Source organism: Dactylosporangium sp. NPDC006015 (assembly GCF_040614215.1).
GTDB lineage: Bacteria > Actinomycetota > Actinomycetes > Mycobacteriales > Micromonosporaceae > Dactylosporangium > Dactylosporangium maewongense.
Genome location: NZ_JBEXUD010000052.1, coordinates 1 through 86,474, shown reverse-complemented (window position 1 = coordinate 86,474; position 86,474 = coordinate 1). Strand labels below are relative to the sequence as shown.

Sequence of the window (86,474 nt, the reverse complement as noted above, 5' to 3'; positions counted from 1 at the left end):
CGGCGGGGGCGGCGGCGCGGGCACGGCCAGGGGCAGCGGGATGCGGCGGCTGCCGCCGGGCGCCACCCGTACCCGGACCGCCGGGACGGCCAGGACAGCCGGTGGCCGCGGGTCGACGACGGACGGCCCGGCGCCGGCGAGCGCCCTCGGGTCCCGGTGCGTGGCGGGGCCGGTCACCGCGCGCCGCCCGCACTCAGCCGGGTGTTGATCCGCGCGATCTCGGTCGCGTAGCGGCGCCGGTCTGCGTGCTCCAGGTCCAGGATCGCGTCCAGGGACCAGTGGAAGTGGTAGGCGAGGTACGCGGTCTCCTCGTGGAGCCGGTCGGCCGCGTACGTCACGATTCCCCCAGGCGGCTGCCGGACAGGTCGACGGCGATCCCGGTGCCGCAGCCGGGGCAGGTCACCGAGGCGGTCGGCGGGCCGTCGGTGTTGAGCCGCCGGTACAGGTCCTGCAGGTGGGCGACGTCGACGGCGAACAGGTCCTCGACCAGCCCCGCGTGGATGTCGGTCACCGTGCCGATCCGCACGACGACCCGGGCCAGCAGCACCACCGTCAGGTACGCCGGGTTCTCCCGCACCCGGTCGTCGCGCAGCGGCACCAGTTCGTCCCGCGCGGTGGCGAGGCGCATCACGCCGTCGCGGTGCACCACGCCGGCCGGGTCCACGTAGCCGCGCGGCAGCTCGAAGGGGAACTCGGTCCGCAGGCCGGCGGGCGCGCTCACTCGACCTCCATCTGCTCGTAGGTGACGATGAGGGTCTCGGTGAGCACGCCGGGGTCCCCCGCCCGCAGCGCGCCGATCTCGAGGCTGCGCGGCCAGGCGCCGCTGATCCGGTACCGCTTCAGGGGGCTGCCCTCCTGGTCGTACACGATGACCGCGCCGCCGCGCCGGGCCTCGCCGATCCGGCCGAACCGGGCCGCCTGCAGCCACTTCTCGAAGCCGTTGTCGGCCGTGAGCGGGCGCACCAGCGTGAGCTCGCCGCCGTGGCTGCGGCCGGGCAGCTTGCGCACCACGTAACGCCCGTCGGCGGTGTGCTGCCTGACCTCGATGACGTCGTGCTCCATCTTCAGCCCGCGCACCTCGGAGATCTGCTTGATGACGATCCCGTCGATCTCCAGGCCGAACGAGTGCCCGAGCGCCGCGTCGTAGTCCGCCAGTGCCATGACCGCGCCTACCCCTCGAGGAACGCCGCGCCGGACGCGGACTGGGCCAGCCGGAACACGATGAACTCCGCCGGCCGTACCGGCGCGACACCGACCTCGCAGATCACGGCGCCGCTGTCGACGGACTCGGCCGGGTTGTTGCTCGCGTCGCAGACGACGAAGAACGCCTCGTCGGGGGTGCGGCCGAAGAGCGCGCCCCGGCGCCACTGCTCCGTGAGGAACGCCGCGACGGTGCGCCGCACCTTAGCCCACAGCTCCGCGTCGTTCGGCTCGAACACCGCCCACTGGGTGCCGTACAGGATGGAGCGTTCGAGGTGGTTGAACAGCCGCCGGACGTTCAGGTGCCGCCAGGCCGGGTCCGACGACATCGTGCGGGCGCCCCACACCCGGATGCCCCGGCCCGGCTGCGCCATGAGCGCGTTGACCCCGACCGGGTTGAGCAGGCTCACCTCGCTCGCCGACAGCCGCACGTCGAGGTCGACGGCGCCGCGGATCGCCTCGTTGGCGGGCGCCTTGTGCACGCCCCGGGTCGCGTCGGTGCGCGCCCAGACCCCGGCGATGTGCCCGCTCGGCGGCACCGACCGCGTGCGCCCCTCGACCGGGTCGAACACCCGGATCCACGGGTAGTAGAGGGCGGCGTACTTCGAGTCGAACCCGGCGACGTCCCGGCGCCACTCCAGCGCCTGCATCGGCGACAGCCCCGGCGGCGGGTCCAGCACCGCCATCCGGTCGCCCATCATCTCGCAGTGCGCGATCATCCCCAGCTGAACGGCCTTCACCGCGTCAAGGTCGAGGTCGCCGCGCTGGTACAGCGCCATCAGGTCGGGCACGACGACCGTCGACACGTCCTGCACGGACTCCAGGCCGCCGAGCCCGGTCCGGTCGGCCGCGTCGCCGACGAAGTCGTCGGCGTGCAGGTCGGGCGCGTCCGCGTGCAGCAGGAAGCGGCCGGGGCGCGCCTTCTCCCGCCAGTTGCCGGACTCGACGTGGATGAGGCGCGATGTCTCGTTGACGCTCTGAACGCTGCCGATCGTCTCCGTGAGCCGGTCGTCCAGGTAGACGCGCACATCGTCGTGGGTCACCTCGACGCTGATCCGGTCGGCCGTCTGCCCGTCGTTGGCGATGAACCGGTAGGCGCCGGCGGTGGCGGACGGCAGCTCCATCCGGCCGGCGCCGACGCGCACGATGTAGCAGTCGCCGCCGCCGTTGAGGAACCAGCCGTAGACCGCGTGGCCCAGGTAGGTGCCGGCCACGAAGTCGCCGAAGGTCCGCCGGAACGAGGCCCAGTCGGCGACCATCGTCGGCGTGTTGAACGGCCCCTGTTCGGCGAGGCCCACGAACGCGGGGACCGAGGTGCCGATCGCCGCCACCGGGCGGCTCCCGCCCTCGATCTCCTCGACGTACACGCCGGGCGCGAGATAGCTGGGTGCCACGTCATGCCTCCGTCAGAGCCGGTCGGTGCTGTGGGTCGGCGATGCTCAGCCGCAGCCCGGTCCCGACCGGCGGGCCCACGGGCCGCGCCATGTCGGGGGTGACCGGGACGGTGACGGCGAGGCACACGGCCGCTTTCAGCGGGATGCCCAGCCCGGCGCACAGCCCGGGCGGCGCGTCCCGCAGCGCCATGGTCACGGGCTCCGCGATGGACGCGAGGTGCTCCGGGGGCAGCACCGGATGGCGCAGGGCCATCTGGAGGACCGCGCCGAGCAGCCCGTGCGCGGCGAGCGGGTCGACCGCCCAGGCCGTCACGGCGTAGGACAGCACGATGTACCGCGGCGGCGGCCGCACCCCGACGACCCGCCCGTCCTCGTCGTGCAGGCGGACCGCGCCGTGCTGCCGCCGCGTCACGTCCTCGGCGAGGTCGAACAGGGACACGTCGACCCGCACCGACATGTCCCCCACGGGCGCGTCGAACGACAGCCGGACCTCGCGGCCCAGCTCCTCGTACAGCAACGCGCTCAGCGCCCGCCCCACCTCGGCGATCACCGGCGCCACCGACCGGACCTCGTCACGGGGTGAGCATGCACCCCACCCCTCATCGACGAGTCATCGCCGGCTTAACGCCGCTACGGTTTCACCCCCGTGCCGAGCACCTTGTCGCCGGTGTGCGTCGCCGGCGGGAACGTGGCGACAGGGACGTTCAGCGCGGTCAGCGCGGCGTCGAGGAAGTCGCGCCAGATCGCGCCGGGCAGCGTGCCGCCGATGATCGCCCTGCCGTCCCGGTCGACGATCTTCTGCTCCTCGCTCTTGTTGCCGACCCACACGGCGACGGCGAGACCGCTGGACTTCCTGGCGGGGTCGGAGGCCGCGTAGCCGGCCATCCACGCGTGCGCGTTGTCGGTGGTCTGGGCCAGCTGCCACGCCCCGGCGGTGCCGGCGAGCTGGCGGTCGTCGTGGGTGCGCAGGCCGTACCGCTTCGGCACGCCCTGCAGGACGGCGTTCAGGTCGTCGGCCATGGCCTCGGTGAAGCCCGGGATCCGCTTCGGGTTGACGACCTCGCCGTAGGTCTTCTTGCCGTCGGTCCACACCTCCTTGAGGAAGTGCGCCTTCGTGGCGACCCCGCGGTTGGCGAACGTGGCCATGCCGGCGGCGTGGTCGAGCACGGTCACCGGGTACTGGCCGAGGCCCACCTCCGTGTTGAAGTACTTCGGGAAGACGTCCTTGCCCGGCGCCTTCGCCAGGTCGACCTTCACGAACCTGCCGTCGATGGAGGCCCACATGCTCCCGATCCCCGCGGCGTGGGCCGTGTCGATCACCTTCGCGGGGCCGGCCGCCGCGGCGAGCGCGAAGTACGGCGTGTTGAGCGCCATGACGGTGGCCTCGCTGAGCGTGCACCACTTCGGCGAGCCCGAGCTGCACGCCGGCGCCGCCGTGGGGTTCTCACCGGCGTTCCTGATCGGGTTGCGGCTCGTCCGGCCGCTGCCCGGGAACTCCTGCGGCGACTCGCCGTTCCAGTACGAGTCGATGGAGTATCCGGCGCTCAGGCCGGCCGCGAGGGTGTACACGTCGAACGACGCGCCGGCGGGGTGCCCGCCGCAGCAGCTGTCGGTGCCGTCGCCGAGCACCGGGTCGGCATAGGAGCCGGCGTAGTCGCCGCCGTTGCCGGTGTCGCCGCCGTAGTAGGCCTTGACCGCGCCGGTGCCGGGCTCGATCGCGACGAGCGCGGCCTGCAGGTTTGCCGGCTGCTTGTCCATGTTGGACTCGGCGTTGCGGCCGGCCTCGCGCACCGCGATCTGCTGTGCGGTCCTGTCGATCGTGGTGACGATCTTCAGGCCGCCGTTGCGGAGCCGGTCGAAGTGCTTCCTGCCGTCGGGCGCGGCGTCCTCGTACAGCGGCTGCCCGGTCTTCGGGTCGGTCAGCGCCGCCACCTCGCCGAGCACGTGGTGGACGATCAGGCCCTCGGGCTTGTCCATGCCGCCGGCCACCTTGGTCGCGTCCGCGCGGGCCTGCGCCGCGGTCAGCACCTTCGCCGGGTAGGCCAGCTTCTGGTCCGCGTCGGCCGGCGTCACGAAGCCGAGCTCGACCATCTGCCGTTTGATCTCGTCGAACCGCTCGTGGGCCCGCTCGGCGTCGACCGTCGGGTCGAACGGGCTGCCCTTGCCGTCGCCCTCGGGGTTGTCGACGAGCCCGGCGAGCACCGCGCCCTCGGCGGCCGTCAGGTCCTTCACCGACTTGCCGAAGTACGCCTGCGCCGCCGCCTGCACCCCGTACGCGCCGCGGCCGAAGTACATGATGTTCAGGTACTGCTCGAGGATCTGGTCCTTGCTGTACTGCCGGTTGAGCTTGGTCGCGATGACCGCCTCGCGCGCCTTCCGCGCGAACGACGTGCCTTCGAGCTCGGCCCAGCGCCGCGCGTACTGCTGGCTGATCGTCGACCCGCCGTGCCGGCCGTCGCCGGCGACATGGTTCCACACCGCGCCGGCCGCCTCCCAGTAGTCGACGCCGCTGTTGGTGTAGAACGTCGGGTCCTGCGCCGCGACGAACGCGTGCTGCACGTCGACGGGGATGTCCCCGAACGTGACCAGCGTCCGGTTGACCGAACCGATCCGCGCCATCGGCGTCGTGCCGTCGGCGTAGTAGATCGTCGTCACCCGATCCATGGTGATGTCGCTGGGCATGGCGACGCTGTCGTAGTAGTACGTGCCCCCAACCAGCCCGAGCCCGGCGATGACGGCGAGCACGAGCGCCGACCTGAGCAGGACCTTCCGCCACCGCCTCCGCCGGCCCTTACCCGCTGGTGTCCCGGCGGCTTCCGGTGTACCGGCAGCGCCCGGCGCACGGTCCACCGCCTCCGGCGCGCCTGCGGCCTCATCCGTGCCGGCCGCGTCAGGCGCTTTCGGCGCCGGCCGCTCGCTGCTCTGGTCGTCGTCCATGTCGTCTGCCCCGTCGTCGAATGGCCATCGATCGCCACAGATCGTACAGACAGTGAACGGATCCGGGGGATCCTGCGTGTTTGGGTACATGACCGTGACACACAGCAACGACGAGAAGCGCTACTTGATGCCTTCCTCGGCGCGGGCCTCCGTGGCGGCCAGGGCGGTCGACAGTTGCGCACGCCGCCCAGCTTCTCCGGCAGCGAGGTGGTCGCCGCGGCCACGATCCCCCCGGTCGGCGCGTAGGTGAGCGCCTTGAGCGTGAGCAGCGACCGCACCACGGCGTCGCGCCACTCGCCCTCATACGTGCAGGCCGACACCCATCCCTGCCAGTATCCGTCCCCCGGCACACAGGCATGATGGGTGGATGGCACTGCGGCGTGAGGTCGGCGTCGAGGGTCCGCGTGATGCCGGCGATGTCTGGTGCGGTGACCGCCCGCTGTCGGCGGCCCGTGTTGCGCCGACGCACCAGGCCCGTGGGGATTGCGGGCCTGGCGCGTCGGGCCGGACTCCTACGAGACCGTGCGGTACTGACCCCCGGCGGCGCCGTCCTGCTCGATGCTCAGTTCAGCGTGCAGACCGCGACGCAGACCGTCACCGTGTCGGCCTCGGCGGCAAGTCGACGGACCTGACCGTCGCTGGCACCGTAGACCCCAGCGGCTGGACCCAGGTCCGTCTGTCAGCCCAGCCCCGCACGGTCTCGTAGGACCTTCGGCAAGGTGCGCCAGGCCGGGCCGTCCCGCCGCCGCTGCGTCGCTATGGGCTGCTGTCGCGAAACCGAAATATCCGCCCATCCGCGGAAGTCTCAATAGGCGCCGACGCGAATCGTGCCGTCTGGGTCAGGAAGGTAGCCCTGCAGGTTCACCGCAGGATCATCGCTCCAGAACGGCGGATACGGACCGAACGCGATCGTGGCCCCGTCGTGCTCGGCGAACCAGTCGACCAGATCGGCCACGGCGTCCGGGGCCGGCGCCCAGGCGACCATGTCGTCGCGGAGCTCGGGGCCGTCCGCGGCGAGGACCCCGAACACGAGCTCGGCATCCCCGACAAGTTGAGCGAGAGCGAGTTCCAACAGGGCGGACGACGCCTGTCCACGGTAGGACAATTCAGGCCGGACGAAGACCGTGCAGGAGTCCGACGGCTTCCCCGCCCGAAGCGCGTGATCCAAGTCGGCGAGGGAGCGAAGCAGATACCACGCACGACTCCCCGCTCCGCCGGCCACCCGGTGCAACAGTACCGATTCGCCCAGATCTGCCAGTACCTGCGCGATCTCAGTGCGCATCTGCGCATCGACGATCGATCTGTGAGTTGGCATGCGGCTCAGGCTACGCGCCAGCGGTCGTAGGCGACCGCCGACGCAACCGGCGTCCGCCTACCGGCGGGTGCAGGGGCAGCAGATGCCGGTCCGGGAGCCCGGGCCGGGTCCGTCCCGCGAGGCGTATTCTCGGCGGGATGATCAGTGTCAACCCGCGCCTCGTCCGGGACGACAAGCCGGTCGAGCGGGCGACGTCCCTCGCTCTTCCCGGCGAGTTGACCGCGCTCATCGTCGCGATCCATGGTGCCGAGACGGTCGAGATCCCCGCCGACTACGCCGAATTCGTCCGTACCGATGGTGGCGGCCTGTGGACCCTGGACCAGAACGGTGCTCCGGACCCGTACGGCTGGGAGGTCCACCGGTTCTCCACGGCGCTCGCGGCCACCGCGGGGCTGTACGAGCGGGCCGCCACGGAGCAGGAGGACGCTCCGGACTGGGAGCACAAGGCGTCGATCGCGTCGATGCGCAAGGCCGGCTTCTGGCTCGAGATCGGTGGGTACGGCTGGCGGCACCTGCACTACCTGTGCTGCGATCGGTCCCGGGACCAGTACGGCAAGGTCTACGACCTCAACGACGGCGACCTCACCACCGGCATGGTCCCCGATGTGGTCTGGGACAGCTTCAGCGAGTACATCGGTTGACACCGAGCGCGCATCGCCAGGTCGTGTCTCCGCTCTGTGACATACAGTCGTCCGATCAAAGGACTCGGTCACCGGCACCGCACCGCCGGCGGCGTCCCCGAACGCCACGCAACGCGCGTCGGACACCACGACCACGGTCACCGCGTCCGCAACCACGCCCCAGACCAGCAGCCGATCCCCGCCGTCGCCGCCGCGCCGAGCCCCGCGACGCCGAGCAGGAGCACCCGGCGGGTGGCCGTCACACCGCCCCTCGCCGGCGGGAGAGGCGCGGTCGACGGGGAACATTGCGTGCGCGACACCCGCCGCGAGCGCCGGAGCGGGCAGCTTCACCGGGTCGGGCGGGAACGGCTGGCCCGCGGTCAGCAGCGCCTGGACGACCAGCAGGGCCGCCTCGTTGAACGCCCGGGCATGCTCGGTGTGGATGGCTGCGGCCCTGGTACAGAGGTCGAGCACGCCGGACTCCACGGACAACTTCCGGGCGGCGTCGTACACCGTCGTCGCGAGGTTCTCCAGCGAGGCCGCCGTCTGCAGCAGCGACCATCACCCCCCGGGCATATCATCTGAAACCGTGACGGTTGCCGTGATCCTCGCCGACCTCGACCAGTGGCTCGCCGCGAACGCACCCCGGACACTGTCCCTGCTGCACCCCCCGGCGAGCCAGGAGCAGCTGCAGGAGCTGGAGTCGCGGCTCGGGTTCGCGCTTCTGCCCGAGGTCGCGAGCACCCTGCTCTGGCACAACGGGGCAACGGAGGAGATGGGCGGCTTCCAGCTGGCGCCGACCTACTGGCTCACCGACGCGGCCCGTGTCGCGGGTGACGCCAGTCGCCTGAGGGCAACCGCTCGCGCATCCAACCCGGAGGCATGGGACGTGCAGTGGGTGCCGCTCGCTGCCGACCGGTGCGGCGGCTACCTGGTCGTCGACCACACCCCAGACGTGGACACCGGTCGAACCTTTCTCTGGGAGCCCGAGAACGGCGAGGACGCGATGGGGTCATGGACGGGTCTTGCGGAGCTCTGCAGCGAGCTCCGGTTCGCGCTGCTGCGTGGAGCACCGTGGCTGGACAACAGCTACCAGATCGTCGACGGCGGAGTGGAGTGGGAGTAGGACTCGCGTCATCCGACCCGGCTGCGAAACAGGACGGCACGGCGGACGGACGGGTTGCCAGCTGTTCGGCCGATTCGGGTGCCGACCGATCCGTAATAGCGGACATACCTGCTGGACCCTCAACGGCCACGCCGAGCACGACGCACGCGGCGCGACCGGGGGCACCACCTGGCCCCCTCTCCGGTGGTGACTCCGGTCGCGCGCGCGTGCCCCCGTCGTGGGTCAGGTCTGGCGGAGTGGGGGCAAGGGGATGGGGATCTGGTAGGCGGTGGCGCCGGCGCCGATGCCGCCTTCGCAGGTGTTCGGGGGGACGGTGCCGATGCCGCGGGTGGCTGGGCGTTCGGCGGCCCAGAACATGTAGCCGAGCAGGCCGGCGGTGGTGCCGGCGCCGTTCGGGGCGGCTGACTGGACGAAGGTGCCGGTGGAGCGTTGCAGCGACGTGGCGTAGCTGGTGCACTCGGGCAGTGGGCGGCTGCCCTGGGCGACGTACAGGCCGCCGGTGAACTTGGCGGGAGCGAGCGGCGGGACCACCGGGTTGTAGGTGGGTTTGCCGTCGATGTGTTCCTGCCAGTTGGCGATCGCCGCGCTCGCTGACGGTTGCTTCGAGGGGACCATGGCGTTGGCGTAGTCGAGGACCGGGCGGTCGGTGCGCAGCCAGTCGGCGGTGGCCTTGCGGTTGAGGGCGATGAGCCACCGGTCGCCGGCCGCGACGTCGATGGTCAGGCGGGCCGCCGGGTCGGCGCCGGACGCGTCGTAGGGCAGGGCCGCGCGGTACGCGTCGATGAAGGCCTGCAGTCCGGTCAGGTTGGGGGCGGTGTTCTCCTCGTAGTCGATCTCGATGCCGACGCCGAGCCGGCGGGCGACGGCGGCGGCGTTGCGGCCGAGCTGGGCGGCGTTCGAGGTGAGGGCCGCGTTCCACGCGTCGGTGTAGGTGATGCCGCCGATCGACAGCATGACGCGGATCCCGCGGCCGGTGAAGTAGCCGACGATCTCCGGGGTCATGCCGCGTGGGACGCCGGCCACCGTCGTGGCGTCGTCGGTGAGGTTCAGCAGCTTCCCCGGGTCGACGAAGCTCAGCACCACGACGTTGACCGACGGCCGGCCGTCGCCGCGGTCGACCAGCCAGTGGTTCTGGGCGTCGAACGCCGCCACGGTCCGGGCGGTGCCCCAGGTGCAGAAGTCGTTGCCGCAGTGCCACGCGCCGTAGATCTGCGGTGGCGTCACCGCCGCGGCCGCCGGCCGGGCGAGCGCGACAAGCACGGCGGTGACCAGGATGGGTAGCGCGGCGAGCACAGCGAGTATTCGGCGCATGCAAAGAAGGTAAACACTGGATCGACGGCTGTACACGGCCGCGGCCCGCAGCGATATACGGAGCGAAAGCGTTACACCGCGGGGAGTCGCGCGGCGCGGACGAGGACCTGGAGCCGGCCCACCTCGGTGCCGTCGCGGCGCAGACGGACGCCGCGGACCTGGAGCCATGGCTCGCCGTCGAACTCGATGGGGCCGGCGCGGTCGACGGACTCGACCCGGAGGCGCAGCTCACCGGTGCCGTACCGGTAGTCCTGCTCGCCCAACACGACGACGAAGACGCGTGCCGTCATGGCACCGGTCGGCAGCGTTCGGGTGCTGTCATGTGCATGGCGCCGAGCCTATGTCGGCGTCGTGCCCGGCGACCTCAGCTAAATCGATGCAACACTCGGCTTCTCGACAGGGCCGTGGTCGCCCGCGGGCCGTGGGCGGCTGCCTGATCGGACACATCCGCGCGACGATCGTGGCCGCCGGTGCTGCTCAGCGGGGGTGCGGGCAGGTCCGGCCGGGCCGTTTGCAAAGATCGGATCATGCCGTCGTCACCGCCCGAGGAAGCAACACCGCCCGAGGACCTGGCAGTACCCGACGAGGAGACGGCCCCGACACCCGGCCAGAGGACGGCACGCAGCGCCGTGGCGGCGCCCGAGCAGAAGAACGACGTGGCGGCGCCCGAGGAGGTGGCGACCGGGACCTGGCGGAGCCGGTGGCTGCGGCTGCTGCTCGTCGTCGTCTCCGTGGTGGTGCTGGCGGCGATCGGCCTGCGCGGGCGGCTCCCCGACCCGCAGGACCTGCTCAACTCGCTGACCAATGCCTCGTGGGGCTGGGTCGCCCTGGCCGGGCTGCTGCAGGCCGGGTCGGTCGCCGCGTTCGCGGGGCAGCAGCAGTACCTGTTCTCGGCGCTCGGCGTCCGGATCCGCCGCCGCCGCGTGCTGGCGATCACCCTGGCCCGCACCGCGATCTCGATCTCGGTCCCGGCCGGCGCCGCGGTCTCCACCGGCTACGCGATCCGCGAGTACGAGCGCGCCGGCGCCCCCAAGGAGCTCGGCGCGGTCACCGCGATCGTGTCCGGGCTCGCCTCGATCGGCGGGCTCGCGCTCATGTACGTGGCGGGCGGCGCCGCCCTGGCCGCGTACGGCACCACGACCTCCCTGACCTGGCGTCCTCTGGCCATCGTGGCCGGGATCGTCGCCCTGACGGCCGCCGTCATCGTCCTCGGCCGGCGCCTCATCGACGCCAAGCCCGCCGACCCGCGGAGGCCCCCGCCGCAGGGCCGGATCCGCCGGTACGTGCAGCGCCTCCTCGCCTCGGCCCGGGAGGCGTGGCGGGCGGGTGCCGGCCTGCGCGCCCGCGACTGGTGGGCCGTCATCGCCTACGCCGCCGCGAACTGGGTGACCGACCTGTGCTGCCTGGCCGCCTGCACGTATGCGCTGGGCCTGCCGGTGGCGCTGCCCGCGCTGGCCGGCATCTACCTCGGCGTCCAGATCGTCCGGCAGGTGCCGCTGTCCCCGGGCGGCATCGGCGTGATCGAGACCGCTCTGGTCGCGGGCCTGACCGCGTCGGGCGCGACCGCCATCGCCGCGACCGCCGCCGTCCTGCTCTACCGCCTGCTCTCGTGCTGGCTGCTCATCCCGCTCGGCGGGGCCGCCGCGGTCGTCCTGCGCCGCCCCAGGTAGCACCTCACCGGCAGGTGACCCACCCCAGTGGGAGTGCAGGGAGCCTCGCGCGCCACCAGTAGGCACACCAACCCGGCGAGGATCGGTGCTGAGCCGCCGAGATCCTGCGCTACCTCGACGTCATCGTCCTCCGCGACGATGGTCGATGGGAGCCGGAAGCGGTCACCGCTGCCGCATGGACGGCTTGCCGCACCTGATCACATAGTTAGAACAAAGTTCCGACAAGGTCAGAACAGGTCACCAGCCCGTGGCGAAGGTCGCGGGTTGGTGATCGTGACGAATTGATGGAGTGGTTGTGGACTCGAAGCGTGACGAGCTGGACCAGGCGATTCGCACCTTTGACCGTGACGCACTGGCGGCGCGCGTTGAGGACGCCGCCAGGCAGGCCGAGCAGATTAACGCCGAGTTTCCGCTCGATGAGTGGCCGAATCTGACACTGGATCGGTACGCACTGGGCCACGCCGGATACAAGTCGTCGTTCTGTTACCGGTTGGAGTTCAAGTCGCCCGAGCTCGGCAGCATCAGCGGCGGCAGCTCAAGGAAGCTGCTCATCTACGCGAAGTCCGATGGCTCGGGGTGGTACTTCGACCAGGCATACCTCGATCGGGAACGCGCCTGGGACGACGTGCGCACGGGCTTCGTCCGGGCTTTCGAGCTGGCCGGGCAGGGGAACATCGCGGAGGTCGACGACATCACTGCGCTCCGCACCGGTCCTGCGCTGACCGCCAAGACGTTGTACGTCTACTTCCCAGACGAGCTGTTGCCGATCTACTCGCAGGCTCATGTCCAGCACTTCACGGAGCTGCTGAGCCCCACCAAGGCGCCGGCCCTGACACCCCTCACGGCTAATCGGCGGCTGCTGACGCTGGTGCGGGAGGATGAGCGGTTCGCGGGGTGGAGCCCGATGGAGGTGATGCTGTTCCTCTACGGTTGGGCGGATCCGCGTGCCGGCCGTGCGGTCATGAAGATCGCGCCCGGCGAAGGCGCACGCTTCTGGCGAGATTGCCGCGACGGCGGGTTCATCTGCGTGGGCTGGGATTCGATCGAGGATTTGACAGCGTTCGGCTCTGAGGAGGAGCTCCGAGCGGTCTTCGCCGCCCATTATCCGTACAACGGCAGCTCCGCGACGGTTACAACCAAGGCCCGCGAGCTGTGGCGGCTCACGCAGTTGGAGCCCGGCGATCGGGTGGTTGCCAACGAGGGCGTATCGAAGGTGCTCGCGGTCGGCACTGTCATCGAGCCGGGGTACGTGTACCGACCGGAGCGGCCGGAGTTCAAGCACACGGTCGCGGTCACGTGGGATGAGTCGTATGCGCAGACGCTGCTCGAGCCCGTCCGGCGTTGGGGCGTCACGACCATTGCGCCGGTTTCGGCAACGCTGTGGCGGCAGATCAGGGCGGGTGTGTCGGCAGGCACGCCGACGGCCGAGGGGCCCGTCGGGACGACTGAGGTCGAGGCCCCGTCAGACCGACATCTGAGACTGGTGACCGAGGCATTGGAGCGGAAGGGGCAGGCGATCCTGTTCGGTCCGCCCGGCACTGGTAAGACCCATCTGGCGCTGCGGTTCGCGGTCTGGTGGCTGGCGCATGGCCGGGCCGGGCTGGACCCGCTTGCCGAATTCGGTACGTCGGAGTTCAGGCGGGTGCTGGCTGCGTTGTCTGCGCCCTCGCGGCCCGCGGAAACGCGCGAGAAAATCGGGCAGCTTACCCAAGTGACGTTCCACCCGTCGTACGGGTACGAGGACTTCATCGAGGGCTTCAAGCCGGTGAAGTCCGACGATGGGCTCCGCCTTGAGCTACTGCCGGGCATCTTCAAACGGGTCTGCCGCGCCGCGGCCGACGAGCCGGACCGGGCGTATCTCGTCGTCATCGACGAGATCAACCGAGGCAATGTCTCCAAAATCTTCGGTGAACTGATCACCCTGCTCGAGGTCGACAAGCGTGGCATCGAGGTACGTCTTCCCCAAAGCACCGAGGCGTTCGCCGTCCCTGGAAACGTGTACCTTCTCGGAACGATGAACACCGCCGACCGGAGCATTCGTCTGCTCGATGCGGCACTGCGTCGGCGTTTCGCGTTCTACGAGCTTCTGCCCGACGTCGAGCTGTTGGAGGGCGCCTACGTGGGAAGGCTGCACCTGGACAACCTGCTCGACTCTCTCAACAGCCGGGTCCGTGCCGAACTTGGCCGTGAGCGGCAGGTCGGCCACGCATTCCTGCTGCGCGACGGCAGGCCACTGGCGACCGAGGCCGACCTATGTGCCGCTATCCGCGGCGACGTGATTCCGCTGCTGCAGGAGTATGCGTACGACGACTACGGTCTGCTGGCTCGGCTCATCGGCGCCCAGGTGGTCGACGTGGAGCAGCAGCGCCTCCGCGAGCTCACCGATGACGAGATGGTTGAAGCCCTCTCCGCCGAGTTTCAGGTCGGCCTGGCCGATCAACTGCCGGCATGACGACACACGAGCTCACCGAATACCAGACCGTCCGGGTACCGTGGCCCGACCCTAGTGCGGCCGACCAGCAGCTCGCTGAGTCACTCGAAGGCAAGGGCAAGCTGCTGCGGATTCGCTGGCTCCGCAACGAGCAGGCCGAGATCACCGCATTTGCACGAGTCGGTGTGGTCACGTTCGACCAGTGCCAGGTCGCTGTCAGGCCCAAAATGGCCGGCGGCGACCTCTCAGTACTGCGCATGCTCGACTACGCGAGCGGCATCCATGCGCTTCGGCAGCTGCCACCGCAGCGGCGTATCGAGACTGGCGGGCTGCATCTGCGCGACCTCGTCTGCCAGATGCTCGCCCGCGCCGCCGATGACATCCTGCGACAGGGCCCAACGCGCAGCTACCTGACTCGCGAACGCTCACTGCCAGTGCTGCGCGGCCGGATTCTCGCCGACCGTCAGGTGCGTGCCCGGTTTGGCCAGCTGGACCAGATCGAGTGCCGCTACGACGAGTATGAGACCGACATTCTCGACAACCAAGTGCTGGCGGCCGGACTCAACCTCGCCGCGCGCTCTGCCGCGGCCGCCCCGGTCCGCGCCCTCGCCCGCCGGGTCGCGACTGACTTCTCGGCGCTTTGCGATCCCGCCGGCCTTGACCCGATCGACGTGGCAGCGCGGCTGCACTACACGCGGCAGAACGAGCACTACCGCGCCGCGCACGGCTGGAGTCTGCTCCTGTTGCGCGGCGCGGCGATCAGCGATCTGTACCGTGCGGGCAACGGTCAAAGCCGAGTGTTCTTCTTCGACATGAACCGCGTCTTCGAGGACTTCGTCACCCGCCTCGTGGAACACGCCTTCGAGGGCAGCGCCGTCGAGGTTCGGCCGCAATCACGGCACCGCTCAGTGATCGTCGATGAGCTCACCGGCCGCCCGTTCGGCACCGTCATTCCAGATCTCTTGTTGGTGCGCGGCGCGGGCGCGACCATGTGGCGGCGTGTCGTCGACGCCAAGTACAAACTGATCGGCGAACGCTCCCTGGACCGTGCCGATGTCTACCAGACACTCCTGTACGCTCAGGCACTCGGCGCGACCGGCGCGACCCAGCAGCCTCCTACCGCCGTCATCATCCATCCTGGTACGCCGGGCAGCCCGCACCGCCTCGTCGCCCGCAACACCGAGGGCATCCGCGTTGCCCGGCTGCGAACCGTGGCACTCGACGTCTCGGCGACTCTCGATGCCCTCGCCGACCGGCAGCACCGGGACAGGTTGCACGCCGAGGTCAGGGACCTGCTTACTGCCTAAGAGATCAGTTCAGAATGAGCTGGTGCGTCAGGCCCGTACCCGGTCCAGCGACCAGGTACGGGCCTGACGGTGTGCGGTCAGATCCAGCGGGGCGGGCTGGCGGGGCTCTCGTGCCAGCGGCGGTCCAGCGCCGTCACCACGTACGTGTAGTGCTTGCCGGGTTCGGCGGTCGTGTCGGTGAACGAGGTGCCGCGGACCGTGGCGATCAGGTTCGTGGCGTCGGCCAGGTCGCAGGCACGGGCCGCGGTCGTGCCGTCGAGGCGGTACACCCCGTAGGACGTGACCTCGGCGAACGGGCCGGCGCCGTTAGCGGTGGGGCGCCACCGCAGCTCCGCGCCGGCCGAGGTGCGCCGGGCGCCGGTGATGACCGGGAAGAGCAGCGGCTTGGCGGGGCCCCAGGCCGGCGGGAACGCCGGGCGGGTGTGGTGCTCGGCGGCGAGGATGGTCTCGGACCCCAGCCGGTTCGCCCGGACCTGGACGGCGCTGAAGTGCACGTCGCCGAGGACCTGTGGGTACTGGCGGTTGAACGTGAGGTGGTTGGACAGTTCGTTGGGGTCGAACCAGGCGGCGGGCTGGCCCGCGGCGGCGACCTTGTAGTCGGCCTGGCCGATGTAGAGCTGCACGTCGGTGCCGGCGACGACGTCCGCCCACCACGGCACCAGCTTCGCGTAGTCGGCGACGGCGAAGCCGATGTTCCAGTACACCTGCGGCACGATGTAGTCGACCCAGCCTTCCTTCACCCACTTGCGGGTGTCGGCGGAGTTGGCGTCGTAGGACTGGGTGCCGTTGGTGTCGGAGCCGAGCGGGTCGGCGGCCTTGTTGCGCCAGATGCCGAACGGGCTGACGCCGAAGCGGACCCACGGCTTGGCGGCGTGGATGCGGCCGTCGAGCTCGCGGATGAGCTGGTCGATGTTGTCGCGGCGCCAGTCGGCCTTGGTGGCGAAGCCGGCGCCGTACTGGGCGAACGTCGCGTCGTCGCCGAAGTCCTGGCCGGCGGCGGGGTACGGGTAGAAGTAGTCGTCGAAGTGCACGCCGTCGATGTCGTACTTCGTGACCGCGTCCATGACGGCGTCCTCGACGAAGGCGCGCGCCTCGGGGATGCCGGGGTTGAAGTAGAGCCGGCCGGCGGCGTTGTTCACCGGGTAGGGCACGGCCCAGTCGGGGTGGACCCGCAGCGGGCTGTTGGCCGGCAGCTTCGACACGTCGGTGCCGGCGCCGCCGGGTGCGGGCATGCTCGCCCGGTACGGGTTGAACCAGGCGTGGAACTCCAGGTTGCGCGCGTGCGCCTCGGACACGAGGTACGCGAGCGGATCCCAGCCGGGGTCCTGGCCGGCGACGCCGGTGAGGTACTGCGACCACGGCTCCAGCGGCGACGGCCAGAACGCGTCGGCGTGCGGGCGGACCTGCACGATGACGGTGTTGTAGTTGAGCGACTCGGCGAGGTCGAGCCAGCCGTCGTACTCGGCCTTCAGCTCGGCCTCGGTCTTGCCTTGCGCGGAGGGCCAGTCGATGTTGACGACGCTGGCGATCCACATCGCCCGCATCTGGTGCTTCGGCGTGGCCGGGTCCGTCACGCAAACCACCGGTTCGGTGGCAACCGCGGCCGAGGCGGGTGCGGTCGCCACGAACGCGGCGGCCAGGCAGAGTAGGGCGGAAAGACGGGCGAACATCAGGGTCACCTTCACGAGAGCCAGTTGGACGAGCCCGGGACCCGCGGCCAGTGCGCGGTGGACGGGGCGATCAGGTAGGCGATGCCGCCGCTGCCGGAGGCGACGGTGCCGTTCGCGCGGTACCGCTTCGTGCGCAGCCACACCTGCTCGAACTCGGTGCGGCTGTAGACGTTGCGGACCGCGTCGTTCGACGAGGACGCCGGGTCGTTGACGATCACGTCACCGGTGGCGGTGAAGCCGACGATGACGAACAGGTGCCCGGAAGTGGAGTAGTTCGCGGCGGTCAGCTCGGTGGCGAGGAACGACTGCGAGGTGACGACGGGGATGCCGGCCGCGATGAAGCGCTCCGCCTCGTCGAGGGAGTGCAGCCGGGTCACGATGCCGGTGAGGCCGTAGGTGGCCGCGTAGGCGGTGTTGAACGGCCAGTTGCCGGCGCCCTCGTAGGTGTAGTCGTAGGTGCTGCGGGCCGCGTTGTCGACCTGCGGGTCCGGGTCGGTGGGGTCGACCCAGGCGAGGTCCTCCGGGCGGGGGTGCTTGCCCCAGTACTCGACGACCATCTCCGTGGACGTCGGCGAGCACCAGGCCTCGCCACCGTTGTCGTACTCGGGGTAGTGGCCCTCGTGGATGTTCTGCGAGTAGCGCGGGACCGCCAGCTCCCGGCCCCAGGCGATGTGCCCGGCGCTGGCCGGCACCGTGAAGCGGTCCGGCACGTTGGAGGCCATTGCCCCGGCGAGGTAGACGCGCGGCGCCGCGGTCGTGCCCGCCTTGCGGTACAGGGTGAGCCGCAGCCGGTAGGACTGCAGCAGCACGCCGGCCGAGGCGTCGTCGATGGAGAAGGTGTCGGTCCAGATCGACGAGACGCCGTCGCTCTGGCCGTCGACGGTGGCGCGGTGGATGTCCTGGTCACCGCTCGCCCACTTGCCCATGACGTACCGCGGGGTCGCCCGGCCGTCGGTGTAGGTGCCCTCCAGCTCGACCTGCAGCCAGGTCCCGGCCGGGGTGTCGGCGTTCCAGGACGCGACGAGCTCGCTGGCGCCGAAGCCGACGCGCTGCACCGGCGAGGTCCAGGTCGCGTAGTCCCAGCCGTCGGCGGTCCCCGCGGCACCGCCGATGGTGAGGAACGGCTTGCGGCCCGGCACCGCCCGGGTGCCCTCGCTCCTGCCGCTGAGCCACTGCGGGAAGCTCTGCCAGGCGTGGAACGTGATCTGCTCGTCGTGGACCGGGCTGCCCGGGTGTGCCACCGCGGGTGCCGCCGGGAGCAGCGACGCGGCTGCGAGCACGACGATGGCGACAATGCGTCTCATGCCGCCCCCTCCGCTGCGCTCCGGCGCCGGCCTGAGCCCACCCTGCATTCCTGATGAGCGGCCCGAGCCGCTCCGCTGACCGCTCATTACCGCTCCTAGGGAAGGAACGACGGCAGGATCTGCACGTCGTCCAGGTTGACGAACATGACCCGGTGTCCGAACTGGACCTGCGCGTACCGGTTCTGGCCGCGGATGACGGTCCAGTCGCCGGGCGAGGAGCCGTCGAAGGTCACGGCCCGGTAGTACTCGCCGGGCACGATGCCGCCGAGGGTGTAGCGCTGGCCGGCGGCGAAGGTGTACTGCAGCGGCGTGATCGCCTGGACCGGCACGCCGGCCGGGTAGGCGGTCGCCTCCGGGTAGGCGCGCCCGTACACCGGGATCGTCGCCTTGCCGGCCTTGGGGGTGACCACGAGGCCGGTCGACCACTTCGCCGCTGGGCGTGCCGGCGGGTTGAGGAACCAGCCCTTCTGGCCGAGGTACCAGATCGCGGTCCAGTCGCCCTGCCGGTCGGCGACGGCGTAGGTCTGCCCGGCGGCGGCGCGGGCGCCGTGGTCGGAGACCTGCATCGTGGCCGGTTCGCCGCCGGGGCGCAGGCCGATGTCGCTGAGCAGCGGCGCGTCCGCGGCGGGCGCGGTGCGCAGCAGCACCGACGAGGAGCCGTGCGCCGGGCAGGGGGTGTCCGGCGTGCCCGTGCACCCGGTGAACGGCAGCTGGTTCTGCCCGTAGTCCGGGTCGATCGTGACGAGGCCGGTCCGCGGCGTGCCGAACTGGACGAACGGCGCGTGCAGCAGGTCGAAGTAGTGGCTCCAGTCCCAGTACGGGCCCGGGTCCCAGTGCATGCCCCTCACCGTCGACGGCACGGTCCCCGGCACGTTGTCGTGGCCGATGATGTGCTGCCGGTCGAGCGGGATGGCCAGGCGCGCCGCGAGGTAGCGCACGAGCTTCGCCGACGAGCGGTACATCGCCTCCGTGTACCAGGCGCCCTGCTGCGCGGCGTAGCCCTCGTGCTCCAGCCCGACGGACTTGGCGTTGACGTACCAGTTGCCGGCGTGCCACGCGACGTCCTTGGTCTTCACGTGCTGGGCGACGTGCCCGTCGACGGAGCGCAGCGTGTAGTGCCAGCTGACGTACGTCGGGTCCTGCACGAGCTTCAGCGTGGTGTCGTAGCTGGCCTCGGTGTCGTGGATGACGATGTACTCGATCCGCTGCCGGGCCGGGCGGTCGCTGAGGTCGTGGTTGCCGTAGTCGCCGTCGCCGAACTGCTCGTACGGTGCGGGGATCCACTCGCACGAGATGTCCACCGGGCACTCGAGGCCGTCCGGGCGGGCCGGCGGCCGGCGCAGGCCGAGCCGGTCCAGCCACGCCGTGACGGGGCTGATCCTGGGCTGCGCGGCGAGCGTCACGAGCTGGCCGTCGTCGGTGGTACGGCTGGCGCCGTCCCGCAGCGTCGCGTACACCTCGTCGGCGAACGCGGCCGCGGCGTCGGTGGTGTCGGCGCCGCTGTACTTCGCGACGGCCCCGTACCAGGCGGCCGGGTCGCTGGCAGCGCCTCCGGGTGCGCCGGCGTCGTGCTGGTACTGGGCAAGCAGCGCGGCCCCGCCGTTGATGTTGGCGGCCGGGTCGGTGCGCAGCGCCGTCTCCGACGCGCCGGTGAGCTCGGCGGCCCGGTCGAGGGTCTGCAGCGCCGGGCCGCCCGCGCCGGAGGTGACGGCCGGGACGGTCTTCGGGGCGCGGGAGTCGTCGCCGCGCGCGTCACCGGTGTCGTGGTGCGGCTGGCCCGTGGTGGTGAGAGCGGCGGCGAGCGCCGCGGCGTCGGTGAGGTGCATCGGGCCGTACCCGGCGCTGGTGCTGGGCGCGCCGCGGTTGGTGTCCCACCGGGACTCCAGATAGGACACGGCGAGCAGGACGCCGACCGGGACGCCCCAGGTGGCGGAGGCGTCGGCGTATGCGGCCTGGCGAGTGGCCGGCGCGGCGGTGGCGGGGGCGGCGGGCACCGCGGTGGCGGTGGACACCAGGGCGACCGCGGCGCCGAGCATGAAGGACCTGCGGCGAAGGCGCATCGAACCTCCTGACTGCGGATGGCTGGGCACAGCGTGACGCATAGCAATCTTTGCCGTCAATCCCTAACGGCGAGTTGCCTCGAAGCGTAGGGAACCTACGGGATCGCGGAGCGATTTCAACCGATTTGTTCGGAACAGTATGAACAAGAACGGACAGCAAGGTATGCAGATCCGTTACAGCGGACCAGTGACGGCGAAAGGTTTGTAGATTACCTTCACTGGTACGTCGCACGTCGACGGTTACCTACAGTCGATGTCGTCGATGCCGGGGAGGTGGGTGGCGTCATGAGCGTCGTACCACTGGAATCGGAGCGGGTGGACCCGCCGGCCGTGGACCGCGAGCCGGCCGGCGGGATCGCCGCGCGGTCGCTCACGCAGGCGGTCTGGCTGCGCCTGCGCCGCGACCGCACCGCCCTGGCCAGCGGCGTCGTGTCGGCGGTGCTCGTCGTCGTGGGCCTCGCCGCGCCGCTGATCGAGAAGGTGTACGGGATCGGCCCGCTGGACTCGTTCAAGGACGACCTGGACCGCTTCGGCATGCCGTACGGGGTGGCCGGCGGCGTCACGGGCACCCACTGGTTCGGCCTCGAGCCCGGCCTCGGCCGGGACCTGTTCATCCAGATGGTCTACGGGATGCGCACCTCGCTGGGCATCGCGTTCGCCGCGGCGCTGGTCACCACCACGCTCGGCGTGCTCACCGGGATCATCTCCGGCTACCTCGGCGGCTGGGTCGACGCGATCATCAACTGGATCACCGACGTCGCCCTCGCGCTGCCGTTCCTCATCTTCACCCTCGCCCTGATCCGGCCCCTGGAGCTCGCCTTCTACGGCCCGCGCGAGGCGGTGCCGGGCTGGTTCCGGGTCGTCGTGCTGATCGGGCTGTTCGCCGCGTTCGGCTGGACCAGCACCGCCCGCCTCGTGCGCGGCCAGGTGCTGTCGCTGCGGGAGCGCGAGTTCGTCGAGGCCGCCCGGGCCACCGGCGCCCGGACCCCGCGGATCCTGTTCAAGGAACTGCTGCCGAACCTGTGGGCGCCGATCATCGTCGTGTTCTCGCTGTCGATCCCGGCGTACATCACCAGCGAGGCGGCCCTGTCCTTCCTCGGCATCGGGATGCTGGAGCCGACGCCCGACTTCGGGCGCACCATCTTCCGCAGCCTCAACTACCTGCAGACCGACCCGGCGTACGTGTTCTTCCCCGGCGTGACGATCTTCGTGCTGGTCCTCGCCTTCAACCTGTTCGGCGACGCCGTCCGCGACGCGCTCGACCCGAGATCTACCCGGTAGGCCCGCGATGCTCAACTTCCTGATCCGGCGGATCCTGCTGGCGGTGCTCACGCTGTTCGCGGTGAGCGTGCTGACGTTCCTGATGTTCTTCGCGCTCCCCCGCGACCCGGCGACCGCGATGTGTCCGAAGAACTGCGACGCGGCCCGCCTCGAGCGCGTCCGCGACGAGCTCGGGCTCAACGACCCCAAGTACGTGCAGTACCTGCACTACGTGAAGGGGATCTTCGCCGGCCGGGACCTGGGCGCCGCGCAGGGCGGCTACTGCGACGCGCCATGCCTCGGGTACTCGTACGTCAACAGCGAGCCGGTGACCGAGACGATCGTGCGGGTCATCCCGGTGACGCTCAGCATCGTGGTCCCCGCGTCGGTGCTGTGGCTCGCCGTCGGCATCGGCCTGGGCATGCTGTCGGCGCTGCGCCTCGGCACCGTGTTCGACCGGCTCGCCATCGGCGTGTCACTGACCGGCGCCTCGCTGCAGCTGTACTTCGTCGGCGGGGTCCTGCTGCTCGTCTTCGTCTACACGCTGAAGATCCTGCCGTATCCGCGGTACACGCCGATCCTGGACAACCCGTGGGACTGGGCGACGGCGCTGATCCTGCCGTGGTGCGCCCTGGCGTTCCTGTTCTCCGCCGTCTACGCCCGGCTGTCGCGCGCACAGATGCTGGAGACGCTGTCGGAGGACTACGTCCGCACCGCGCACGCCAAGGGCCTGCCGTCCCGCACCGTCATCCGCCGCCACGCGCTGCGGGCCGCGATCACGCCGCTGGTCACCACCGCCGGCGTCGAGATCGGCGCCGCGCTCGGCGGCACGGTGATCACCGAGACCACGTTCGGGCTCCGCGGGCTCGGACGCACCGCGATCGACGCGGTCAAGGACGGCGACCTGCCGACGATCATGGGCACCGTCCTGCTCGCGGCGGCGTTCATCGTCGTCGCCAACGTCGTCGTCGACGTGCTCTACACCTTCATCGACCCACGGGTCCGGTTGCGGTGAAACGACCAGGGAGGCCACCATGCCACGCAAACCTTTGACAGCGTTGGTACTGCTCACGCTCATCGCCGGGCTCGGCGCGTGCAGCAACAACAAGCGGACCGACGACGACGCCCAGCCCGACACCGACCGGCAGGCGAGCGGCTCGATCGCCACCGACCCGAAGGACTCCAAGGGCCCGGCGGCGGAGATCCCCGGCGCCGGCAAGGGCGGCACCGTCACCGTCCTGCGGCAGAGCAAGGTCTCCCACCTCGACCCGCAGCGCGTGTACTCCTTCGTCGGCCTCACCGCGTCGCAGCTCTACGCGCGGCGGCTCACCACGTACAAGGACGACGGCAAGGGCAAGGTCGTCCTCGTCGGCGACCTGGCCGAGACGCCCGGCACCGACGTCGACAAGAACTGCAAGACCTGGGAGTTCAAGATCAAGGACGGGGTGAAGTTCGAGGACGGCAGCGCCATCACGTCCAAGGAGATCGCCTACGGCATCGCCCGCTCCTTCGACCTCGCGCTGACCGGTGGCCCGACCTACATCCAGGAGTGGCTCGCCGACTCCCCCCAGTTCGACACGAAGTTCAAGTTCACCGCCGACAAGACGGCGCTGCCGCCGGGGCTCACCGCGCCGGACCCCAAGACGCTGCGGTTCACCTTCGCCAAGCCGCACTGCGACCTGCCGTTCGCGGCGTCGCTGCCGGCGACCGCGCCCGTGCCGCCGGCCAAGGACACCGGCACCGACTACGACAAGCAGCCGTTCTCCTCCGGCCCCTACAAGCTGACGAAGAACGAGGCCGGCACCCGGCTCACGTTCGAGCGCAACACGTTCTGGGACCCGGCGACCGACGCGATGCGCCACCAGTACCCGGACAGCTATGTCTACGAGTTCGGCGCCAACATCGTCACCCAGACCAACCGCATCATCGCCGACAGCGGCGCCGACGCGGCCGCCGTGTCGTTCAACGGTGTCGACGCCTCGCTGGTGTCCAAGGTGGTCGGCGACCCCGCGCTGAAGGCCCGCACCCTGCAGGAGCCGACGCCCAGCGAGTACACGCTGACCATCAACAACAACCGGGTCACCGACCTGAAGGTCCGCCAGGCGCTCAACACCGTCATCGACCGCGACGGCATCGTCAAGACCCTCGGCGGCGACACCGTCGCGCGGGCCGTCACCACGCTCATGCCGCCGGCGACGATCGGCTGGAAGAACTACGAGGCCTACCCGGCTGGCAAGAGCGGCAACCCGGAGAAGGCGAAGGAGCTGCTCGGCGGCAAGAGCGTCGAGCTGGTCCTGGGCTTCCCCGACGACTCCCGCAACCAGGAGCTCAGCACCACCCTGAAGAGCAACCTGGAGAAGGCCGGCTTCAAGATCACGCTGAAGCCGATCGCCGCCGACACGTTCCTCGACGAGACCAAGAAGAAGGACAACCCGTGGGACCTGTACATCGGCTCATGGGGCGCTGACTGGCCCAGCGGCGCGTCGATCCTGCCGGTGCTCTACGACGGCCGCGCCATCAAGGACGGCGGCAGCAACAACGGCGCGTCCTACCTCAACGCGCCCGCGCTCAACGCCGAGTTCGACCGCATCCTGGCGATGCCCGTCGGTGAGCAGGGCGCCGAGTGGGGCAAGCTCGACGAGAAGATCATGCTGGAGCACGCGCCGGTCGTGCCGCTGTACGTCGACGTCATGTTCACCCTCCACGGCTCCAAGGTCGGCGGCCTGTTCATCGACTCGATCTGGGGCAGCGTCGCGGTCACCAACGCCTACGTGAAGCAGTGACGGGACTTGTGTCGGTGGCGCTGGCCGGTGAGGCACGCTTGGCGGACGTGCCCCACTACGCGGCCAGCATGATGAAGGTGCCGGTGTTCGTCGCCCTCCACCGGGCGGCGGACGCCGGCACCCTCGACCTCGACGGGCCGGTGCCGGTCGCCAACACCTTCACGTCGGCGACCGGCTCCTCGTACAGCTGCGACCCCGGCTACGACAACGAGCACGACGTCTGGGACCGCCTCGGCAGCGCGGCACCGGCCCGCTGGCTGGCCCGCCGCATGATCGTGCGGTCCAGCAACCTCGCGACCAACCTCCTGCTCGCCCTCGTCGGCCTGCCCGCCGTCGCCGAGGCGTGGCGGGTGGCGGGCGCGACCCGCAGCGTCACCGGCCGCGGCATCGAGGACGCCGCCGCCGAGGCGGCCGGGATCACCAACACGGTCACGGCGGCCGACCTCGCCCTGCTGTTCGGTGGGCTCCTCGCCGGGACCGTCGCCTCACCCGCGGCGTGCGCGGAGATGCTCGACGTCCTCGCCGGGCAGGAGCTCCGGGAGGATCTCGCGCTCGGGGTGCCCGCGGGGGTCCGGGTCGCGTACAAGAGCGGCTGGGTCGACGGGGTGCGGCACAGCGCGGGCGTGGTGCTGCCGCCCGACGCGCCGCCCTACGTGGTCGCCGTCTGCACCACCGGCGTGCCCGATGCCGCGACCGTCATCGCCCACGTGTCGAGAACCGCCTGGGAGGAGCGCCAGTGACGATCAAGGAGGTGCGCACGCACCGGGTGTCGGCGCCGTTCCACACGCCGTTCGTCACCGCGCTGCGCCGCGCCACCGCCGCCGAGTCGCTGATCGTCGAGGTCGTCGACGGCGACGGGTGCAGCGGCTACGGCGAGGCGCCGCAGGTGTGGCAGGTGACCGGCGGGTCCGTCGCCGGGGCCGAGGCCTGCGTCCAGCAGCTGCTGGGCCCGCTGATCACCGGCCGCGACGCCGACGACCTGACCGGCAATACGCGGCTCGTGCAGCGGGCGGCCCAGCGCAACGAGGGCGCCAAGGCTGCCGTCGACGTCGCCCTGCACGACCTCGCCGCGCGCCGCCTCGGCCTGCCCCTGGTCCGGTTCCTCGGGGGCACCGCCACGTCGGTGCCGACCGACGTCACCCTCTCCGCCGGTTCGTTGGTGGACGCCGCCCACGCCCGGGTCGCCGAAGGCTTCCATGTGCTGAAGGTCAAGGTCGGCGTCGGCGGGGACCTCGCGCGCGTCCGGGAGCTGCGCGAGGCGGTCGGTCCGGACGTGGTGCTGCGCCTGGACGCCAACCAGGGCTGGACCCCGCGCGAGGCCGTCACCGTCATCCGCGGCATCGAGGACGCCGGCCTCGACGTCGAGCTCGTCGAGCAGCCCGTCTCCCGGCACGACCTCGACGGGCTCGCCTGGGTCAGCGACCGCGTCGGCGTGCCGATCCTCGCCGACGAGGCCGTGTTCGGCGTCCGCGACCTCGTCGAGGTGATCCGCCGCCGCGCCGCCGACCTCGTCAACGTGAAGCTCGCGAAGTGCGGCGGCATCGGTCCCGCCCGCACCCTGCTCGACCTCGCCGCCGCCCACGACATGGGCACGCTGGTCGGCTCGATGATGGAGACCCAGGTCGGCGTCGGCGCGGCCGCGAGCCTCGTCGCCGCCTACGGCACCACCGCCGTCTCCGACCTCGACGCCGCCTGGTGGCTGTCGTCCTCCCCCGTCCAGGGCGGCCCCGTCTACGAGCGGGACCGCGTCCACCTCCCCGACGCCCCCGGCCTCGGCCTGTCCTTGGAGCAGCGTTGAACGTGGTACGCGTGCCGGTCGCCACCCTGTGGGCCGAGCCATCGAAGACCCGCCCCTGCGACGCACCTGCCCTGCGCGACGAGCCCGACCTCGCCGGCTGGGTCGCGGCGATGACCCCCGACGAGCAGACCAGCAGCGACGTCGTGACCCAGGCCCTCCTCGGCGACCGGGTCGTCGTCGAGGAGAGCCGCCCCGACGGCTGGTCCAGGGTGACGCTCCCCGGCCAGCACGACTACCCCGGCTGGATCCGCACCGCCCACCTGACCACCGCACCCGCCCCGGACGACCAGGCCCCCGCACCGGCGGCGAAGCCCCCGACCGGCGAGGAGGTCCTGACCGAGGCCCGGCGACTGATCGGCGTCACCTACGTGTGGGGCGGCCTGTCGACGCACGGCATCGACTGCTCCGGCCTCGTCCACCTAGCCTGGCGGCGCCTCGGCGTCAGCCTCCCCCGCGACGCCCACCAGCAGCAGGCCGCCACGGTCGCGGTGCCGGCCGGCGAGGAGCGCCCCGGCGACCTGTACTTCTTCGCCCGCCCCGGCCGCTCCGCCCACCATGTCGGCATCGTGGTGACGCCCGGTCACCTGATCCACGCGTCGCAGGGACGGCACGCCGTCGTCGAGGAGCCGATGCCACCGGAGCGGGCCGAGACCCTGGCCGGCGCGCACCGCGTGTGATCCGCCTATTGCGGTTCGGTCGATGTCGATGTTGGATGTCGGCAGCGCAAGGAGGCTGCGGTGCTCGCACTGCTCGGCCGGTGGACCGCCGACCACCGGATGCTCGTCCTCGCCGTCTGGGCCGTGATCGCCCTGGCCGGTGCGGTGTTCGGGGGCACGGTCTACGACCGGACCCAGTCGGTGGACGGGCTGCGCCCCGACGTCGAGTCGTCGGTCGCGCGGGAGCGCATCGACCGGCTCGCGCCGGAGGGTGAGCGGGTCGTCGCGGTCATCTCGGGGCGCGACTTCAACGCGACCGCGCTCGTCGACAACGCCAGCCGGGTCATGTTCGACATCCGGGCCATCCCCGGGGTCGCGAAGGTCACCGACGCCTACACCGCCGGGTCCGGCCAGGTCTCCAGCGACAACCGCAGCTCGCTCGTCACCGTCGAGCTCAAACCGGACCTCACCGACGCCGAGGCACTCGCCGTCGCGGACAAGGTCAAGGCCGCGCTGCGCCGCATCGACGCGCCGCGGGTGCTCGTCGGCGGGGAGCTGCTCGCCGAGCGGACATTCGGCGAGCAGGCCGTCAAGGACGCCGCGATCGGCGAAGGGGTCGCGCTCGTCGTGCTGTGCGGGGTCCTCGCCGTCGTCCTCCGCGGGATCGTGGCGGGCAGCCTGCCGCTGGTCGCCGCGCTCGGCACGGTCGCCGCGACGCTGCTCGCGCTGGCCGGGCTCGCCGGCGCGGTGCCGGTCAGCGAGTACGCGGTCAACGTCGTCACCCTCCTCGGGCTCGGCCTCGCCGTCGACTACAGCCTGCTGGTCCTCACCAGGTTCCGGGAGGAGCGCGCCGCGAACCGCAAGGCGGCGCTGCCGGACCTTCTCGCCACGACCGTCGCGACCGCCGGGCGGGCCGTGCTCGTCTCCGGGCTCGCCGTGGGCGCCGCGCTCGCCGGGCTGTTCGCGTTCGCGGAGCCGCTGCTCGCCGCGATGGCGCTCGGCGGCGCGCTCGTCGTCTGTCTCGCCACCGCCGCCGGCCTCACGCTGGTCCCGGCCCTGATCGCGGTCGCGCACCGGAGGATCCCGGCATTGGCGGTACCGACGCGGAAACAGCGACCCGGAGTCCTGGCGCGGCTCGCCGCATCCGCGCAGCGACGCCCCGCGGCCGTGGCGCTCGGCGTGACCGCCGGGCTGGTCCTGCTGAGCCTGCCCCTGCTGCACCTCACCCTCGCCAACTCCGACGCCCGGTCGCTGCCCACGAAGAGCGAGGAGCGGCTCGCGTACGAGGCGGTCGAGCGCGACTTCGCCAAGTGGACGACCCAGCCGGTCACCGTCCTCATCGAGGGCGGCGCCGGCGACGCGCCGGTGGTGCCGGTGCTGGAGCGGATCCGCGCCCTGACCGGCCAGGCCGAGCTCGACCTGCGCACCGGCCTGCCCGCCGGCGTCACCGTGGTCGACCTGCACCCGGCCGGGTCCGGCGAGCGCCTCGTCGGCCAGGTGCGCGCCATCGACGCGCAGGTGCCGGTGCTCGTGGCCGGCCCCGCCGCCGAGCTCATCGACGCGCGCGAGTCGACCCGGTCCAGGCTGCCGATCGCGATCGCGGTCATCGTCGTCGCCACCGCGATCCTGCTCTTCGCGCTCACCCGCTCGGTCGTGGTGCCGGTGAAGGCGCTGTGCATGAACGTCCTCACGCTCGTCGCCACCCTCGGCGTGCTCGTCGCCGTCTTCCAGTGGGGCTGGGGGTCGGCGCTGCTCGGGTTCGAGCCGTGGGGCGCGCTGGACATCACCACGCCGCTGCTGCTGTTCGTGTTCATCTTCGGCCTGTCGATGGACTACGAGGTGTTCCTCCTCGCCCGCATCAAGGAGGAGTGGGACGCCCGCACTGGCGACGACCGGGCCGCGAACGACCGGGCGGTGCTCGCCGGGATCACCGCGACCGGTCCCGTCGTCACCACGGCCGCCCTGGCGATCGGCATCGTCTTCCTCGGCTTCGCGCTCGGCGACCTGATCGCGGTGAAGGAGATCGGCGTCGGCATGACCGTCGCCGTGCTGCTGGACGTCACCGTGGTCCGCGGGCTGCTGCTGCCCGCCACCATGTCGCTGCTCGGCACCGCGAACTGGTGGCGGCCGGGCTTGAAGCCGGGTGGCACACTTCGCTCACGGGGGAGCTTGCCTCACAGGGACGTGACAAGCGGGAGGTAGGACGATGCGCCGGCCGTTCGTGGCCCGCGACCCGGAGCGGGCCGTCGTCGAACGCACGATCACCGGCGTGGAGCCCGGCGGGGCGCTGCTCATCGGCCCGGCGGGCATCGGCAAGAGCCGGCTCGCCGACGAGGTCGTCACCGCCGCCGGCCGGCAGGGGCACCACGCCATGCGGGTGCACGCGTCGGAGGCGGCGCGGGAGCTGCCGCTCGGCGCGCTCGGCCCGCTGCTGCCGGCGCAGCCGCCGAAGGACGTCGCGGCCGTGCTGCGGGCGCTGGTCCCCGGGCACGGGCGGGGGCTGCTGTTCGTCGACGACGTCGACCTGCTCGACCCGATGTCGGCGGCCGCGGTGCACCAGATCGTCGCCAACGGTCTCCTGGACGTCGTCGCCACCGTCCGCGCCGGCGTCGAGCTGCCCGCGTTCGTCACCGCGCTCATGCGCACCGGGCGGCTGGAGCGCGTCGACCTCGGCCCGCTGACCGCGGCGGGCGTCGCCGAGCTGGTCGCCGCCGTCCTCGACGGGCCGGTCTCCAGCATCACCGTCGCGCACGTGCAGCGGCTGTCGGCGGGCAACCCGCTGTACGTGCACGAGCTGCTGACCGACGCGGTGGAGTCGGGCGCGCTCGCCGTCGTCGACGGCCTGTGGCACCTGCGGCAGCTGCCGGCCGCGTCGCCGCGGCTGACGGACCTGCTCAACGCCCGGCTGCGCAGCACGAGCCGGCAGGAGCGGCTGGCCCTGGAGCTGCTGGCGATCGCCGGACAGCTCGGTCTTTCGCAGGTGTACGGGCTGAGCGACCACGACGCCGTCGAAGGGCTCGAACGGCGCGGGCTGATCACCGTCCGGCAGGACGGCCGGCGCACGCACGCCGCGCTCGCGCACCCGCTGTACGGGGAGATCCTGCGCACGACCCTGCCGGTGTCGGTCCGTCTGCGGCACAGCCGCACCCTCGCCGACCTGTGGGAGCGCACCGGCGCGCGGCGCCGCGAGGACCTGCTGCGCTGGGCGGTGTGGCGGCTCACCGGCGGCGGGCCGGTCAACGCGGCGTGGATGACCGAGGCGGCCCGCCTCGCCACCCTGCTGCGGGCCCGGGTCGCCGTCCGGGAACGCCTGGCCAGGCACGCGTGGCGGGCGACCGGCGCGGCGGAGGCCGGGCTGCTGCTGGCGGCGGCGCAGTTCGACGCGGGGCGGTCCGGCGACGGCTACGCGGTCCTCGACCGGATCGCCGCGACCGCCGACACCGACGAGGACCGGGCCGGCGCCGCGCTCGCCCGGGCGTTCTACCTCGGGTGGGGCGCCGGCCGGCTCGACGAGGCCCTCGCCACCCTGGAGCGGGCCGGGACGGTGGTCACCGACCCGCAGTGGCGGGCGGCGCTCACCACGCAGCGCAGCATGCTGCTCGCCGCGTCGGGCGCCCCGGACGACGCACTTGCCCTGCTGGAGCCGGTCCTCGGCGCTGACGGTGCCCTCACCCTGCAGGCGTCGGCGGCCGGGGGTCTGGCGTACATGCTGGCCGGCCGGTTCCCGGAGGCGATCCGCCTGGCCCGCCGAGCGCACCGGCTCGCGACCAGTGCCGAGCGCGCGCACCAGGACATCGGCGTCCTGCCCGGTCTCGCCGGGCTGTGCGTACGGGTGACGACCGACGCCGGCCACGTCGCCGACGCCCGGCGCTTCGGCGAGACGGTCCTGCGGACCGCCGCGGGCAAGGGCGACGCGCACGGCCTCGCCTGGATCACGGCTGGCCTGGCGAGCCTGGAGCTGCCGGCCGGTGACCTCGAGGCCGCCCGCGGCCACGCGATCGAGGCCGCCGCCTACTTCCGGCAGGTCAGCTCGCCGATCGGGCTCGGCTGGGTGCTCGCCATCGGGCTGCTCGTCGCCGTCCACGAGGGCGACCCGGCCCGGGCGGCGACGATCGCGGCGGAGCTGGCCGCGACCCGGCCCGAGCAGCGGCAGGTGCAGCTGTACCACTACGAGATCGACCGGGCGCTCGCCTGGCACGAGACGCTGGCCGGCGACCCGGAACGGGCCCGGCACCGGCTCGCGGCGCGGGCCAGGCACTGGTGGGACCGGGGCGCACTGCTGCCCGGCGTCGTGCTGTGCAACGACCTGGCCAGGCTCGGCGGCGCCCGGCAGGCCGCGGCGATCCTCGGCGACGTCCCACCCGGGTGGCCGCTCGGCGAGGCCGTCGCGGCGTTCGTGCGGGCGATGGCCGGCGGCGACGGCCCCGGGCTGGAGGCGGCGGCCCGGCGCTTCGACGAGCTCGGGTTCACCGTGTATGCGGCGGACGCGGCGGCGGCCGCGTGGGCGGTGAAGGGCTCCGTCCGGGACGTCAACCGGCTCGCCGCCGCCGTCGCCGCCTGCACGGCACGCTGCCCGGGGCTGCGCACCCCGCTGCTGGCCGCGGTCGACGCCGAGCACCGGCTCACCCCGCGGGAGCGGGAGATCGCCTCCCTGGCCGCCGCCGGGTTCAGCAACCGGGACATCGCGGAGCGGCTGACGCTGTCGTTCCGCACGGTCGAGAACCACCTGGCCCGCGTCTATCTCAAGCTCGGCCTGCACGGCCGCAACGAACTGAGTGGTGCGCCGCCACGAATCTGAGTGGCCGCCACTCATGACGCTGCGCATACCGCCCAGCCACTGTGTGCCGAGCATGTTTCGTCGTGCTGCCTGACCGCGCCATCGTGCGGGCCGGCCGCGCGGCGACGAAACGATGACATCTGGGGGCGGACGGTGACCGTCGACGCGACGTTCGGGCAGCTCGTGAAGACCCGGCGGCGCGCGCTCGACCTGACCCAGCAGGACCTCGCCAGCCAGGTCGGCTACTCGGTCATCACCATCCGCAAGGTGGAGACCGACGAGCGCCGGCCGTCGCGCGAGCTGGCCGAGCGGCTCGCGAAGTGCCTGCACATCGCGCCCGAGCGGCAGGGCGCGTTCATCGGGCTGGCCCGCCGCCAGGCCGACTGGGTCGACGACCGCGACTCCCCCACCAACCTGCCGACGCCGCCGACCCGCCTCATCGGCCGCGGCCACGAGCAGGCCGCGGTGCGCACCGAGCTGCTGCGGCAGGACAGCCGGATGCTGACGCTCGTCGGCCCGCCCGGGATCGGCAAGAGCCGGCTCAGCGTCGAGGTCGCGGCGGAGGTCCGCCCGCTGTTCCCCGACGGCGTGCACTTCGTGGCGCTCGCCCCGCTCGGCGACGAGGCGCTGCTGGTGCCGAGCATCGCCACCGCCCTCGGCGTCCGTGAGGTGCCCGGCACGCCGCTGGGCATGGCGCTGCTGGACCACCTGCGGACCCGGCGGCTGCTGCTCCTGCTCGACGACTGCGAGCACCTGCCGGGCGCGGCGCGGCTGGTCGCGGAGATGCTGTCGGCCGGCCCGCAGCTGCGGGTCCTCGCCACCAGCCGGGCGCCGCTGCACCTGCGGGGCGAGCGGCTGTTTCCCGTGCCGCCGCTGCGGCTGGCGGACGACGGGCCGGCGCTGACCGCGGAGACGGCCGCCCGCGCCGCCGCCGTCGAGCTGTTCGTCGAACGCGCCCACGCCGTCGACCCGCACTTCGCCCTCACCGACGCCAACGCCGCCGACGTCGCCGCGATCTGCGCCGGCGTCGACGGGCTGCCCCTGGCGATCGAGCTGGTCGCGGCGCGGATCACGCTGCTGAGCCCGCCGGCGATCCTGTCCCGCCTCTCCGACCGCCTCGCACTGCTCACCGACGGGCCGCGGGACCTGCCGGAGCGGCAGCAGACGCTGCGGCGGACCATCGACTGGAGCTACGACCTGCTCGACCCGGCAGAGCAGCGGCTCTTCGCGCGGCTGGCGGTCTTCACCGGCGGCTGCACCGTCGCCAGCGCCGAACAGGTCGCCGGCCTCGACGGCGAGCGGCCCGGGGCGATCCTGCACGGGCTGACCGGCCTCGCCGACAAGAACCTCGTCCGGCAGGAGGTCCGCGGCGACGGCGAGCGCTACGCCGTCTTCTTCGACATGATCCGCGAGTACGCCCTGGAGCGGCTCGCCGCGTCCGGCGAGGAGGACCGAATCCGCGCCGCGCACGCCCGTTACTTCCTCGACCTGGCCGAGATCGCGTACGGGCAGCTCGGCGGCGCCGCGCAGGAACAGTGGCTGAGCCGCCTGGACGCCGAGCACAACAACCTGCGCGCCGCCCTGGAGTGGCACGTGCAGAGCGACGACGCCGAGGGCGGGCTGCGGCTCGTGGCGGCGCTGTGGAAGTTCTGGCACATCCGCTCGCACCACACCGAGGCGGGCCGGTGGACGACCCTGGCGCTGCACCTGACCGGCGAGCACGACCCGGCGGTCCGCGCGCGCGTGCTCTACGGCGCCGGCTGGATCGCCGTCGACCGCGGCGACCACCTCCTGGCCCGCGCCTGCTTCGGCGAGAGCCTCAACCTGTGCCGGCGGCTCGGCGACCCGCGTGGGATCGCGGAGGCGCTGCACGGCGTCGGCGTGATGCTGCAGGCGTCCGGCTCCGGCCGGCAGGCGCTCACCCTGTTCGAGGAGAGCCTGGAGCTGTACCGCGGGCTCGGCGACGACGAGGGCATCGCCTGGTCGCTGGACCATCTGGGCGAGGGCCGGCTCGCGCTCGACGACCCGGCCGGCGCGGAGGCGCTGTTCGAGGCGGCGCACACCATCTTCGGCCGTCTCGGCCACGCGTGGGGCGCCGTCATCACCCTCGACCACCTCGGCCTCGCCGGCCTGGTCCAGGGCGACCACGCGGCGGCCGAGGAGCGCTTCGCGCGGGCGCTGGAGCTCTTCGGCGAGCTCGGCAGCACGTGGGGCGTGTCGACCGCGGTCGCCCACCTCGGCCGGGCCGCGCTCGCCGCCGGCGACCTGCAACGCGCCAGGGAGTGCTTCGGGCGCTGCCTGGCCCTCAACCGTGCGGAGGCCGACCGTGACGGGGTCGTGCGCTCGCTCGCCGGCCTGGCGGGCGTGGCGATCGTGGAACACGACCTGGAACGCGCGGCCGGCCTCTTCGGCGCGATCTCCGCGGTGTCACGCGTGCTCATGGACCCGGTGGAGCGGGCCTGCCAGGCGCGTGACCTCGCCGTGGTCCGGCGGCACCTGGGCGACGAGCGCGTCGCCCGGGCGTGGGCCCGGGGCGCGGCGGGCGGACTGGACGCCCAGCACGAACCGGTGGGCACCGGCTGACCCGCCGGTGCCCACCACCTCCACCCCGGCGGCGACCGCCCTTCGGCAGGAGGTCGATCATGGCGTTGTTCGCGGCCCTGTGCTGTGGCAGTCTGTCCCGTGGTGAACGGCCGAGGCGATCAACGGAGACGGCCGGACCGGGGACTGCTGGCGCTCGCTGTCGTGTTGCTCATTGCGGGATTGGCGCTCGCTGCCGGGACGCCGGTCCTCTTGTCGTGGAACCACGACAAGGCCGAACGGCTACGCGCCACCGGAGTGCCAGTCGACGCCTCGGTCACCGGCTGGTCCACACAGCAGCGCAGCACGGCGGCCGCTGACTACATAAGGCTGGCGTACACCTACAACGGCGTGCGGTATTCGGCCCAGACGCGATGCGGCGGCAGCGGCGGGTGCGCCGAACCGCCTGGTCCGATGCTGCGGATCTGGGTCGACCCGCAGCATCCCGACGAGTTCGTGACCAGCGACGGCAACACCGACGACTCGAACCTCGCCACCCGCTACCTTCTGCTACCGGCCGGCTTCATGACACTGGTCGGCGGCCTCGGCATCTGGGTCGCCACGGCGCTTCCCTCAACCCTGTTTCGTGGGCGCCGACGGGCGTGAGACCCGATCGACCGGCAGGTGCAAGTTCGGCGCTGCCCGGGACGTTCGTGCTCACGAGCGGCTGGGCGAACTCGGAGCTGCGCACCACCACGAAACGGGTGGCACTGCGGGCCGGCGCCAACACCATCACCCTCGGCAAGGGCAACGGCTACGCGGAGATCGACTTCATCGACGTACGCCCCGACACCCACCGCTACGAGGCCGAGCTGGCCGCCGTGACCAACGCCCGCATCGGCGGCTTCCGCTGGAACGAGTTCCCCGACAAGGTCGGCGGCATCGACCTCCCGGACAGCGCCGTCGAGTTCGCGGTCGAGGCGCCGATGACGGGCACCTACCGCCTCGAGGTCGGCTACGCCAACGGCACCACCACGACGTCCACGCATCAGGTGTACGTCAACGGCGCCGCCGCGGGCACCGTCTCCTACCCGAGCACCGGCGCGTGGTTCGACGGCCCGACCCAGGACCGTGCCGGTCGCGTCGCCCCGGTGACGGTCCAGCTCAACGCCGGCACCAACCGGATCCGTTTGCAGAAGGGCGTCGGCTACGCCGAGCTCGACTACGTCGAGCTCAAGAAGACCGACGCCTGACCGGCCGTCGATGGCGAAGGGGCGCCCCCTGGGTCCGGTGGGCGCCCCTGGGCCGGTCAGGTCACTTGTAGGTGATGTCGCTCTTGTTCACCTTGCAGTTGGCGTCGTTCCAGCCCTCGCCGAGGTAGGTCGGCTCGGAGCCCTTGCTGACGCCCTTGTACTTGCCGCACACCGTGGTGCTGGAGCCGTTGTAGACCGTGACCCGCGTGATCGTCGCGGTGTCGCCCCAGTTGGAGTTGATGCCGGCGACCATGTCCACGTCGTCGACGATCACGTTGTCGATCCGCACGTGCCGCTGGTACGAGCTGGAGCAGTTCCCGCACGCCCGGTACAGCTTGCCGGTGCCCTTGAGGTAGAAGCCACTGATGCTCACGGTGCCGTTGCCGTTGTGCTGGAACGTCTTGTCGGAGCCCGACCGGGCGCCGCCGCCGATCACGTACGAGGTGCCGCCGCCGGTGCCCTTGAACGTGGCGGCGTCCTCACCGATGTCGTTCCACCACACGTTCCTGAGCGTGCAGGTGCCTTCGCAGTGCACACCGTCACCGGCGGGCGAACCCAGGATCACGTTCTGCAGGGTGCCACCGTTGGCGATCTTGAACATCGGGTCCTGGCTCTCCGACTGGCCACCGTCACCGATGCAGCAGTAGGTCTTCATGCCGCCGTCGAACGTGCCGGAGACATTGACCGTGCCGGAGATCTTCACGTTGCCCTGCGACGCCGGCCACGACGTGGTCGGGTTGCCGCCACCGCCACCGGTCGAGGTGGGCGTCGGGTTGCCGGTGGGGTTCGACGTCGGGTTCGAGCCGCCGCCGGCGTACGTCTCGAACTCGGCGATCCGCGGCGCGCCGGACGCGCTCGTGATCTCGAAGGTGATCTTCTTCAGCGAGACCGAGGAGAAGTTGATCGTGCTCGGGCTGCCGCTGCCGCTGGCCAGGACGGCACTCGTGTCGTGGTTGAGGACCCGCCAGGCGCCGATGGACCCACCGCCCGAGGCCTGCCGGATGACCGCCGAGGCCACCGTTGTCGCGCTGCCCCACTTGATCGAGATCGAGCCGGTCGAGCCGTCCGGCGACCAGTAGGTGCTGGTGTTGCCGTCTTTGACGTTGCCGTAGCTGGTGCCGCTGGCCTTACTGGAGCCGTCGGCGCCGGCGCTGAGGCTCAGGTTGTCGGCTGCCGCGGCTTGGGGCATCTGCAGCGTCAGCGTGACACCGGCGGCTGCGACCGCGGCGGCTCCCGCAGCTAGCCACCGTACGGCGACTGGTCGTCTCATCCGTGTCTCACCTTCCGAGAGTGGACCGCTCCCCGATCAGGTCGGGAAAGCGCTTTCCTGGGAACGTAGAGACGAGTCGATGTCGAGGCAATCGGATGTCCGGTTTCACCCGTTTGTCGGTGTGACCAACCGTGAAAATTCCAGGGTCCCGACCCCGACCGACTGGCACACCGACAAGCGGGTCCGTACCTTCGCCGGCGATCATCCCTAGCAGTCTTGCAGCTCACCGCTGCCTGAGTAGAGTTCGTGGCCGTGCGAGCCCTGTCCGCGCATGCGGTCAGCGTCCCGCGCGCCGGCGGCCGCACGGTCGCCGGGGCCGTCCGGGGCGCGCCGCGTCCCGGCCTGCGTCAGAGCGGGGCGTCATGAGTCCGATCCTGTTCGTCTTCGTGGTGGGTGTCGCCGTGGCCCTGGTCCGGCGCCGCTTCCTGGTCACTCCGGACGGCCGGACGGGCGGGGACCCGCCGGCCCGGCTGCTGGGCTGGGCGGTCGGCCTGCTGGCCGAGCAGCGGCAGGAGTGGGGGCAGGCGATGATCGGCGAACTGGACCGCCTCGACGGGCGGGCCCGGCGCTGGCGCTTCGCCCTCGGCTGCGTCGCCGCCGCGGTGGTCGTGCCGCCCTGGGGGCCCGCGGCCGCGGCCCTCGCGGCCATGACGGCCGCCGCGGCCGGCGCCGGCGGGCTGTACGTCGCCACACACGTGCACTACCGGCTGCACACCGACGGCTGGACCTGGGCCGGGGCCTTGATCCTGCTGCTGCTCCTGGTCGGCTACGTCCTCGGCGGGGGCGTGTTGCTTCGCCGCCCGGGTGTGGCCGGCCCCGGACTGGTCGGCGCCCTGCTCGTCACCGCGGCCTGGCTGGCGGTCGGTGGGTTCACGTTCGAGGAGTGGCTCAAACCGATCCCGCACCACCCGTGGTTGATCGTCCTGACGCCCGTCCTGGTCGGCGCGGGCGCCACGCTGTGGGGCGGCGGCGCCGCTGTCGGCCGGCGCGCCGCACGCCTGGCCACCGTCACCGCCGCCCTGGCCGTCTACCTGTACGGGGTCCTCGCGGTCGCGGTCGTCGGCGCCACCGGGCACGATCCCAGCGACGGATGGACGACCGCCCAGATCGTCGCCGACGACCTCGGCAACCAGGCCGTGTTCTACCTTGTGGCGCTGCCGCTGGTGACCTCGACCATCGGGTGGGCCGCTGCCGCCGCCACCGCCCGCCTGCGCTTCGGCAGTTCGATGCCCGCGCCGGCCTACCTCGCTGTCCGGACCGCAGGCCCCGGGCCGGCGGCGGATCCCGCACCGGTAACCACGCAGCCGCAGTCCCGCCCGGCACGAGAAGCCGGCGGCGGCACGTCCGGTGCGATCCCCGCTGCACCGGCCCGCCGGAGCCGAGCCTGGTTCCTCCTGCTGCTGTCCGCCGCCCTGGCAGCAGCGGCGTTCCTCGTCCTGTTCACCATGCTGAGCCCCCACGCGTAACCTCGCCCCTCGGCACGCTCGCGCGGCGCGGTGCACCCCGCCTTCGTCTCCCGCACTACGCACAATCGCCTATTTCCCACTCGCGCCAAGGGCCACCCGCACAAGCGGAACGTATTCTGCCTGTACCTGTCCCGGGTGCGCGAGGTCACCACGCTGGAGCTGACCCACCACTCCGGCGACGCGGTGAAGATCAGCGGGCCCGGTGTCACGCCCGCCGACATCGACCGTGCCGTCGACGCGCTCCGCGAGTTCGACCGGCGCGACGGGACGGACGACCAGCGGCCTGCCGGCGCGGCGGGCTGAGATGGCGCGCCTCGCGAGCCCGGACGACAGCCGGGTGGTCCTGGTCGGCAACGCGCATTACGCGCATCCCGACATCAGTGACCTGCCAACCGTCTCGGCCGGACTGCTGCTACAGCGGCGCGGCGCTGCCGCTGATGGGCGACGGCGACAACGAGTCCGACCTGCAGGAGGCCGACGGGGTGGCCATCCTGTCGTCCGGCGACGCCAACTTCCACGCCAACCCGGTCGACGTCGAGGGCCGGTTCACGCTCTTCACCGGGGCGCTGATCCGCGCCGTCCGCCAGGGCCTCGACAACGGCGAGCCGACGCTGACCATCACCGCCGTGTTCCAGCACCTCCGCGCGGTGCTCGGACAGCCGCGGATCAACCAGAGCGGCGCCATCGACCGGGTCGGACTGTTCCGCAACGCCCGCTACGAGGGAACCGTCGAGCCCGACCAGCTCGCCAGCGGGGGCACGACGTTCCGGGCGCCGGCCGAGCTGATCCGGGAGCGGATGCGGCAGTCGCCTGGACGGTGACGCTGACGTTCGCGTGCGCCGTGGCGCTGTCCGAAGGTGATCGCGACACCGGCATCGCCGGGCTGGTCATCGCCATGATCGGGGTTCTCGTCGCGCTCTACCGACTGTTCTGGATCACCACGCAGCTGCGCATCACGCCGAACGGCATCGCCCACCGCAGCCTGCTCTGGGACCGTCAGCACAGCTGGGACGAGATCCTCGGCGTCCGCCTGCGGAGGTCCCGCTCGCTGCTGTTGTTCCCGCGGTACGACGTGGAGATCCGGACGGAGACGACCGAGACCACAACCACGTCGAGCACCATCACCACGGGCAAGGACGACCGGCCGACGACGTCGAAGTCGACCACGGTCAAGGCGCGGGACACGTTGTGCTCGCTCAACGACGTGGACGCCCCGGCCGCGCAGGTCGCGCACGCGTTGAGCGCCGCCGCCGGCCGGAAGGTGCTGACCGTCGACGAGATCGACGACCGGGTCAAGCGGTTCCCGGCGCCGGTGGACCGGCTCGGCGGCCGCCTGTTCACGATCGCGGTGGGGGCGCTGCTGGCCGCCACGGTCGACTGGTTCACCGCCGTGCTGGTGACCGTGGCCGTCGCGGTGCTGTTCGCCCGCCTGGTGTTCGAGAAGCCCTGGCGCACCATCGGCGTCGGCGCCGACGGCATCGAGATCGCCGGCCCGTTCCGCACCACCAAGTACCCGTGGGCGGGCATGCGATACGTGGCTGTGCTGCCGTGGCGCACCCGGCTGCCGGGCCGGCGGATCCTGTACATCGCCGACCGGCTGGCGCCCGACAGCCAGGTCCACTCACCGTGGCTGATGACGGCCCGAGACAGCAGCATCGTGGTCCGCAACCTCGCCCTGTCGGTGTGGAGCGCCCGCCGCCTGATGGCCGCCCTGGAACAGTTCGGCGGCGACAGCTGGCGCCCCAACATGCGCACGCTCGACGTCCGCGACCACCGCCCGGACCGCACCCGCCCCTGAACGACACATCCGGCAGCCAAGCTCGCCGGGTCAGCGATTCGCGGACGTCACCTCACCACTCGGCGGCGGGCTGCACGACGTCGGGGCCGCCGGTGTGCGGGGTCGAGACGTAGCCGCTGTGCGGCTCCGGCAGCGCCGCCACACACCTCGCAGAGCAGGCATTGACCAGCAACGGCAGCACGTCGGTGCCGACCCAGCGAGAGATCCAGACCTGGCGCAGCTCACGGTCGACCGGCCCGTCGCAGACGCTGCAGATCCGCACCGCGTCGGCACCCCACACACCCGGGTCGAGCACTGCGAGGTCCACATCCCCGGCGCCGGTCAGCGGCCGCAGCGCCGGAAACGGCGACCGGTACTTGAAGTTGCCGTACAGGGCCCGCGTGCTCACCGTGCTGTCGGCAAGCTTCGCGCATCTGGTCAGCTCGTACGGGTACCAGTGCAATCGGTGCGACGTGTAGGGCTCGAACATCTCAAGACTCGTCATGGCCCCGATCTCCGGTGGGATGCGCACCAGGTTCGTGCCGTACAGCACCAGATGTTTGACCGCGGTCAGCTTCGCGATCGCCGGCGGCAGCGTGACGATCTGCCGCCGCTCGGGAGCGCTCAGCTCCACGAACGGTTTGAACACCGTCCGCCCGTCCGCCGCCGCCTCATCGATCAGCGCCAACAGATGCCGCCAGCCGGCCGCCGAGGTGTCCTGCCGATCCCCGTGGAAGGAGACGGTTGCCGGCTGCGTCTCGTCGGGGTAACCGGTGCACAAGCACCTGTCCCGGTCGGGCCCACCCCCAGCGGGTCCGACCGCGTCCGCGAACCGGTTGGGGAACACGTGCGGCATGACCTCGTCTGCGCCCATCAGGGGAGCATATCGATGGCACCGGCGTCCTGGCCGGCGGCTGGGGCGCGTTCAGGTGGCCGTCGGATGCGGCTGGTCGTCGGAGGGGACGTGGACGTGGAGCTTGTCGTACCAGCGCGATCCTGGCGAGCGGCGGGCGGGGCGGGCCCGCGCCTCGGGGTGAGGGACGGGCCCGCGCTTGCCTTACGGGCCGGTGCAGAAGCCGACGTCGTTCGTCGTCTGGCCGGGTTGGAGGATCTTGTTCCAGGGGTTGGCGGGGTCGGCGTGGGCGTTGACGGCGGTCGCGCCCTGCTGGGTCAGGACCATGTTCCAGGTCTGGCTGATGTGCTGGCCGGCCGGGATCGCGAAGGTCGCGAACCATTCCTTCGCCGCGCCGGTGTTGTTGGTGACGTACACGTCGGCGCAGTAGCCGCCCTGGCTGACCGGGCGGACGCCGGGCGGACGGACGACGACGGTGGCGGGCAGCGTGGACTGCTCACCGCAGTACATCGTCAGGTCCAGGTTCGTCACCGGCGGCAGGTTCGCCGACACCTGCTTGGCGGGCGACTCCACGACCGTCTGCGAACTGCCGGGCGCGGTGCACCCCGCCTTCGTCACCCGCACCTTGTACCAGCCGGGCGAGACGTCCCACCGGTAGAAGCCGTAGCCGTTGGTGAGCGACGGGTTCGCCCGGTTGCGCGGCGACATGATCGTGGTGCTGCCGTTGGGGACGGCGGTGTACGTGCCGGTCTGCGTCGCCGAGCGGTACAGCGTCACCGTCGCCCCGCTGATCGGCGAACCGGCCGTGTTGGACACCTTCCCGCTCGGGTCGATGAAGAGGTTGCCGGTGCTGGTGAACGTGACGCCGTTGCACACGATCGTGATGATGACCTGCGCCTCGTCGTGCAGGACGTAGCCGGCGGCCGGGTTGCGCAGCGGGCCGACGCCGGTCGCCGTGTAGTTGCCGGACCCGACGTGGGTGAGGGTGCCGTTGAGCCGGAACCCTTCCGTCGGCGGCGTCGTGTTGTAGTTGCGCCCGACGATCGTCCACGTGGCGCTCGTGGCCGGGGTGCAGCCGGTCGCGTTGATGGTGAACACGTCGTCCCAGTGCACGAGCGGCGTGCCGTCCGGCGTGGCCCGGCCGCCGGTGTTGATGCCGCCGCTGACCGCGACCGGGTTCACGCTGAACTTGGTCGTGGCGAGCGTCGAGGTCTGCGGCAGGTTCCAGATCTCGAAGCCGGCCTGCACCGAGGTGACCCACCACTTCGGCTCCAGGCAGATCGTCTGCTCGGGGGTGATCGGCGAGCCGGGGTCGGTGGAGCAGTAGATGCCCATGTCGTCGAGGCTCGCGGCGTACTTGGTGAAGATGTGGCTGTCGAAGCCGCCGTTGGCCGGGACGGTGCCGGGCACGGCCGGGTCACCGACGAGTCCGGTGCCTTTGGTACGGGCGACGAACGAGATGACGTTCCACCGCACGCCGTTGTCGAAGCTGCGGACGCGGCCGCCCCACACGTCGAACGTGGTGTCGGTCGCGACGCCGTTCACCGTGGTGCGGATGCCGGGGATCTTCACGTCGACGAGGAGCGGCATGCCGGCCGGCTGGATCTTGCCGGCGTGGGCGGCGTACGCCGTCGGGTTCTGCGCGTCGCCGGGCTGGGCGTTCACGTAGCCCTGGTTGTTCACCCAGATCATGATCTCGGCGCCGTCGTTCTGGCCCGGGTTGTTCAGCAGCTGCGGGTTCGTCGGCAGCGTGCTGCCCTGCGTCGCGCAGGTGCTCGGCTGCGGGCGGCAGTTGGAGTCGAACCAGATGTCGTAGGACGCGTCCCAGGCCTCGTTACCGCCGGGGGTCGCCGGGACGGTGATGTTCCAGACCGAGTCCATCCGGGCCACGCCGGCGGTCTGCTTCGGGAACGGCGCACCGGCCGGGGTCGTGCCCGACGGCGAGCAGGTGCCCCAGTGGCAGCCGGAGATGATGCTCGGGTACGCGGCCGGCGCGTGGATCTGGTGGCTGAACTCGTTGGCGGTGCCGGTGGTGTGGTTGACGCCGTCGTTCGGCGGCTGCTGCGCCACGAACGGCGCGGTGCCGCCGGTCGTGGCGTACTGGTCGCGCACGCCGGAGTTGGGGTTGACCCACGGGTCGCCGGTGCCGGCCCAGTCGCAGTTCGGGTCGAGCGGGTCGGCCCCGTTGGTGCAGGCCGGACCGGTGTTCGGGTCGGTGCCGAAGTACGAGTTGGCGGTGTAGTTGGTGACCGAGAACCCGGTGGTGGCGGTGTCGTAGTTCATCGTGAACCCGCCGCTGACGGCCGGGTTCCACAGGTTCGTCGCCACCTGGTACTGGCCCTCGGGGGTGGTGACCTGGGTGCTGAGGTAGCGGGTGCCGCCGCCGTTGTACGTGGCGGCGGGGGTGAAGGTGGACGGTGCGGCGTGCGCGGCCGCGGCGGGCAGGAGGGCGGCGACCAGCCCGGCCACCGCCACGAGTGCTCGACGCTTTCCGGTTCCCACGTGCATGCGATGCCTCCAGTATGTGGATGTGCATCTATTGGTTCAGCGGCGGCGTTTGTACCGCGAGGTGAACCGGCGATACGGCCGGCGCTACGGGCCGCGATACGGCCGCGCGCTGTATCGGTTTTTGTATCGGCCGCGCACGCATCGACGGTGTTAGCGTCGGGCAGCTCCCCCGTTCCCGCTGAAAGGTGTTGCCGGTCATGCCGCTGCGTGAACCGACGTTCCTGATCCTGGCCGCGCTGGCGGGCGAGCCGCAGCACGGGTACGGCGTCCTGGAGGACGTGCGGCGCATCTCCGAGGACCGGGTCCGCCTGCAGCCCGGCACCCTGTACGGCATCCTCGACCGGCTCCGCGGCGACGGGCTCATCGAGGTGGATCACGAGGAGGTCGTCGCCTCGCGGCTGCGGCGCTACTACCGGCTCACCACGCCGGGTCTCGACCTGCTGAGCGCCGAGACCGACCGCCTGCACCGCAACGCCGCCGCGGCCGACCGCCGGCTGCGGGCCCGCCCGGCGGTGAGCGCGTGATGACCGAGCTCGTGGCGGCGGAGCTGGTCCGGTTCGACTTCGCCGGCGAGGGGGCCGGCGAAGACGAGCTGTCGTGGGGGCAGCAGGAGATCTGGCTGGCGATGCAGCGGCAGCGCAGCTGGATCCCGATCGGCGGGCCGAGCACCCTGCGCCCCGGCACCACGCTCGACGACATCGTGGACGACCTGCGGTACACGATCGGGCGGTACCAGACGATGCGCACCCGGCTGCGCTTCCTGCCCGACGGGGCGGTGCGGCAGGAGGTGTCGGCGTCCGGGTCCTTCACGATCGAGGTCTTCGACGCGCCCGACGACGCGGACCCGCTGGAGTTCGCCGGCGCCGTCTTCGACTGGTTCCGGGCCTGGGACTACGACTACGTCAAGGACTGGCCGCTGCGGGTCGGCGTCGTGCGGCACCGTGGCACGCTCACCTACCAGGTCTCCGTCGTCACGCACCTCGTCACAGACGCGCTCGGCGGGGTCGTCATGATGGACGAGGTGACCCGGCGGGAGCCCGCCCCGGTCGCCGGCATGCAGCCCCTCGAGCAGGTGCGGCGGCAGCGCTCCCCGTCCGGCCGCCGGCAGAACGAGGCGGCGCTACGGTACTGGCGGCGGACCCTGCTGACCGTGCCCGCCCGTACCGTGCCGGAGTCCGCCGACAGGTGCGAGCCGCGCTACCGCGAGGGACTGCTGCACTCCCCCGCGCTCCGGCTGGCGCTGGGCACCCTCGCCGACCGGCACGGCGTGGACTCGGCGACCGTGCTCCTGGCGGTGTTCGCGGCGGCGACCGCCCGCGTCACCGGCGTCGACCCGGTCGTGATCCGCCCAATCGTCGGCAACCGCTTCTGGCCCGGCCTCGCCGACGTGGTGTGCCCCGTCAACCAGGCCGGCCTGCTCGTCGTCGACGCGCTCGGCGCCGCGTTCCCTACGCTGCTGGACCGGGTCCGTGGCGCGGTCCTGTCGACCTACAAGTACGCCAGCTTCGACCCCCTGCAGCTCGCCGCCACCGTCGCCGGCGTGGAGCGGGAGCGCGGCACCGCCATCGACCTGTCGGTGCTCTTCAACGACCGCCGCACCGGCGACCGCTCCGCACCGCCCTCCGCGGTGACCCTGCCGCAGATGGCGTCCGCGCTGGCCGCGACCCGCTTCGACTGGCCGGTCGCCCGCGACGACCCGCACGAGCCGCTCATGGTGAACGTCGAGGACACCGTGGACGCCCTGCTGGTGCGGATCGTCTTCGACACCCACCACCTCGCCCCGGCCCTCGCGGAGTCCTGGGTCCGCGCCATGCAGACCATCGCCGTCGCCGCCGCCGTCTAGCTCGCGTCGGCATCGTTGGTGCGCGCGATCGTGGCTGGGGTGTGGCCTGAGCGTTGTCGATCGCTGGGATTCTGGGCGGATGAACAGACGGGGGCAAGTGCTGGTCGTCCTGCTCGGCGGCGTGCTGCTGTCGGGGCTGCTGTGGTCGTGCACGTCCGGGACCGCCGGGCAGCACGCGGACGAGCTCGGCGAGGTGACCGCGGTCCTGGACTCGGCGCCGGGCACCGTGGTGGTCCACGTGCTGCGGCGCGAGCGCACGACCGCGTGGCGGGTCGACGACTCCGGCGAGGCCGTCGAGTGGATCGAGGGCGAGGTCGCCGCCGGCACGCCACAGGCCCGGCAATGCCAGCAGGACCTCTGCTACCGGGTGCCGGGTGACGCGCTGCGGGTCGAGCAGAGCACCGACGGCGGCACCACGTTCGGCACGGTGTGGGAGGTGAGCGGCGACGCGTACACCAGACTCGGCGCGAAGTATCCGCGACTCGGCGACCCGGCCCAGCACCTGTCGTCGCGGTCGCTGGTCGTGCACGCCGTGCCGGGCGGGCACGTGGTCTTCGTCGCGGACGGGCTGGACGGGCTGCTCTACCGGGACGTGCGGGGCGCGTGGCACCGGCTCGGCTCGCCCGACTCCGGCGAGGGCTGCTGCTACTACGAGCCGCCGCCGTCGCTCGCCGCCCCGTCGCTCACCGGTCTGCCGCTGCTGGCCGGCGCCGGCACGGCCGCGATCATCCTCCTGCTCGGCCTGGTGCCGGCGGCTCGCCGGCGGGCCTGGCGGGGGCTGCCGGTCGTGGCGGCGATCGCGGCGCTGGGCGGCCTCAACGCAGGCATCGCCGCAACCCTGCAGGACGTCGGCATGTTCCCAGGCCCGATGTACTCCGTGCCGCTGATCCTCGCCGTCACGGCCGGCGGCGGCATCTTCGCCCACCGGCTCGCCACCACCGACGGCGCCCCGCTCCGCCGGGCCGGCACTGAACAAGCTGCACAACCGGACGACGCGGCGTCACCGGTAGACGGAGACGATCCCCAGCCGTGAAGCCGGGCCCGGCCGCACGCGGCGACCGGGCCCGACAAGGGTTCAGTACAGGATCAGGACAGGTCGAAGCGGTCCAGCTCCATGACCTTCGTCCAGGCCGCGACGAAGTCGGTCACGAACTTGTCGCGGGCGTCGGCGCTGGCGTAGACCTCGGCGAGGGCGCGCAGCTGCGAGTTGGAGCCGAAGATGAGGTCGACCGCGGTGGCGGTCCACTTCACGTCGCCGGTCGACACGTCCTGGATCTCGTAGACGTGCTCCTGCGACTCCGACGCCTTCCACTTGGTGCCCGGGGACAGCAGGTTGGCGAAGTAGTCGTTGGTGAGCACGCCGGGGCGGTCGGTGAGGACACCGTGCGCGGCGCCGCCGACGTTGTTGCCCAGCGCCCGCAGGCCGCCGACGAGGACGGTCATCTCGGGTGCGGTGAGGTCCAGCATGTACGCGCGGTCGACGAGCAGGATCTCCGGCTGGGTCTTCTCGCCGGGGCGCAGGTAGTTGCGGAAGCCGTCGGCGCGGGGCTCCAGGACGCGGAACGACTCGACGTCGGTCTCCTCCTGGCTCGCGTCGGTGCGGCCCGCCCGGAACGGCACGGTCACCTCGACGCCCGCGTCGCCGGCCGCCTTCTCCACCGCGGCCGATCCGGCCAGCACGATGAGGTCGGCGAGAGAGATCTGCGCGCCGCCCGCGGCGTTGAACTCCTGCTGGATGCCCTCGAGCTTGCCGAGGACCTCGGCGAGCTGCGCCGGCTGGTTGACCTCCCAGCTGCGCTGCGGCTCCAGGCGGATGCGGGCGCCGTTGGCACCGCCGCGCTTGTCGGTGGAGCGGAAGCTCGCTGCCGACGCCCACGCGGTGGAGACCAGCTGCGCGACGCTGAGGCCGGAGTCCAGGACCTTCGCCTTGAGCGCGGCGACGTCGGCGTCGCCGACGAGCTGGCCGGAGGCGGCCGGGACCGGGTCCTGCCACAGCTGCGGCTCGGCGACCCACGGGCCGAGGAAGCGGCTGACCGGACCCATGTCGCGGTGCAGCAGCTTGTACCAGGCCTTGGCGAAGGCGAGCGCGAACTCCTCGGGGTTCTCGAGGAAGCGGCGGGAGATCTTCTCGTACACCGGATCCACCCGCAGCGAGAGGTCGGTGGTGAGCATCGTGGGCTTGTGCTTCTTGGACGGGTCGTGCGCGTCCGGGATGATCGCCTCGGCGTCCTTGGCGACCCACTGCTTGGCGCCGGCGGGGCTCGTGGTGAGCTCCCACTCGTAGCCGAACAGGATCTCGAAGAAGCGGTTGCTCCACTCGGTGGGCTTGTCGGTCCAGGTGACCTCGAGGCCGCTGGTGATCGTGTCACCGGCCTTGCCGCTGCCGTGCGTGCTCAGCCAGCCGAGGCCCTGCGACTCCAGCGGGGCACCCTCGGGCTCCGGGCCCACGTGCTCGTCGGCGTCGCCGGCGCCGTGCGCCTTGCCGAAGGTGTGGCCGCCGGCGATGAGGGCGACGGTCTCCTCGTCGTTCATGGCCATCCGGGCGAACGTCTCCCGGATGAAGTACGCCGCGTTGAGCGGGTCGGCGTTGCCGCGGGGACCCTGCGGGTTGACGTAGATGAGGCCCATCTCGGCCGCGCCGACCTCGGAGGCCATCTCGGCCTCACCGACGTAGCGCTCGTCGCCGAGCCAGGTGTCCTCGGGGCCCCAGAAGATCTCCTCGGGCTCCCAGACGTCCGCGCGGCCGAAGCCGAAGCCGAAGGTCTTGAAGCCCATCGACTCCAGGGCCACGTTGCCGGCGAGCACGAGCAGGTCGGCCCACGAGATCTTCTGGCCGTACTTGGCCTTCACCGGCCACAGCAGCCGGCGGGCCTTGTCGAGGTTGGCGTTGTCGGGCCAGCTGTTGAGCGGGGCGAAGCGCTGCCCGCCGTCGCCGGCGCCGCCGCGGCCGTCGTGGATCCGGTACGTGCCGGCGGCGTGCCAGCTCATCCGGATCATGAGGCCGCCGTAGTGCCCGAAGTCGGCCGGCCACCAGTCCTGCGACGTGGTCAGCACCTCGGTGATGTCGCGCTTGAGGGCCTCGACGTCGAGCTTCTGGAACTCCTTGGCGTACTCGAAGTCCGCCCCGAGCGGGTTGCCCTTGGACGAGTGGGCGTGCAGCACGGAAAGGTCGAGCTGGTTGGGCCACCAGTCGCGGTTGGTGCGCGGACGTCCACCGGTCTTCGGGGTCGGCGAGTCGATCGCCGGGTTCTCGCTCTCGCTGCCGTGCGCGACTGGGCAGCCGCCTGCCGTGGCCTGGGTGTCGCTCATGGTCTTCCTTCCGTCTTTCGTCCGAACGGACCGAATCATTTCGAAGCGCAGTCGGGGCAGGTGCCCCAATACACGACTTCCGCCTCGTCGACCACGTAGCCGTGGTCGTCCGAGGCGGTGAGACAAGGAACGTGGCCGGCGGCGCAGTCGACATCGGCGATCGCGCCACACGAACGGCACACGACGTGGTGGTGGTTGTCCGCCACCCGGGACTCATAGCGGGCGGTGCTGCCGGCCGGCGCGATGCGCCGCACCAGACCGGCGTCGGTGAGCGCCCGCAGAACATCGTAGACCGCCTGGTGGGAGACCATGGGATGTTCGGCGCGCACGAGGGTGATCACCGTGTCCGTGTCGACGTGCCGGTGCTCGTGCAGGGCGGCGAGGACCGCCAGCCGCGGCTTCGTCACCCGCAACGAGGCCGCCCGCAACTGCGCCTCGAAGTCGAACGTCACACGATCAACATAGACCACTAGTCTGGAACAGTTCAAGTTTTCACCGGGAGTGTCCCTGCACTTCATCCTGCCGGATGAGACGCCGCGGACCCCCGCGGACGCGCCGTCCGGTCATCCCGCGCGGATGGCGCGGCCGGCCCCCGCACACCCGACGATCGACAGGTGCCGAACCCCCCGTCCGCGGACGTCGCACGGGCAATGATCCTGCCGCTCGCCCTGGCCCAGTTCATCTGCAGCTACGCCGGCACGGCGATGAACGTCGCGATCGCGCCGATGGCCCACGACCTGGACACCACGGTGTTCGGCGTCCAGGCGAGCATCACGCTGTTCACGCTCACCATGGCCGCCCTGATGATCCCGGGCAGCAAGCTCACCGACGTGTGGGGCCGCAAGCGCTGCCTGGTCGCCGGGCTGCTGCTGTACGGCACCGGCGCCCTCCTCGCCGCGCTCGCCCCCGGCCTCGGCGTCATGATCCTCGGCAACGCGCTGCTGGAGGGCGTCGGCTCGGCGCTGATGATCCCGCCGATCTACATCCTCGTCACCGTCATGGCCCCGGACCTCGCGACCCGGGCGCGGTACTTCGGCGTCGTCAGCGGCGCCGGCGCGCTCGGCGCCGCGACCGGCCCGCTCATCGGCGGCCTCATCACCAGCCTGTTCAGCTGGCGGGCGTCGTTCCTGCTGCAGGTCCTCGTCATCGCGTGGATCATCGTGCTGATCCGCCGGCTGCCCGCCCCCGCCCGCACCGGCCCGGCGCCGTCCTTCGACGTGACGGGCGCGCTGCTGTCCGCCGCCGGACTGCTGCTCGTGGTGCTCGGCGTGCTGCTGTCCACCACGTACGGCTGGGGCGCCGCACGCTCGGACGTCGTCGTCGCCGGCCGGGTCGTCATCGCCGAGGGCGGCATCTCACCCGTCTGGCCGACGCTCGCCCTCGGGGCGCTGACGCTCGCCGCGTTCGCCTGGCACCTGCACCGGGCCGAGCGTCGCGGCCGCGAGCCGCTGCTGCACCTGCGCCTGTTCCGCGACCGCGCCGCCAACCTCGGCCTGGGCACGCAGGCGGTGCAGTGGCTGGTCATGCAGGGCACGTTCTTCGTCACCGCCGTGTACCTGCAGAACGCCCTCGGCTACAACGCCGTCATGACCGGCCTGGTGCTCACCCCAGCGACCGCCGGCATCCTGGCCTCGTCGGCGGCCGCCGAGCGCTTCGCCCGCAACCGCACCCAGCGCACCCTGATCATCGCCGGCTTCGTCCTCACCGTCGCCGGCATGGCCACCCTGCTCGCCCTGGTCGCCGCCGGCACCGGCATCTGGCGCACCGTCCCGGGCCTGCTGCTCGCCGGCCTGGGCCTCGGCACCATGCTCACCGCGTCCGTCAACCTGGTGCAGTCCTCGTTCCCCGACCACGACCAGAGCGACATCTCCGGCATGTCCCGCTCCGTGTCCAACCTCGGCTCGTCCCTGGGCACCGCCCTGGCCGGCTCGGTGATCGTGTCCGCCGCCCACCCCGGCGCCCACCCGTACGCGGCGTCGCTGGTGGTCCTGCTCGTGATCGCGGTCGGCGGCCTCCTGGTGTCCGTGCTGCTCCCCCGCACCCCCGCCCCGTCCCCGTCGCCGTCCCCGACCCAGTCCCCAGCCCCGGAACAACCGCACTGACCAACCCGGCCCGTCGGCTGCTCCTGGTCGAGCTCGAACACGACGGTGTCAGGGCCGGGCGTTGTCCTGCCAGGTGGTGATGCGAAGGACGATGAAGGCGGCGAGGAGGGCGGCGAGGATGCCGGCGGCGCCGGTGACGTAGGCGACCTCGACGGGGGTGTACACGTCCTTGAAGCCGTCGTTGCAACCCACCTGCAATCCACGTGCGCCGCCTGTCCGGAAGGCGTCAGGTGCGGCGCCGGCGGATCCACAGGAAGCCGAGGGCGCTCAGCAGCAGGGTCAGGACCAGGTAGGCGGACAGCTCGATCCATTGGAAGGGCCAGTACCGGGAGCCCGGCTGGTAGACGTAGGAGAAGTGCAGGTTCTGGCTCGCCGTGCATGCCTTGGCCTTCGCGAAGCTGCCGGCGGCCATGCAGGGCACGGCGTCGGCCTCGAGGTACGGCGACCCGTCGGGCTTGAACAGCTTCATCTCCTCGCTGAGCGACCACACGCCGGGCGCGCTGTACCCGGTGAGGAACGCGCCCTCGGAGCCCCTGATGCCGAGGCCGTTGATGCGCTCCATGACCGCCGCGTCCACCGTCACCGTCTCGGTGACCGGCGGCATGATGTGCTGGCGGACGCCGTTGGGCACCGCGACCTGTACCAGCGCGAACACGGCCAGGGTGATCGCCATCGCCGGCAGGGTGCGGCGCACGACCAGGCCGGTGACGGCGCCGAGGGTGAACGCGAAGAGGGCGTAGCCGACGGGCACGACGTTGCGGGCGGCGAAGTTGAGCGCGGCGAAGCGGTCGCCGGTCACCTGGTCGTAGCGGCTGGCGCTCCACGTGAGCAGGAGGCTGAGCAGGCCGCTGGCGAGCACGGCCACGGCGCCGAGGAGGCCGAGCTTGACCGCGAGCCAGCGGGTCCGGGTGACGCTCTGGTTCCAGACCAGCTTGTCGGTCTTCTCCTCCAGCTCCCGGGCGACCAGCGGGGCGCCCCAGAAGATGCCGACGAGGGCGGGGATCGCCAGCAGCAGCGCGCCGACGAGGCCGACCTGGGCGTCGTACGTGTTGGTGAAGTGCTCGACCGCCGTGCTGCACGTGGCAGGGGTGCAGGCGGCGATGTCGGTGTCGTACGCGGCGCGGATGCTGAACCCGAGCACCAGCAGGTAGACGGTGAGGGCGGCGAGGGCGGCCGCGGTCACGACCGCCTGCACGCGGAACTGCCGCCACGTAACCCAGGTCATCGTTGCGCCTCCGCGAGCATCGGGGCGCCGTCGAAGCCGGCGGCGCGGGTGAGGTAGGCGAGGACGAGGTCCTCGAGGTCGACGCGGTCGGCGCCGTCGATCGGGGTGGTTGTGCGGACGACCATCGTGTTCTGCTCGGCATGGATGATCTCGGTGCCGGCGGGCAGCCGGTCGAACCCGGGCAGCGTGCCGGTGAGCCGCTGGTGCTCGCCGAGCAGCTGGGCGACGTCGCCGCTGAGCTGGACGCGCGCCGAGGCGAGCACGATGAGGTGGTCGCAGACCCGCTCCAGGTCGCCGAGCAGGTGTGAGGAGAGCACGACGCTGACGCCGAGCTCGCCGACGAAGTCGAGCAGGTCCTGCAGGAACGCGCGTCGGGCGAGCGGGTCGAGCGCGGCGACGGGCTCGTCGAGGATGAGCAGGTCGGCGCGTTTCGCGGCGGCGATGGTCAGGGCGAGCTGGGCCCGCTGCCCGCCGGAGAGCCGCCCGGCCTTCTGCCGAGGGTCGAGGTTGCGCTGCCGGATTCGGCGTTCGGCGAGGGCGGCGTCCCAGCGCGGGTTCAGGCGGGCGCCGAGGCGCAGGTGGTCGGCGACGGTGAGGCTGCCGTAGATCGGGGCGTCCTGCGCGACGAACCCGACCCGGGCCAGCTGTGCCGCGCTGGCGGCGGGCGGGTTGCCGAGCACGGCGATGCTGCCGGCGCTCGGTGCGATCAGCCCGCAGACCAGCCCGAGGAGGGTCGACTTGCCGGCGCCGTTCGGGCCGACCAGCCCGACGACGCGCCCTTCCGGGATGCTGAGGGTGCAGTCGGTGAGCGCCGTGACGTGCCCGTAGCGCTTGCCGAGTGCCTGGGTTTCGATGACCGCTGTCATCGCCGGCTCCTAGTCCTCGATGGGATCGTGTCGAGGTCAAGTTCTAGGCGCCGGACGGTCACGGGACGGTCCGCGCGGCTGTGACCGGGCTGTGACCGCGCCGCGGCTAACCTTCTGCCGATGCGGGTGCTGGTGGTGGAGGACCAACCGGAGCTGGCCGACTCGGTGGCGCGGGTGCTGCGGCGCGAGGGCATGGCGGTCGACGTCGCCTACGACGGCGGCGCCGCGCTGGAGCGCACGTCGGTGGTCGACTACGACGTGGTGGTCCTGGACCGTGACCTGCCAGGGGTGCACGGCGACCAGGTGTGCCGCACGCTCGTCGCGCAGGGCTCCCCCGCCCGGGTACTGATGCTGACCGCCTCGGGCACGATCGCCGAGCGGGTCGAGGGGCTCGGGCTCGGCGCCGACGACTACCTGCCGAAGCCGTTCGCCTACGCGGAGCTGGTCGCCCGCGTCCGGGCGGTCAGCCGGCGGTCACGTCCGGCGACGCCGCCCGTGCTGACGCACGGCGACCTGCGGCTCGACCCGGCGCAGCGCGTCGCGGCGCGGGCCGGCGAGCGGCTGACGCTGAGCCCCAAGGAGTTCGCGGTGCTCGAGTACCTGCTCACCTGCCGCGGGCGGGTCGTGTCGGCCGAGGAGCTCCTCGACCGCGTGTGGGACGAGGCGGCCGACCCGTTCACGACCACGGTGAAGGCGACGATGAACCGGCTGCGCGCGAAGCTCGGCGACCCGCCGCTGATCGAGACCGTGCCCCGGGCCGGATACCGGATCTGAGATGCGCAACGGCCCGAACCGCCTCCGCTGGCGCCTCACCCTGGTCATCTGCCTGGTCGCCGTCGTGTCCGGCGCGGTGCTGCTGGTCATCATGTACAGCATCGCCCAGGGCCTCGACGGCGACGTCCGGGGCTTCCTGCCGCAGAAGGCGCCGGCTCCACCGCCGGTGCCGGGGCAGGGCCCGCTGGCGCGGCCGGACATCCTCGGCCCGGTGCACGAGCAGAGCTCGCTGCTCACCGTGCCCGCCGTCGCCCTGGCCATCATGACGGCGCTGTCGCTGGCGTTCGGCTGGCTGATCGCCGGCCGGCTGCTGCGCCCGGTCCGCACGATGGCGGAGCGGCTGCAGCACATCTCCGAGCGCAACGTCCACGAGCGCCTCGCCGTCACCGGCCCCCGTGACGAGCTCAAGGACCTCGCGGACACCATCGACGGCCTGCTCGGCCGGCTGGAGACGTCGCTGGACGCGCACAAGCGGTTCGTCGCCAACGCCGCGCACGAGCTGCGCACCCCGCTGACCGTCGAGCACGCGCTGCTGGAGGAGCCGCTCATCGACCCCGACGCCGACGTCGAGGCGTTCCGGGCCAACTTCCAGCGGCTGATGAAGATCAGCGCCGGCCGTGCGCGCCTGCTCGAGTCGCTGCTCACCCTGTCCAGCAGCGAGCACGACCAGCCGCGCGACGAGCCCTTCGACCTGGCCGCGATCGTCACCGAGGCGCTCGCCGAGCGGTCCGGCGACCTCGACCGCGCCGGCCTGCGGGCGGTGCCGTCGCTGGAGTCCGCCCGCATCTACGGCGACCCGCTGCTCGTCGCCCGGCTCGTCGCGAACCTCTGCGACAACGCGATCCACTACAACGCGCCCGGCGGCCGGGTCGAGGTCGCGGTCCGGGCGCTCGTCGGCCGGGTGAGCTTCGCGATCGCCAACACCGGCCCGGTCGTCCCGCCGGACCAGGTCGACCGGCTCTTCGAGCCGTTCCAGCGCATGCAGCGCACCGCCGACGACGGCCACCACGGCCTCGGCCTGTCCATCGTGCGCGCCATCGCCACCGCGCACGCCGCCACCCTGAAGGCCCACCCGCGCCCGGGCGGCGGCCTCGTCGTCGAGGTGACCTTCCCGTCGTTCCGCACCTGACTGTTCCGAATCGACGTCTATGAACCTTTACAGAACTCGAACACTATTTTGCAGGTAGGATTAATAGACATGCATGACGATGGCGTCATGCGCTTCTTTCCCAGACGTCCACGGCTTCTGATCGCCGCCGCGGCCGCGTTGCTCGCGGCCGCCGCCTCTGCCGCGGTCGCCTCCGCGGGCCGCACCGCCGAGGCCGCCGAGGCCGCCCCGCCGCCCAACATCGTCTTCGTCCTCACCGACGACCTGGCGTGGAACCTGGTTCAGTTCCTGCCGCAGGTACAGCGGCTGCAACGCGACGGCGTCACGTTCACCAACTACACGGTGACCGACTCGCTGTGCTGCCCCTCCCGCTCGTCGATCTTCACCGGCAAGTTCCCGCACGACACCGGCGTCTTCACCAACGGCGGCGCCGACGGCGGATTCGGCGTCTTCAAGGGCCGCGGCAACGAGGAACGCACCTACGCCACCGCACTGCGGGCACAGGGCTACGCGACCGCCATGATGGGCAAGTACCTCAACGGCTACCTGCCCGCCGACACGCAGGGCGGCGCGCTGCCGTACGTGCCGCCGGGCTGGTCCGAGTGGGACGTCGCCGGCAACGGCTATGCCGAGTACAACTACGACCTCAACGAGAACCATGCCGTCGTGCACTACGGCTCCACCCCCGCGGATTACCTGACCAACGTCCTCGCCCGCAAGGGCAGCTCCTTCATCCAGCGCAACGCGGCCGCCAACACCCCGTTCGTGCTGGAGGTCTCGACGTTCGCGCCGCACGCGCCGTTCACCCCCGCACCCCAGGACCTCGACGCGTTCCCGGGGCTCACGGCGCCGCGGACCCCGGCGTTCGACGCGCTGCCCGCCGGGGCGCCCACCTGGCTGGCCGGCCAGGACCCGCTGACCGCGGCCGAGAAGACGAAGATCGACACGGACTTCCGCAAGCGCGCGCAGTCGGTCCAGGCCGTGGACCGGCTGATCGCCAAGCTGCGGGCAACCCTCGAGGACAGCGGCGTCGCGGACAACACGTACTTCGTGTTCAGCTCCGACAACGGGTTCCACCTCGGCGAGTACCGGCTGGCGCAGGGCAAGCAGACCGCGTTCGACACCGACGTCCGGGTGCCGCTCGTCATCGCCGGACCGGCCGTCCCCGCCGGCAGCACCCGCACGGAGATCGTGCAGAACATCGACCTGGCGCCGACCTTCCAGCGCCTCGCCGGCGGCACCGTCGCCTCGGACGTGAACGGCCGCAGCATCGTCCCGCTGCTGCAGGGCCAGCCGGCGGCGAACTGGCGCACCGCGTCGCTGATCGAGCACCACGGGCCGGACGCCGCCGCCGACGACCCGGACGCCCAGACCGCCCGCGACGGCAGGCCGACCACCTACGAGGCGCTGCGCACCGCGTCCTACACCTACGTCGAGTACGCCGACGGCGAGCGCGAGTACTACGACCGGCTCGCCGACCCGTACCAGCTGAACAACGTCGCGGCGCAGCTGCCCGCGGCCCGGCGCGCGGCCCTGCACACCGCGCTGCAGCGGCTGCGCGACTGCCACACCCATGAGGCCTGCTGGACCGCCGGCCACGTGACCGCCTGACACCCGCGGCGGCCGGTCACCCCGCGGGTGTCAGGTGCCCGTCGAGCTGGGCGGCGAGGTCGGCGGCGCGGCCCACTGCGGCCCGCGCCCACGACGCGGCCGGGCTGGTGTCGGCGTCGTCGAGGCCGAAGGCGAGCAGGCCGGTGAGCTGCCGCAGGTTGCCGGCGATCGCCCGCACGTCACCGTCGGGCAGCGTGTCGAGGGCGGCGGGCAGCAGGTCGAAGTAGCGCTCGGCGGCCTGTCTCGCGGCGGCGCGCTGGGCGGCGAGCTCTTCCGCCGCGTGCTGCTGCTGCGGGTGGAACGCGACCTCGTGGTGGGTGAGCGCCTCGCTGGTGTAGGACGCGCCGAGGTCCGCACGGTGGTCGCCGGGCAGGCCCGGGTAGATCGCGCGGCCCACCTGGAGGATCGGGGCCATCGGCGCGGAGTCGGCGGAGCCGAAGACCCGCAGCCGGGCGACCCGGTCCAGCTCGCGGGCGACGGCGAGGCGTTGCGCGGGGTCGAGCGGTCCGCGCAGCGCCTCCGCGTAGGCGTCGGCGGCGTGCCCGGCCGCCTCCCGCTGCGCGGCCAGCTCCTCCTGCGGGTGCGGCTGGGCGGGGTGGAACGCGACCTCGTGGTGGGTCAGCGCCTGGTTGGACCAGGACCGGGCGATCTCCAGCTCGTGCCCGCCGATCCGGGCGTGCAGCTCGCGGGCGAGGGTGGCGGCGCGCACGCCGGCCGACGAGTCGGTCGAGCCGAACGCGAGCAGCCGCGCGAGCAGGTCGAGCTGCGCCACCAGGATCCGCAGCCGCTCCGGGGTCACGGCGCTCGACGCCGCGAGCCGGGAGGCGACCTCCCACGCATTGCCGGCGGCGGCGAGCTGCGCCGGGATGTCCGCCGGGTGGGCCGCCTGGGCGCGGGTCAGCCACAGCGCCACCGTCGCGTAGGCGGCGCCCTCCACCAGCGCGAGCTCGGCCTCGGCGGCGGACGCGTCGCGGCCTTCCGCGCGCAGCGCCGCGACGAGGGCGGCGAGGGAGGCGGCGAGGACCCCGACCCGGTGCGGCGTCAGGTCCGCCAGCGGTGTCCCGGACGGCTCCGCCAGGGTGCGCAGGACGCCTGAGCGCCACACCGCCGGCTCGGCCTCGGGCGTGGCCGCGTACGGGCCCGGCACCGGAAGGTCGCCCGGGCCGCCGAGGTCGTACACCCGCAGGCCGCCGCTGGACGGCTCGATCACCCACGCGCCGGGCCACGGGCGCCACACGCCGCGGTCGGGGACGCCGTCGCCGTCGTAGTCCGCCCCGGCGGGCAGGTCCGCGCTCGTGTCGACCTGCGCGGCCCGCCAGTCGAGCCGGTCCGGCTGGCCGGGCGGGCTGACGTAGGCGATGGTGTACCGCCCGGTCGCCGACGCCGTGGCGTAGGACGGCTCCCGGTCGGTGCGGACGGTGAACGGCGCGTCGACGACCGGCCGGTCGTCCTCGGTCTCCCAGGCGCCGCTGGCGTGCTCGTCGGGCTCGAACAGCCCGTCCTCGTCGAAGATCTCCAGCCGCACCCCGAACGGGCGGACCGCGGCCGGGCCGGGCCCGATCGTCGCCGTCCACGGCGGCCCGGCGGCGTGCAGCGAGCCGCCGGTGCCGAAGACATCGCCGGCCTCCAGCTCCGCCCAGTTGTCCTCGTCGCCGAACTGCCACCGCCGGACCCGTTCGACGACGCCCTGCCGGACCAGCCCCGAGTACACCTCGGCGCTGAACCAGCCGTCGGCGGCGCCGGAGTCGCCGGACGCGACGATCTCGACCCGGTCGACGGTGACGTCGACCCGCCGCTGCCGCAGCGTCACCGGAGCGACCGTCTCCGACCAGTAGCCGCGGGTGTCCATGACCCGCACGATCACGGTGTACGTGGCGCCGGGCCGCAGCTCGTGGCCGGGTGCCTGGACGAGTTCCTCCTGCCAAGCCTGCCGCAGCTCGCCCAGCACGAGGCGGCCCGCGCAGGTGTCGAACGCGTGGTAGGTGTGCCCGTACGGGCGGTGCTCGGCCGGCGCGCCCTCGCCGATCTCGGCGATGAGGCAGACCGGCCGCGCGTCGTTCGTGACCTCGAGGCGGACCCGGTCCGCTTCGGGGAACGCGTGGACGCCGCCCTCGTCGACGAGGTTCCCGGGCCGGCCCGTCGCGATGACGTACGCCACCTCGGCCCGTGGCGGCGGCGTCACACGAGGGTCGGCCTGCGGGTCGGTGGTGCCCCAGACCCGCACCACGGTGCCGGCGGTCAGCAGCGGCGTGTCCAGGTGGCCGGTCCGCTCGAACGTGTCCAGGCATTCCTCCGCCGCGGCCTCGCCCCGGGTACGGACCGTCGACGCGCGCATCTGGGCCCGGAGCGCCTCCCCCGTGTACGACACCCAGACATCGGGCTCCGAGGACAGCCAGATGATCGGGCTGCCCGCGAAGCACGTGTACCGGATTCGCCGCACCTCGCCGCGCTTGAGCGGCGACACTACGACGAAGTCCTCCTCGACGCTGAGCCGCACCTGCGGGCGGGCCGGGTCACCGAGGGTCGGCAGCTGCTCCCAGTGGAACCCGTCGCCGATGTGCCGCTGCTGGAACAGGTCCACCCACGACTGGCCGTCGCACCGCGCGAACAGCCACAGCGGCGCGCTGCTGTCGCCGTCGGGTTTGTCCTCGTCGCGCAGCTGCACGACCGACACCTCGTCGTAGAACCCGGTGCCGACGGTGCCGGCCTCGGCCCAGTCGTTGTTCTCGTGCTCGTAGCCGGGGTTCGGCCGCCAGAAGTGCCGGATGCCGCCGGTCCGCGACGGCGCGAACAGCTCGTAGTTGCCGTGCCGGCCGAAGCCCATCCACGGGTCGGAGCGGCCGCGGTCGCTCTGGATGATCGCGGGCCGCCCCCGCACCCCGCGGCCGATGTCCTGCGGGTACTGGTTCGCCTCGAACGTACGCAGGGTGCCGTCGCCGCGGACCGCGACGTACATCTCCCGGCCCCGGTAGTTGTCCTCGAAGTCCGTCTCGTGGGTGCCGACCGTCCCGAGCACCCAGCCGACGCCGTCGAACGGGCCGGTGACGGGTTCGGTGTCGGCGCTCACGGCGTACAGCCGCACGATCTCCTCGAACGGCCCGCCGGTCCAGTCGTACACCGTGGAGTGCAGCGTCATGAGCTGGTGCTGCCGATACATCCCGCCGCTCGTGCGGGGCGCGGTGACCAGCAGCAGGTTGTGCCGCGGAGAGCTGTCCCCGTCGACGGGCGCCCACCGGGTACGGGTGAGCGTCGCGCTCGCCGCGTCGGCCAGGTCGCCGCCCAGCCCGACGCGGGCGCGGGTCCACCGGTTCGGCGGCCCGTTGTCCCGGAACCAGTGCACGGTCCGGCCCGACTCGACCGTCACCAGCTCGTAGTTGTTGTGCTCGCCGTCCTGGCTCTGGTAGTCGCCCTCGTGCCAGCTGACCGAGTCGACGACCCCCGCCGACGGCGGCACGCACGGCCACGGCCCGCTCCACCGCCCGGCGCCCCGGTCGAACCAGTACAGCGCGAACCCGCCCGCCGGCCACGGCACGATGACCTCGACCGTCCCGTACGTCGTGTTCTGCGCGAACCCCGCAGCGAAACCCACCTGTCCCATTGCCGTGTCCCCCCGGTCCGAGCCTGTGTGGGCTTCACTATGGGCGCCTTCCCCGCGGCGGCGCTGTCGCCAGTCGGCCAGCCGGATCGTGTATCTGGCGGCGGCCGGGGTGTTCCGTGCGGTGGCTACGGCGCTTCAGCCGCCGGCCTGACCAGCCGCGCCGAGATCGTCAGCGCGACGTGCCGGCCGACCAGGAACCCGGGCGCCCTGATCCCGGCGTCGCGCAGGTCCAGCCGGGCGGTGCCGGTGACCGACAGGCCGTCCAGGGTGCCGTCGATCCACAGTGGAGCTTCCGCGCCGGCGACCCGCAGCACGGCCTTCGCCCGCCATCCGGCGCCGGCCGGCTCGATGTGCCCGGCGGTCAGCTCCATCCGTGGGTGGTGCGCCACGTCGAGGAAGCGCCTGCCGCGCAGGTCCTTGTCGCGCCGCGGGTTGCCGGTGTCGATCGACGCCGGGTCGAGGGTGCCCTCCAGCCGCACGGGACGCCCGCCGGCGTCGAACTCGACGGTGCCGCCGGTCACCGCGATCGTGCCGTGCACGGTCCGGAAACCGAAGTTCCGGGCGGCGAAGCCGGCGCGCAGCGGCGTCGCGACCGTCCACGTGCCCGTCATGGTCGTGGTGGTCATGCCGGGCTCCCGACGGGCGTGAGCGGCAGGTCGGCGTGCACGAGGTGGTAGACGCCGATCCGGTCGGGGCCGGTCAGCAGCGCCGGGTCCTCGCCGGGCAGCAGCGGGGTCGACATGACCGCGCGGACCGCGGCGTCGATGGCGTCGGCGGACCCGGCGAGCGTCACGATCGTCACGGCGTTGCCGGCGGCGCGCAGCCGCACGGTCCAGACGATGCCCGGGACGTCGCGGACGGCGGGCCACAGGCGGGTCGCGGCGCGTTCCTCGGCGGCGGCCCACTGCGCCGTCCGCGGCCCGTCGAACGCGACGACCTGCATGTACCTGGCGGGCGCCGGACCCTTGCCGCGACGGGCCTCGACGATCTCGAACAGGCCCTCGCCGGCCGCCGCGATCATGATGCCGTCGCCGCCGCCGACGGGGCGTCCGATGATCGCCTCGGCGGTCGCCGTCGTGGCCAGGGCCTCGTCGACCCAGGCGGTGTCGACCGGGTGCGGGTCGGGGACTGTCTGCACGGTGATGTTCATACGGTCGAGGATCGCGGCGGGCGGCGTGGCGGACATCCGTACCGTCACTGAACCCGCCACTGAACCGCGATACTGTGCCGGTGTCCACGTTCGTCGGCCGGGACCGGGAGCTCGCCGCGCTCACCGGCGCCTTCGAGGCGGGCGGGGTCGTGCTCGTCGACGGCCCGGCCGGCATCGGCAAGACGACGCTGGTCGACCGGGCGCTGCGGCAGGCCGGCGCGACCGCGGTGCGCGGCTACTGCCCCGCCGAGCCGGCGCCGCCGCTGTGGCCGTGGCGGGCGGTCCTGCCCGGCGCCGTCAGCCCCGATCATCAGGCGCCCTTCGAGCCCACCGCCGCCGCCTCGGCCCAGTTCGCGGCGCTCGCCCGGCTGAGCGACGCCGTCCTCGCCGGTGGTCCGCCCCTCATCCTCCTGGAGGACCTGCACTGGGCCGACGTGGCGTCGCTGGACCTGCTGCGGCACGTGGCGCAGGGCGCGGCGGGTGCCGGTGTCACGGTCGTCGGCACGGTCCGGTCGCCCTCACCCGACGCGGTGGCGCTCCGGCTGGCGGATCTCGCCCGGTACGGCGCGGTGCGGGTGCCGCTGTCACCCTTCACCCTCGACGAGGTGGCGCGGCTCGTCGACGCCGCGTCGGCGCCGGCCGTGCTGGCCCGGACCGGCGGGTTGCCGCTGCTGGTGGCGGCCGTCGGGGCCGGGTCGGGGCCGGGCGACCTGCCCGCCGTCGTGCGGACGCTGCTGGCCACGCTGAGCCCGCAGGAGCGAGCCGCGGTGCAGGCCGCGGCCGTGCTGGGCGAGGAGGTCGACGACGCCCTGCTCACGGTCGTCGCCGGTACGCCGGTGGACGGGTTCCTCACCGCCGCCCGCCACGCCGGCCTGCTGATCGTCGCACCGCCGGAGCACCGGTACCGGTTCGCGCACGCGCTCGTCCGCGACACGATCGTCGCCGGCCTGGAGCCGGCCGCGCTGCGGGAGCTGGCCCGGTCGGCGGCCGTCGCGCTCGAGTCGGCCTCGGGGTCGCCGGCCGCGGCGGGCGGGCGGGGCGCGGTGCCGGCCGCCCGGATCGCGGCGCTGTGGCGGCAGGCCGGGGTGCCCGATGCGGCGGCGGCCTGGTCGCGGCGGGCGGCGGCGCAGGCCCGGGCCGCGCACGCGTACGACGACGCGGCCGCCCACCTGTCCGCCGCGTCCACTGTGGAGCTTCCGCCGGCGGAGCGGGCCGAGCTGCTCGTCGAGCTGGCGCAGGCGGAGTACCTCGCCGGCCGCTACGACCGGTGCCTGGACCACTGCGTGGACGCGGCCGGGTCGGCGGCGGAAGCGGGCCGTGGGGACCTCGTCGCGGCCGGCGCCCTGGTGCTGCAAGGAGTGACGTACGCGCACGCGGGCAGCGTCGTCACGCGGCTGTGCCAGCGGGCCCTCGCGTACCCGGACCTCGGCGACGGCCTGCGGGCCCGGGTGCTGGCGCAGCTGGCCGTGATGACCGCGGACGCCGGACAGGTGGGCCAGGCCGCGGCGCCCGCGCGGGAGTCGCTCGCGCTCGCGTCGGCGTGCGGCGACCCGCACGCGGAGATCGAGGCCGCCCGGGCCCGCGAGATGACCCTCGTCGACCCGGCCGACACCCCGGAGCGGCTCCGCCTCGGTGACCTCGTCGCCGACCGGGCCGAGGCGCTCGGACAGCCCCTGGCGGCGCTCATCGGCCACGAGTGGCGGATGCAGTGCGGGTACCTCACCGGCCGGCTCGACGTCGTCGAGTCCGCGGCCGCGGCGATCGAGGACCTGGCGGGCCGGTCGCCGCTGCCTGTGCTGCAGTGGCACCGCAACCGGATGCTGGCCAGCCGGGCGACGCTCGCCGGCCGGTTCGACGACGCGGTCGCGCACAGCCGCCACGCGACGGCGATCGCGCTCGCGTCCGGCGACCCGAGCGCCACCGTGATGCACTTCGCCCACGGCGTGCACGTCGCCATGCTCCGCGGCGACCCGTCGGCGCCGCCGCAGGGGCTCGACGCGGCGTTCGCGGGCGCGCCCCTCGATCCGCTCATCGACGTCCAGCGCGCCAGCGTGGCGCTGCTGACCGGCGCCCTCACCGATGCCCGGGAGGTGTACGACCGGCTGCGCGCCCGGCTGCCGCTACCCGCCGACCATCCCGCCTGGCCCGCCGTCCTGACCCAGCTGACCGGCCTGATCGAGCACTTCGCCGACGCCGAGGCCGCCGCGATCGTCCACCGCCAGCTGCTGCCGTTCCGCCCGTTCCCGGGCGCGCTGGGCACGGCGACGGTCTTCTTCCACGGGACGGTCAGCCGCTTCCTCGGCCAGCTGGCGGCGGTGGCCGGCGACACCACCGGCGCCGTCGAGCTGCTGCGCGAGGCGCTGACCCGCAACCGGGCGATCGGCGCCCGCGCCGACCTCGCGCTCACCGGCCTGGCCCTGGCCCGGGCACTGCCCGCCGGGCCGGAGGCGACCGCTCTCGCCCGGGACGCGGCCGGCCTCGCCGCCCGCCTCGGCATGCCCGGCCCGGCGGCGGCCGCCGTCGGGAAAACGAACGCCGATCCGCTGACGGCCCGCGAGCGGGAGATCGCCGGCCTGCTCGCCGAGGCACTCACCAACCGCCAGATCGCCGCCCGGCTCGTGCTGTCGGAGCGCACCATCGAGTCACACGTGCGCAGCATCCTCGCCAAGACCCAGTGCACCAACCGGACCGAGTTCGTCGCCCGCTGGCCCGCTCACCACAGCATCGGAAAACGCCCGTAACCGAGGGCCTTGTCGTACACCGCCCGCAGCCACGGCTCGCGCACCTCTGGCAGCCGCACCAGCGTCGCCACGAACACGTTCCGGTCGAGGAGGAACGGTGTGTGCGGCAGCAACGGCGCCGGGTCGTCACGGCGCTCCGCCGCGGGCAGTGCGACCGGTCCACGTCTCGGCCGGTACGCCAGGTGTGCCCACACATCCCATTCCAGCGGGACACCGTCGCCCTCGCCGGGCAGCGGCCACACCGCGCCGGTCTGCGGGTGCCGTGGCACCAGCGCGAGGTCCACGGCGCCGGTCGGCAGGCCCGGCCCCGCCAGCGTCAGCGTCCTCACCGGCGCGCCGTCCGGCAGCATCGCCGCGAGCACCGGCCGCAACAGCCCCGCCACCGTCGGGTCCTGGACCGCCACCGGCACACCGCCTGACAACGCCAGCAGCCGGGCCACCGCCGCCGCGAACGCGGCCGACCACAGCGGACTCCACCAGCCGCGCTGCTCGACCGGGCCGACGCCGGGCCGTCGCACCCGCAGGTCGTCCCAGGTGAGGACCGCCGCATCGGCGCCGCTGACGCGGCGCACCGCCCGCGGGTCGAGCCACACCGCCTGCCAGTGGCCGCAGTCGTCGATGCGCGTCGCGACCAGCCGACCGCAGCGTTCGCACTCCAGGTTGGGTCCGTCCCGGCCGTCGGGGCCGAAGCACCCCCCGTCGGCGGCAACGTCGCTGAACACGGTCCCGCGGACGTCGCCGGGAGCGAGGAGGACCGCGCCGTGCGGCCCGCCTGGCAGCACCGCCGGCACGTGCCCGCCGCTCGGCCAGGGCGGTCCGGGCGAGCCCGGATCCACGGCGAACGTGCCGGGCTCCATCAGTACACCGAGCAGCTCATGCGACATGTGCTGGTGGGCCTGGACCGGCAGCGCGACCTCCGACACAGGCACGGTCAGCTCGGCCCCGCAACCCCCGCACACGAACATCGCCACCCATTCTCTCCGCGACGCCCGCAAGTTGCCAAGGGGTGGCGGCGCCGGGCTGTCATGGGGTGAGGGTGGCGATGAGGGCGCCGGCCTCGGTGCGGGACATGTCCAGGCCGCGGACGTAGGCGTCGGCGTGGCGGGGGGCCGGGGCGCCGTGGCGGTTGCGGTGGGCGTTGGCGCGGCCGATGGCCTGGGCGGTGAGGCCGACGCGCCGGCCGATGCCGGTGACCGCGCCCCACAGCAGCGCGCCCGCCTCGCCGTCGCCGGTGAGGGTCAGGGCGCGGGCCAGCGACAGCGACGTCACCAGCCACGAGCTCACCGTCGGGGCGTCGTCGAGGCGGCTGGTGAGCCGCAGCGCGGCGTGCCGGGCGTCGTCGTAGCGGGCCTGGTCGAGGGCGACCTCGACGCCGAGCCAGCTGGCCACGGTCACCACCCAGCCGTAGCCGCAGTCGCGGGCGGCGTGGCGGGCCTCGGTGAGCAGCTCCGCCGCGCCGGTGAGGTCGCCGGCCAGGTACCGGGCGTGCCCGGACACCATCCGGCCCTGTGCGAGCAGGTCCGGCCAGCCGACCCGCTCCGCGGCCCGGTGCGCCCGGGTGGCGGCCTCGCCGGCGAAGGTCGCGTCGCCGGACGCCGCCGCCACGAACGACAGGCAGCACAGCGCGTCGGCGCGCAGGTAGTCGTGGCCGGCGCGTTCGGCGTCCCACACCGCCTCGTGCGCCTGGGCGACGGCGTCGGGCACGTCACCGGCGATCGACCGCAGCGCCGACAGGCCGAGCAGTGCCCGGCTCCGCGCCGACTGGCCGGTCGCCGACCTGTCCTGCCCGCCCGCGGCGAGCGCGGCCCGCAGCCAGGCGGTGCCCTCCGCGGTGGCGGCGTCGTGGAACCAGTACCAGGCGACCCCGCCGGCGATGTCGACGGCCGCGGCGCCGTCCCCGTCGGCGAGCGCGCTCCGCAGCGCGGCCCGCACGTTGCGGCGCTCGGCGTGCAGGCGGCGCAGCCAGTCGTCGGCGGCGGCGGTCCGCAGCCCGGTCGCGGCCTCGGCGGCCATGCGCCGTGCCCACTCCCGGTGCCGGCGGACGGCGCGGGCGCCTTCGTCCTCGTCGAGGAGGTGTCTGGCGTACTGGCGCAGCGGCCGGCCCATGCGGTAGCGGTGCGCGGTCCCGCCGTCGCGGTGGACCTGGATCAGCGACCGGTCGACGAGCCCCGGCAGCCGGCCGCGCCGGCCCGGTGCGACGGCGTCCATCGCGTCGAGGTCGAACCCGCCCTCGAACACCGACAACTGCCCGAGCAGCGTCGCGTCCGCCGGTGTGAGCGCCCCGCCGAGCGGGTCGGTGGCGGGCCCCAGCAGCGCGGTGGGGTCCTCCCGCAGGTGCGCGGCGAGCACGGCCAGCGGCAGCGCCCGGGACAGCGTCGCGGCCCGCTCGACCGCCGCCGGCAGGCACCCGACCGCGGCGCAGACCGCGGCGGCGAGCCGGCGGTCCGCGGTGCCCGGCGCCCGCGCGGCGGCGCCCGGCATCCGCGTGAGGAACAGGTCGACCGCCTCGCCGACCGGCAGCGGCGCCAGCTCCAGCAGCGCCTCGCCGGGCACGCCGAGCGGCTCCCGGGCGGCGAGGAGCACCCGCAGCCCGGGGGCGGCGGCGCGTTCCAGGGCGGCGGCGACGTCCCGCGGGCTGGGTGCGCCGTCGACCACGAGCAGCCGGGTCGCCGGGCCGGGTTCCTCCGGCCACCACACGGTGGGGATCCCGGTCAGGTCGGCGTGCCGCTGCCCGTACTCCAGCACCAGGCGGCTCTTGCCGACCCCCGGCGGGCCGGTCACGGTGACGACCCGTGCCGACCGCAGCAGGTCGGCGACGGCCACCAGATCCGCGGCGCGCCCCACGAAGTCCGTGTCCTGCGGCGGTACGTCGGAGGTGACCTCGATGACCGGACCGCCGGAGGCCAGCGGCTCGTGCCGCAGGATCGCCGTCTCCAGTCCGCGCAGCCCCGGCCCGGCGTCGACGCCGAACCGGCCGGCGAGCGTCTCGCGGGCCTCCCGCAGCACGTCGAGGGCGTCGACCTGGCGTCCCGACCGGTACAACGCGACCGCCAGCAGCTGCCAGAGCTGCTCCCGGCCGGGGTGCTCGCGGGCCAGCCCCGACAGCTCGGGGATCACCGCCTCGTGCCGCCCGAGACCCACGTCGGCGGTCACCCGGCCGATCCGGGCCTGGACCCGCACCTCTTCGAGGCGGCGCCCGGCGACCAGGGCGAACGACGCGTCGGGAAAGTCGGCGTACGCGCCACCGCGCCACAGCCCGAGGGCCTGATCCAGCGCGGCCCGCCCCGGCTCGAGCTGCCCGTTCGCGATGAGGTCCTGCCCCTCGGCGGCGAGCGCGCTGAACACGTCGGCGTCGAACGCGCCGGGTGCCGGACGCACCGCGTACCCGCCGCCGACCCGCACCAGGACCCGCGACGGCGACCTCGGCGGCCGGTCGGGTTCGAGCGCGCGCCGGAGCCGGGCGAGGTGGCTGTGGACGGTGCCGAGCGCGGTCGCGGGCGGCTCGGCGCCCCACAGCACCTCCACGATCCGGTGGAACGGCACCTCCTGCCCACCGGTGCTGAGCAGCAACGCGAGCAGCATCCGCGGGCGCAGGCCGCCGAGGTCCACCTGGTCGCCGGCGATCGTCACCTCCAGCCGTCCCAGGACCCCGAACCGCGGATCTGCCATGGCCGTACACCTACCCGAATGATCGTTTACACGGACGTCGGGTCAGACGACCAGCACCGCCCCGCGGTTGCGCAGGCGGTCTGTCGCAAGTCCGCCTGCGCCGGCCGCGCCGATGCGCTATGCGGACCTCGTCGCCGCGGGCCCGGCTACGGCCACCGCGCCTGCACCTCGTCGATCGCGTCGAGCACCCCCTGTGCCGCGCCGGGCCCGCCCACCCGGACGATGGTGCCGGCGAGGGCGCCGATCGCGGCGAGCGAGCCGTAGGTCCGGTGCTCCGGCAGCGCGCGGCGCAGCACCTCGACCGCGAGCCGGACGCGCTCCGGCGACGGGTCGGCGTCGACGAGCGCCTGCGCCCGCCCGGCGAACGCCCGCGCCGGGAAGCGCCCGCGCCCCACGGCCGGCAGGGCTGCGGCCAGCAGCTCCGGGGTGAGCCGATCGGCGAGCCGGGCCAGGAGCTCGGCGCGCCAGAACCGGCTCGGATCGGCACCGGCGGCCGCCGCGGCGTCGGGCAGCAGCTCGTCCGGCAGCCGCCGCACCAGCTCGACGAACCGTTGTGCCCGGGTCTCCGGATGGCGGATCGCGGCGACCGCGGCGACCGCCTGCCGCTGCAGGTCGGCGGGCAGGTACGGGGCCAGGGCGGCCAGCAGCACCGACGGGGGCCGTGGGCCGTCCCCGGCCAGCGCGGCGGCGATCGTCGCCTCCCGCCGCTCGGGCGGCAGGTGCCGGACGGCCCTGGCCAGGGACTTCGCGCGGCTGTCGGGCGCGGCGAGGGCGAGGGCCAGCTCCGTGGCCCTGGCCGCGACGGCCGGCCGCTGCTCGGGCGGCAGGTGGGCCGCGATACCGGCCAGCAGGTCGACCTCGGAGCGGTCGCCCCGGGCGGCGGCGATGGCCTGCTCCAGCGCGGCGGCGCGTTCCCCTGCGGGCAGGTGCGGCGCCAGCGCGGTCAGGGCCTTCGCCCGCAGCGACGCGGACCGGACCCGGCCGGCCGTGGCGGCGGCGACGAGCAGCAGCTCGGCGGGCAGGTGCGGGGCGAGACCCGCCAGGACCTCGGTCCTGACGCGCTCGGTCCTGACCGCGGCGGCGGCCTCGACGGTACTGCGCAACTGCCCGACGGTCAGGTGCGGGGCGAGCAGGAGCAGGGACTCGGCGCTGCCGTACTCCTCCTGCGCCGCGTGCAGCGCCCGCGTGAGCGCCTTGCCCACCGCGGCGGTCCGCAGGTCCGTGGTCAGGTGCGGCAGGAGCCGGATCACCACGTCCGGCCGGTGGCGGCCTTCGCGCAACGCGTCGGCGGCGGTGCCGGCCCGCAGGTCGGGCGGTAGGTGCGGGATGAGCGCGACGAGCGCATCGGCCCAGCTCCCGGGCTCGGCGAAGGCCGCTGCGAGGGAAGCGGCCGCCGCAGCGCGGAACCGGTCGCCGGAAGCGTCGCCGCCCAGCAGCCGCCGGACGGCCGCCGACCGCCGCTCCTCGGGCAGAAACGGGACAAGCGCCGCCACCGCGTGCGCATGGTGGATCCGGCTGTGGATGGCGGTCGTCACCGCGAGGGCGCGGGTCAGCGCGTCGCGGCCGGCCGGCTCCGGCGCGTAGGGCGCGAGCCCGCTCCACGCGTCGCGGCGGTCGTGGTCGCCGCGCAGCTCGCCGGCGGCCTCCAGGAGCTGGGCCACCCGCTCCGGCGGCAGGCTCGGCGCGAGCGTGCAGTACAGGTCGAATCGCGAACTCGGCGAGGTGATGGCGTCGGCCGCGGCGAGCGCCCGGTCGAGCTGCCCGGGCGACAGGCGCGGTGCCAGCCGGCGGAGCACGAACGCACGGTCGGTCCAGCCGAGCGCGAGGGTGGCGGCGAAGGCGACCTCGATCTGGTCCTCGCGGAGGTGCGGCGCCAGCCGGTCGAGCGCGGTCGCGGACGCCGCGGCCGTCGCCGCGTCCAATGCCTCGTCCAGCGCGAACGGGCCGAGGGCGCTCAGTGCCCTGGCCCTGGCGCCGGCGTCGCCGAGCGCGTCGGCGGTGGTGAAGGCCGCGCTCAGCACGGCGGTGCGGTCGGGCTCGGGCAGGTGGGCGGCGACGCCTGCGAGGGCGCCGACGCGGTGCTCGCCCTCCTCGACAGCGCCGGCGGCGGCGCGGGCGCTCGCGAGCTGCGCGGGAGACAGGTGCGGCGCGACCGCGGACAGCGCGTCGGCTTGCTGCGACGGGTACCGCGCCAGCAGGGCAGAAGCGAACGCCTCGGCGACGACCTCGGCACGCCGTGCCTCCGGCAGGCGGGGCGCCACGCCGGCGAGGGCCCGGACCCGGTAGTCCGGCGGGTCGATGGCGCGGGCGGCGGCGACCACCGGGTCCAGCTCGTCCGGGGCGAGGTGGGCGGCCATCGCGGTGTACTGGTCCGCGCGGTAGCTGCCGACGGAGCCGGCCAGTCCGTCGAGGATCCGGGCGGCGACGGCGGGGCGCTCGCCGGGGTCCAGGTGCGGCAGCAGACGGTTGAGCAGGCCGGCCCGCCCTTCGGGCGAGCTCAGCCGGTCGGCGTGGGCGACGCCGCGCGGGGCGGACCACAGGCCGGCGGCGACGAGCCGCTCCACCAGGTGCGCCGGGACGTTCTCGGCCATGCTCAGCAGGCTGGACACGACCAGGCCGTGCCGGATCTCGTCGACGAGGCTCGGCGCCACCCCACCGCCGGCCAGGGCGGCGTCGGTGTCCGCAGCGGCCCGCTGCCAAGCCGATTCCGCTTCCTCGAGCGAGCCGTCAGCCAGCTCCCCGGCAGTCATTGCGACACTCTACGCTCAGATGCGGGCGCCCTTCTTGAGGTTGCAGCGGCGGCACAGCAACTGCAGGTTGCCGGCGCTGGTCGCGCCGCCGCGGCTCCACGGGATGACGTGGTCGAACTCCAGGTACTCGGTGGCCTGGCACTCCACGCACGCGCCACCGTCGCGCTGCCACACCTCCGTCCGCACCGCGGCCGGCACCGACCGGGAGTCGCGCTGGGCCGGTATGACGGCGGTGCGTCTCGCCTTCCGCATCGCGCCGGTGAGCACGGCCGCCACGTACTCGGGGTCGCTGACCTCGTAGATGCCAGAGCCCCGCCTGGCGGTCGTCGAGATCACGATGTTGGTGTACTCGGGCCGGACCTCCACGATCCTCGACCAAGGCAGGTCGGCGCCGGCGCCGCCGACGAAGCGGAACTTCGCGTTGGTGGCAATGATCTTGCCGGTGCTGCGCCGCAACCCGGTCTCCGCCTCCCGCACATACACCGCCGGCTCCTCCAGGTGCAGGACCTCGCCGTCTCCAAGGTTGAGCCTGGTGTGCTCGACCCTCGGCACCTCGCCGTTGCTGATGAGACCGATCTCCAGCCCGCGCTGCATCCGCCGGCGCATCTCGACGACGGCGGGATCGGCGATGCCGAGCTCCCGGACCGCCTCCTCGAACTCGTCCATCTCGTGCTGCTCGATGAGGTCGTCGGCGAACGCGAACGTCAGCACCCGGTGCAGGTAGTGCAGCGCCGCCGGACGCAGGGCCTCCCGCCCGTCGCTCTCCGGGATGCGGTGCCGACGCAGCTCCGCCCACAGGGCGTCCCAGTCAGGCCCGCTCGGCCCGGAGGAGGCCAGGACCTCGGCCGCTTTGGTGCGCCATGCAGCGAGGAGAGCCACGCTGTCGGGTGCACCTGCGTCACCGTCGTCGTCCTCGTCGACGGTGACGCCGTAGCCCGTCGCGAGCCCGGCCAGCCCGGAGTCCCAGCCCTGGCCGACCGCCCTGAACTTCCAGCCGTCGCCGCGCCGGTACAGCTCGCCGAAGACGACCGCCGCGACCCGTTCGACGTCCTGGATCGGGAAGCTCGCCAGCTCGCGGCCGTGCTGCCCGGTGACGGTGACCTTCAGCCCCGGCACGGTGTCGAACGTGCCCGCGTCCATGGATCCGGCGATGACCACCTTGTGCACGTCGGACGGCAGCCGTCCGAGGTCGACCGCGATGGTGGCCGTGCGATGGCCCCCGTCCGTTGCGCGCATCGTCAGGCACCGAACGGCCGAGCCGGGGCCCGACGATCGTGCGGGTCCGGTGGCAGCGGGTCCGGCGTCCCGTGACGCCGGGCCCGCCGGGGCGGGGTGCTACGGCTGGACGACCAGGCGGAAGGACTGGGCGGGCCGCCAACCTGTCCGTCAGGGGATCCACCGCCGCACAGTGACGACCGGCTGACCGTGACGGGGGGCGCAAATCGGTGAACCTCGAACGTTCGGGTGAGATCAGGTACGTAACCGTCAGGATAGTCTCGTGCCCGTGACGCGGGAGGCGCTTCCGTCGGCCGGTCCCGTGGCGGGGGTGGCCGCGTGGCGGTACGTGCAGGCGGCCGTCGCCGTCCTGCTGCTCGGGACCGTCTGGTGGGCCGCGTTCCTGGCCGGTTGGGTCGACTCCGAGGCGTTCGCCTACGTCTTCGTGCCGGTCGGTGGGGTCCTGGCCACCGCGTCGGTGCACCACATGCTGCTCGGCGGCGGCCTCGACCCCGTCGCCCGGCGGTTCTGGCGCGGGCTGCGGGGCGCCATGGCGCTGATCACCATCGGGTACGCGTGGCTGGCGCTGGACATGCTCACGCACGCCGACGAGGCCCACACGCGCACGATGCCGGTCCTCGCGGCCGTGAGCGTCGGGATCGGGTTCCTGGCCGCGTTGTGGGCGGTGGCCCGGGTGCCGGTGATGCCGACCGGCGGCGTCGAGTGGTGGCGGATGCTGCTGGACCGCACGATCGGGTTCCTCGGCTGCGCGGCGGTCCTCTGGTACGCGGGGCTGGCGCCCATGCTGTCGGCCCGCGAGCCGTGGAGCCGGCAGGCGATGGTGCTGGTCGGGCTCGCGTTCGTGGCCGCGGTCGGCGCCGCGACGAAGGTGTCCTACGTCGCCGGCGGCCCCGTCGACCGGACCGCGATCCGGCTCATCGCGGCCAGCGGCGGCGTCACCGCCGGGATCGTCGCGGTGCTCGCCGTGCGGTTCGGGCTCATCGCCGCCGTGCCCGCGCAGGCGGTCGTGATGCCGCTGACGCCGGTGCTGGCCACGCTGGGCGTCGCGGCGCAGTGGCGGGCCAACCTGGGGCTGCGCCGCGACAGCGCCCGCAGCGGCAAGTGGCTGCCCTACCTGGCGGTGGTCGCGGTCGACCTGCCGCTGGTCGCGATGGCGTTCGGCGCGCCGCTGGAGTGGCCCGGCCGCGTCGTCGTGATCGCCGCCGTGCTGGTGACGGCGCTGGTCACGGCCCGGCAGTACCTCACGTTCCAGGACAACACGCGGCTGCTCGCCGACATGCGAGACCAGGAGGAGCGCCTGCGGTACGAGGTGAGCCACGACGCCCTGAGCGGCCTCGCCAACCGGGCGCTCTTCCGGGGCCGGATCGCGACGGCGCTGACCTCCCCCGACCCGGCGTGGGTGCTGCTGGTCGACCTCGACGACTTCAAGGCCGTCAACGACCTGCTCGGCCACGGCGTCGGCGACCGGCTGCTGGTCTCCGTCGCGCAGCTGCTGCAGGCCGAGACCGGCACCGCCGGCCTGCCGGTGCGCGTCGGCGGCGACGAGTTCGCGGTGCTGCTCACCGGCCCCGGCGCCGACCCGGAGGACCTCGCCGCCCGGATCCTGGCCGCGCTCGATCAACCGATCAGCGAACACCGGCTGCTGGTGCAGGCCAGCATCGGCATCGCCGCCGTGCGGCCCGGTGCCACCGTCGACGCGGTGCTGCGCGACGCCGACGTCGCCATGTACACCGCGAAACAACGCGGCAAGGCCGGCTTCGTGCGCTACGTCGACGGCATGGGCGAGCCCGTCCTCGCGCACATGCAGCTCGGCGGCGAACTGCGGCGGGCCCTCGACGGCGGCGAGCTGCGGGTGCTGTACCAGCCGATCCTGCGCCTCGACGACCGCCGGCTCGTCGGCGTCGAGGCCCTCGTCCGCTGGCACCACCCGACCCGGGGCGTCATCAGCCCCGCCGAGTTCATCCCGGCGGCGGAGCGGACCGGGCTGATCGTCCCGCTCGGCCGGTTCGTGCTGCGCGAGACCTGCCGGCAGGCGGCGAAGTGGCTGGCCGAATTCGGGCCGGACGCGCCACAGCGGGCCGCCGCCAACGTCTCCGCGCGGCAGCTGCACGACCCCGACTTCGTCGCCGACGTCACCGCCGCCCTCGCCGACAGCGGCCTGCCCTGCGAGCGGCTCGTCCTCGAGGTGACGGAGTCCGCGGTGCTGCGCGGGCAGCAGGTGTCGCGGACGCTGTACGACCTCGACCGCATGGGCATCCGCCTGGCGCTGGACGACTTCGGCACGGGCGAGTCGTCGCTGAGCCTGCTGCGCGCGTTCCCCGCCGCGATCGTCAAGCTCGACAAGTCCTTCGTCGACGGCGTCGAGATCGACGACGGCCAGCCCGCCGCCGCCAACGCCCGCCAGGCGGTCGCCCGCGCCGTCGTCCAGCTCGCCCACACCCTCGGTCTCGACACGGTCGCCGAGGGCATCGAGAGCGCCGAGCAGGCGGCGGTGCTGCGCGAGCTCGGGTACACCGTCGGCCAGGGTTACCACCTCGCCCGCCCGATGACCGCCGAGAGCGTGTCCGCCCTGCTCGCCCGCCAGCAGTCCCTCACCGCCGCCGACCGCTGAGCCGCCTCCGGTGGTCAGCCGGACAGCCAGCGCAGGGTGTCGGCGTAGAAGGCCGCGGTGCGGTCGGGCTGTTCGTCGCCGAGGAGGTCGCCGCCGACGGGGTAGCCGCGGCCGGCGAGGAGCCAGCCGAGGAGGGCGTACGGCGCCCGGAACGGCGCGAGCTCCTCCGGCGGGACGTGCACGCGCTGGCCGGGCACCGCGGGCGTGAGCGTGTCCCGCTCGTACACCGGGACGAGCGAGACGATCCCCCACCGGCCGCCGCGGCGTTCGAGGCGGTAGACGATCCGCGTGTAGGAGACCAGGTCGGCGAGCGTCCCGCCGGCGTCGGTGCGAACCTCGATCGCGGCGGGGACCTCGGCGAACGCCCGGTCGCCGACGACCTGGACGACCGGCGGCGACAGGCGGTGCACGCTGGCGTTGCCGGCGGCGGCCATGGCCCGGGAGGCGTCGACGAAGCCCGGGCCGTCTCCGGTGTACCAGCTGAGGGCGACCGTCGAGTCCGGCCAGTAGCAGGCGCGCATCTGGTCCCACCAGCCGCGGTCGCGGGCCTGCCGCTCCAGGAGCACCACCTGGCCGGCCGCGGCGGCGTCGCTCACGTGACCACCGTCCCGGCGAGACGGTCCTTCGTCGCGGCCAGGTGCGCCGCGGACAGGTGCGTGCCGGCGCGCACGACGCCGGTGACGCGGTGCAGGTGCGCGGCGTCGGTGACCGGGTTCGCGTCCAGGAGCACGAGGTCGGCGTTACGGCCCGGCTCGACAGTGCCCATCGTCGCCGTTGTACCGAGGAACGACGCGGCGTCCAGCGTCAGCATCCGCAGCAGGCGCAGCGGCGCGATGCCGGCCTCGGCGAGCAGGTCGATCTCGTCGTGCAACGCCGCGCCGGGCACGACCCAGACCGCGCCCGAGGAGTCGGTGCCGACGAGCATCCGCACGCCGGCCTCCTCGAAGATGCGGGCCATGCGGTACTCGTAGCGGTGCGAGGCGGCGAGGGTCGCCCGCTGCGCCAGGGTGAACCTGCCGAAGCGCGCGGCGACGCGGTCCCACGTCCTGCGGGTCGCGGCCGCCATGTAGCGCAGGTCCTCGTCGGTGGCGAACGACGGGTCGTCGCAGAGCTTGCTGGTCTTCTGCCGGATGAGGGTCGGCACGTGCCAGGTCCCGTCGGCGGCGAAGCGCGCGGCGAGGTCGTGCGCGTGGTGCTCGTCGAAGGTGCGCACGGCGCGGTCCAGGATCTCGACGTCCTCGGCCTTGTTGAGCAGCACCGGGTTGAGCACGACCCGCCGCATGACCGCCGCGACGACCCGGTCCATGAACGGCAGCCTGGCCGGCGGCAGCCGCAGCCGCGAACGGGCGCCGGAGGCCTCGCGCAGGGCCGGCTCGTCGGTGGAGCAGCAGGCGAGGACGCCGAGGCCGGAGCCGAAGTGCTCGACGGACTTCATGCCGATGCTGGAGGCGCGCAGCACGTCGATCCCGGCGGGCAGGTGCCCGACGATCGGCACGCCGAGCCGGAGCGCCTCGGCTTGCGCGTCGAAGAAGTGCTCCTTCGACATCGCGGCGGACTTCACGAAGTCGGCGCCGGCGGCGACCTGCTCGCGGACGGTCGCGGCGGCCTGCTCGGCGGTGCCGGTGTTGAGCATCGTCAGCAGCGGCCCCGGCATCGCCAGCAGCGCCGGTGCCGCGGCGGGCAGGCGCAGTTCACCGGCGGCCCGGGCGCGCAGGAGACCGAGGTCGCCGTGCATCTGGCGGAAGCCCGTGATGCCGTGCGCGAGCATCAGCTCCAGGGTCGGGGCGGGATCGCCGTGGCCCAGCGGGTGGGCGTGCATGTCGTTGTACCCGGGGACCACGTACCGGCCGGAGACATCCACCACGGTGGCGCCGCGGGGCGCCTCGAGGCCCTCGCCGACCGCGGTGATGACGCCGCCGTCGGCGAGCACGTCGGTGCCCGGCCGCAGCGAGCCGTCGCGGGTGTCGACGACGGTGCCGCGACGCAGCAGCAGCAGCGCGGTCACCGCGCGCCGCCGGTCAGCTCGTGCGCGTTGCGCGTGGTCAGGTCGCGCCAGGTGTCCGTGTCCGTGTCCGTGTCTGTGTCCGCGTCCGGCGGCGGCGGTGCGGCGTCGACGGCGGCGATCTGGGCGAGAGCCGCGGCGGCGGGCGTCCAGCAGTAGTCGCTGCCGTAGACGAGCCGACCGGTGCCGAACGCCGCGTCGAGGGCGGGGATCTGCCGCGGGAACGGAGTGCCGGCCATGTCGTACCAGAGCCGCCGCAGCTGACTCGTCACGGTGGGCGCGTCGGGTGCGGCCCCCATCGGGAACGCCGCGCGGAACATGTCCATGCGGTCGGCGAGCAGCGGCAGCACCCCTCCCCCGTGCGTCAGCAGCCACCGGATCCGGGGATACCGCACCAGTACGCCGTTGAAGACGAGGTCGGCGGCGGTCCGGGCGGTGTCGAACAGGAACTCCAGCATCGGCCGCGGCCGTCCCAGCGCGACCGACTCCGCGTGCGGCGGCGAGGTGGGGTGCACGAAGACGAGCGCGCCGCGCCGGTCGAGGTCCTCCCACAGCGGCTCGAGCCGGCCGTCGCCCAGGTACATGCCGTGGTGGTTGCTCTCCACGACGATGCCGTCGGCGCCGAGCGTGTCCAGCGCGTACGCGGCCTCGGCCCGGGCGCCGTCGACATCCGGCAGCGGGAGCGCCGCGAAGTGCCCGAACCGCTCCGGCCGCCGCGACCGCACCGCCGCGCCGAACTCGTTGACGTCCCGGGCGAGGGCACGCGCGGCGGCGTCGTCACCGAAGTGGACGCCCGGCGAGGAGATCGACAGGTACGACCTGCCGATACCGCCGCGGTCCATGAGCTCCAGGTGCGCCTCCGCGCTCCAGGACGGCCAGCCGGGCATCCCGTCGGGGTGCTCGACCCCGGCGGCGCGGGCGGCGGCGACGTAGTCGCCGGTCACGAAGTGGGCGTGGAAGTCGATCAGACCGGTGGATGCCATCTGGTAGTCCTCGTTCCGCTGTCCGGTTCGGCGTCCGGAGGTTTCGCGAGGTTTCGCGTTCGCCGGAGCCGTGTGCGACGGTAGGTCGGTGACCCGTCCAGCGGAACCGGCCGTGCCGGTGAGTGGAACACCGGCCGCGTCACCAGCCGCCAGGCCTGGGGATGCGGTGATCGAGCGGGCGTTCGCGCTGCTCGGCGCGTTCGACGCCGACCACCGCTCCCTGCCGCTCGCCGACCTCGCCCGTCGCAGCGGCCTCCCGCGCAGCAGCGCGCTGCGCCTGGCCCGCGCCCTGGTCGACGTCGGGGTACTGGAGCGGCTCGCCGACGGCCGCTTCGTCGTGGGCCTGCGCCTGCTGGAGATCGCGTCGCTGGCACCGCGCGGGCACGGGCTGCGCGCCGTCGCCATGCCCTACCTGGAAGACCTGTTCCACGTGACCCGCCAGCACGTGCTGCTCGCCGTCCGCGACGAGGGCGAGGCGCTGCTCGTGGAGCGCCTGTCCGCCCGCGACGCCAGCCCCGTGCGGTACCGCATCGGCGGCCGCCTGCCCCTCACCTCGACCGGAGTGGGCCTCGTCCTGCTCGCCGAGGCCCCGTCGCAGGTGCAGGAGGACGCGATCGCCGCATTCCTGCCCGACGACGGCGGCGACGACATCCACTCCCCCGCCGACCTGCGCCGCGCCCTCGCCGAGATCCGCCGCGGCGGCTACGCGTACGCCCGCCAGAGCTCCCCGTGGCCGATGAGCACCGTCGCCGCCCCCGTCCGCGGCCCGTCAGGCGTTGTCGCCGCGGTGTCGGTCGTCACCCCCAGCCCAGGCTTCACGACGTCGTCCTACATCCCAGCCGTCCAGGCCGTCGCCCGCGCCATCTCCCGCCAGCTCGCCACCTGACCCCCGGCCCCGGGCTCCCGGTCACCCACCTGGACGCCCTGCGCTACGACGACTCTTCATAAGCCGAGTGCGACCGGGGCGGAGGGTGTCCCGAAGGTGAGCAGGTCGGTCAGCGGTATGGCAAGGTCACGGGGCGAGAACAAGTCGGGCCCGGTGTAGTCGGCGATCTCAGAGAGCCGCCACCAACGAAAGCCGGCGAGATGCTCATCAGCGGCGAGTTGGTCGTCGGTGAACTGGCCCTGAGGCTCGAAGTGGGTGGCGCGGACGAGGAAGTAGTCGTTGACGACGCCGTCGAAGCGGGGCGCATGATCTGCGCTGACGACTACTTGATGCCAGACGTGCGGCGGATCGATGGCGGCGACCAGGCCGGTTTCCTCTCGCAGCTCGCGGCGCAGCGCGGACAGCCCGTCCTCACCTGGTTCTATGCCGCCACCTGGAGCGGCCCAGACGGCCTGCGCCCCGTTCGGGACCGCCGGGTGGGGGAAGACGAACCGGCAAAGCAGCACGCGGTCCTCTTCGTCGAGAATGATCGCGCGGGCGGAGGCTCGAAGGTTCAGCGACATGGCAGACTCCTGATTCCGTGCGCGTGGTACCGCAATGATCGGCGAGAGACACAGCTGAACACGGCCAGCGAATCCGCTACACCACCACGGCGCCGACCGGCCGGCGCCGACGGCACGGTTGTCGACGAGTTCGCTGGCACCGTGCCGGCGTCGGCTGCGGCTCAGAGTCCACGACTGCCGTCGATGGCCTCGCGGATGATGTCGGCGTGGCCGGCGTGTCGAGCTGTCTCCTGGATCAGGTGCATTGCCACCCAACGCAGGTTCTCGTCAACCAGGTCCGACCGTGCGCATCGCGCTTCGAGGTCGACGCCGGCCACGATCTCCCGGGACACCGCGATCTGCTCCAGGTAGTACGCCACAACGCTCTCCACCGTGTCATCGCCGCTGAGAGCAAACGTGGCGTCCTGGCCTTCGTCCGCCACCGTCGGCCACTCGTCCGGAAAGTCTCGGCCCGCGAAGATGATCTGAAACCATCTACGTTCCCAGACAGCCGAGTGCTTCAGCAGACCCAGCAACGACAGAGAACTCACGGTCGCAGCCATGCGCGCATCCTGGTCGGACAGGCCGTCGACCTTACGGATCAACGCATCTCGCGCCTGGTCGAGAAAGCCGCACAGAGCATCTCGCTCGGTCGCGGTCGAGAACGCGTCGGTCGCCACGTCGCACACAATATCGACATTCGCCGCTCCGCAGGTTTCTTCCATACGCATCGATGATCCTGTAGCTTCTTTTCATCACTTGCCGTCGATGCCTGGATCGGAGCTCGCCATGAACCTTTCCGCCGTGCTGTCCCGTGGGGCGGTGGTGTTCGCGCTGCTCGGGGTCGTCGTGCCCTTCGGCGGACCGGCCGCCGCCGCGCTGCCGGTCGTCGACATGGAGCAGGTCATGCTCGCTGCGCAGGTCGACCCGCCGAAGAGCGACACCGGGCAGACTCCTGGCGCGGCGGCGAGCGTGCTGGAGGTCGAACGGGCGCTGTCGGCGAAGGGCTTCCTGGCCTCAGCCTCGGTCGATGGGCACTACGGCACCTCGACCGTCGCGGCGTATGCGGCCTGGCAGCGCTCACTCGGATACTCGGGCCTGGACGCCAACGGATATCCGGGGCCGTCGTCGCTGACCACGCTCGGCAGCGGCCGGTACACGGTCACCAGGCCGATCAACACCGGTTCACGGACCAGCTCGTACGGGGGCGAACGGGTCAACGCCAGGACCCGCGACATGCTCGCCGCGGCCGATGCCAAGCTGTCCTGGAGCATCACGCTCAGCCAGGGGTCCTACACGTCGGCGAACCCCAGCTCCGCCGGTACACATGACGCAGGCGGAGCGGTGGACATCTCGGTCGCCAGCCTGAGCACCACGCAACGATGGCAGACCGTCCAGGCGCTCCGGACCGTCGGGTTCGCCGCCTGGCTGCGCAATCCGTCGCAGGGAGACTGGCCGTACCACATCCACGCCGTCGCAATCTCCGACACCGACCTGGCCACGGGGGCGGCCAACCAGGTGCACGACTACTACTTCGGCAAGAACGGCCTGGCCAACCACGCTGCGGACGACACGCCGTCCGCCTATCGAGTGGCGTTCACGTGGTGGGAGAAGTCCCGACGTTGACATCCTCTCCGCCCTGAAGGACGGAGATTCCCGCCATGCTGCGCGTGGACCGCGCGGCGTCTGGGTGGGTTACCGCTTCGCCGCGCGGTGCCGGGACGAGTCCCGGTCTTACCTGCGCTCCACGGTCGTTTCCGTTGTCCGCCTGTCCAGCGGCCAACACGTTCAGCGCCGCGTTCACGTCCCGGTCGTGGGCCGCTCCGCAGGGGCAGTCCCACGCTCGGACGTTGAGCGCCATCTTCTCGTTGACGCGTCCGCAGTCGGAGCACCTGCGGGTGGACGGGAGGAAGCGGTCCACCCGGGCGAAGGTGCGCCCGTACCGGGCGGCCTTGTACTCCAGCATGGCTGTGAATCCGGCCCACGCTGCGTCGTGCACCGACTTGGCAAGCCGGGTCCGGCCGAGACCGGCGACGCACAGGTCCTCGACGTACACCGCTTGGTTCTCGCGGATCAACGTCGTGGACAGCTTGTGCTGCCAGTCCCGCCGGGTGTCGGCAACCCGGGCGTGCGCCCGAGCGACCCTGATGACTGCCTTCCTGCGGTTGTCGCTGCCCGGCTGCTTGCGCGCGAGCGCCTGCTGCAACCGTTTGAGCTTGCGGGCCGCGCGCCGCAGGAACTTCGGCGCGGTGACCTTCGTACCGTCCGACAGCACCGCGAAGTGCGTCAGCCCGAGGTCGATGCCCACCTCCGAGTCCAGCTCGGGCAGCGGCTCGTCGGTGCTCTGGACGACGAACGAGGCGAAGTACCGCCCGGCCGCGTCCTTGATGATCGCCACGCTGGACGGGTCCGATGGCAGCGTCCGTGACCAGCGGACCACGAGGTCGCCGATCTTCGGCAGCCGCAGGCGTCCGTTGTCGAGAACCTTGAACCGGGAGTTCTTCGTGAACCGCATGGCCTGCCGGTTGTCCTTGCGGGACCGGAACCGTGGCGGTGCGACCTCGCGACCATCGCGCTTGCCGGTGACCAAGGCAAAGAAAGTTGCGGTAGGCGGTGTTCAGATCCGCGAGGGCCTGCTGCAACACCACGGCCGAAACCTCGCCCAGCCACGCCCGTTCCCGCGTCGTCTTGGCCCGCGTGATGACCTGCTTGGACAGCTCGGCGTCCGAGACGTACGGCAAGCCCTGCTCGCGGGCCTGCCGGCGCAGCCTGACCGCGTCGTTGAACACCACCCGCGCGCACCCGAACGCCCGCGCCAGCTCGATCTGCTGGCCAGGCGTCGGATACACGCGGAAGTTGTAACGGAGCTGCACGAGAAGCACGGTACATGTTGGTTTATGGCTGAACTTGCAGGCATCCGCACAGGCAGGCACTGTGTTTCTGCGATGCATGTCCACTTGGTTTTCGTCACGAAGTTCCGGCACAAGGTGTTCACCGACCGGCACCTGACCCGCATGGAAGCGATCATGCGAGACGTGTGCGCCGGCTTCGAGGCCGAGCTGGTCGAGTTCAACGGCGAGGACAACCACGTCCACCTGCTCGTCAACTTCCCGCCCAAGGTCGCGGTGGCCCGGCTGGTCAACAGCCTCAAGGGCGTGTCCTCCCGCCGCCTACGGCAGGAGTTTCCAGATCTCGTGCAGCACTACTACCGGGCCAACAAACTGTGGTCGGGCTCGTACTTCGCCGGCTCCGCCGGCGGCGCACCGCTGAGCGTCGTACAGCAGTACATCGAACAGCAGAACCGTCCCGGCTAAGGCACTGCTCAGGCCTGGCGGCCCTCCCAACGCGGGCCTTCACCCCCGGCCTGAAGGCCGGAGCACTGGCCCGCATTCCGGTAGCCGTCACGACAACAACGGCCGACCCATCGCCGGGTCGGCCGTTGTTTCGGTGCGGTCATATCGAGGCGTGTGTGCCATCCTCCTCCTGTCGAGATCCACAACCACGGGGAGTCCGCCTTGCACACGCGCCGAAGACTGACCGCCCTGGCTCTCACCCTGGCCGCCGCGGCGACGCTCGCCGCCGGCTGCGAGGGCACCCCCGACGTCACCTCACCCGCCGCGAGCACGGCGCCCGCCGCGAGCACCGCGCCCAGCGTCACCGTCGCGTCGGTGTGCCAGGCGATCGACGACGTCTACGCGCCAGAGCGGCTGATCCTGACGAGCACGTGGGGGCAGTACGTCACCGCCACGAACCAGGGCGACGCGACCAAGGCCGCCGAGTTGAAGGCGAAGCTCGAGGAGATGGTCCCGCGGCTGAGCAAGGCGGCCCGCGCCGAGGTCGCGAAGTCGCCGGACGCCGGCCAGCGGGCGGCCCTGGAGCAGTACCTGGACGCGGTCGACACGTGGTACACCAAGCCCTCCTCCGGGGACGCCGTCACCCTCCTGGAGAAGGGCGTCGAGGCCGCGCAGCAGTACTGCCCGAAGATCCGCTGACCCCTCGCCGCCGGTGCCGCGCCTTCAGCCGGCGTGCGGCAGCCGGCCAAGCAGGCGGCAGCGGATGTCGGCCAGGTTGATGCCGAGGTCGTGCAGGACCTTGGCGGCCAGACGTCCGCCCTCGCGCAGGACGCCGAGCAGGACGCCGTTCGTGTACATCGGCGCCGGCCGGCCCTACGAGCGCCAACCCGGGAGCTTCCGCAGGAACCCGGCTTGCCCGTGATCCTCGGGTCCCGTCTCGAAGCCTGGGCCGTCGTTCTCCGAGGTGGCGTCCGGGTCGTTGCCGGGGGCCCGGGCGCGGCTGATCAGCGCGGCGAACACCGTCCCGCTGAAGACCAGCACGGCGATACCCACGGTGAGCACCCCGGCCAGCGTCGGATGCCACTGGTCGGGCCGCCGGACGTTGTCGCATGGCTGCCAACGCGAGTAGTGCACGGTGACGGTGTCGCCGGCCGCGATGTTGTCGAGGTCCGGGAAGACCTTGGTGGTGGCCTCACACCGGGTGCCGTCAGGCAGGACGAACACCGCGGCGTACCGCGGCGGCTGGTCGACGGTCACCGAGCCGACGGTGAGCGGCTGCTGCTCGACCCGCTGCGCGGTGGCAACGGCCTCGCCGCCGTGGGCGTCCTCCCACGTCTGCCACAGCGCCATCCCCAACACGACCGCCAGGAACGCGCCCCAGATCCCCATCAACCAGCGCATGTCTTGAGGTATACACCTGCGCCACGCTCAGGGTGCGCCCGCGGCGGAGCCGTTCGTCCACCTCCCGTGGAGCGGTACACGCACCGGCGGCTGGACGGGTCGTTCGCGAGATCGTGGCTGACGCTGCGGAGACCGGTCGCTGACTGTCCTTCCGCGGCGCGCCCTGCCGCTCCGGCCACGCACGCCCATTCCGCCGTGCCGGCCCGTTCCGCTCAGGTCAAGACCGGGAACAGCTGGACCGAGCTCCGACCGGTTGCGGCCTCGATGAAGTCGACCGGCGGCGCCATCCCGGCGAGCAGCTCCGTCGTATGCGCCAAGCCGTCGGGGGGCACGTTCGGCGGCTGGCCAAGCGCGCGTTGAAGGTCGAGCAGGTGCACGGTCGCCTCCATGATGCCGATGCTGACGGCTTCGTCGAGGCGCAGAATCGCATACCCGAAGTAGTCCACGGCAATGGGGCCGAGCTGGCGCGCGGTCGCGATCGCCCGCGGTCCAGCGCTGGCGAACTGCTCGATCATCTGCGCAGTACTGTACGTGGCCGCATCTTCGCGGGCACCGGCCGCAGTCCGGTCCCGCCCGCGGTTGGCGACCCCGTCCGGGGTGTTGAAGTCCCGAAGGAGCGCGGCAGCTGTGGGGTGCGTGGGTTCGGCATCCCGGACCCGGTCCACCAGGCTTGTGAACGCGAACGGCCATGACCCGGCGTGCGCGTACAGGCTCCGCACGTCCCAGGTGCCAAGCCGGGTTGGCCGGCACCATTGCTCGTCGGTAAGCGCCCGCCCGTGTTCTGCCCAGACCGACCAGAGTGTGTCGAGTGCCGTGAGGCGATCCTTGATCGTCATAGCTCGATGCTACCGACAGGCGACGAGCTGGTGGCGCTCGCAGCCGTCAACGAGATCGGAAATCCGAGGACGATCCAGATCATCACCCCGGGAAGACGAGCGGCTTCGCAGACAAGCACTCCGTCGGCTTCTTGGCTCATTGGGTCAGGCGATGCGGCGCACGCGGCGGATCGCGAGCCAGACGAGCAGCGCGGCGGCCGCGACGAAGATGCCGGTCTCGATCCACTGGAAGGTCCAGAACCGGCCCTCGGGCTGATACACCTGGTAGTTGTAGGCCCCCGGGCGCAGGCCCATCTCCCGGGCCGCGGCGCATAGACCACCGTCGCCCTCCGGCCGGCAGAGCATCATGCCGCCGGTGACGCGGGTGCCGTCCGCCTGGCGCACCTCCGTCGACATCAGCCAGGTGCCGGCCATCAGGTCGACGTGGTCGTCGATGCTGAGGCTGCGGGTGAGCGGCGCCATGAAGCGCGGCCGGGCGTAGAGGCCGACGGCGACCCGCGCGGCGATGTAGGCCGGCAGGGTGACCGCCATCGCGGACATGACCTTCGGCAGCAGGGTGCCGGCGTACAGGCCGAGGGCGACCGCGAACAGCGTGTAGCCGACCGGGACGACGCCCTGGACGTCGAAGAAGATCTCGGTGAAGCGGCTCTCGCGGAACTCCAGGGGTTCGAACCACCAGGCGATGCCCAGGCCGTAGCCGGCGGCGAGGACGGCGACCGCGCCGCCGAGGAGGCCGGCCTTGGTCCAGGCCCAGTGCCGGCGGCTGATGCCCTGGGTCCAGATCATGCGGTGGGTGCCCTGCTCGATCTCGCGGGCGACGAGCGGCGCGCCCCAGAACAGGCCGAAGAGCAGCGGCACGGCCAGGAGCAGCACCGCGACGTAGAGCAGTGGGCTGTAGGTGTCGATGAACTGTTTGAGCCCGCGGTCGCATAGCTCGCCGCCGGTCGCGCAGCGCTGCCCGACGAGCCGGTCGAGGTCGCGGCGCATCGCCAGGCCGGTCGGCACGATGAACGCGGCGAGGGCCGCCAGCCCGAGCAGTGTGTAGAGGCCCTGCTTGCGGTGCTGCCGCCAGGTCAGCCAGATCATGCCGCGACTCCCCATGCCTCGTGGGTGGCCTCCGTGACGCCGTCGGACAGGTAGGCCAGGATCAGGTCTTCCAGGGTCAGCTCGTGCACCGTCCACGACGGGTCGGTGACCCGGCCGGTGACGCGCACCAGCAGCGTCGACTGCCGGTCGGTGTGGCGGGCCCGGACGACGGCGGCCACGCCGCCGATCGGCTCGCCGTGGTGCCGCGGGCCGACCAGGCGCCGGTGCTCGCCGACGATGTCGTCGACGGCGCCGGACAGCTGCACGGCGCCGGAGCTGAGCACGACGAGGTGGTCGCAGGAGTGCTCGAGGTCGGCGAGGATGTGCGAGGAGAGCAGCACGGTCGTGCCGGACTCGGCGACGCCGCCCATTAGGGTCCGCAGGAACTCGCGCCGCGCGACGGGGTCGAGGCTGGCGACGGGCTCGTCGAGCAGCAGCAGCCGGGGCCGCTTGGCGAGGGCCAGGGCCAGGGCGACCTGGGCGCGCTGGCCGCCGGAGAGCTTGCCGACCGGGATCCGGGGCGGGATGCCGGCCTGGGCGAGCCGGGTCCGGGCGAGCGTGGCGTCCCACCGCCGGTTGACCTTGCCGCCCATGGTGACGAGGTCGTCGGCGGTGAAGTCGCGGTAGAGCGGGGTGTCCTGGGCGACGAAGCCGATGTCGGCGAGGGCGGCGGTGTTCTCATATGGCGTGTTGCCGAAGACCCGCACCGCGCCGGCGTCGGGGCGCAGCAGGCCGACGGCCAGGTGCAGCAGCGTGGACTTGCCGGATCCGTTGGGCCCGACCAGCGCGGCGACCCGGCCGGCCGGCAGACGCAGGGTGCAGTCCCGCAGCGCCCAGCGTGCCCCGTACCGCTTGCCGAGCCCGTCGGCCTCCAGCACGTGCTCCATCTCGTGTCCTCTCATGCCAGCTCCTCCAGCAGGGCGTCGGCCTGCCGCGCGGCGCGGATCGTGGTGTCGACGAGCGCGCTGACGTCCTCGTCGCTCAGGCCCGCCGCCTGGGCCCGGCGCAGCCAGTCGAGCAGCTCGGTGCGCAGGTCGGCCTGGTTGGCGAGGGAGTCGCCGGCGAGGGTGCCGGTGACGAACGTGCCGACCCCCGGCCGCCCCTCGGCGAGCCCCTCGAGCTCCAGCTCCCGGTAGGCCTTCAGCACCGTGTTCGGGTTGATGGCCAGGGACTGCGCGACGTCGCGGACTTTCGGCAGCCGGTCGCCGGGCACCAGCAGCCCGACCCGCAGGGCCTGTTTGACCTGCTGGACGAGCTGTACATAGGTGTTGACCTTCGACCGGCCGTCCAGCACGAACTCGATCACGCCGGCCGCCTCTCTGTTGTCCTACGACACTAAGACTATAGGACAACAGAAGTGCTGGCATAGGCTCGGGAATGAATCAACCGCTGGTGACCGTGTGCCGGGACTGCTGCTGCGGCTCGCCCCGCAAGCACCCGGACGTGGACCACGCCGGGCAGGTGGCCCGGCAACGGGCAGGCAGGGTGCGGGTCAGCGGGTGCCTCGACGCGTGCGAGCGGTCCAACATCGTCGTCGTGCACCCCACGCCCGCCGCCAGGCGGGCCGGCGCCCGGTAGATCGGAAG

Annotated in this window: 72 protein-coding genes and 4 pseudogenes; 34 read left to right on the top strand and 42 right to left on the bottom strand. The window is 72.7% G+C overall.

The features are described 5' to 3' along the window. Positions 1-173 precede the first annotated feature (173 nt). The 8 genes and pseudogenes from ABZ321_RS49495 to ABZ321_RS49460 form a co-directional block, all read right to left on the bottom strand. Complete coding sequence (locus ABZ321_RS49495) at positions 174-338, bottom strand: DUF6760 family protein (RefSeq protein ID WP_344506889.1); 165 nt, start codon at positions 336-338, stop codon at positions 174-176. Then, positions 335-721: a hypothetical protein gene (locus ABZ321_RS49490; protein WP_354903375.1), complete on the bottom strand. Its 387-nt coding sequence runs from the start codon at positions 719-721 to the stop codon at positions 335-337. The genes ABZ321_RS49495 and ABZ321_RS49490 overlap by 4 nt, the downstream gene beginning before the upstream one ends. Beyond that, the gene (locus tag ABZ321_RS49485; protein ID WP_344506892.1) at positions 718-1,161 is read right to left on the bottom strand and encodes a phage tail protein; all 444 of its coding nucleotides are present in this window, start codon (positions 1,159-1,161) and stop codon (positions 718-720) included. Before ABZ321_RS49485 ends, ABZ321_RS49490 begins: the two co-directional genes overlap by 4 nt. Before the next feature lie 8 nt (positions 1,162-1,169). Continuing rightward, complete coding sequence (locus tag ABZ321_RS49480) at positions 1,170-2,594, bottom strand: phage tail sheath family protein (protein WP_354903373.1); 1,425 nt, start codon at positions 2,592-2,594, stop codon at positions 1,170-1,172. A 1-nt stretch (position 2,595) separates the two neighbouring features. Continuing rightward, entirely contained in the window at positions 2,596-3,144 is a 549-nt protein-coding gene (locus tag ABZ321_RS49475) for a Pvc16 family protein (protein WP_354903371.1), read from the bottom strand. 80 nt (positions 3,145-3,224) lie between these two features. Continuing rightward, the gene (locus tag ABZ321_RS49470; RefSeq protein ID WP_354903370.1) at positions 3,225-5,531 is read right to left on the bottom strand and encodes a transglycosylase domain-containing protein; all 2,307 of its coding nucleotides are present in this window, start codon (positions 5,529-5,531) and stop codon (positions 3,225-3,227) included. Positions 5,532-5,704: 173 nt separating this feature from the next. Next, positions 5,705-5,821: pseudogene (locus ABZ321_RS49465) on the bottom strand (glycoside hydrolase family 15 protein); the annotation flags it as partial. Positions 5,822-6,336: 515 nt separating this feature from the next. Further along, entirely contained in the window at positions 6,337-6,846 is a 510-nt protein-coding gene (locus tag ABZ321_RS49460) for a hypothetical protein (RefSeq protein ID WP_354903369.1), read from the bottom strand. Between the two features lie 137 nt (positions 6,847-6,983). On the opposite strand from ABZ321_RS49460, the gene ABZ321_RS49455 reads away from it, so the two are divergent. Together ABZ321_RS49455 and ABZ321_RS49450 are read left to right on the top strand one after the other, a co-directional pair. Further along, positions 6,984-7,487 carry a hypothetical protein gene (locus ABZ321_RS49455; protein ID WP_354903367.1) on the top strand — a complete coding sequence of 168 codons (504 nt, stop codon included), beginning with the start codon at positions 6,984-6,986 and terminating at the stop codon, positions 7,485-7,487. Positions 7,488-8,055: 568 nt separating this feature from the next. Beyond that, positions 8,056-8,592, top strand: coding sequence for an SMI1/KNR4 family protein (locus ABZ321_RS49450; RefSeq protein WP_354903365.1), 537 nt, complete (start codon positions 8,056-8,058; stop codon positions 8,590-8,592). A gap of 222 nt (positions 8,593-8,814) precedes the next feature. On the opposite strand, the gene ABZ321_RS49445 is transcribed toward ABZ321_RS49450, so the two are convergent. Both ABZ321_RS49445 and ABZ321_RS49440 read right to left on the bottom strand, forming a co-directional pair. Next, on the bottom strand, positions 8,815-9,903 hold the full coding sequence (locus ABZ321_RS49445; protein WP_344506908.1) for a hypothetical protein: 1,089 nt from the start codon (positions 9,901-9,903) through the stop codon (positions 8,815-8,817). 71 nt (positions 9,904-9,974) lie between these two features. Continuing rightward, the gene (locus tag ABZ321_RS49440) at positions 9,975-10,193 is read right to left on the bottom strand and encodes a hypothetical protein (RefSeq protein WP_344506910.1); all 219 of its coding nucleotides are present in this window, start codon (positions 10,191-10,193) and stop codon (positions 9,975-9,977) included. A 237-nt stretch (positions 10,194-10,430) separates the two neighbouring features. Here ABZ321_RS49440 and ABZ321_RS49435 point away from each other — a divergent pair, with 237 nt between their 5' ends. The 3 genes from ABZ321_RS49435 to ABZ321_RS49425 all read left to right on the top strand — a co-directional run bounded on the left by ABZ321_RS49435 (position 10,431) and on the right by ABZ321_RS49425 (position 15,311). Then, complete coding sequence (locus tag ABZ321_RS49435) at positions 10,431-11,573, top strand: lysylphosphatidylglycerol synthase transmembrane domain-containing protein (protein ID WP_354903364.1); 1,143 nt, start codon at positions 10,431-10,433, stop codon at positions 11,571-11,573. A 295-nt stretch (positions 11,574-11,868) separates the two neighbouring features. After that, positions 11,869-14,025: an AAA family ATPase gene (locus ABZ321_RS49430; RefSeq protein ID WP_354903363.1), complete on the top strand. Its 2,157-nt coding sequence runs from the start codon at positions 11,869-11,871 to the stop codon at positions 14,023-14,025. After that, positions 14,022-15,311 carry a hypothetical protein gene (locus ABZ321_RS49425; RefSeq protein ID WP_354903361.1) on the top strand — a complete coding sequence of 430 codons (1,290 nt, stop codon included), beginning with the start codon at positions 14,022-14,024 and terminating at the stop codon, positions 15,309-15,311. Before ABZ321_RS49430 ends, ABZ321_RS49425 begins: the two co-directional genes overlap by 4 nt. A gap of 77 nt (positions 15,312-15,388) precedes the next feature. On the opposite strand, the gene ABZ321_RS49420 is transcribed toward ABZ321_RS49425, so the two are convergent. The 3 genes from ABZ321_RS49420 to ABZ321_RS49410 form a co-directional block, all read right to left on the bottom strand. Continuing rightward, positions 15,389-16,981, bottom strand: coding sequence for a family 10 glycosylhydrolase (locus ABZ321_RS49420; protein ID WP_354903360.1), 1,593 nt, complete (start codon positions 16,979-16,981; stop codon positions 15,389-15,391). 11 nt (positions 16,982-16,992) lie between these two features. Further along, entirely contained in the window at positions 16,993-18,285 is a 1,293-nt protein-coding gene (locus ABZ321_RS49415) for a C39 family peptidase (protein ID WP_354903358.1), read from the bottom strand. Between the two features lie 95 nt (positions 18,286-18,380). After that, the gene (locus tag ABZ321_RS49410; protein WP_354903356.1) at positions 18,381-20,345 is read right to left on the bottom strand and encodes a peptidoglycan recognition family protein; all 1,965 of its coding nucleotides are present in this window, start codon (positions 20,343-20,345) and stop codon (positions 18,381-18,383) included. A gap of 285 nt (positions 20,346-20,630) precedes the next feature. On the opposite strand from ABZ321_RS49410, the gene ABZ321_RS49405 reads away from it, so the two are divergent. From ABZ321_RS49405 to ABZ321_RS49355, 11 genes are all read left to right on the top strand, one after another. After that, complete coding sequence (locus ABZ321_RS49405; protein ID WP_344506922.1) at positions 20,631-21,626, top strand: ABC transporter permease; 996 nt, start codon at positions 20,631-20,633, stop codon at positions 21,624-21,626. Positions 21,627-21,633: 7 nt separating this feature from the next. Further along, positions 21,634-22,620 (top strand): ABC transporter permease, encoded by a 987-nt coding sequence (locus ABZ321_RS49400; RefSeq protein ID WP_344506924.1) that lies wholly within the window; start codon positions 21,634-21,636, stop codon positions 22,618-22,620. Between the two features lie 19 nt (positions 22,621-22,639). Next, positions 22,640-24,388: an ABC transporter substrate-binding protein gene (locus tag ABZ321_RS49395; protein ID WP_354903354.1), complete on the top strand. Its 1,749-nt coding sequence runs from the start codon at positions 22,640-22,642 to the stop codon at positions 24,386-24,388. Then, positions 24,385-25,128 (top strand): serine hydrolase, encoded by a 744-nt coding sequence (locus tag ABZ321_RS49390; protein ID WP_354903353.1) that lies wholly within the window; start codon positions 24,385-24,387, stop codon positions 25,126-25,128. Before ABZ321_RS49395 ends, ABZ321_RS49390 begins: the two co-directional genes overlap by 4 nt. After that, positions 25,125-26,186, top strand: coding sequence for a dipeptide epimerase (locus ABZ321_RS49385; protein WP_344506929.1), 1,062 nt, complete (start codon positions 25,125-25,127; stop codon positions 26,184-26,186). The genes ABZ321_RS49390 and ABZ321_RS49385 overlap by 4 nt, the downstream gene beginning before the upstream one ends. Positions 26,187-26,188: 2 nt before the next feature. Continuing rightward, positions 26,189-26,863: an NlpC/P60 family protein gene (locus tag ABZ321_RS49380; protein WP_354903384.1), complete on the top strand. Its 675-nt coding sequence runs from the start codon at positions 26,189-26,191 to the stop codon at positions 26,861-26,863. A 60-nt stretch (positions 26,864-26,923) separates the two neighbouring features. Further along, entirely contained in the window at positions 26,924-29,044 is a 2,121-nt protein-coding gene (locus ABZ321_RS49375; protein ID WP_354903351.1) for an MMPL family transporter, read from the top strand. A 4-nt stretch (positions 29,045-29,048) separates the two neighbouring features. Next, complete coding sequence (locus ABZ321_RS49370) at positions 29,049-31,640, top strand: LuxR C-terminal-related transcriptional regulator (RefSeq protein WP_354903350.1); 2,592 nt, start codon at positions 29,049-29,051, stop codon at positions 31,638-31,640. Positions 31,641-31,772: 132 nt separating this feature from the next. Then, on the top strand, positions 31,773-34,202 hold the full coding sequence (locus tag ABZ321_RS49365) for a tetratricopeptide repeat protein (protein ID WP_344506935.1): 2,430 nt from the start codon (positions 31,773-31,775) through the stop codon (positions 34,200-34,202). A gap of 84 nt (positions 34,203-34,286) precedes the next feature. Further along, positions 34,287-34,805: a DUF3592 domain-containing protein gene (locus ABZ321_RS49360; protein ID WP_354903349.1), complete on the top strand. Its 519-nt coding sequence runs from the start codon at positions 34,287-34,289 to the stop codon at positions 34,803-34,805. Then, positions 34,802-35,392 (top strand): CBM35 domain-containing protein, encoded by a 591-nt coding sequence (locus ABZ321_RS49355; RefSeq protein ID WP_354903347.1) that lies wholly within the window; start codon positions 34,802-34,804, stop codon positions 35,390-35,392. Before ABZ321_RS49360 ends, ABZ321_RS49355 begins: the two co-directional genes overlap by 4 nt. A 61-nt stretch (positions 35,393-35,453) precedes the next feature. On the opposite strand, the gene ABZ321_RS49350 is transcribed toward ABZ321_RS49355, so the two are convergent. Beyond that, on the bottom strand, positions 35,454-36,662 hold the full coding sequence (locus tag ABZ321_RS49350; protein ID WP_354903345.1) for a pectate lyase: 1,209 nt from the start codon (positions 36,660-36,662) through the stop codon (positions 35,454-35,456). Positions 36,663-37,024: 362 nt separating this feature from the next. Between ABZ321_RS49350 and ABZ321_RS49345 the strand changes: the two genes are divergently transcribed. The 4 genes from ABZ321_RS49345 to ABZ321_RS49330 all read left to right on the top strand — a co-directional run bounded on the left by ABZ321_RS49345 (position 37,025) and on the right by ABZ321_RS49330 (position 39,926). Then, positions 37,025-38,128, top strand: a complete 1,104-nt coding sequence (locus ABZ321_RS49345; RefSeq protein WP_354903344.1) for a hypothetical protein — start codon at positions 37,025-37,027, stop codon at positions 38,126-38,128. Positions 38,129-38,263: 135 nt separating this feature from the next. After that, positions 38,264-38,431 (top strand): hypothetical protein, encoded by a 168-nt coding sequence (locus tag ABZ321_RS49340; RefSeq protein WP_344506941.1) that lies wholly within the window; start codon positions 38,264-38,266, stop codon positions 38,429-38,431. A 77-nt stretch (positions 38,432-38,508) separates the two neighbouring features. Beyond that, on the top strand, positions 38,509-38,949 hold the full coding sequence (locus ABZ321_RS49335; protein ID WP_354903343.1) for a hypothetical protein: 441 nt from the start codon (positions 38,509-38,511) through the stop codon (positions 38,947-38,949). Beyond that, positions 38,946-39,926, top strand: a complete 981-nt coding sequence (locus ABZ321_RS49330; RefSeq protein ID WP_354903341.1) for a PH domain-containing protein — start codon at positions 38,946-38,948, stop codon at positions 39,924-39,926. The genes ABZ321_RS49335 and ABZ321_RS49330 overlap by 4 nt, the downstream gene beginning before the upstream one ends. Positions 39,927-39,978: 52 nt before the next feature. On the opposite strand, the gene ABZ321_RS49325 is transcribed toward ABZ321_RS49330, so the two are convergent. Then, entirely contained in the window at positions 39,979-40,779 is an 801-nt protein-coding gene (locus tag ABZ321_RS49325) for a leucine-rich repeat domain-containing protein (RefSeq protein ID WP_344506945.1), read from the bottom strand. 183 nt (positions 40,780-40,962) lie between these two features. Then, the gene (locus ABZ321_RS49320) at positions 40,963-43,266 is read right to left on the bottom strand and encodes a cellulose binding domain-containing protein (RefSeq protein WP_354903340.1); all 2,304 of its coding nucleotides are present in this window, start codon (positions 43,264-43,266) and stop codon (positions 40,963-40,965) included. 197 nt (positions 43,267-43,463) lie between these two features. Here ABZ321_RS49320 and ABZ321_RS49315 point away from each other — a divergent pair, with 197 nt between their 5' ends. The 3 genes from ABZ321_RS49315 to ABZ321_RS49305 all read left to right on the top strand — a co-directional run bounded on the left by ABZ321_RS49315 (position 43,464) and on the right by ABZ321_RS49305 (position 46,142). After that, a complete protein-coding gene (locus ABZ321_RS49315; protein ID WP_354903339.1) occupies positions 43,464-43,790 on the top strand; it encodes a helix-turn-helix transcriptional regulator in 327 nt (108 codons plus the stop codon). Next, entirely contained in the window at positions 43,790-45,109 is a 1,320-nt protein-coding gene (locus tag ABZ321_RS49310) for a condensation domain-containing protein (protein ID WP_354903338.1), read from the top strand. Before ABZ321_RS49315 ends, ABZ321_RS49310 begins: the two co-directional genes overlap by 1 nt. Before the next feature lie 79 nt (positions 45,110-45,188). Continuing rightward, positions 45,189-46,142, top strand: a complete 954-nt coding sequence (locus ABZ321_RS49305; protein ID WP_354903337.1) for a hypothetical protein — start codon at positions 45,189-45,191, stop codon at positions 46,140-46,142. Positions 46,143-46,195: 53 nt separating this feature from the next. Here the strand turns inward: ABZ321_RS49305 and katG are convergent, their stop codons facing one another. Both katG and ABZ321_RS49295 read right to left on the bottom strand, forming a co-directional pair. Next, positions 46,196-48,418, bottom strand: coding sequence for a catalase/peroxidase HPI (gene katG / locus ABZ321_RS49300; RefSeq protein ID WP_354903336.1), 2,223 nt, complete (start codon positions 48,416-48,418; stop codon positions 46,196-46,198). A 35-nt stretch (positions 48,419-48,453) separates the two neighbouring features. Next, positions 48,454-48,870 carry a Fur family transcriptional regulator gene (locus tag ABZ321_RS49295; RefSeq protein WP_354903335.1) on the bottom strand — a complete coding sequence of 139 codons (417 nt, stop codon included), beginning with the start codon at positions 48,868-48,870 and terminating at the stop codon, positions 48,454-48,456. Positions 48,871-49,032: 162 nt separating this feature from the next. Between ABZ321_RS49295 and ABZ321_RS49290 the strand changes: the two genes are divergently transcribed. Further along, the gene (locus ABZ321_RS49290) at positions 49,033-50,520 is read left to right on the top strand and encodes an MFS transporter (RefSeq protein WP_354903333.1); all 1,488 of its coding nucleotides are present in this window, start codon (positions 49,033-49,035) and stop codon (positions 50,518-50,520) included. A gap of 48 nt (positions 50,521-50,568) precedes the next feature. On the opposite strand, the gene ABZ321_RS49285 is transcribed toward ABZ321_RS49290, so the two are convergent. The 3 genes from ABZ321_RS49285 to ABZ321_RS49275 are packed head-to-tail and all read right to left on the bottom strand — an operon-like array spanning position 50,569 to position 52,611. Continuing rightward, positions 50,569-50,712 (bottom strand): hypothetical protein, encoded by a 144-nt coding sequence (locus tag ABZ321_RS49285; RefSeq protein WP_354903332.1) that lies wholly within the window; start codon positions 50,710-50,712, stop codon positions 50,569-50,571. 34 nt (positions 50,713-50,746) lie between these two features. Beyond that, entirely contained in the window at positions 50,747-51,745 is a 999-nt protein-coding gene (locus tag ABZ321_RS49280; protein ID WP_354903331.1) for a transmembrane transport protein, read from the bottom strand. Then, positions 51,742-52,611 carry an ABC transporter ATP-binding protein gene (locus ABZ321_RS49275; protein WP_344506963.1) on the bottom strand — a complete coding sequence of 290 codons (870 nt, stop codon included), beginning with the start codon at positions 52,609-52,611 and terminating at the stop codon, positions 51,742-51,744. Before ABZ321_RS49275 ends, ABZ321_RS49280 begins: the two co-directional genes overlap by 4 nt. A 120-nt stretch (positions 52,612-52,731) precedes the next feature. Here ABZ321_RS49275 and ABZ321_RS49270 point away from each other — a divergent pair, with 120 nt between their 5' ends. The 3 genes from ABZ321_RS49270 (at position 52,732) to ABZ321_RS49260 (ending at position 56,104) form a co-directional block, all read left to right on the top strand. Continuing rightward, positions 52,732-53,385 (top strand): response regulator transcription factor, encoded by a 654-nt coding sequence (locus ABZ321_RS49270; protein ID WP_344506965.1) that lies wholly within the window; start codon positions 52,732-52,734, stop codon positions 53,383-53,385. A 1-nt stretch (position 53,386) separates the two neighbouring features. Beyond that, positions 53,387-54,514: a HAMP domain-containing sensor histidine kinase gene (locus tag ABZ321_RS49265; protein WP_354903330.1), complete on the top strand. Its 1,128-nt coding sequence runs from the start codon at positions 53,387-53,389 to the stop codon at positions 54,512-54,514. Between the two features lie 69 nt (positions 54,515-54,583). Beyond that, positions 54,584-56,104, top strand: a complete 1,521-nt coding sequence (locus ABZ321_RS49260; RefSeq protein WP_354903329.1) for a sulfatase — start codon at positions 54,584-54,586, stop codon at positions 56,102-56,104. 16 nt (positions 56,105-56,120) lie between these two features. Here the strand turns inward: ABZ321_RS49260 and ABZ321_RS49255 are convergent, their stop codons facing one another. The 3 genes from ABZ321_RS49255 to ABZ321_RS49245 form a co-directional block, all read right to left on the bottom strand. Beyond that, the gene (locus ABZ321_RS49255; RefSeq protein ID WP_354903327.1) at positions 56,121-59,693 is read right to left on the bottom strand and encodes a hypothetical protein; all 3,573 of its coding nucleotides are present in this window, start codon (positions 59,691-59,693) and stop codon (positions 56,121-56,123) included. A 134-nt stretch (positions 59,694-59,827) separates the two neighbouring features. Further along, a complete protein-coding gene (locus ABZ321_RS49250; protein WP_354903326.1) occupies positions 59,828-60,328 on the bottom strand; it encodes a YceI family protein in 501 nt (166 codons plus the stop codon). After that, positions 60,325-60,900, bottom strand: a complete 576-nt coding sequence (locus ABZ321_RS49245; protein WP_354903324.1) for a hypothetical protein — start codon at positions 60,898-60,900, stop codon at positions 60,325-60,327. Before ABZ321_RS49245 ends, ABZ321_RS49250 begins: the two co-directional genes overlap by 4 nt. 32 nt (positions 60,901-60,932) lie before the next feature. On the opposite strand from ABZ321_RS49245, the gene ABZ321_RS49240 reads away from it, so the two are divergent. After that, positions 60,933-63,593, top strand: a complete 2,661-nt coding sequence (locus tag ABZ321_RS49240; RefSeq protein WP_354903323.1) for an AAA family ATPase — start codon at positions 60,933-60,935, stop codon at positions 63,591-63,593. Here ABZ321_RS49240 and ABZ321_RS49235 read toward each other — a convergent pair. The 5 genes and pseudogenes from ABZ321_RS49235 to ABZ321_RS49215 form a co-directional block, all read right to left on the bottom strand. Continuing rightward, a complete protein-coding gene (locus ABZ321_RS49235) occupies positions 63,566-64,558 on the bottom strand; it encodes a hypothetical protein (protein ID WP_354903382.1) in 993 nt (330 codons plus the stop codon). The two genes, ABZ321_RS49240 and ABZ321_RS49235, sit on opposite strands and share 28 nt — an antisense overlap. Positions 64,559-64,616: 58 nt before the next feature. Beyond that, positions 64,617-67,262, bottom strand: coding sequence for a BTAD domain-containing putative transcriptional regulator (locus ABZ321_RS49230; protein WP_344506979.1), 2,646 nt, complete (start codon positions 67,260-67,262; stop codon positions 64,617-64,619). 146 nt (positions 67,263-67,408) lie between these two features. After that, the gene (locus tag ABZ321_RS49225; protein ID WP_354903322.1) at positions 67,409-70,012 is read right to left on the bottom strand and encodes a hypothetical protein; all 2,604 of its coding nucleotides are present in this window, start codon (positions 70,010-70,012) and stop codon (positions 67,409-67,411) included. A gap of 15 nt (positions 70,013-70,027) precedes the next feature. After that, complete coding sequence (locus ABZ321_RS49220; protein WP_354903380.1) at positions 70,028-70,264, bottom strand: HNH endonuclease signature motif containing protein; 237 nt, start codon at positions 70,262-70,264, stop codon at positions 70,028-70,030. 690 nt (positions 70,265-70,954) lie between these two features. Then, positions 70,955-71,260, bottom strand: a pseudogene (locus ABZ321_RS49215) (TerD family protein); the annotation flags it as partial. 250 nt (positions 71,261-71,510) lie between these two features. On the opposite strand from ABZ321_RS49215, the gene ABZ321_RS49210 reads away from it, so the two are divergent. Continuing rightward, a complete protein-coding gene (locus tag ABZ321_RS49210; RefSeq protein WP_354903321.1) occupies positions 71,511-73,859 on the top strand; it encodes an EAL domain-containing protein in 2,349 nt (782 codons plus the stop codon). Positions 73,860-73,873: 14 nt separating this feature from the next. Here the strand turns inward: ABZ321_RS49210 and ABZ321_RS49205 are convergent, their stop codons facing one another. Genes ABZ321_RS49205 through ABZ321_RS49195 form a run of 3 tightly spaced genes read right to left on the bottom strand, consistent with a single transcriptional unit; the run spans position 73,874 to position 76,844 of the window. After that, complete coding sequence (locus tag ABZ321_RS49205; RefSeq protein ID WP_354903319.1) at positions 73,874-74,455, bottom strand: nuclear transport factor 2 family protein; 582 nt, start codon at positions 74,453-74,455, stop codon at positions 73,874-73,876. Beyond that, positions 74,452-75,864 carry an amidohydrolase family protein gene (locus ABZ321_RS49200; protein ID WP_354903317.1) on the bottom strand — a complete coding sequence of 471 codons (1,413 nt, stop codon included), beginning with the start codon at positions 75,862-75,864 and terminating at the stop codon, positions 74,452-74,454. Before ABZ321_RS49200 ends, ABZ321_RS49205 begins: the two co-directional genes overlap by 4 nt. Further along, on the bottom strand, positions 75,861-76,844 hold the full coding sequence (locus ABZ321_RS49195) for an amidohydrolase family protein (protein ID WP_354903316.1): 984 nt from the start codon (positions 76,842-76,844) through the stop codon (positions 75,861-75,863). The genes ABZ321_RS49200 and ABZ321_RS49195 overlap by 4 nt, the downstream gene beginning before the upstream one ends. 166 nt (positions 76,845-77,010) lie before the next feature. Here ABZ321_RS49195 and ABZ321_RS49190 point away from each other — a divergent pair, with 166 nt between their 5' ends. Beyond that, positions 77,011-77,730, top strand: coding sequence for an IclR family transcriptional regulator (locus ABZ321_RS49190; protein ID WP_354903314.1), 720 nt, complete (start codon positions 77,011-77,013; stop codon positions 77,728-77,730). A gap of 56 nt (positions 77,731-77,786) precedes the next feature. Here the strand turns inward: ABZ321_RS49190 and ABZ321_RS49185 are convergent, their stop codons facing one another. Then, a complete protein-coding gene (locus tag ABZ321_RS49185; RefSeq protein WP_354903313.1) occupies positions 77,787-78,293 on the bottom strand; it encodes an NUDIX domain-containing protein in 507 nt (168 codons plus the stop codon). A gap of 161 nt (positions 78,294-78,454) precedes the next feature. Continuing rightward, the gene (locus ABZ321_RS49180) at positions 78,455-79,003 is read right to left on the bottom strand and encodes a DinB family protein (protein WP_344506995.1); all 549 of its coding nucleotides are present in this window, start codon (positions 79,001-79,003) and stop codon (positions 78,455-78,457) included. Positions 79,004-79,061: 58 nt separating this feature from the next. On the opposite strand from ABZ321_RS49180, the gene ABZ321_RS49175 reads away from it, so the two are divergent. Then, positions 79,062-79,898, top strand: a complete 837-nt coding sequence (locus tag ABZ321_RS49175; RefSeq protein WP_354903311.1) for a peptidoglycan-binding protein — start codon at positions 79,062-79,064, stop codon at positions 79,896-79,898. Here ABZ321_RS49175 and ABZ321_RS49170 read toward each other — a convergent pair. Further along, entirely contained in the window at positions 79,870-80,787 is a 918-nt protein-coding gene (locus ABZ321_RS49170; protein ID WP_354903309.1) for a transposase, read from the bottom strand. The genes ABZ321_RS49175 and ABZ321_RS49170 overlap by 29 nt on opposite strands. A gap of 286 nt (positions 80,788-81,073) precedes the next feature. Next, a pseudogene (locus tag ABZ321_RS49165) lies at positions 81,074-81,223 on the bottom strand (helix-turn-helix domain-containing protein); the annotation flags it as partial. Here ABZ321_RS49165 and tnpA point away from each other — a divergent pair. Beyond that, complete coding sequence (tnpA, locus tag ABZ321_RS49160; protein ID WP_354903378.1) at positions 81,170-81,586, top strand: IS200/IS605 family transposase; 417 nt, start codon at positions 81,170-81,172, stop codon at positions 81,584-81,586. The pseudogene ABZ321_RS49165 and the gene tnpA overlap by 54 nt on opposite strands. A gap of 201 nt (positions 81,587-81,787) precedes the next feature. After that, on the top strand, positions 81,788-82,264 hold the full coding sequence (locus ABZ321_RS49155) for a hypothetical protein (protein WP_354903308.1): 477 nt from the start codon (positions 81,788-81,790) through the stop codon (positions 82,262-82,264). Between the two features lie 24 nt (positions 82,265-82,288). On the opposite strand, the gene ABZ321_RS49150 is transcribed toward ABZ321_RS49155, so the two are convergent. The 6 genes from ABZ321_RS49150 to ABZ321_RS49125 form a co-directional block, all read right to left on the bottom strand. Continuing rightward, complete coding sequence (locus ABZ321_RS49150) at positions 82,289-82,423, bottom strand: Clp protease N-terminal domain-containing protein (RefSeq protein WP_354903307.1); 135 nt, start codon at positions 82,421-82,423, stop codon at positions 82,289-82,291. Positions 82,424-82,438: 15 nt separating this feature from the next. Further along, on the bottom strand, positions 82,439-82,966 hold the full coding sequence (locus tag ABZ321_RS49145; protein WP_354903306.1) for a hypothetical protein: 528 nt from the start codon (positions 82,964-82,966) through the stop codon (positions 82,439-82,441). 212 nt (positions 82,967-83,178) lie between these two features. After that, entirely contained in the window at positions 83,179-83,802 is a 624-nt protein-coding gene (locus ABZ321_RS49140; RefSeq protein WP_354903304.1) for a maleylpyruvate isomerase family mycothiol-dependent enzyme, read from the bottom strand. 144 nt (positions 83,803-83,946) lie between these two features. Continuing rightward, complete coding sequence (locus ABZ321_RS49135) at positions 83,947-84,888, bottom strand: transporter (RefSeq protein WP_344507005.1); 942 nt, start codon at positions 84,886-84,888, stop codon at positions 83,947-83,949. Continuing rightward, a complete protein-coding gene (locus ABZ321_RS49130; protein WP_354903376.1) occupies positions 84,885-85,775 on the bottom strand; it encodes an ABC transporter ATP-binding protein in 891 nt (296 codons plus the stop codon). The genes ABZ321_RS49135 and ABZ321_RS49130 overlap by 4 nt, the downstream gene beginning before the upstream one ends. Before the next feature lie 11 nt (positions 85,776-85,786). After that, positions 85,787-86,194 (bottom strand): GntR family transcriptional regulator, encoded by a 408-nt coding sequence (locus ABZ321_RS49125; RefSeq protein ID WP_354903303.1) that lies wholly within the window; start codon positions 86,192-86,194, stop codon positions 85,787-85,789. An 86-nt stretch (positions 86,195-86,280) separates the two neighbouring features. Here ABZ321_RS49125 and ABZ321_RS49120 point away from each other — a divergent pair. Beyond that, positions 86,281-86,463, top strand: a pseudogene (locus ABZ321_RS49120) (hypothetical protein); the annotation flags it as partial. Between the last annotated feature and the right edge of the window lie 11 nt (positions 86,464-86,474).

Bases quoted from the DNA above. Each gene is read 5' to 3' on its own strand.
- ABZ321_RS49395 (WP_354903354.1), top strand. From the start codon at position 22,640: ATGCCACGCAAACCTTTGACAGCGTTGGTACTGCTCACGCTCATCGCC.
- ABZ321_RS49185 (WP_354903313.1), bottom strand. From the start codon at position 78,293: ATGTCGCTGAACCTTCGAGCCTCCGCCCGCGCGATCATTCTCGACGAA.
- ABZ321_RS49315 (WP_354903339.1), top strand. From the start codon at position 43,464: ATGCCGCTGCGTGAACCGACGTTCCTGATCCTGGCCGCGCTGGCGGGC.
- ABZ321_RS49460 (WP_354903369.1), bottom strand. From the start codon at position 6,846: ATGCCAACTCACAGATCGATCGTCGATGCGCAGATGCGCACTGAGATC.
- ABZ321_RS49455 (WP_354903367.1), top strand. From the start codon at position 6,984: ATGATCAGTGTCAACCCGCGCCTCGTCCGGGACGACAAGCCGGTCGAG.
- ABZ321_RS49310 (WP_354903338.1), top strand. From the start codon at position 43,790: ATGACCGAGCTCGTGGCGGCGGAGCTGGTCCGGTTCGACTTCGCCGGC.
- ABZ321_RS49220 (WP_354903380.1), bottom strand. From the start codon at position 70,264: ATGCGGAAGGCGAGACGCACCGCCGTCATACCGGCCCAGCGCGACTCC.
- ABZ321_RS49485 (WP_344506892.1), bottom strand. From the start codon at position 1,161: ATGGCACTGGCGGACTACGACGCGGCGCTCGGGCACTCGTTCGGCCTG.
- ABZ321_RS49325 (WP_344506945.1), bottom strand. From the start codon at position 40,779: ATGGGCGCAGACGAGGTCATGCCGCACGTGTTCCCCAACCGGTTCGCG.
- ABZ321_RS49150 (WP_354903307.1), bottom strand. From the start codon at position 82,423: ATGTACACGAACGGCGTCCTGCTCGGCGTCCTGCGCGAGGGCGGACGT.
- ABZ321_RS49270 (WP_344506965.1), top strand. From the start codon at position 52,732: ATGCGGGTGCTGGTGGTGGAGGACCAACCGGAGCTGGCCGACTCGGTG.
- ABZ321_RS49140 (WP_354903304.1), bottom strand. From the start codon at position 83,802: ATGACGATCAAGGATCGCCTCACGGCACTCGACACACTCTGGTCGGTC.
- ABZ321_RS49470 (WP_354903370.1), bottom strand. From the start codon at position 5,531: ATGGACGACGACCAGAGCAGCGAGCGGCCGGCGCCGAAAGCGCCTGAC.
- ABZ321_RS49425 (WP_354903361.1), top strand. From the start codon at position 14,022: ATGACGACACACGAGCTCACCGAATACCAGACCGTCCGGGTACCGTGG.
- ABZ321_RS49345 (WP_354903344.1), top strand. From the start codon at position 37,025: ATGAGTCCGATCCTGTTCGTCTTCGTGGTGGGTGTCGCCGTGGCCCTG.
- ABZ321_RS49130 (WP_354903376.1), bottom strand. From the start codon at position 85,775: ATGGAGCACGTGCTGGAGGCCGACGGGCTCGGCAAGCGGTACGGGGCA.
- ABZ321_RS49250 (WP_354903326.1), bottom strand. From the start codon at position 60,328: ATGACCACCACGACCATGACGGGCACGTGGACGGTCGCGACGCCGCTG.
- ABZ321_RS49415 (WP_354903358.1), bottom strand. From the start codon at position 18,285: ATGAGACGCATTGTCGCCATCGTCGTGCTCGCAGCCGCGTCGCTGCTC.
- ABZ321_RS49260 (WP_354903329.1), top strand. From the start codon at position 54,584: ATGCATGACGATGGCGTCATGCGCTTCTTTCCCAGACGTCCACGGCTT.
- ABZ321_RS49410 (WP_354903356.1), bottom strand. From the start codon at position 20,345: ATGCGCCTTCGCCGCAGGTCCTTCATGCTCGGCGCCGCGGTCGCCCTG.
- ABZ321_RS49435 (WP_354903364.1), top strand. From the start codon at position 10,431: ATGCCGTCGTCACCGCCCGAGGAAGCAACACCGCCCGAGGACCTGGCA.
- ABZ321_RS49275 (WP_344506963.1), bottom strand. From the start codon at position 52,611: ATGACAGCGGTCATCGAAACCCAGGCACTCGGCAAGCGCTACGGGCAC.
- ABZ321_RS49235 (WP_354903382.1), bottom strand. From the start codon at position 64,558: ATGTTCGTGTGCGGGGGTTGCGGGGCCGAGCTGACCGTGCCTGTGTCG.
- ABZ321_RS49170 (WP_354903309.1), bottom strand. From the start codon at position 80,787: ATGCGGTTCACGAAGAACTCCCGGTTCAAGGTTCTCGACAACGGACGC.
- tnpA (WP_354903378.1), top strand. From the start codon at position 81,170: ATGGCTGAACTTGCAGGCATCCGCACAGGCAGGCACTGTGTTTCTGCG.
- ABZ321_RS49180 (WP_344506995.1), bottom strand. From the start codon at position 79,003: ATGCGTATGGAAGAAACCTGCGGAGCGGCGAATGTCGATATTGTGTGC.
- ABZ321_RS49135 (WP_344507005.1), bottom strand. From the start codon at position 84,888: ATGATCTGGCTGACCTGGCGGCAGCACCGCAAGCAGGGCCTCTACACA.
- ABZ321_RS49400 (WP_344506924.1), top strand. From the start codon at position 21,634: ATGCTCAACTTCCTGATCCGGCGGATCCTGCTGGCGGTGCTCACGCTG.
- ABZ321_RS49320 (WP_354903340.1), bottom strand. From the start codon at position 43,266: ATGCACGTGGGAACCGGAAAGCGTCGAGCACTCGTGGCGGTGGCCGGG.
- ABZ321_RS49145 (WP_354903306.1), bottom strand. From the start codon at position 82,966: ATGCGCTGGTTGATGGGGATCTGGGGCGCGTTCCTGGCGGTCGTGTTG.
- ABZ321_RS49195 (WP_354903316.1), bottom strand. From the start codon at position 76,844: ATGGCATCCACCGGTCTGATCGACTTCCACGCCCACTTCGTGACCGGC.
- ABZ321_RS49440 (WP_344506910.1), bottom strand. From the start codon at position 10,193: ATGACGGCACGCGTCTTCGTCGTCGTGTTGGGCGAGCAGGACTACCGG.
- ABZ321_RS49370 (WP_354903350.1), top strand. From the start codon at position 29,049: ATGCGCCGGCCGTTCGTGGCCCGCGACCCGGAGCGGGCCGTCGTCGAA.
- ABZ321_RS49230 (WP_344506979.1), bottom strand. From the start codon at position 67,262: ATGGCAGATCCGCGGTTCGGGGTCCTGGGACGGCTGGAGGTGACGATC.
- ABZ321_RS49420 (WP_354903360.1), bottom strand. From the start codon at position 16,981: ATGTTCGCCCGTCTTTCCGCCCTACTCTGCCTGGCCGCCGCGTTCGTG.
- ABZ321_RS49280 (WP_354903331.1), bottom strand. From the start codon at position 51,745: ATGACCTGGGTTACGTGGCGGCAGTTCCGCGTGCAGGCGGTCGTGACC.
- ABZ321_RS49225 (WP_354903322.1), bottom strand. From the start codon at position 70,012: ATGACTGCCGGGGAGCTGGCTGACGGCTCGCTCGAGGAAGCGGAATCG.
- ABZ321_RS49445 (WP_344506908.1), bottom strand. From the start codon at position 9,903: ATGCGCCGAATACTCGCTGTGCTCGCCGCGCTACCCATCCTGGTCACC.
- katG (WP_354903336.1), bottom strand. From the start codon at position 48,418: ATGAGCGACACCCAGGCCACGGCAGGCGGCTGCCCAGTCGCGCACGGC.
- ABZ321_RS49305 (WP_354903337.1), top strand. From the start codon at position 45,189: ATGAACAGACGGGGGCAAGTGCTGGTCGTCCTGCTCGGCGGCGTGCTG.
- ABZ321_RS49405 (WP_344506922.1), top strand. From the start codon at position 20,631: ATGAGCGTCGTACCACTGGAATCGGAGCGGGTGGACCCGCCGGCCGTG.
- ABZ321_RS49175 (WP_354903311.1), top strand. From the start codon at position 79,062: ATGAACCTTTCCGCCGTGCTGTCCCGTGGGGCGGTGGTGTTCGCGCTG.
- ABZ321_RS49265 (WP_354903330.1), top strand. From the start codon at position 53,387: ATGCGCAACGGCCCGAACCGCCTCCGCTGGCGCCTCACCCTGGTCATC.
- ABZ321_RS49350 (WP_354903345.1), bottom strand. From the start codon at position 36,662: ATGAGACGACCAGTCGCCGTACGGTGGCTAGCTGCGGGAGCCGCCGCG.